This window comes from Amaricoccus tamworthensis, from assembly GCF_049800875.1.
GTDB lineage: Bacteria > Pseudomonadota > Alphaproteobacteria > Rhodobacterales > Rhodobacteraceae > Amaricoccus > Amaricoccus tamworthensis.
Genome location: NZ_JBNAFV010000001.1, coordinates 681,488 through 794,430, shown reverse-complemented (window position 1 = coordinate 794,430; position 112,943 = coordinate 681,488). Strand labels below are relative to the sequence as shown.

The window sequence follows — 112,943 nt, the reverse complement described above, 5'->3', positions numbered from 1 at the left end:
GGCGCTCCGCCCCCCCCAGGGTCAGGCGCTGCCCTCAGGGGAAGTGCACCCGCCGACTTAGCCCGCTTAGCCCAAACCACTCCCAATTTCGGCCATTTTCGGCAAAACCCCGTGCAATCTGTGCCATTTGACTCACAATCTGTGCCAAATCCCTGCAGATCTGTGCCACTTCGGGACCGGTTTGTGCCACTTCCCGCACCAGTCAGGACAGTATCCGCTCCAACACCCGCGCCTGGCGCAGCAGCTTGCGATCCTGCCCCGCGGCGCCCATCGCCATGAGCCCAAAGCCAGGCATTTCCCGCACGGGCAGAGAAATTGCACATAATCCCAACAGGTTAGCGATCCTGGTGTTCCTCAGAACCTGAAGATTCACCTCCCGGAAGTAATCCCCATCCTCCAAAAGCCGCTCCACATTCGGTGGAGCCACCGGCGCGGTCGGCAAAATCACCAAGTCATACCCCGCCACATCCATCGCATACCGCGCGCGATACCCGTTAAGTCGTTGCCATGCCTTGATAAAATCGGATGCCGACCACACCCGGCCAATCTCAAACCGCGTCCGGACCTGGTCCGACATCGCACCCGGATTGGCGTCAATCTCATCCCCCCAGGTCGCCCAGGCCTCACTGGTGAAAACGCAGGAACTCAGGTCCAGAACATCCTTCAGATAATCCGGCCCGCCATAGGTCAGCCGAACGCCCGCATCCTCCAACATATTGACCGCATTGCCAAAATTCTCGGTCACCTCCATCTCCGTAGGCCCAATATCCTCCGTCCCGAGCACCAGAACCCGCAAATCCCGCGCCGGTATTTCCGCAAGGTCCGCCACCTTCCCATCGGTCAGTGCCGCCAGGATCAGCCCCGCATCCTCCACCGACCGGCACAGCGGCCCGATGGTGTCAAACCGCGGGCAGAGCGGCACAACCCCCTCCAAAGAAACAACTTTTTCCGTGGTCTTCAGCCCCACCAGCCCGTTCCACGCCGACGGAACCCGCACCGATCCCCCGGTATCCGACCCGATCCCGGCCACCGACAGCCCAAAGGCCACGGACGTCGCGGCCCCCGAGGACGACCCGCCCGGAGCCAGTTTTGCGTCGTAAACATTTGGCGGCGTTTGTGTTTTTGGATTCACGCCCAGCCCCGAAAACGCCAGTTCCGTCTGATGCGTCTTGCCCAGACACACCATTCCAGCCCGCGCCGCTCGCGCCACGACCGCCCCGTCCCGTTCCGGCACGCGCCCCTTGAGCAGCAGGCTTCCGCTCTCCGTCGGCACGCCCGCCGTGTCGAAAAGATCCTTCCAACTCAACGGGATACCGTCCAATGGCCCCCGCCGGACACCTTTCTGCGCCCGCTCCTGCGCCGCCGCCGCCTCCGCCCGCGCCCGATCCGCCGTGACATGCGTGAAGATCCGCCCAGTCTCCGGATGCTCCGAAATCGCGGTCAGATAGGTCTCCGTCAGATCCCGCGCATCAATCGCCCCATCCCCGAGCCCCCGGCCCAGTTCCGCCGCCGTCATCCATAACCAGTCCGTATTCATGTGGGCTCCTGTCGAGACATTTTTCCCGCAGCCTAATCCGCCCGGCCGGGATGGACAATTGCCGCGATCAGGGGATAATCGGATCCATGAAATTTGACTGTGACGTTCTGATCGTGGGCGGCGGCCTCAACGGCCCCGCATTGGCCCTGGCCCTCGCGGGTGGGGGGCTGTCGAGCATCGTTCTGGATGCCGCGCCCGAACCGGAAAGACGGGACGCGGACTTCGATGGCCGTGGCTATGCCCTGTCGCTTACGTCCCTGAAAATGCTGGGTGTTTTGGGTCTGCGCGACCGTATCGAGGACACGGCGCAGCCCATTGAGGCGATCACGATTTCCGATGGACGCGCCGGTGAGGGTGCGGCGCCTTGGCCGCTCCATTTCGATCAGGCCGAGATCGACGAGGCCCCGATGGGCGCTATTGTCGAGGACCGGCACCTGCGCCCCGCGCTCCTCGACGCGCTGGCGGAAACCGATCCGGTTCAGACCCGGTCGCGCGTGCGCGTCACTGACCAAAACGTGACCCCCGTCGGCGTCACCGTCACCCTGGACACCGGAGAGACCCTGTCAGCCCGTCTGCTGGTCGGCTGCGACGGCCGCAACAGCAGCGTGGCTGACCGTGCGGGTATTTCGCGGCTGGGCTGGGACTACGGCCAGACCTCGCTCGTGTGCGCCATTGAACACGATCTGCCGCACGAGGGCCGCGCCCACCAGTTCTTCATGCCGCCTGGCCCGCTCGCGATCCTGCCCCTGAAGGGAAACCGGTCCTCGATCGTCTGGACCGAGAGCAAAGAAAATGCACGCCAGATTAACGGGATGGACGAGGCCGCGTATATCGAGGTGCTGCGCCCCAGGTTCGGTGATTTCCTTGGGGAAATCCGTCTCGCGGGCAAACGCTATTCCTATCCGCTGGCCCTGTCGGTGGCCGATGCCTTCGTCGCAGACCGCGTTGCCCTCGCCGGTGACGCCGCCCACGGCATTCATCCTCTTGCCGGGCAGGGCCTGAACCTCGGCCTGCGCGACGTGGCGTCGCTCGCCGAAACGGTGGTGTCCGCCTCGCGTCTTGGCCGGGATATCGGGGCTCTGGATGTGCTGCAGGAATACCAGCGCTGGCGCCGGTTCGACACGGCCATGCTGGTCGCGGCGACGGATGGACTGAACCGGCTGTTTTCGAACGACAATCCGCTGATCCGTGCCGCCCGCGATGTGGGACTTGGGGTGGTCAACCGGATGCCGTCGCTCCGCCGTGGCCTGATCCGTGAGGCCGCCGGCCTGTCGGGAGATCTGCCACTGCTGCTGCGGGGCAGGGCCCTGTAAACCTTTCGTCACATTTGCGGGCGAATTTTGCGATTTTCCACTGGACAGCCCGCGCCGCCTGGACTAGTCAGTCCGCCGACGCAACGGCAAGCCGTAGCGGGCCCGGGTAGCTCAGGGGTAGAGCAGCGGATTGAAAATCCGCGTGTCGGTGGTTCAAATCCGCCCCCGGGCACCATCTCCATAAATTCCAAATAGTTGGCCGCTTGGCTGTTAAGTAAGGTTGCTTTTTGGTAGGCGCGGAAGCTTTTGCGTGCACGCCCGATGCCGTGCTCGTCTGTTCCCCGTATTCAGTCTGTATCTGGCGTTTCCGGTACCTGAGCCGCCGGAAATGCTGCGCACGTCACTCACAAAATTGACATGACACCGATGACATGACACGGATGTCATAAACGGGGATTCGCAGGATCCCTGGAATGGGAGGGGGTCTTGGCCACGATCTACGACGTCGCAAGACGCGCCGGGGTTTCGACGAAGACGGTGAGCCGGGTGCTCAACCGTGATGCCCCAGTAGCGGACAAAACGCGCGCGGCGGTCGAGCGTGCGATGGTCGAGCTCGAATACATCCCCTCGCTGGCCGCACGGTCGATGAAGTCGCAGAAATCGGGGCTTATTGGCCTGATCACGGGCGCTATCAGCACCGCCGCCGACACGCCCGCCGAGGCTGGGCTTCCGGAAATTCATATCGTTCAGGGCGCGCAGCGGGTCTTTGAGAACTCCGGCAAGACGCTGCTTATTTCCGACACCGGCGGCAATTCGGAGCGGGTGCCGCACCTGATCCGCACCTTTCGTCAACATCGGGTCGAGGGCCTGGTCTATGTGGCCGATCACTTCAAGCGGATCGATCTCGATCTTGCCGAAGGGTCGATGAAACTCGTTCTGGTGAACTGCATTGATGAGCGTGGAACGCCCGCGGTGGTGCCGGACGACGAAGACGGCCAACTTGCACTGACGCGTAGGGTCATCAAGGCCGGACATCGCCGGATCGCCTATCTGACGCTGGCACGCGCCGTACTGGCGACCGAGCGCCGCGTGGCGGGATACAGAACGGCGCTGGAAGAAGCGGGTATTGCTTTTGACGCCGATATGGTGGCCGCGTCGGAGCTTTTTGGAGCCATGGGCGAGCATCAGATGATCTGGGATGCGCTGGATAAGTTTCTGACCCATGCCAACCCGCCGACGGCGATCTGTTGCGGCAATGACCGGCTGGCGATGGCGGTTTACGGTATCCTGCGCGACCGCGGGGTCAGCGTGCCTGACCAGATTTCGGTGGTGGGCTACGATGATCACAGGCTGGTCTCGGAAACGCTGTACCCGGCTCTGACCACGGCCGAGCTGCCCTACAATGCCATGGGGGCCCGCGCCGCGGATCTGCTTCTGAATATGATCGCACAGCCCGGGAACGTGACGGCCACACAGCCGATCCACGTTCGGGGGCAGGTTGTCGAGCGGGCGTCGCTGAAGGCGCCGCCTGCTGAAGGAAATGTCTATCAACTGAGAGGGAGGAACCAACCTTGAAACACCTGAGAAACGCAACCGCGCTTGCGGTGATTGCCTGTGCCGGAACGGCCCAGGCCCAGACCGAGCTGAGCCTGTGGTATCACGGGGCCGGCAGCGCCAACGCCGAGGAAGCGCTGGTCAACCAGGTGGTGGATGAATTCAACGCAAGCCAGTCGGACTGGACAGTAGTGCTCGAGACCTTCCCGCAGCTTGCCTATAACGACGCGGTCGGCGCGGCGGCGCTGGCCGGCGAACTGCCCGATATCCTCGACGTCGATGGCCCGGTGATGCCAAACTGGGCCTGGGCGGAGTACATGCAGCCGCTTGGCATTGATGAGGCGAAGCTCGACGGCTTCCTGCCCGGTGCAATCGGTCGCTGGAATGGTGAGGTCTATTCGGTGGGTCTGTGGGATGCCGCCGTGGCGATGATGGCCCGTAAATCGGTGCTTGAGGAGAACGGCATTCGCATTCCGACGCTCGAGGAGCCCTGGACGCGCGAGGAATTTGACGGGGCGCTGCAGACGCTCAAGGATACCGGAAATTTCGAGTATCCGCTCGATCTTGGTATGGCCTGGACCGGGGAGTGGTATCCCTATGCCTTCTCGCCGTTCCTGCAGAGTTTCGGGGGCGATATTGTCGACCGGGATGGCTACCAAACCGCCGAAGGCGCGCTGAACGGGGATGCGGCCATTGAGTTTGGTGAATGGTGGCAGGGCCTGTTTGAGAATGACATGGCGCCCGGTACCAGCCAGGACGCCGCTGACCGGGAAACCGGGTTTGTCGAAGGCAAATATGCGCTGTCGTGGAATGGCAACTGGGCGGCGCTACCGGTTGTCGAGAAATTCGGCGACGACGCCCTGTTCCTCCCGGCACCCGATTTCGGCAATGGCCCGGTGATCGGGGGCGCGTCCTGGCAGTTTGGGGTTTCGGCCACCTCGGAGCATCCTGATGGCGCCCGGCAGTTCATAGAATTTGCCATCCAGCCCAAGTACCTCTCGGCATTTTCCGATGGCACGGGGCTGATCCCGTCCACGGCCGATGCGGCATCGGACACCAAAAACTACAATGAGGGCGGTGCTCTGGAAGTGTTTTATGAGCTCTCGGCAAACCAGGCGAAGCTGCGCCCCGTGACACCGGGCTACATCGTTCAGGCCAAGGTGTTTGAGAAAGCGCTGGCCGATATCGCCAATGGTGCCGATGTGGTCGATACCCTCGATGCGGCGGTGGATGAGATCAACGAGGACATCGAGAACAACCAGGGCTACGGCCACAACTGAACCTGAGGTCCGGCGCGGCGGCCGGTCCGCCGCGCCCGTCTGACCGTAGCATTGCAGGGGGAGGGGACAATGGCGTCGAAATTGACCCGGGCAAACCGCACCGGCTGGCTGATGGCGTTTCCGGGAGTGGCATTGATGACGCTTTTCATCATCGTGCCGTTCTTTCTGGCCTTCGCTTTTTCGCTGACCAATCAGCGGCTTGCGTCACCAAATGCCGCCGAATACGTGGGGTTCGAAAACTATTCCGACCTTCTTGGGGTGGCGGTGTTCACTCTTGAACCGGAACGTGATGACAGTGGCGCGGTGGTGCGCGACGGGGATGGCGAAATCGAGTACCCCCGCCTGCGAAACTTCACCCGCAACAATCCCGACTATCCCAACCTCGCCGGCAAGCGCGAATGGTTTTCATGGCAGAGCGGTGAGAACCGTGTTGTGGTTCTGGCGTCCGACGTGGTGTTCATGAAGGCTCTGGTCAATACCTTTACCTTCGTGCTGTTCGTGGCGCCGATTCAGGCGGGTCTCGCGCTTTGTCTGGCGCTGCTGATCAATCAAAAACTCTACGGGATCAACATCTTCCGGACGATCTACTTCATGCCGGTGGTGGTTTCGATCGTGGTTGTCTCGCTCCTGTGGCGGTTCATCTACTCGCCCGGGGACGGGCTTTTGAACAACGTGCTCGGCTGGCTGACCTTCGGTGCCTTTGAGGGCATCGACTGGCTCGGCCGTACCGATACCGCGCTGCCGTCGATCATGGCGATGTCGATCTGGCAGGGCGTCGGGTTTCAGATGGTGATCTGGCTTGCCGGGCTTCAGAATATTTCGCCCACGCTCTATGAGGCGGGCGAAATTGAGGGTGCGTCTAAATGGCAGACCTTCCGCTACATCACCTGGCCTGGCCTTCGAAACACGGCGGTTCTGATCCTGATCGTCATAACCATGCAGGCTTTCGCACTGTTTGCCCAAATCGACGTGATGACCCAGGGCGGGCCGCTCGACAGCACGCAGGTTCTGGTCTTCCAGGCCGTGGAGCGCGGCTATGGCAAGCAGGACATCTCGGGCGGATCGACCATCAGTGTGATCCTCTTTGTGATCGTGCTCTCGATCTCGCTGGTTCAGCGCTATCTGACGAGGGAGAAGTAACATGGCCGTCGTCAAAGCCGACAATCGCGGGTTGCGACTGGCATCGCGCTATGCCGTCCTGATCCTCGTTGCGATCATCTTCATCTTTCCGCTGCTGTTCATGGTGATGTCGTCGCTCAAGCCGTCGTCGCAACTTCTTTTGGACACCAAGAGCCTGCGCGCCTTCCTGCCGGTGGGCGAGCTGTCACTGCAGAACTACACCGACGCCTTTGTGCGCGCGCCGATCGCGGTGTTTGTGCTTAACTCGGTGCTAATCACCGGGGTTACCGTGCTGCTCTGCCTTTTCGTCTGCTCGCTGGCGGCGTTCGCTTTTGTTTTCGTCGACTGGAGTGGCAAGGCGGTGATCTTCTCGATCCTGCTGGCGACGCTGATCATCCCCTATGAGACGATCTTCATTCCGCTGTTGCTGATGGTCTCGCAACTGCCCTGGGTTGGCCTGGAAGGCTTTGAGCTTGGCTGGCTTAACACCTACCGCGTGCAGATCGCGCCGTTTATCGCCGACGCGCTGTCGATCTTCCTCTTCGTGCAGTTCTTCAAGGACCTGCCCAAGGAGCTGATCGAGGCGAGCCGGGTTGAGGGGGCGTCCTGGTGGACGATCTACCGCCGGGTGGTCATGCCGCTTTCGGGGCCGGTCATTGCCACCGCCGCCATTCTGAAATTTCTGTTCATGTACAACCAGTACCTCTGGCCGCTGATGGTGGTGCAGGAAGAGGCGATCCGCCCGGTGATGGTGGGGCTGGGATATTTTACTGATCAGCTCAACGTGCCCTGGGGGGAAGTCATGGCCTATCTGACCGTGATCACTGTCCCGGTCCTCGCGTTCTACCTGTCGCTGCAGCGGGTGTTCATCTCATCCGTCGCGTCAACGGGGGTCAAAGGCTGATGGGGTTCGCTCTTGAGGATAAATGGCTCTGGGACAGCTGGTACGTTCAGGATGGAGACCTGTGGCACGGTTTCTTCCTGGAGGCGCCGAAATCCATTGGCGACCCGGAGCAGCGGCACTGGAACGTGAGCTATCACCATGCAACCAGCCGCGATCTGACGGTTTGGGACAGTCTGGGCACATGTTTTGCCCCGGCGCCCACTCCGGCCTGGGATGACCTTGCCACCTGGACCGGATCGGTCGTTCGCGGCGATGACGGAAAATGGCACCTGTTCTACACCGGCGTCGCGAGAGCGGACAACGCGCGGCGGCAGCATCTGGGCCACGCGGTCAGCGCCGACCTGCACAACTGGGAGCGGGTCGGCGACGGGCGGATGTTTGATCTCGCTCCGCCGTACGAAGATTATGTCGAAGGCAGATGGCATGAGCGGGCCTGCCGTGATCCCCATGTAATTCGCGACCCGGACGGCGATGGCTGGTTGATGTTTTTCACGGCCCGTGATGGCCGGGTCGATGATGGCATGGAGGCGGGCGCGATTGGATTTGCCACCTCGCCGGATCTTTATGAATGGACCCTGCAGGAACCCGTTTTCACGGGCGGTTTTGCGGAACTTGAGGTTCCGCAGGTCTTTGAGGCCGGGGGACGCTGGTACTGTCTGTTCTGCGTCGTGGCACGGTACTGGTCGCCAGGCACGATAAACATGGCGGGACCAGCAATGACCGGAACCCATTGCCTGATTGGCGAGAGCCCGCGCGGTCCATGGCGTGTTGCGCCGGCGCCGTTGCTGGACTGCGCGCCGTTCCCGAAGCGCTATGCCGCGCGCATTGTCCAAACGGACGCCGGCATGAAACTGCTCGGTTTCAACTGGTTTGCGGAAGAGGGCGGGCCGTTCCTGGGGGAGATCAGCGACCCGGTCGTGGTTGAAAATTCGGAAGACGGGCTGCTGCGCCTGGCGCTGCTTGCCGCGGAGGAGAAATGAAATGGCAGACGTAAAGCTGAAAGGCATCAAGAAAAGCTACGGCCCGGTCGATGTCATCAAGGGGGTCGACATCGACGTGAACGACGGCGAGTTCGTTGTCTTCGTTGGTCCCTCCGGCTGTGGCAAATCCACGCTTCTGCGGATGATTGCGGGCCTGGAGGACATCACCGGCGGTACGCTGGAAATCGGCACAAGGGTCGTCAATGAGGTGCCGGCTTCGGAGCGCGGTATTGCCATGGTGTTTCAGTCATATGCCATCTTTCCGCATATGACGGTGCGTGAGAACATCGCGTTTGGCCTGACCATCGCAAAGACGCCGAAAGCTGAAAAAGACGAGAAGGTGATGGAGGCCGCGCGCATTTTGCAGATGGAGAACCTGCTCGACCGGCGGCCCAGCCAGCTTTCTGGAGGTCAGCGCCAGCGGGTTGCCATCGGTCGCGCCATCACCCGCAACCCCGAGGTGTTCCTGTTCGATGAGCCGCTGTCGAACCTCGATGCGGCACTGCGGCTCGACATGCGTATGGAGATAGGCAAGCTCCACAAGTCTCTGGGTGCCACGATGATATACGTCACCCACGACCAGGTCGAGGCGATGACGCTGGCCGACAAAATCGTGGTTCTGAAGGACGGATATGTGCAGCAGATGGGAGCGCCGATGGACCTCTATCACCGGCCCAACAATCTGTTTGTTGCGGGCTTTATCGGTGCGCCGTCGATGAATTTTCTCGACGTCGACATCGTGTCGCAGGACGGTACGTCCGCGAAGGTCAATTCGCCCGTCGTGGCTGAATTTGCCGCGCCGGTTTGGCGGGACGGTGTGGGGCAGACGCCGAAAGCCACGCTTGGTATCCGGCCGCAGGACCTGCGCCCGGTGGCTGAGGGCGGGATACTGGAAGGGACGGTCACATTGGCTGAACGGCTGGGGACGGAGACCGTCGTTGATATCCGGCTGTCGCACGGGCACAGGGTTTTGGCCTCGCTGGGCGAAGACCGGGTGTTTGAGCCGGGTGAGCATATCCGGCTCGATTTTGACCATGAGAAAGCGCATCTCTTTGCGCCCGCAACCGACCAGGAAAAGCAGGCGGCCCAGTCGGCGGCATGACGGAAAAACCACTGATGATCCTGGATCAGCACTTCCGCCAGCTGGAAGAGCTGTTTGGGCCTGAGACTTTTGATGCGCTGTCCGGACTGTGCCGCATTGAGGGCGGACGCAACTGGCCGATGGACCCGGCGCGGGTGGATGGACTGATTGATGAGGCGGCATTTTATGTGGCGGCTTTTCCGGAGCTTTCGGCCGGGCAGATTGGGCGCGCAAAAAAACTGCGGGCGGTGATGGAGGTTGCCGGAGCGATCAATGAGGGGCTGGCCTATGACGCCTGTTTCGACAGGGGGGTTGAGGTGCTGTCCTGCGCTCCGGGGTTCCGGCAGTCCGTGGCCGAGATGACGCTTGCCATGGCGCTGGCCGGTGGGCGCGGACTGGTGCGCGAGCATGAGGCGTTTCGCAGTGGGGCCGAGCGTTGGCTGGACGACCGGCCAGAGACCGATTTCACGCTTTATGGCGCCACGGTCGGATATATCGGTTTTGGCCAGATCGCGCGCGAATGCGCGCGGCTGATGGCACCGTTCGCGCCGGAGGTGCTCGTTTTTGATCCGTTCCTGAGAGAGGCGGGGCCGGGCGTCGAGTTGTGCGATCTTGAAACTCTGGTCGCGCGGGCCAGGGTTGTCGTTATGGCTGCGGTGCCGTCGGAAGAGACCCGCAACCTGCTGAACGCGGACCTTGTCGGGAAACTTCGGGAGGGTGCGCTTGTCATTGTCATCAGCCGCGCCTGGTGTGTCGACTTCCCGGCGCTTGTCGCAGCCGCCGAGGCAGGACGCATCACGCTGGCCACGGATGTCTTTCCCGGGGAACCGCTGCGCCGCGACGATCCGCTTCGGAAGGCGTCGAATGTTATCCTTTCACCGCATCGTGCCGCCGCCGTTCCTGGTGGGCGGCAGTTGATTGGGGAGATGGTGCTGCATGACGTTCAGGCGATTCTTGACGGACGCACGGAGCGGCAGATGAAACTGGCAAACCGGGAGCAGGTAGCAAGCCTTGTGGCGGCGCAGAAGAGTATCCGGTCGTGACGCTGGACGTCTGAGGCGCCACTTATCTGGAAGGCTGGGCCGGTCGGCAATCGCGTGCGCAATTGCAAAAAACTTGCATAATTTTTGCAAACGTTGGACAACACGGATCGGCGGAGATTTTGTGAAAGCGTGGCATGAGGCAACCAAAAGTACGGCAGGAGGATATCGCGCGAGCGGTTGGCGTTTCCGTGTCGACCGTATCGCGGGTATTATCCGGGGCGCCTGGGATCAGTCGCGCGACGACGCAAAAGGTTTTGCAGGCCGCGTCAGATTTGGGCACGCCACTGGCGGTGCCGGGGGGAATTGCTGAACCGGCAAAGGGCCGGATCAAGCGGGCGCTTCTGGTTCAGATGCAAAGGGATCTGAATTCCGGGTCGGGATCGATCTATCATTTCGTCATGACCGGTTTGCAGAAGGCGGCCGCGGAGGCGGGGCTGAAAATTGAACTGGCGCTGCTGGGTGACGATGGTGCAATCCCGCAACAGATACTCGGAGAGCCGGAAACCGGTGTGCTTTTTGCCGGTGTCGATCCGGGGCTTGATGTGATGAAAAGTCTGCGGGATCAGGGGCATCCGACCGTCCTGGTCAATGGACTTGATCCGACGATGATCCATGATCAGGTTGCTCCGAACAATTATTTCGGCGGTTGGCTGGCGGCGCAGTATCTCATGGATATGGGGCATCGCCGCATCCTACAGCTTGGCACGCGTCGGCGGCCGACGCTTGCGGCGCGGACGGCTGGTTTCCTTGCGGCTGTCAAGCAACCCGGGTTCGAAGACGTCTCCTGCGACAACATTGATATGGAAAACGTGAACGAGCTGTCGGCGCATGAGACAATGAAGGATCTGCTGTCCCAGGGGCCGTTTCCGTATTCCGCCGTGTTCTGTGCTGCGGATGTGGTTGCACTGAGCGTGATGCAGGATTTGAGAACGAGTGGATATGACGTTCCCGGTGATGTGTCGCTGCTCGGCTTCAACGGTCTTCCGCTTGCGGAATTCTCGTCTCCGCTGCTGAGTACGCTTTATGTGGACTGGCAACATCTGGGGACAGAAGCGATTCGTTTGTTGATCTCGCGCAGCCTGGAGCCGGCATCTCCAACCCATCAAATTCTTACACAGGTGACGCTTAAGCCGGGCGACTCCGTGCGGCGTTCGAAAAATTAGTTTCCTTTCAGTGGCTTGACCGTTTCGCCGAGCGTTATGCAAATAAATTGCGTAATTAGGAAAAAACTTGCATTACAGTGCAAGTGATGCAAGCATTTGTGCAAGACAGGCCGTTGCGGGGAGGCACAGGTGCGGTATTCATCACTCATTCAACTGGAACGGCCCCAGTTTGAAATTCATTTTCCGCTGGCCTGTCGTGACCATGCTCTGTCGCGTCTCTCGGATGTGACCAACCTTCTGCATCCCGAGCCGGTCGCTGACTTACGTGGGCCGGAAGCGGCGCCTCATCTTTCGGAAGTTGAGATCCTTTTCACCGGCTGGCGCTCAAATGCCATTGATGCCGAGATACGCCGCCGTATGCCACGGCTGAAACTGGTCGCGCATCTGGCAGGGACAGTGAAGGGCGTGCTGAACCCCAGTTTTGATGGCACGGGCCTGACGGTGATCAGTGCGGCAGATGCGAACGCCAAGCCGGTTGCGGAATTCACCATCGCCCATGTCCTGTTGCACCTGAAGCGGGTGCTGGAATGGCGGAAGCTCTATCGCAGGGAGCGCTCAGGCATCGCCACACGGAGTGCGGTGCTTGCCGGTCCCGTGGGGAACACCGGACGGACCGTGGGTATTATCGGAGCGTCGCGGATCGGGCGTAGAGTGATTGCGGATCTGCAGCAGCGCGGGATTACGATCCTACTTCACGACCCTTTCGTCAGCGGTCAGGATGCGGATGCCATGGGCGTGCGTCTGGTTCCGCTGGATGAACTGTTGCGCGAAAGCGATGTCGTGAGCCTGCATCAGCCGCTGTTGCCGGAGACCGAGCGCAGCTTTGGCGCAAAGCAGTTTGCGAAGATGCGGGACGGCGCGCTTCTGATCAACACCGCGCGGGGACGCATCATTGACGGTTCCGCTCTTGAGAACGCGATGGCGGACGGGCGTCTGTTCGCGGTGCTGGATGTGACCGACCCGGAACCACTGCCTGATGACTCGCGGCTTTGGGAGATGCCGAACGTCACCATTACACCGCATGTCGCGGGGTCATTTGGCTGCGAGGTCTGTGACATGACCGGAATGGTGCTGGACGATGTTGAGCGGTTCACGCGTGGTGAGGCGCTGAGACACGAGGTTCTGTTTGCCGACTGGGAGCGCGTGGCATGATCCGGACCGGGCTGTGTTCCGTCACGTTTCGCGAACTGTCTCCGGTCGCGCTGATTGACCTGGCTGCGCATACAGGCGTGCGGGTTATCGAATGGGGCGGGGACCGGCATGTGCCGCCTGGTGACTTTGAACTCGCGGCCCAGGTTCGTGAGATGTGTGAGGCGCGGGGTCTGGCTCCGGTTTCATACGGGTCCTACGCGCGGGCGGGAACGCCGGGGTGCGTGGAAGCGTTTGGGACCGTTCTGGATACGGCGGCGAAACTGGGCGCGGGTAACATCAGGGTCTGGGCGGGAGAGCAAACCCGTGATCAGGCCGGGGAGGCGGGCTTTGCGCAGACCGCTGCGGATCTCGGCCGGATGGCCCGCATGGCCGCGGATCAGGAGATCACGGTCAGTGTCGAATACCACCGCAATACCCTGACGGAGGAGGCGGAAGACGCACGTGATCTGATGCGCGCCGCCGATGATCCCAATCTGTTCAGCTACTGGCAGCCGGTCCCAGGGAGGGGGCGGGCGCGCTGGCTTGAGGAGATGCGGATGTTGCAGCCCTGGCTGGGGGATCTGCATGTATTTTACTGGATCATGACCGATCAGGGCCAGCAGCGCCGACCGATGTCCGAGGGGATGGAGGACTGGCGCGCCCTGTTTGAAGCCTGGACACCAGCCGGTCACTGGCCGCATCAGCGCAGCGCGTTTCTGGAATTCGTGCGGGACGATGCGGAGAAAAACTACCGCGCAGACATTCAGGACCTGCACGCGCTTTGTGGCGCCGACGGGGCCTGACGCAAATAATACAGCAATCCACGGGAGGAACGACGAATGCTGAGAACCCATTTCACGACCATATCGCTGACAGCGCTTGCGGCGCTGGCCGGCCCGGCCCTGGGGCAGGACTATACCCAGGCACCGGCCCTGCAGGCTGAGGTCGATGCGGGCAACCTGCCGCCGCTTGCGGAGCGTCTGCCGGACAACCCGGTGGTCCTGACCCCGATGGAGTCTGTGGGGACCTATGGTGGTGTCTGGCGCTCGGCTCTCAAGGGGACCTATGACACGGGATGGATCCGCCGCACGGTGGGTTATCAGCCGCTGGTGGCCTACGACTACGAGTGGACCAAGGTCGTTCCGAATGTGGCAGAAAAGTTTGAGGTGAATGAGGATGCGACCGAGTTCACATTCCACCTGCGCGAGGGGCACAGATGGTCGGACGGGGAGCCGTTTACCGCCGAGGACCTGAAATTCGCACTCGATATCATGACAAGCCCGGCCTATGCCGGCCGCAAGCCGGGCGGTTTCGAATGGGAGAAGATCAGCGGCGAGGTCATTGATCCACTGACGTTTAAGATTACCCTGACCGATCCCAACGGGCTTTTCCTGGAGCGTCTCGCCACGGTTGAGGGGCAGTTCATTGTCAACGCGGCGAAGCACTATTGCGGAAAATACTTCCCTGATGTGAACCCGGATGCCAACCAGGCCGCGCAGGATGCGGGTTTCGACGGCTGGTCGCAGGCGATTGAGCAGAGCTGTTTCTTCAACTTCGTGGATGAGGACCGACCGCTGCTCTTTGCCTGGAGGCAGGTCACGCCTTATGACGGCCTGAACCAGCTGATCGAATTTGAGCGGAACCCGTATTTCTTCAAGGTCGACACCGAGGGTCAGCAGCTGCCGTATATCGACAAGGTGCAGATGGTTCAGACCGAAAATGTCGAGGACATCGTTCTGAAGGTCGTGAATGGCGAGGTTGATTTTTCCAACCGGCATTTTGCGACGGTGACGAACAAACCCGTCATCTATGACGGGCAGGACAGCGGTGGCTATACGCTTAAAGCGACTACTGACGCGCGAATGAACCACGCGATTTTCCAGCTGAACCTGACCCACGACGATCCGGAAAAACGCAAGCTTTACAATGAAAAGGATTTCCGCGTCGCATTGTCGCTGGCGATGGATCGCGAGGAGATTATTGACGTTGTCTTCGCGGGTCAGGGAGAGCCGTATCAGGCGGCGCCGCGTCCCAGCTCACGCTTCTACAATGAGGAACTGGCGACCCAGTTCACGGAATACGACCCGGACAGGGCCAACGAGCTGCTTGACGGACTTGGACTCACGGAGCGCAACTCTGACGGCATTCGCCTAGGCTTCGATGGGGAACCGATCCGCATTCAGCTGTTTTCGCCATCCGATCAGGTTGAGTTCAATGACATTGCCCAGTTGATCGTGGAACACTGGAAAGAGATTGGGATCGATCTGGACGCCCGTAACGCCGAGCGCAGCCTCGTGTATGAGCGGATTCAGAACAACACCCACGACATGCACGTCTGGTGGGGTGACGGTGGGCTTGCCGATGCGTTGCTCGATCCGCGGTACTATTTCCCCTTTAACCTTGAATCCGCCTTTGCCGAGAAATGGGCGCAGTGGTTCATGAAAGGTGGCAGCACGCTTGCCGAGGAGCCGCCGGCGGAGGTCAGGGAACAGATGGACCTCTATGTCGAACTGATCGCGACGCCCGACCGGGAGAAACAGGAAGAGCTGTTTGGTGAGATTCTCGATATTGCGGCAGAGCAGTTCTACGTGATGGGTACGGTTCTTCCGGCGGATGGCTACATCGTTGCCAATGAGAATCTGGGCAACGTGCCGGACGGCCAGATCTACACCTGGATGTACCCGCAGCCCGGACCGATGGAAACCGCGCAACTCTACTACAAAAAGTAGGGCGTGTTCAGGGCGCGCCAGTCGGGCGTGCCCAATCCCGCGTCTTCCGCAGGGGGAGGAAAAATCATGCTGAGCTATCTGAGCCGCAGGCTGATGACGATGATTCTGACACTGCTCGCGTTGTCGGTTGTGGTCTTCATCGTGATCCAGCTGCCACCTGGAGATTTTGTCACGTCCTACATCGCCAGCCTTTCGGCGGCGGGGGAGAGCGTGGATCAGGAAACGATCAACGCGCTGCGGGACCGCTACAAGCTGGATTCACCGGTGCTGGTTCAGTACTGGGCATGGATCTCTGAAATTCTGAGGGGCAACTTCGGATACAGTTTCGAGATGCAGCTTCCGGTTTCCGAGATTTTCTCGCAACGGATCGGGATTTCCCTCGCCGTCGAACTGACCGCAGTGGTGGTGATGTGGGCGGTTTCCATACCCATCGGCATCTATTCCGCAGTCAATCAGTATTCGATGGGGGATTATTTCGCGACGATATTCGGGTTCCTGGGACTTGCCCTGCCGAATTTTCTGTTTGCGCTGGTTCTGATGTATATCTGCTACAACTGGTTCGGCGTGACGATCACGGGCCTGTTTTCGCCGGAATACATGAATGCGCGCTGGTCGATTGACCGGTTCCTCGATTTTGCCAGTCATGTCTGGGCCCCGATCCTTGTGATCTCAACGGCCGGTGCGGCGCAGCTGGTTCGTGTTTTGCGGGCCAACCTGCTGGACGAGCTGAACAAGCCTTATGTTCTGACCGCGCGGGCCAAGGGTCTTCCGAGGCGGCGGCTTATCTGGCGGTACCCGGTGCGCGTGGCGATGAACCCTCTCGTTTCAACCATCGGATGGGTGCTGCCCACGGTGATTTCATCGTCCTTTGTGACCGCTATCGTTCTCAATCTGCCAACCCTGTCGCCGATCCTGCTCCGCGCGCTTCTGAGTCAGGACATGTACCTGGCGGGCGCGCTCATCATGTTCATGGGACTGCTGACACTCGTTGGTACCCTGATTTCAGATCTTCTGCTGGCCTGGATTGATCCGCGTATCCGGCTCGGCATGGTGGGAGCCACGTGATGCCCCTGACGACCCCCGCAAATTCACCGGACGGCCGGATCGGTGACGTTCAGGATACTCCCGACGTGCCGGCTTTCGAGGCCGATCCCCGGATAGACCACAGTCACGGCACGGAAAGCCAATGGCAGCTTATTCGCCGCCGGTTCGCGCGGCACCGCCTCGCGGTTGTCAGCCTCTGGGTGCTCGGCGCCTTTGTTCTGGTGGCGCTCTTCGCCGGGTTTGTTGCTCCAAATGATCCCGGCGACGTCAAGGCGCGCTACACTTACGCGCCGCCACAGGCGTTACACTTCATTGACCGCAGCGAGGACGGGTGGTCTTTCCGGCCATATGTCTACGGGTATTCAGTCGAAATTGAGCCCGAAGCGCTGCGCCGGACCTTTGTGATCGACGAGCAAAAGAAGATCTATCTGAGCTTCTTCAAACGGGGCTGGGAATACAAACTGTTCGGGTTGATCCCGACGGACATTCATCTGCTCGCACCGGAACGGTCCCGTGATCCGTTTTATCTGTTTGGCGCGGACCGTCTGGGCCGGGATATGTTCTCGCGGTTGGTTTATGGCACGCAGATTTCCCTATCGGTGGGCCTTGTCGGTGTGGTCATGAGCCTGGTGCTGGGCGTCATTATTGGCGGCGCGGCGGGGTATTTCGGCGGCTGGTTTGATGCGGCAACGCAGAGGGCGATTGAATTTCTGCGATCCCTTCCCACAATACCCCTCTGGATGGGTTTGGCTGCGGCCATGCCGTCGGACTGGTCACCGCTCCAGACGTATTTTGCCATCACCCTGATCCTGTCATTCCTGGGATGGACCGAGCTTGCCCGCGTGGTGCGGGGTCGTTTTCTGGCGCTCAATGGTGAGGATTATGTCGCTGCGGCGCGCTACGACGGTTGCTCGCATTTTCGGGTGATTGTCCGCCACATGGTCCCGGCCTTTACGAGCCACATCATTACGGCTGCCTCCCTCGCGGTGCCGGCGATGATCCTCGCGGAAACGGCGCTGTCCTTCCTCGGGCTGGGGCTTCAGGCTCCGGTGATTTCCTGGGGTGTGCTGCTTCAGGAAGCACAGAACATCCGGACGCTGGCTACCGCGCCCTGGCTGCTGTTGCCCGGGGCTGCGATTGTGATCTCGGTACTGGCGATGAATTTCATCGGTGACGGGCTGCGCGATGCCGCCGATCCCTACGCGAAGTGAGGAGACTGCCATGAGTGATACGGTACTCGAAGTTCGCGGCCTGACGGCGGCGTTTCCGCATCGCAAGGGTGAGACCACGGCCATTTCGGATGTCGGTTTCGATCTGAAGCTGGGGGAAACCACCTGTTTCGTGGGCGAATCCGGCTCGGGTAAGTCGGTGACGGCGCGGGCGGTTCTGAACATTGTCGAGCCGGCGGTGATCAAGTCGGGGGCCATCAACCTGGTGGATGTTGCCGCCGGGCAGAGGGTGGAGTTGTCCGGTCTCGATCCGGATGGGGCGGAGATCCGTGCCGTGCGCGGTGCGCGCATCGCGATGATCTTTCAGGAGCCTATGTCGTCGCTCAGTCCGGTGCACACCATTGGGCAGCAGATTATTGAGGCGATCCTGCTGCACCAGGATGTGACTGCGGCGGAGGCCCGGGAGAAGGCCATCGACGCGCTGCGGGCCGTGCACATTGCCAACCCCGAGGAGGCCATCGACCGGTATCCGTTTGAGTATTCGGGCGGCATGCGGCAGCGTGCGATGATTGCGATGGCGCTTGGCTGTGAGCCGGACATTCTGATTGCGGATGAGCCGACCACTGCCCTTGATGTGACGACCCAAGCCGAGATCCTCAAACTTCTGAAAGGCCTTCAGGAAAGCCGCGATATGGCGGTGATGTTCATCACCCACGACATGGGCGTGGTGGCGGAGATTGCCGACCAGGTTGTTGTGATGCTCCACGGTGCCGTGGTCGAGACCGGTCCGGTGGATGCGGTGTTTCACGCGCCTCAACATGCTTACACGAAGAAACTTTTGAAGGCCTCGATGGGCCTCGATGAGGCGCCGCATGGCCGGAACGGAGCCGGGTCGAATGAGGTGTTGATCGAGACAAGCGGTCTTTCCCTGACCTTTCCGACGCAGAAAAAGATCCGAAAAGGGGCAACAGGCGGAGTGCGTGCCCTGAACGATGTTTCGATCGAACTGCGCCGGGGCGAGATCCTTGGCATTGTTGGGGAATCCGGATCGGGCAAGACCACGTTGGCGCGGGTGCTCATGGGGCGGTTTCAGCCCCAGGAAGGCAACGCGGTCTACCATACCCGTGACGGCGCGGTTAAGGACCTGACCCATAAGTCGGGCTTCCGGGACGGTCAGGTGTATCGTGAGATGCGCATGATTTTCCAGGATCCCTATGGCTCGCTAAATCCACGCATGACCGTGGAACAGATCATTGGTGAACCGCTATTGGTGAACGGTCTGCTCAAGGGTGCGGAACTGAAGAAGCGGGTTGGTGCGCTGTTGGAACGTGTGGGACTGCCGGCCTCAGCCATGGAGCGGTATCCGCATGCCTTCTCCGGCGGGCAGCGTCAGCGGATCGGTATTGCACGCGCCATTGCTCTCGATCCCCGCGTGATTATTGCCGATGAGGCGACCTCTGCGCTGGATGGTTCAATTCGGGCGCAGATCCTCGATCTGCTTCTCACGCTTCGGGATGAACTTGATCTCGCGATCCTGTTTATCGCCCATGACATTGGGGTCGTTCGATATTTTTGTGACCGGGTGGCCGTGATGCACAAGGGCAGCGTGGTCGAGACCGGCACCGCAATCCAGATCTGCGACAGCCCGCAGGAGCCCTATACCCAACGGCTGATCTCCGCAGTTCCCATTCCCGATCCACGCAAACGACATCTGGTGGCCTGATGCAGCATCTTCCCGTTTCGAAAACAAACAATCCTCTGGCCGGAAACCCGTTTGCGACCCGGGCTGACGCTCAAAGGGCGGTGAGTGATCTGTGCCGTCCTTTGCTCGGTGCCATGTCTACGGGCTGTGCCCGCGTCACACTCGCTGCAACCGGTGCGCATTTTCATATTTCAGCGGCCGATCTCGAGGGCCTGGTTCGGCCTTTTTGGGGGCTTGCGCCGCTGTTGGCCGGTGGCGGGAGCTTTGAGGGCATCGGGAAGTTTGTTGAGGGGTTACAACACGGGTCCGATCCGGACCATCCGGAATACTGGGGGCCAGTGACCAACCGGGATCAACGGATGGTCGAGAGCGCGGCTATCGGCTACGCGCTGGCTCTGGCGCCGGAAGTTTTTTGGGACGGTATGACGGACCGTGGGCGCGACTGCCTCCGCGACTGGCTGCTGAACTCACTGCAACAGACGCCTGCGCCGAATAACTGGAATTTCTTTCATGTGCTTGTATCCCTTGGGCTGACCCGGGTCGGTGTTGAGCACGACCTGTCGATTATTGAGGGCAATCTCGACCGGCTTGAGAGCTGGGCCATGGGCAACGGCTGGTACCGCGATGGCAGTCAGCGTCAGGCGGATCACTACATCCCCTTCGCGATGCATTTTTATGGTCTGATCTATGCGCAATACGGGCCGGAGGCTGATGCGGCCCGACGGGACCGGTTTCGGGAGCGCGCCCGCTTTTTCGCGCCGCAGATCGCACACTGGTACGGGGCGGACGGGTCAGCGTTGCCTTACGGGCGTTCGCTGACGTACCGGTTTGCCCATGCCGGTTTCTGGGGGACGCTGGCCCTTGCGGGGGAGGAGGCACTGCCCTGGGGCGAGATACGGGGGCTTTGGGCGCGGAATTTGCGATGGTGGTCGGAGCGGCCCATTGTTGATCCGCGCGGAGTGCTCACCATCGGATATGGCTATCCGCAACTGAACATGGCCGAGCGCTACAATTCGCCGGGGTCGCCATACTGGGCGATGAAGGCATTTGCGCCGCTCGCGCTGCCCGAGGATCACCCGTTCTGGGCGGCGGATGAGGCGGCTCCGCAACCGCGTCCGCGGGTGGTGAGCCTGCCTGAGCCTGGAATGGTGAAGTACGAGACCCAGGGCGATGTTACGGTTCTGGCAGGCGGTCAGCAGTCACCGACCTTTGGCCGAACGGCGGAAAAGTACAACAAGTTTGCCTATTCCACCCGGTATGGATTCAGCGTGGAAACGGAAGGTCGCGCTTTCGGAAACGGTCCCTTCGACAACATGCTGGCTTTCTCGGAAGATGGTGAACTGGCCATGGTGCGCTGTCGGGAGAGTATGGCCCGGATCGGGGAGGACTGGATCTATTCGGCCTGGTCCCCCATGTCGGAGGTCGAGGTGGAAACCTGGCTCCTCGCCCGGCCGCCCTGGCACCTGCGGTTGCACCGTATTCGCACCGCGCGGCGTGTCCAGACGGTTGAGGGTGGCTTTGCGGTTTGCCGCGATGATCCGACCCCTGGGCCTGCTTTGGAGCCTGAGGTTACCGACAGGCTGGCGCGGATCGTGACCGCGCGTGACACGAGTTGCGTCGTTGACGTGGCGGCGCCTTTGCCCGGCCAAACGCATCGTTTGCCGCGGGTTGTGAGCCCCGAGCCCAATACGAATGTTATGCATCCCCGGACCTGGGTGCCTCAGTTGACGGTCGATTTGGAGCCGGGAAAGTGGAGCCTGGGCGCATGGGTTTATGCGGGTCGAAACGGGGGAGACCCGGTGTCCGAACCCGTCGGCGGAATGCCGTCCATGGATGACCTGGACGCCATGCGGAACGGTGGTGTCGTGATCAGGGTTTGGGATCTGGACCAGTCCTGACCCGGTCCCACAGGTTGATAAAGCAAAGGGGTCGGCGTTAACGCGCCGGCCCCTTTGCCTCTTTAGATGATTGCGGATTTCAGCCCTGTCGAACGGCCTGGTGCTGTTCACCCAATCCCTGGATGGACAGGCGCATTTCGTCGCCGGATTTGAGGAATTGTGGTGGTGACATGCCAAGGCCGACCCCCGGGGGGGTGCCGGTGGAAATAACGTCACCGGGTTGAAGGGACATGTACCGGGACAGATAGGACACCACATGGGCCACACCGAAAATCATCGTCCGGGTTGATCCGTCCTGAACCCGGCGGCCGTTCAGTTCGAGCCACATGTCGAGGTCGGCGGGATACTTGACCTCGTCACGGGTCACGAGCCACGGGCCAATTGGACCGAAAGTGTCGGCGGATTTTCCCTTAACCCACTGTCCACCATGTTCCAGTTGGAAGGCGCGTTCGGAGACATCGTTGACGACGCAGTATCCCGCAACATGCTCAAGCGCGTCGGCCTCTGCGACGTTTTTGGCCGGTTTGCCGATCACGACGCCCAGTTCAACTTCCCAGTCACCCTTGTCGGCCCCTTCGGGCAGAACGACATCGTCATTTGGGCCGCAGATCGACGACGTTGCTTTCATGAAGATTACCGGCTCCTTCGGAACCTCCATGCCGCTTTCCTCGGCGTGGTCCGCATAGTTCAGTCCGATGCAGATGAATTTTCCGACCGAGCCGACGCAGGGGCCAATTCTGGGGGAACCGGTAATCTTCGGCAGGCTGGTAGGGTCCACGGCGCGCAGCCGGTCGATCCCTTCAGGCGTCAGAGTGTCACCGGCAATGTCCGGCACGACGGATGACAGGTCGCGCAACGTTTCATTTTCGTCCAGCAGGGCGGGGCGTTCCTGGCCTTCGGGGCCGACGCGGAGAAGTTTCATGCGGTTGTTTTTTCCTTCGTCGATTTCGGTTTGGTCCGGTCGAGCAGGCGTGTCAGCTCAAGTTCCGTGATCTCATCCGGTATGGCGGTCGGAGGGCGCACGCTCGTACTGGTGAAGATACCTGCCTGGTGCAGCAGCGCCTTGTGGACGTGATAGAACATGTCGCCCGACTGGAAGCCCAGGCGACTGACCGGCAGTATTTCGGTCTCGATTATTTCGGCGGCCTCTTCATCCTGGCCCGCCTCAAGTGCCCGCCAGGCCCGCATGAATTCATCGGCTTGACTGGCGAAGGGCATGGTGCCACGGGCGCCGCGCCGGTATTCCTCCACCAGCGTGCCGCCGCCGGCACCACCCAGAACGGCCAGCTTGTCCCGGACCGCGCTGACCATTGCGCCGACCTGGGCTACGGTTGGGTTGGTTTCGACCTTGATCGTGTCGACCAGCGGCACGGCCTCCGCAATGCGAAGAGCCAGGGCGGGTGAAATGGGCGCCTGCGGGACATCCTGGAGAATGATCGGCAGCTGCGAGGCATCGGCAATGCGCGACAGATGCGCGATGACCGGGCCGGGGCCGAGAGCGAAGAAATCCGGCGGCCAGATCATCAACCGGGATGCACCGGCGGCAGCGGCGTCACGGGCCAGCTCCACGGCCGGTGCGGTTCCCGGAGCGGAGGTGTTCATGATCACCGGTACGCGGCCCTGAACATGCTCGACGGTAAGGCGCAGCATCTCGCGCCGTTCGTCGCGGGTCAGTTTGAATATCTCACTGCCGATCGCGATACCAATGCCGTGCACACCGGTTGCAAGCGTGGCGTCGATTTCACGCTTCAGGCTGTCGTGGTCAATCGTCAGGTCCGGGCGAAACGGAGTCAGCAGGATGGGAACGATACCCGTGATGCCAGTCATGTCGTTGTCTCCGTGGTAACATCCAACGCGAAGACTTCGCGCAGATCGTGGTGGACTGGGCGCGCTTCCGGTCCTTCGGTGCACATCAGCGGAGCCATTTTGCGCCACCATCTGGCGGTCAGGCCCGAGGGCGGGGAATGGTTTGATGCAGGGAAGGGGCGGTTGCGTTCCTGGAAGGCAAAGACGGTGGTTCCGGCGCGATAGAGGAAAAACCGGACGATGCCGTTTTGGGTCATCTGGGCGGTCAGGTCGGGCCAGATGTTAGCGTGGGCCGCGTCATATTCGGCCTCGGCACCCTCCCGCAGTTCCATCGTCCAGACACGACGGTAAAGCGTCATGCCGCGATCCTGTTTTCGTCGATATAGTCCCAGATGGGCTCGTATCCGAGACCCGGTGCCTTGGGCAGGGCGACGTACCCTTCGGCGTCCATCGGGTCGCAATTGTGCTTCAGGTAGGGGTGTGGCGCGTCGTAATTGACACCAGGGGCGAGTAGGCCTTTTTCGTACCATTCGCTGGTGTCCTCCGAGGTCGCGCCCATCACCTGAAGGTTGCCCCAGCCCGCCATGTGGATCTCGCACCGCTGGCCGAAGGCTTCGCAGACCACGGCTGTTTTTCTGCATCCGGTGACGCCGCCGCGACGGATATCCATGCGGCTCATGTCGGAGGCGCCCTGAAGGATCCACTCCGCGCGGGTGAAGACGCCGCCCGCGGCGATTTCGGGTGCAAGAACGGGGATCGAAAGTTCGCGGCACAGGCGTCGGTAGCTTTCGACCCGGTATTCCGGCATGGGGTGCTCAAACCAGTAGAAGTCGAGTTTTTCGAGTTCCCGTCCGACCTTTATGGTTTCCTCGATGGTGTGGTACGTGCCCCAGACGTCGTACATCAGCACCATGTCCGGCCCGACGGCCTCGCGCACCAGATTGACGGTTTCGATATCGGCACGGATGTTCGACGGGCGGCCGTTCGTGGGCAGGCCGGTCTCCGGATTCCAGAAGTAGTGTGGGTGGATCTTGTAGGCCCTGTAGCCTTCCGCCTTACAGGCGAGCGCGTGTTCCGCATAGACCTCAGGCTGGCCGATATTGGGGTAGGTTGAGGCGTAGGCCGGTACTTTGTCGCGGGCGCCGCCCATCAGTTTGTAAACCGGAAGACCGGCTGAGCGTCCGGCCAGATCCCATAGCGCGCAGTCGATGATGCTCTGCGCCACCTCGGGTATGTTACGGACCCACATCCACTTCCAGATCAGTTCCCGGTCAAACGGGTCAGCGCCGAGGATCATGTTGCGCACCTGGCCCTCGATGAGACGCTGCTCATCGGGGGTCATGCCGTCCTGGTCCCCGTGTTTGCCGCCGCCGAAGAAATACCCGGTCAGCCCCTCGTCAGTGTCGATGCATGTCACCGTCTGGTGGATTTCGGCGTCGGGTTTGAGACGGGCATGGCCGATTTCCCAACGGTCGGCATGGGTCCGGAAGCGGATTACCCTGACATTCGTTATCTTCATTGCACGGACCCGGTCAGGCTAAGTTCGGTTTCCGTGTCAAAGCAGTGCAGCTTGCCTGGTGTGACGGCCACACGCACGGTATCCCCGACGGAGTGTGCGATGCGTTCACGGGTGGTCATGATCACCGCCTTGCCGTCGGTCGTGCGCAGGGTCAGTTGGGTTTCCGCTCCGGTCGGTTCAATCAGTGCAACCTTGGCGGGGAGGCCGCTGTCGGAGAGCCTGATATCCTCGGGACGGAAGCCCGCGATGACCTCTCTTTCGTTCTGAAGGCTGACGGGAGACGGTCCCACGATTTCGCCTTTGCCGACCTGAAGGCTGCCATCACTGTTCCGTGCGGGCAGGAAGTTCATGGCCGGTGAGCCAATGAAGCCGGCCACGAAGACGCTTGCGGGGTTGTCGTAGAGTTCGAGGGGTGTGCCGATCTGCTCAACATGTCCGCCGCGCATGACCACGATCCTGTCCGCCATCGTCATGGCCTCAATCTGATCGTGGGTGACATAGATCGTGGTGGTCCTGAGCCGTTGATGCAGTTCCTTGATCTCCGAACGCATCTGTACGCGCAGCTTTGCGTCGAGGTTGGACAGTGGCTCGTCAAACAGGAACACCTTGGGGTCGCGCACGATGGCGCGGCCCATGGCCACGCGCTGGCGCTGACCGCCGGAAAGCTGGCGCGGGTAGCGGTCGAGCAGGGCGGTCAGGTCAAGGATTTCCGCGGCGGCGCGGACCTTGCTGTCTATCCGGTCCTGCGGTTCCTTTGCGAGGCGCAGGGAGAAGCCCATGTTTTTGGCCACGCTCATGTGCGGGTAGAGGGCATAGTTCTGGAACACCATGGCGATGTCCCTGTCCTTGGGGACCAGTGAATTGATCACGGTGCCATCGATGGCGATGTCGCCATTGCTGATGGTCTCCAGGCCCGCAATCGAGCGCAGCAGCGTTGACTTTCCACAGCCGGAGGGACCGACGAGAACGGTAAATTCGCCGTCCTGAATGTCGAGATCAATTCCGTGCAGGACCTCTACGGCGCCATAGGATTTGCGGATGTTTTTGAGTGCGACAGATCCCATGGTCTATCCTTTCCTGTTGTTGAAGGCATCGGCGGTGAACCTCTCCAGCACGTATTCCGGCGGCTGGTTGCCGATTGAGTCTCGCGGCACGGCTGCGTGGCCCTCGGTAAACACGGGGCGCGCGCCCATCAGCGAGTAGAGCGGTGAGGTTTCGCCGCGGTCGACGCATTCGACGAGCGCATCGGTTTGCCGTACGGCGGCCAGAGCCAGTGCCCAGGGTTGTTCGCAGGTGTTATGCAGGATCACCGGGACATCGGCGGCTTTTGCGAGATCGAGGATGCGCAGCGTTTCCGATATGCCGCCCGCCCAGGCCACGTCCGGTTGCAGGTATCCTACCAGACCGGACCGGAGCAGATCCTTACAATCGGCGTAAGAGAACGCAAAGTTGCCAAGCGCCAGTGCGATTTCCGGGTCCATGCCCTGCCGGATTTTTTCCAGCCCTTCGATATCCTGGGGTGGGATGGGATCCTCAATCCATGCGAGTGGCATGTCCGCGCAGGCCTCGGCGAAGCGCAGAGTGTAATCCGCGTCCCATGCGAGGAACGCGTCGATCATGATGGGCACGTCCGGGCCTGCAGCCTTGGCAAACCGGCGCATCAGGGCGACGTTTTCTTTCAGCCCCTCTTTGCCGGATTCCGGGCCGTAGGGGGCGGCGGCTTTCAGGCCGCGCCAGGGGCCGGCGACAAAGGCCTCGGGACGCGGGGTGGTCATGTAGACCGGGAGGCTGTCTACCCCCGCGCCACCGAGAAGGTCGACCAGGGGCACGTTCCGCGCCCTGGCCGTTAAGTCCCAAAGGGCAATATCGACACCCGCAACGGCCATCATGGCAAAGCCGGAGCGGTCGTTGGGGAGAAGCGAGGCAGCCATCATCTCATTCAGGGATGCCAGATCATCGAGGCTCTCACCCTCCGCCAGCCGTGCCAGGTGGGAATTGATGATCATCTCGACGATCTCGCCACCGTTGGTGCAGCCCCAGCCGGTGCTCCCGTCCTCGCCGGTCACCCGAACGAAGACCTTTTTGGTGGGCCACATCCAGCTTGCCCGCTGTTCAGCGAAACGGGGGAAGCGGGACATGGGGGAGGCGACGCGACTGGTTTGCAGCTTTTGACTGTCGAAGCCGCAATCGACGGCGCGTGCGGTAATGGATGTAATCTTCATCCCTTCACCGCCCCGGCCAGGAGGCCGCGTGTGAAGTAGCGTTGACCGAAGAAGAACACCAGCATGATCGGCAGGGCGACGATGGTTGCGGCCGCTCCAACATACTGGAATTCCAGTGTGAAAAGTTCGACGAAGCTGGCGAGGCCGATGGTCACGGTCTTGTTCTCGTTCGACTCCAGAAGGATTGAGGCGAAGGCGAATTCCGACCATGCACCGACGAAGTGCCACATCGCGGCGGTGATCAGCGCAGGAGTGGCCAGGGGAAGCACCACCAGGACCATACTCTGCAGCCGGCTTGCGCCGTCGATCATCGCGCTTTCCTCAAGTTCTTTGGGAATTTCCCGCAGGGACGATGCTATGATCCAGGTGGCGAATGGCAGGCCGAAGGCGGAGTAGAGGAGCACCAGACCGATCAGGCTGTCCTGAAGTCCGATCATCGACATCAGTCTGTATGTCGGCAGTAACAGCGCCGCGCCCTGGAACATGCGGCTTATCAGAAGGCCACCCAGTATGAGGTCGCGGCCGGGGAAGTTCAGCCGTGCGAAGGAATAGCCGGCAAGAGTGCCGAAGAACAGAACGATCACAGTGGAGCTGATCGCGATGAAGAAGCTGTTTCCAATCAGCTGCGGCCAGTCGAGAAGCTGTCCCTTCTGATGGGTGGGAGAGAACAGCGCCTTGTAGGCATCGAGCGTCGGGGATGCCGGCCAGAAGGAGATCGGCAGCTGCGCGAGTTCAGCCTGTGTCTTGAAAGACGCAAGGAAAAGCCAGAACACCGGGAACAGGACGTAGATCGAGATTACAATGCCGATCAGGCTCAGCATGATCCAGTAGAGGGTACGGGGCTGTTCGTTCATTTCGAGCCCTCCGATGACCAGGAACGGCGGTTGATGTAGAGGTAAAGGGCGACAATCGAAGCCAGCATGACCAGGTTGATGACCGACATGGCCGACGCGACACCCCAGTTGAAGAACTCAAAACTCTGCTGGTAGATGTAGGTCGCCATGATCTGGCTGGCATTGGCTGGACCGCCGCCTGTCATGATCCAGGGAAGGGCGAATTCGGCCGTGATCCAGATCATCGAGATCACGGTGACGGCGGTCAGCGAGAACGCGATATTGGGCAGGGTGACGAAACGGAACCGCTCAAAGGCGTTTGCTCCATCCATACGCGCGGCCTCGATCTGGTCATCGGGGACGGACCGGATTGCGGCACAGAGGATGAGTGCTACCAGCGGCATTTTCCGCCAGATCAGCACAACCACGAGCGTCCACATGACGAGGTTCGGATCGCCCATGAAGGATATCGCACCCTCGCTGAAACCCCAGGATTGCAGGGTTTGTCCGATGATGCCGACCTGTCCGTGCAGCATCCATTTCCATGCCATGGCCGTGACCACATCGGGCAGAACCCATGGCAGAAGTATCAGCGCACGCAGCCAGCCGGTCATGCGGGAGTCGATTGCGAGGAAAGTGCCTACGCCAAGACCGACGGTAACGCACAGGAATGTGCCCCCGAGTATCCAGATGGCCGTGTTCTTCAGAACCAGACCGAACACCGGATCGGCGGCGAGAGCCTCGAAGTTTGAGAGCGTGCCAAAGCCACGCTCCATTCCCATGACCACCTGGGTGAGGCTGAGGGTGGCCACGTTGTAGGTGGGCCCGACGACAAACGCCAGGACGGCGGCCACCACGGGCAAAATCAGGGCGTACGCCAGAATACGATCGCTTTTCAGCATCGTCAGGCCCTCCTTGTTTTCAGTCGTTGAATTTGCCGGGGCTTAACCGCGGATCAGATCAATCTGGCCCTGTGCGGCAGCGGTTGCCTCATCCAGTGCGGCCTGCGGCGTTTTCTGTCCCAGAACCGCCTGCTGGATCGCTGTACCAAGGGCGGATTCGATGGCGGATACGCCGATGAAGCGCGGCATTGGAGCGCCACCCTCAAACAGGGTTCCGGCGTCATAGGCATTTACCCAGTTGGGCCACGCCTCTTTCAACTCGGCATTGTCCCAGGCCGCCTTACCAGCCGGGATGCGGGCAATTTCAGGCTGACCACCCCAAATTTCGAGTTGTTCGTTCTGTGACCAGAAATCGAGGTACTCAATGGCGGCTTCCGGATTGGACGAACGCGACGAAACCATGAGCATCGCTGTCCCGTCCATGATGGCATTCACAGGTTCAAAACTGCCGGAGGGTGCCGTCGGTCGTGGCATGGGCACGCCGGTCCAGCGGATGCCCTCGTTCACGCCCCAGGGTGTATTGAGCCAGGACAGGCCGATCCACATGGCCGAACGCCCCTGGCCAAAAAGCTGTGCCGTGTCGCGGAAGAAGGTTTCGGTCAGGGATGTTGCTGCGGGGGTGGAGCCGTCTTCGATAAGGTTGACGTAGAACTGTAGCGCGTCGACGACGCCGGGGTCGTTCAGGGTGACCTTGCCGGACTCCTCATCGAAAATGCGACCGCCATTGGCATAGGCAATGCCTTCGAAGATGTTGATGTCAACAGGTGCGGTCGTGGCCGGGAAGGCGATGCCGGGACGGTCCGGTTTGGTCATCGCTTTTGCATATTCGCGAACCTCCTCCCACGTCTCGGGCGGCCGGTCAAAGCTCGCTTCCTCGAGAGCGTCGAGATTGATGGCAAGGAAACTCGCCATGTCGACATAGGTCGGCAGGGCGTAGAGTTTCCCGTCATGCATACCGGATTCAAAAACTTCCGGGACCATGCGGTCCTTCCACCCGGCCATCCGGTCGCCGGCAATATCGTCGAGCGGCTGGATCATGCCAAAACCGGCGAATTCCGGGATGTCCTGACCGAAGGCGATCACGACGTCGGCGAGGCGGTTGGTCTGGAATCCCGCGAGGATTTTCTGTCGGCGGATCTGACCATTGAAGTAGGAGTAGTTCAGGCTGACGTCGCCATTCGCGGCGGAAAACGCGTCATTGCGCTGGGCCCAGACCTCAACCTCCTGAGGTGTTCCACCGAATTTCCAGACAGAGATTTCTCCGCTGGCGGCGAGAGCCTGTCCAGCCGGTAGAAGTGAGGCTGCGCCCATTGCGCTTGTGGTTTTTAGAAAGCTGCGGCGGTTGATGGAATTCGACATTGTATCCTCCCGGTTTTGTTGTCGTCGATGATCTGCGTTTTGCGCAGATCTACGATGACATTCGAATATCATTCGATATTGACGGACGTTATTGGCAATGATACTCGTATGTCAACGGTAATTTTACCACATTGCCTTTGTCGAAATTCTCACGCAGTTTCGACCGGATGATGCTGGGCGAAATGCCGATAGGGAGGCCGTGAATGGCGCAAGTTGACAGGAAAAAGGTGACGCTCAAGGACGTCTCAAAAGCCTCCGGGCTTTCGTTGATTACCGTGTCGCGTGCCCTGCGTCAGCCGGAGACCGTCCACGCGGATACGCGCGCAAGGATCCAAAGCACGATCGAGGAAATCGGCTACATTCCGAATCTGACGGCCCGTTCCCTAGTGTCGCAGCGATCCGACATGATCGGGGTGGTCGTGCCCATTCTTGCCAGCTCACTGTTTGCGGATTTTGCGCAGGGGGTCAGCCATGTACTGGAGCCAAGGAAGCAGCAGATGCTCCTCGCCGTCAGCGACTGGTGTCCGAAAAAGGAGGAAGAGGCGATACGGACCTTCATCGCCCGCCAGGCCGACGCGATAATCGTGACGGGCTTCTCGCACACACAGACCGCCCGCAAACTGCTCGACAGTTTTTCCGGGCCGGTGGTTGAGGCCTGGAACCTTCGGGACAACGCGATCGACAGCGCGGTGGGTTTTGACAACTACGGTGCCGCTGTTGAGATGACCCGCTACCTGATTGAGCGTGGCTACAGGGAAATTGTTATGGTCGGCGGCTCGTCAGCCAACAACGACCAGGCGGAGGATCGACGGCGCGGCTTTGTGGACGCCATGCGTGGGGCAGGCCGCAGCGTCGACGAGGATACGATCGTTGAGTTTGACAACCCGGCAACCATAGAGGGTGGGCTTTCCCTTGTTGAGAGTCTGTTTGCACGCAAACGCAGGCCGGACGCTCTCTTTTTTCTCGCGGAACTGCCTGCCCATGGAGCAATGCTGTGGTGCATTTCCAACGGGGTCAGGGTGCCCGATGAACTGGCCATTGCCGGCTTCGGGGATCTCAGCCTTTCCGCGCTTCTTCCGGTGCCTATGACAACCGTTCAGATCAGGGGGCGGGCCATTGGTGAGTGCTCGGCAAACCTCGTGATGGAGCGGCTTGAGGGTGGCGCAAATGACCCCGTCACCCAGGACATCGGCTATCACCTGCAAATCAGGGAAAGTACATGACTTCAAACATTGGACCCGTGCGGGCCGCAATCATCGGTGCCGGTCATTTCGCCTACCGCATGCACATCCCGGTTCTTGCGGCCCGGGACGACGTTGCCCTGGACTCGGTTTGTCGCCTCGGGCGCGATGAGCTTGATCTCATTGCCGACGAGTTCGGATTTGCATTTGCGACCGAGAACTGGCGCGAGATTTTGGACAGGGACATCGATGTGGCGGTTATCTCATCGCCGCACAATCTCCACTACGAACAGGCCCGCGCTTTCCTTCAGAAAGGCTGTCACGTCCTCGTGGAAAAACCGATGTGCCTCGACCCCGGTGAAGCCTGGGATCTGGTGGAGATGGCGAAAGCATGCGGCCGCGAACTGCTGGTTGCTTACGGTTGGAACTACAAGCCGGGCCTCGATGAAATGCGGGAAATGATCGCAGAGATCGGTGATATTGAGCACGTCGTCTGTCACATGGCGTCCTTCACCCGCAGCATTTTCTCTGGCGGTACGCTTTCCAATTGGGGGCACATCGCCATTCAGCCGGAACGCAGCACATGGGAAGCGCCTGACCAGGGGGGAGGTTATGCCTATGGGCAGCTGTCGCATGCGCTGGGCATTCTTTACTGGCTCACGGATCTACGCTGTGCCTCCGTTCGGGCGATGTTGTTTGACGCGCCGAGTTCCATTGATCTGCACGACGCAGCTGCGGTCCGTTTTGAGGGTGGGGCAACCGGGGTGTTTTCCGGCAGTTGCGGTGTCCCCAACGGCCATGGCTTTGAGGTCGATCTGCGCATCTACGGCAGCCGGGGTTCGGTGCTTCTCGATATTGAGACGGAGCGCCTGGTGCTCAAACTCCCCGATGGCGAAACGCGGGTGGCCGATGTCCCGGAAGGGGCCTGGAAATACAGTTGCGAGGCACCTGCAGCTCGGTTGGTTGATCTCGCGCTGGGTCACGGCTGCAATGAAAGCCCGGGGGAGGTTGGGGCCAGGGCGGTGGAAACGCTTCACGCCATTGTCGCCTCAGGCAAAGCGAACGGACAGGAACAGTTGATTAATTTAAAGCAGAAAGCAGCCGCAGAATGACAGACTTCAGCAATCAGACCGCAATTGTAACAGGCGGTGCCCAGGGTATTGGCCGTGCCGTCGCAAATCGGCTCGCGGAGGCTGGAGCAAGGCTCGCCATCTGGGATCGTGACGCGGAACTGGCGAGGGAGGCCGCAACGGAGATCGATGGGAGTGCTTTTGCGTGCGAGGTCGACATTTCGGATTACGACAGCGTCGAGAAGGCAATGGCGTACACGCTTGAGCAGACCGGACGCGCCGATATCCTCGTGAATTCCGCGGGCATTGCAGGCTCCAACATGCCGTTGGCCGATTATCCGGTGGAGGAATTCCGGACGATCACGGAGATCAATCTTCTCGGCACATTCCACGTCAACCGTGCCGTGGTGCCGGCAATGACCAGTCAGGGTTATGGGCGTATCGTCAACATTGCGTCCGTTGCCGGCAAGGAGGGCAATCCCAACGCCAGCGCGTATTCCGCGTCGAAAGCGGGCGTGATCGGATTGACCAAATCCCTGGGCAAGGAACTCGCGGGTCAGGACATAGCCGTGAACTGTGTGACGCCCGCCGCGGCCCGGACGCGCATATTCGACCAGATGAAACAGGAACACATAGACTACATGCTTTCCAAAATTCCGCGGGGCCGTTTTCTGGAGCTTGATGAGGCGGCGGCAATGATCGTCTGGCTGTGTTCGATAGAAAACAGCTTTACGACAGGTTCGGTGTTCGATCTCTCAGGTGGACGCGCGACGTACTGAGCATGGTGGAGTGGCTTGACGGAATTGATCTGGTTGATGGACACCATCACTTCTGGGATCTGAGCCGCTTTCCATATCGCTGGCTTGCGCCAGATGCTCCACCGGCGCGGTTTGGCGATAAGGCGTCGATCAGCCGGGATTTCCTGCCGGCTGATTACCTTGCAACATTTCGGGACCTGCCCCTGGCGGCAAGTGTCCACGTTCAGGCCAATTGCGGCGCTGCTGACCCGGTGGAGGAAACGCTTTGGCTGCAGGAACTGGCGGAGAGGGACGGGTGGCCATCGGCAATTGTTGCGGAGGTTGATCTCTGCTGCACGGATGCCAGAGCCCAAATCGCACGTCATCTGCGCGTTCCGGCCCTGCGCGGCGTCCGGACACCGGTTGCGTGGGATGCCGAGGGCCGGTGGCGCGTGGCGGACCGGCCTGAAGTCCTTTCCGATCCCGGGTTTCGCAGTGTGCTGAAAACCCTGGAGGACAACCAACTCTGTCTGGAATTTGTTGTCGTTCCTGAACAGCTTTCCGAGGTGCGGGCTCTGGCAATCGACCATCCCGCCTTGAAACTTGTGATCAACCATTTCGCGACGCTGGAGCCGGGTCGGCCCGGAAACGCCCGCAATTGGCTGGACGGTATCAAGGCCTTGGCAGATGTGGAGAATGTCTACGTCAAGCTCTCGGGGCTCTGGACCGTGGACCGGAAGTGGCGTTCTTCCGTCATTGCTCCTTACATCGCACATTTGCTGAACTTTATCGGCCCTGACCGGGTGCTCTATGGATCGAACCTGCCGGTTGAGACTGTAAATTGCCCCGTGGGTGAACAGTTCAAACAGCTGACTTCTGTTTTCTCCGGGCAAACGAGGGCTGTGGTTCGGTCGGTGTTCTCCGATACGGCACGGCGGCTGTACCGAATTCAGTAATTTTTCCTGCGGCACATATGCTGCCCGAAGCTTGGGCCGGGCGCGGTGACGGTTGCCGTATAAACGGCTCATGCGGCTGCTGGTGCGAGCGAACTCGCGGTCCCCGGCTGACATGTTCCAAAATTACCACGACATTTCAGATACTTGGTTCGATACTATCGATGGTCGGGCCAGATTGACTGTGAAAAATTTTAATTAAGACGATCAAAACAAAAAAATAGTCGACTATTTTTTTCCTTTGATCTAACAATTGAGAAAGAATCAAATGAAGGGAGGAGAAATGCTCGGCATTTCAGCGGCTTCGGCCGCACGGAAGAGGTTTGTCTGCTGCCGGGTGCAGGCGTGAGCGGTGCACCGGATATCCTTCTGATCACCACGGATCAGCAGCGCGGAGACTGTATTGGCGGTGCGGGACGATTGGTGAGGACGCCGAACATTGACCGGATCGCCTCCCGCGGTGCCCGTTTCGACACCTGTATAACCCCCCATCCCATGTGCCAGGCCGCGAGGGCCTCAATTCTCACAGGCAAGCTCCCTTACAGTCATGGCGTACGCGACAACGGTCGCAATCTGGACCCGGATCTGGCGGAGGAGGGGCTGGGCGGGCTTTTTTCCCGTGCGGGATACGACACGGGTTTCATCGGCAAGGCGCATTTCTCGACGCACGAGACCTTTTCCCCGACCGGTTTTCCCGAATGCTACGGCTCCGTGGCGCGGTTCGACGAAAGCTGGACCGGTCCCTATATGGGGTTTGAGAACGTGGCGCTGACGTTGCGGCCACATCATCACTGCGGGTGGAAAGATCGGCCGAACACACTCCACTACGAGCATTTTCTCGATCAGGATGGTCAGGGCGGAGCGCGGTGGGCGCGCGCCAAAGAGGCCGTCCCGCCGCTGACCAGCCACAAACAGGTCTGGCGCTCGGCGCTGGAGGACGAGTGGATGTCCACCTCCTGGGTTGGCGACCGTGCGGTTGAAATGCTGGAGACCCGCGGCGACAGGCCGCTGATGTCCTGGATTTCGTTCCCGGATCCACATCCGCCGTTCCTTGCCGCCTCGCCCTGGGCCTCAATGTACGACCCGGCCGAGGTCGATCTGCCGCTGCACCGGGAGATGGATCTGGACAGGCGGCCCTGGTGGCATCGGGCATTCCTCGAAAGCCCGGTCCGCCGCACGCAGAAACGCAACCATGCGGAAGATCAGCCTTACTGGGGTAATGACGATGCGCTGGGCGACGCGGATCTGCGCGATGCGATTGCGGTTTATTATGGGATGATCGCTGCAATCGATCATCAGATTGGACGCATCCTTGACCACCTGGAGGCATCCGGTCGGCTGGAAAACACAATCGTCATCTTCACGTCCGACCATGGCGAGTGGCTGGGGGATCACGGTCTGCTTCTTAAGGGACCGATGCTCTACGACGGGTTGTTGCGCGTGCCGCTTGTCATGGCCGGGCCCGGCATTGCCCAGGGACGGTTTGACGCGCCGGTATCGACGCTCGATTTGCGCGCGACGGTCGCGGAGCTTTGCGGGATTAACGCATCTGATGACGACGGTTTGTCGCTTCTCGACGTCCTGGGCGGTGCGGAACGTGATGTGGCCCATAACGAATGGGAGGTCGACGCAGAGCGCAGCGGCGTTGATCTCGACCTGCGAACCGTCAGGTCGCGTACCCACCGTCTGTCCGTTGATCTGACGAGCGGTGCGGGTGAACTGTACGACCTCATCAACGATCCCTTCGAGATGAAAAACCTTTGGGACACCGTCGGTGCCGCATCCGTGCGGGATCGTCTGATCTCCACAATTGCGGTGGAGCGTCCCGGAATGATCCCGGCGGCGCCCCGCGTCGGCTGGCACTGAAAGGCCCTATTACATGACGAAAATTGCATCCATCGAACCGCTTCTGGCCCGGGTTGGCATTCGCAATCAGCTTCTGGTCAAGGTCACGACCGAGGACGGACTCATTGGCTGGGGTGAATCCGGGCTGTCCGCGCGCGAGGAGTCCGTTGCCGCAACCATTCGGCATTTCGCGGCCTTCCTGGTCGGCAGGGATTCCAACCAGATTGGACGCATCTGGCAGGAAAGCTACCGCAGCCAGTATTTTGAGGGTGGCCGTGTTCTGACCGCCGCCATGTCGGCAATCGATATTGCGCTCTACGACATTCTCGGCAAACGCCTCGGCGTGCCGGTCTATCAGTTGTTGGGGGGCAAGCACCGGGATGAGATTCCGACATTTCCAAGCGCACAGTCCAATGATCTGGATGAGTTGCTTGCCAAGGCGCGGGTCCTGGTCGGCCACGGATGGGATTGCCTTCGCATTTACACCGGCGATTTCAAAGGCGACGGTGCGTTTGACCCGCGGAAAAACCTCAATCAGGCCGCCAGGGAGCTGATCGCTCTGCGCGAGGAGTTCGGACCCGATCTTTGTCTCGGCATTGATCTGCACCATCGACTGTCGCTGGCCGAGGCCGCGGATTTCTGTAACCGGCTGCCCGCGGGAACCCTCGACTTTCTGGAGGAGCCGATCCGCTGCGAAACGCCCGAGGCCTACCGTACACTGCGCTCGATGACCAACATTCCCTTCGCGGTCGGTGAGGAGTTTGCCTCGAAGTGGCAGGCGGCGCCCTATATTGAGCAGGGTCTGACGCAGTACATGCGCGTCGATATCTGCAACATCGGCGGTTTTACCGAGGCGATGAAAGTCGCCGGGTGGTGTGAGCGCCATTACATCGACCTGATGCCCCACAACCCGCTTGGCCCGGTCTGTACCGCGGCCACCATCCACATGGCTGCTGCGGTCCCGAATTTCAGCTGGGCGGAGACCCGGCAGGGGCCGACAGAAGATCTGGGTTTCCATGACCCCGAACTGTTTCCGGTTCAGATCCCGCTCGATGGCATCACCTACAGGGTGCCGGACCGGCCGGGTCTCGGAGTTGAGGTCGACGAGGAAAAAATACGGGCCAGCCAGCCCACCCATGTCGAACCGCCACATCTGTGGCGGCCGGACGGCTCTGTCACCAACTGGTGACCAATTTTAACGGAGGAGGAAAACGCAAATGAATAAATGGCTGACAGGAACGGCGCTCGCGGGAGCGCTGGCCATAATGGCGGCGGGGCAGGCCCTGGCCTATGAGGAGGCTCCGGAACTGGCGGAGAAGGTTGCGGCCGGAGACCTGCCGCCGGTTGACGAGCGACTGCCGTCGGAGCCGCTGGTGATGGACGTGATTGAGGGGCCCGGTGAATACGGCGGAACCCTGCGCCGGGCCATTCTTGGTGGCGGCGATCAGCACAACATGGTGCGGACCATTGGCAGTGACAACATGGTTCGCTGGTCCCCGGACTGGTCGGAGATCCGGCCGAACATCGCCAAATCATGGGATGTTTCCGAGGACGCATCGAAGTTCACGTTCCATCTACGTGAAGGGATGAAGTGGTCCGACGGCGCACCGTTTGGTGCCGATGACATCATCTTCTGGTACGAGGATATTTTCTCGGATCCACAGCTGACACCGAACAAGGATTCCACGTTCATCGGCCCGGCCGGACCCGTGAAAATCACGAAGATCGATGACGTAACGGTGGAGTTCGATTTCGGAGCACCCAACGGCCTGTTCCTTCAGGCGCTGGCATATGGTTTTGGCTACCACGCCACGGCCTATCCGAAACACTACCTCAGCCAGTTCATGCCCAGATACAACGATGATGTTCAGGCGCTGGTGGAAGCCGAGCCGGCTGCGGGTGACTGGGTCCAGCTGTTTAACCTGAAGGCCGGGCCGATGGACACGCCTTTGTTCTGGCAGAACCCGGACCGCCCGACGCTCCATGCGTGGCACCTGACCAATGCCTATGGTGCGACCGATCGTGTCGTCGCGGAGCGCAACCCGTACTACTACAAAGTCGACAGCGAGGGCCAGCAGCTGCCCTATATGGACCGCATTACCTATGATCAGGTCGAGGATGTGGAGACCATCCTCCTCAAGGCCTTTAATGGTGAGATCGACTATATGCTGCGCCACCTTGGCCGTCCGTCGAACAAGGCTTCGCTGACGGACAACATGGAACGCGGGCAATACCGTTTCTTCGATGTGGGCGATCTTCCCGCGAATATCATGATTCTGATGATGAACCTCAATCACACCGATCCCATGAAGCGGGAGGTCATCAACAACAAGGATTTCCGCATCGGTGTCAGCCATGCCATGAACCGTCAGGAAGTCATTGACCTGCTGTATTTTGGCGCAGGCACCGCGGCGCAGACGGCCCCCCGTGAGGGAACGGAACTCTACAAGGAAGAGCACGCCAAGCAGTACACGGAATACGATGTTGATCTGGCCAATGAGTATCTCGACAAGGTGCTGCCGGAGAAGGACGCCGAAGGGTTCCGGATTGGTCCGGATGGTGAGCGGTTCTCGCTGATCTTCCTGGTCGCTGACGTTTTTGGGCTGCAGTATCCTGACGCGATGGAACTGATCGCGGGTTACGCGCGCGATGTTGGCCTCGATTTCCAGATCCGCGCGACCGACCGTTCGCGTCTGATTGAGCTCCACACGTCGAACGACTTCGATGCCTATCTGTGGAACTGTTCCGGTGGTCAGGCGGACGCCTACACCACGCCGATCTGCTACGTTCCGACCATCTCGAATTCGGTTTCCTGGGCGCGTGAGTGGGCGGCCTGGGGTGTTGATCCCTCAACCGGTGAAGAACCGCCGCAGGGTGTGAAGGACATCTTTGAGACCTACAAACAGGTCCGTGCCGCGGCCACTCCGGAAGAGCAGCGTGATCTGATGATCGAGGTTCTCGACATGGCGGCGGACGAGTTCTTTACAATCGGAATGGTGCAGAACGACCCTGTGTTCGGCATCGCCCGCAACAACGTAAGAAACGTGCCCGATCCTCTGCCGATTGCGGGACAACTGTGGTTCCCTGCGCCCTACACCGCGCAGATGTACTTCGAGGGCGGCGCCAACCTGCCGTGATCTGAAGTACGCCACCGGGTCGGCCGGTTTCCTCCCGCCGGTCGACCCATCTTTTTGACGACATTGGAAAGGAGCGGCCATGGGTGGCTTCATCTTCCGAAGGGTTCTCTACATGATCCCGACGGTCTTCCTGGTCTCCATCGTGACCTTCATCATTATCCAGCTTCCGCCTGGGGACTATCTAGACAGTCTTGCGGCTGAGATGGGTGAGGCGGGCGTCGACAACACAGCCGTTGTTGAACAGTTGCGCGAACAGTACGGACTGGGTCAGCCAATGTACCTGCAGTACTGGAAATGGATGACGGGGATCCTGCTGGAAGGTGACTTTGGCATCTCCTTTGAGAAAAACCTTCCGGTCACGGATGTCATCTGGGACCGGCTTGGATGGACCTTCGCAATCTCGCTGCTTACCTTAGGCTTCATCTGGGCCGTGGCCCTTCCCATCGGAATCTACTCGGCGGTCCGCAAGTATTCCGTAGGGGATTACGTCGCCACGTTTTTTGGCTTCGTTGGTCTTGCGGTGCCGAATTTTCTTCTGGCGCTGGTGATGATGTACGTGGCCTTCAAGTATTTCGGTCAGTCGGTCGGAGGCCTCGTAAGTCCCGAATATCTTGAGCAGCCCTGGTCGTGGGGTAAATTCGTCAATCTGCTGCAACACATATGGATGCCGGTTTTTGTGGTCGGAACATCCGGCGCGGCGGCGCTGATCCGCATCATGCGTGCCAACCTTCTGGATGAACTGTATCGGCCTTACGTTGTCACGGCGCGCGCCAAGGGCATGTCGGAGTTCCAGCTTCTGATGCGGTATCCGGTACGTGTCGCGCTCAACCCCTTCATTTCCACAATCGGATGGATTTTGCCAACGCTGGTGTCGGGCGAGATCATCGTGGCCGTGGTCATGAACCTGCCGACCACCGGGCCGCTTCTGCTGCGGGCCCTGCTGGTTCAGGACATGTACCTGGCCGGTTCGCTCATTCTGATTGTCAGCCTGCTCACGGTAATCGGTACGCTTCTGTCGGACGTGCTGCTGGCCTGGGTCGACCCGAGGATACGTTACCAATGACCGCCATCGATTCAGCAATCGAAGTACAGGCCGCCGAGTCGGTGAAAACACCGGCCCTGCTGGGCCCCTGGGCGCTGATGTGGCGCCAGTTCCGCCGGCACGGTGTCGCCTATTTCAGCCTCTTCATCGTGGGGTTCGTTTACCTCGTCGCGCTGTTCGGTGAATTCCTTGCACCGGCGGATTATCTGAAAACCAACACGCGGGCACCCTTCGCGCCGCCGCAGGGCATTCACTTCTTCACTCAGGATGAGGACGGCAACAGCCGGTTTCAGCTGCATTCCTACGGGCTGAAGATGGAGGTCGACCGGGAGGCGATGCGTCGGCATTTTGTGCCGGACCCTGAAAAGACCATTCCGCTGGGTTTCTTTGTAAAGGGGTATGAGTACAGACTGCTCTGGCTGATCCCGACCGACCGGCATTTCTTCGGTCCAAAGGATCCGGACCAGACGGTGTATTTCTTTGGGGCCGACCGGTTGGGACGGGACATCCTGAGCCGGATCATCATGGGAACCCGCATCTCCATGTCGATTGGTCTGGTCGGCGTGGCGGTGTCCCTGATTGTCGGGGTCAGTCTTGGCGGGCTGTCCGGCTACTATGGGGGATGGGTGGACAATGCGATCCAACGTCTGATCGAGTTTCTTCGGTCGATCCCGACGATCCCGCTTTGGATGGGTCTGGCCGCGGCGATCCCGCTCGACTGGCCGCCTCTGCGAACCTATTTCGTGGTGACGCTGATTGTGTCGATGATCGGTTGGACGACGCTTGCCCGTGAGGTTCGCGGCAAGTTCCTGTCGCTACGGCACGAGGATTTTGTAGTGGCGGCGCGGCTTGACGGTCTGTCCGACTGGGAAGTAATCCGCAAACATTTGGTGCCCAGTTTTGCCAGTCACATAATTGCGTCGCTCACGCTGGCGGTGCCTTTGATGATCCTTGCAGAAACATCGCTCTCGTTTCTCGGCATAGGTCTGCAGCCGCCGATCGTGTCCTGGGGCACGCTGCTGAAGGAAGCGCAGAACATTCGCACAATTATTGAGGCGCCCTGGCTTCTTATCGCTCCGGGCTCGGTCATCGTGATCACCGTGCTTGCCCTCAACTTTCTAGGAGACGGCCTACGCGATGCCGCAGATCCCTATGCCCACTGATACGCAGACCAAACCTCTTGTCGAAATCCAGGGGCTCAGGACCCACTTCTTCACCGATGACGGTCTGGTCCGGGCGGTCGAGGGTGTTGATCTGGATGTCCTGCCCAACCGGACGCTGTGTCTGCTTGGCGAGTCGGGCTGTGGCAAGTCGATCATGGCACGCTCGATCCTGCGGATCGTTGACGCCCCGGGGCGGATTACCGGCGGCTCCATCCTCTACCACGCGGCCGATGGGCGGACGGTTGACCTTGCCAAGGCAAGGCCTGGGTCCCGCGAGTTGCGGTCGATCCGGGGCAGCGACATCGCCATGATCTTTCAGGAACCGATGTCCTCGCTCGGTCCGATCCAAAAGATCGGACGCCAGATCACGGAAACCATCCGGTTGCACCGGGACGTGACCAAGGCGGAGGCGCGCGAGGAGGCCATCGACATGCTGGCGCGGGTTGGCATTCCGCGTCCAGCGGAGCGGTTTGAGTCCTATCCGTTTGAACTGTCCGGTGGAATGCGGCAGCGGGCGATGATTGCCATGGCGCTCAGTTGCCAGCCACGACTGCTGATTGCCGATGAACCGACCACAGCGCTCGACGTGACCACGCAGGCGCAGATCCTCGACCTGATTGCTGAACTGAAGGACGAGTTCAAAATGGCGGTCATGCTCATTACTCACGATCTGGGGGTTGTTGCGGAAGTGGCTGACGATGTGGCGGTCATGTACATGGGCAAGATTGTCGAAAAATCCGATGTCTATGGACTGTTCGAAAACCCGCGCCACCCCTACACGCGGGCTCTGCTCGATTCCGTTCCGCGTATTGGCGTAACGGGCCGGAACCGGCTGCCCGCCATCCGTGGCATGGTGCCCCATCCTCTGGCGCGTCCGTCTGGCTGCACCTTCCGGACACGGTGTGACCATTTCATGCCGGGCATCTGCGACCTGCGCGAACCGCAACTGAAACCGCAGGGTGACGGGCAGGTTGCCTGTTTCCTGCACGAAAAGGAGGTGACCGCGGATGTCTGAAGCCATTCTCGAGGTCCGTGACCTGACCATGACGTTTGGCGGTAGCGACGGCGGCTGGTTTTCCAGGCCCCAAAAGGGGTTTGTCGCGGTGGATGCGGTGTCTTTCGATGTGAAACGTGGCGAGACGTTTGGCATCGTCGGTGAATCCGGCAGTGGCAAGACCACGCTTGGCCGGTGCATTCTGCGGGTGGTGGACCCGAGTGAGGGGTCCATCAAATTCCTGCCGAGGGACGGTAGCGACGTCGAACTTGCGACGGCACCGATTGATCAGATGCGGCAGATCTGGCGCAAGGTGCGTATGATCTTTCAGGATCCGCAGGCTTCGCTCAATCCGCGTTTGCGGGTGATCGATGTTGTGGGACAGGCGTTGCAGAAGACTGAAGGTCTAAAGGGTCGTGCATTGAGCGAACGTGTCGGTGCCCTGCTGGAGAGTGTAGGGTTGCGCCGCGAATTCATGCACCGTTACCCCAACGCCTTCTCTGGCGGTCAGCGGCAAAGGCTTGGCATCGCGCGGGCGCTGTCGACCCAACCGGAACTGGTGGTGGCGGATGAGGCCGTTTCGGCGCTCGACGTGTCGATCCAGGCGCAGACGCTCAATCTGTTGCAGGATCTCCAGGAAGAGTTTGCGTTGACCTTTCTGTTCATCGCCCACGATCTGGCGGTTGTCGAGCATATCTGCGACCGGGTGGCGGTGATGTACCGGGGTCAGTTTGTTGAGGTGGCCGATACCGCCACACTCTTCAACGCGCCGCAGCATCCCTACACGCGCGCTCTGCTTGAGGCGGTGCCGGTCGCGGATCTGCGTCGGCGGGGGCGCAAGACCGGGAAAGCGGAGCCGGTCGATGTGGGTGTGCCGCCCAAAGGTTGCCGTTTCTCGACACGCTGTCCCCATGCCACGGATCTTTGCCGGGCTTCACGGCCGCCGGTGAGAAATATCAATGGTGCTGATGTGCTGTGTCATTTTGCCGGGGAGATCTGACCCCGGTTCCGTCGCGCACTGGCGGATGCCGGTATGCGGCGTTACTGTGACGGGAAAATTTCGGGTAGATTGTTGATGAAAACTGGTGACGACCCTGCGGAGGTTCCGCTGTATGACGCGATTCTGGATGAGATCTATGACGGTCGTCTGGCCGGTGGGCAGAGGCTGAAGGTCTCGGAAATTGCGGAGCGCTATGGCACGAGCACTAGTCCGGTGCGCGAGGTGCTGCGGCGGATGCAGGGCGAGGGGTTTGTCGAAATACACCCAAACCGTGGTGCCACGATCCGTCCCACGGATGCCGGCTCGATACAGAACATCTTTGAGGTTCTGCAGATGCTGGAACCCTATTTCGTGAACTGGTTTGCGGATTACGCGCCGCCCGAACTGCTCGATGAACTGGAACAGGTACAGGCGAGAATACGCGAACTGCCGCATGGCGAACAGCGCACCTTCCGAAAGCTTGATTTTCAGTTCCACGAGATTTTCTGCAGGGGACACTACAACCAGACCGCTGCGGAGATTTGGCGCAATTTGCGAACCGCTCTAAATGTTCAGGCTGCGCGGCTGCGTATTTCTCCGGCCCGTTATGAGGCCATCATGGACGAACATGATCAGTTGGTCGCCGCGCTTAAGGCCAACGATGCAGCCAAGGCGGATACCGTCATCCGCAAGCATGTTGACGGATCGTTCGTGCAGATGTCGCAGCAGATCCGGGCGCTGGGCGTGTCGAACGCCAGCAGGCCGTAATCCCCACGCTTCAAAGGCCATCGCCAAAGGTTTCGCAGACCTGCTCCCAGGCCTGGTCAAGATGGCAGCGCAGCGCGGTTTCGGCCGCGTCCGGGTCGCGCATCAAAATGCCATCGAAAATTGCCACATGCGCCTCATAGTTCGCCCGGTTGCGTTCCGGCAGTCGCGGCATCCGTGACCATTGGGGCGCGAGCCACGTCACGTAGGCCCGATGCAATGCGGGCAGGACGGGGTTCTGCGGGATTTCATAGAGCAGGGCGTGAAACGCCCGGTCGGTGAGATAGAACCGTTCGCTGTCATCAACCGCGGCCTTGTTCGCTTCGAGGGCCGATTTAAGGGCCGCTATGTCGTCGCGCTGTGCCTGTTGTGCCGCCTGGCGGACAAGCGCGGATTCGACCAGGATGCGGGTATCGAACAGGTTTTTGACCCCGCCGGAATTGTTCAGCAGGTGACTGACCACGGATTCCATTGCTGAGATTGCAGCGTCATATCCGGGTTTGCGTACGATAGGGCGGTGGCGCGGGCGGGCCTCAAGGAGGCCCTGCTTGGACAGGCTCTGGACAGCTTCACGCACCACGGTACGGCTGATGCCGAATTCCTCCATCAACAGGCGTTCGGGGGGCAGCGGCGTTCCATCCGAATATTCCCCGGACTGGATTTTCTGTGAAAGCTGGCGCACAACGGTGTCTGCGGCGCGTCCCGATCGGCTTTCGTTGATGTCCTGCATTAAGGTCTCCGTTTGCGGCTGGGCCTTACAGTATATTCATAACAAAGTCAGCGCACCTGTCTCCGAGCATCATCGCCGGGGCCTGTGTGTTTCCGGCGTTTATGTCGGGCATCGCCGACAGGTCACACACACGCAACCCCTCTATTCCGCGCACCCGCATTCGGGGATCCAGAACGGCCATGGGATCGCCGTCACGCCCCATTCGGGCGGTGCCGGCCGGGTGGTAGTTGGTTTTCACAAACCGTCTGCAATACGCCCGCAGAGCCTCGTCATCGCGCTGATCGGGCGCTGGTAGCATCACTCGGTCGATTTTGTCAGCCAGCGGCGACTGATCGAACGCACGCAGGAAATAGCGTTGTCCCGCGATCATGGCGTCCATGTCCGCCGGGTCCCGCAGCAGGTTGGGGGAGACAAGTGGCATGTCGGCAGGGTCAGCGGAGGCAAGACGCACCTCGCCGCGTGACCGGGGTTTCACCACGACCGTTGTGACGGTCAGGCCATGGCCGTCCTCCACGAGGTCACGGGTGTCGCGGTCAACATAAACGATAGGCACGCAAAACGCCTGGATCGTCGGCTCACCGTCCGGATCGGATGGATTGACAAATGCGCCCGCCTCGACACCTGCCGATGTCACAGGGCCCGACCCAAACAGTTTGAACTGAAGTCCGTTGCGCAGCATGCGCCAGCCATCTCCCTGTCCGTAGTACCCGAGGCGTCCATTGACCCGCGCGGTGATCGGCACCTCCGGGTGGTCAACGAGGTTCTGGCCCACGCCGGGAAGGTCGGCAATACATTCCAGTCCGTTTTTACGAAGGTAATCCGCAGGGCCGATGCCGGACAGCATCAGAAGTTTCGGTGTAATCAGGGAGCCGGCAGACAGGATAATTTCACCAGCGCATCGCACATGATGTTCGCCCGATTTGTCGCGATATGTGACGCCCACTGCGCGACCGTTTTCGATGTCTATCCGTGAAACCTCGGACTGAAGGCGGACCGTCAGGTTGGAGTTGTTTTCCTGCGGCGTTACATAGGCATAAGCTGCGGAGGACCGGCGCCCGTTGCGGTTCATGAACTGGTAAAAACCAACTCCGTTTTGCCTCTGACCGTTGAAGTCGTGCGTGTAGGGCAGGCCGAGGCCCTGTACCGCCTGAACGAACAGCCGGGACAGGCCGTCTATGTGGCCGGGGTCGGAGACGAGCAGGGGGCCGTCCGCACCGTGGCGTTCGTCCAGAAGGCGGTTGTTGCCCTCCATCCTTCGGAAATGGGGCAGTACCGCGTTCCAGCTCCAGTCCACCGGATCGTTGGAACCGTAGAGTATTTCATTCCAGGTGTCGTAATCCGAGGGCCGCCCCCGCATGTACACCTGGGCGTTCACGGAGGAGCCGCCCCCAAGCACGTGTCCCTGCGGAATGTCATGCACGCGCCCATCCAGATGAGGCTGCGGCACTGTCCGGTGATACCGCATGAAACGGGTGCCGTTGATCATTTTGAAGATACCAGGCGGCATGTCGAGCAGGGGGTGCCGGTTGGAATAACCCGCCTCCAGCAACAACACACGCGCGTTTCCGTCGGATGCGAGCCGCCCGGCGGCCACGCAGCCGGCAGCTCCGCCGCCGATGACAATGTGGTCGAATTCCTCCACGGCAAACTCCTTTTTGAGCATACCAAAAATTTCAGAGATTAGGGCATGCGCAGGAAAATTTCGCAATACCTGAAATTTTCAGTTGACGTATTCGATTTTTAAGATGATCTTCTGCCATGTTTAGTCGTACCAAAATGACGCGGAAGCATTGTTCGTGTGACTAAGGATGTTTAAACGGGTTTCCGCTCAGGCGGGCCCTTACACCAGCCGGGCCCCGCCCGGTCCCTGCGGTCGGTGAAGAAAGGCCGCGCACCTTGGGAGGGAAATACATGAGAAGACGTTTCGTACTGGGCACCGCCCTGTCAGGACTGGTCGCGCTCAGCGCGGGCATCGCTGTGGCGGACACGCCACCACTGGCCCAGAAAGACCGCTACAAGGTCGGCTTCGCCCAGATGGAATCCAACAACCCCTGGCGCATTGCCGAGACCAAGTCGTTCCATGACACCGCGGAATCCTGCAACTGGGATCTGATCGCCACGGATGCAGCCGGTTCGGCCGCAAAGCAGGTGGCGGACGTGGATTCCATGATTGCGCAGGGCATCGATGTCCTGTTCCTGCCCCCGCGTGAGGAGAAGCCGCTCATCCCGGCCGTGATGAAAGCCAAGGCCGCCGGTATCCCCACCTTCCTGGTCGACCGTTCGGTTGATCCGAATGTCGCCAAAGCGGGCGAACATTTTGTCGCCTTCCTGGGGTCTGATTTCATTGATCAGGGCAAACGCGCGGCGGAATGGCTGATCGAGAATTTCGAGGGCGAAAAAGGCGTAATCGTTGAGCTTGAGGGCACTACGGGATCGTCGCCGGCCAATGACCGCAAGAAAGGCTTCGACGACCGTATTGCCGAGGATGATCGCTTCGAAATCGTGGCCAGCCAGACCGGCGATTTCGCCCGCGATCTTGGCCGTCAGGTCATGGAGACCCTGCTGCAGGCGCATCCTGACGTGAACGTCGTTTACGCCCACAATGACGAGATGGCGATTGGTGCCATCCAGGCGCTTGAACTTGCCGGTCGCAAGCCGGGCGAGGACGTGACGATTGTGTCAATCGACGGCACGCGGGACGCGCTTCAGGCCATTATCGACGGCAAGATGGGCGTCACGGTCGACAGCTCGCCGTTCTTTGGTCCGCTCGCCTGTGAGGTGATGAACAAATATGCCGCCGGTGAGGAAATTCCCGGCTGGGTACAGGTCGAGGACCGCATTTTCACCCAGGAAAATGCCGCTGACCACATCGACGAAGCCTACTGAGGCTTCCGGCCGGAGGGTGCGCGGCGCATCTTCCGGCACACCTCACGATCGGATACCACATGACTGACTTCATCCAGATGACGGGCATCGGGAAGTCCTTTGCCGGGATCATCGCCCTTAAGGACGCAAGCCTCGCGATCCGGCCGGGAGAGGTCCACGCGATCATCGGACAGAATGGTGCGGGCAAATCCACGCTAATCAAAATCCTGACCGGTGTGTATCGGCGTGACGCGGGTGACGTCCGGAAAGACGGAAAGCCGTTGGCGGTCAGCACTCCCCGCGAGGCGCAGGATGCCGGCATCGCGACAATCTACCAGGAGTTGAGCCTCGTTCCCCTGCGCAGCGTGACGGAAAATGTTGTCATGGGATACGAGCCGCGCACTCGATTTGGGCTGATCGACTGGAAGGCCGCCCACGCCCGGACGCGCGAGATCCTCGCCCGGTTTGGGGTCGATGTGGATGTTACCCGTCAGCTGGGCAGCTATTCCACCGCCATCCAACAGCTTGTCGCCATCGCCCGGGCGGTTTCGCTCGACGCGAAACTGGTCATCATGGACGAAGCCACGTCTTCCTTGGACGATCAGGAGATCGAAACGCTGTTTTCAGTGGTCAGAAACCTTCGGGATTCCGGCGTTGCGGTGCTCTACATTTCCCACTTCCTCGATGAACTCTATCAAATCTGCGACCGCGTCACGATCATGCGGGACGGCCAAACCGTGGCGACACATGTGGTTGCGGAAACCACCAAGCTGGGGCTGGTCTCTGAAATGCTGGGCCGCGATGCCAGTGAAATTCAGGCTGCTGGCCTGACTGCTTTGTCCGGAGGGCACGGCAATCCGGGTGAGGTTCTGCTTGAGGCCGAAGGGCTGCGTAGCAAAACCGGTCTGCGCGGGACTTCGTTCAACATCCGCAAACGCGAGATCGTCGGGCTTGGTGGACTGCTCGGTTCAGGCCGGACCGAAGCAGCCCGTGCCGTATTCGGCCTCGACGCGGTCAGCGAGGGGCGGGTGCGTCACCATTCGGGTGCCGCGCTCGACACACCGGCGCAGGCCATCGCGCTGGGTATGGGTTTTCTGACCGAGGACCGGAAAGCCGACGGGATCATTCCCCACATGTCCGTACGCGAGAACATCACTCTCGCCATGCTGCCACGACTGAAGCGGATGGGTGCGGTCGACCGGGAGAGGGAGCGCGAGCTTGTCGCGCATTACATCGACGCGCTGCAAATCAAGACCTCCGGAATGGAACAGCCCATTCGGGAACTCTCAGGCGGCAATCAGCAGAAGGTTCTGCTGGCCCGCTGGCTTGCGCTTGAACCGGAGATACTGATCCTCGATGAGCCGACGCGTGGTGTCGATGTTGGCGCAAAATTCGAGATCCAGTCGATCATCCACAAACAGGTCGCTGATGGTCTGGCTGTCCTGCTCATCAGTTCCGAGTTTGAGGAACTTGTGGAGGGTGCCGACAGGATCGTGGTGCTGCAGGAAGGCCGCTCCGTGAGCGAGTTGCAAAACCCCGGCATCACCGAGGGCGCGTTGATCAACGCTATTGCACACCATCATGAGAGGAGCGTCGCGTGAGCGCAACGGTTGCAATAATGCGCGAACGGTTCGATCCGTCGCGCCACGGCGCGTTGCTGGCGCTTGCGGTAATCCTGCTGTTCAATCTGCTGGTGACGCCGAATTTTCTTCAGGCACAGACACTGTTTGTGAACATCAGCCAGGTCGCAACAATCGCCATTGTGGCCATGGGCATGACACTGGTAATTGCGACGGGCGGTATCGACCTCAGTGTGGGGGCGATCATGGCCCTGTCCGGGGCCCTCGCGCCGCTGATTTTCCTGTCGGACTTTGCTGCGGCCAATCCGACACTTGGGCTGACCGCGTCAATTGTCGTGCCCGTATTCGTGGCCCTGTGCTGCGGGATATTCAATGGTGTGCTGGTCAGTTTTCTGAATGTTCAGCCCATCGTCGCGACGTTGATTTTCTTTATTTCCGGTCGCGGTCTGGCGCAGGTTTTGACCAACGGAAACCTCCAGACCTTCACCAACCCGTCCTTCAGCTACCTGGGAACCGGGCGCGTGCTCGGTCTTCCGTTTCAGGGGTGGCTGGTTCTGCTCATTGCGCTCATCCTCTACTGGGTCGTGACGCGCTCCATTTTTGGCCGTCAGCTGTTGGCTGTGGGCGGCAATGAACGCGCTGCGCGTCTGTCCGGTATCCCGGTTCACCGGGTCAAGATCGGCGCTTACGTCATCTGTGCAGGACTGTCGGGCCTCGCCGGGCTTATTGTTGTCGCGATCAACTCGGCCTCGGACGCGGCCCGTATCGGCAATCTGATGGAACTCGACGCCATTGCGGCCGCGTTTGTCGGTGGAACCCTGCTTCAGGGCGGACGGGCGCCAATTTTTGGCGCCATCCTCGGCGCGGTGATCATCCAGCTGGTCAAATACACCCTGCTGGCAAACGGTATCGCCGATGAGGTCGCGCTCATCGCCAAGGCCGGGATCATCATTGCCGCCGTCTATCTGCAGCAGGCGCGCAAGGAGTAAGCCATGCTTGATACCAACTCATTCGATTTGCGCCGGTTTCTTCAGGGCGGCGGCCATTCCTTCGGCGTCTGGGTGGCTCTCGTCGCGATGATCCTTTTCGGATTGCTGCGCTATGAGAACTTCGGAAGCGCCTACAACATCTCGTCATTCCTGAACTACAACGCGATGTTCATCGTGATTTCCGTTGGCATGTGTTTTGTAATTCTGACCGGTGGCATTGACCTCTCGGTCGGTTCGGTTGCGGCATTCACATCCGTGATTGCGGCCTATCTGTCACCCTTTGGCATTGAGGTGGCATTGCCCGGAGCGGTTCTGGCGGGGCTTGCGATTGGCTGTCTCAACGCGATTTTTGTCGTGGCCATGCGCATTCCGCCTTTCATAGCAACCCTCGCGACAATGCTGGGGGCGAAGGGCGGCGCACTCGTGATTTCCGGCGCACAGACGATTTCCATCGACTGGACGTCGAACTTCACAAAACTGGGCATGGAGAATGCGTTTGGCCTATTGCCCTGGACCATCGTGATCACGGCCTTCGTTGTCATCGCCCTGTGGGTTGTTCTTGAACGCACGTCGCTCGGCCGAACGGTTCTTGCCGTTGGCGGCGGAGAGGACGCATCCACAATGATGGGACTGAACGTCAACCGCGCGAAGGTATTTGTGTATGCCCTGAGCGGCGGTTGCGGCGGCCTGGCTGGCGTATTCCTGGCCTCCGGTTTCGGCGCGGGTCAGCCCCTTGAAGGGGTCGGCTGGGAACTGTCCGCGATTGCCTCGGTCGTCGTCGGTGGCACGCTGCTGACCGGTGGCATGGGAACCGTCGGCGCGACGGTGGCGGGCGCACTGCTGCTTGGTCTGGTATTTAACATTCTTAATTTCGAAAACGGCCGGGGCGTGATCAGCCTGAGTGCCTATTGGCAGATGGTGATAAGGGGCGGTTTCCTGTTCGTCGTGATCCTGCTGCAAAGTCAACTGGCCAGCCGGGCCAAGGGAGTAACCCAATGACACGGATTACAAATGTCGAGGTGCGACTGTTTGACGTGCCGCTCGCCGAGGTTCTGAGCGATGCAAAGCACGGTGACCACACCCATTTCGAACTGATCACCGCAACCGTCACGCTGGAGGACGGGAGCGAAGGCACGGGGTACACCTATACCGGTGGGCGCGGGGGGCGCGCTGTGGTGGCAATGATCGAACATGATCTGGCCCCGTTTCTGACGGGGCGCGATACCGAGGATGTCGAGGCGCTCTACGACGCCATGCAGTGGCATGTTCATTACGTGGCAAGGGGAGGGATCGCGTCCTTTGCCATTTCCGCCGTGGACATTGCGCTTTGGGACCTGCGCGGAAAACGCACCGGCCAGCCGCTTTGGAAAATGGCAGGGGGCGCCTCATCCAGATGCCGGGCCTATGCCGGCGGCATTGACCTGAACTTCACCCTGCCCAAGCTGCTCGACAATGTTCGGGGATATTTAGCGCGTGGGTTCAATGGCGTGAAAATCAAGGTGGGACAGCCCACGCTTGCGGAAGACGTTGAACGCGCCCGGGCGGTCCGAGATCTGATCGGACCGGATATCGCTTTTATGGTCGATGCCAACTACTCCATGAGCGTCGACGGGGCGATTGAGGCGGCGAAGGCGTTCCAGGAGTTTGACATTACCTGGTTCGAGGAGCCCACAATTCCGGATGATTACCGGGGATATGGTCGCATAGCACAGGCGACCGGCGTGCCTCTGGCGATGGGTGAGAACCTGCACACGATCCACGAGTTCGAATACGCGTTCGCCGACTCCCGCCTTGCTTTCGTCCAGCCGGATGCAAGCAACTGCGGCGGCATCACTGGTTGGCTTCAGGTCGCGGAACTGAGCCATAAACACGGTATTCCGGTCTGCAGTCATGGGATGCAGGAGCTGCATGTCAGTCTTGTGTCCGCACAGAGCAACCCGGGTTGGATCGAGGTCCATTCCTTCCCAATCGATGAATACACGCGGCGCCCACTGGTGATCGAGGATCACATGGCGGTCGCGCCGGATACGCCCGGGGTTGGCGTCGAATTCGACTGGGACAAACTGAAAACAGCACATGAGGGAATGCACGGATGAGCACCATCACCGCCGCATATTATCGCGGAAACAAAACGTTTGAGGTCAAAGAGACGGAGGTCCGTCCACCTGCTGCAGGCGAAGTGCAGATCAGGGTGGCCTATTGCGGCATCTGCGGTACGGACCTGCATGCCTACCACGGCAATATGGATGCACGGGTCGGTTTTGAGCGCATTCTCGGTCACGAAATGTCCGGCAAGGTCGCCGCCGTTGGTGAAGGTGTCGAAGGCTGGTCAGAGGGCGACGCCGTCGTGGTTCGTCCTCTTGATCCCGGTGCTCCCAATCCGGCGACCGAGGCAGGTTATCACCATATCAGCCACAACCTGAAATTCATTGGCCTGGATACCGACGGCGCATTTCAGGAACTTTGGAACGTGCCTGCCTTTACACTGCACGCGTTGCCCGAAGGCCTCCGTCTCGACCATGCCGCCCTGATCGAACCGGTGGCGGTTGCCTGTCACGATGTTCGCATGTCGGAGCTTGCCGAAGGTGAGGATGTCGTCGTCATCGGAGGCGGTCCGATCGGTATTCTCGTGGCGATGGTTGCGCTCGATACGGGCGGCAAGGTTGTGATTTCCGAGGTAAACCCGCACCGTCTGAAAATTGCGAAGGCGCTGGGCTTCGACACGGTCAACCCGATGGAACAGGATCTGAAGGCGGAAATCGATGGGCGCACCGGTGGGAAGGGTGCGGATGTCGTGTTTGAGGTCTCGGGCACGCAGCCAGGTGTTGACGCAATGACCGCCGTAGCCGCTACACGGGGGCGCATCTGCATGGTGGCAATCCACGCGACTAAACCGACAGTGGACATGTTCCAGTTCTTCTGGCGCGAGCTGAAGCTGATCGGCGCGCGCGTGTACGAGCCCGAGGATTATGAAAAAGCCATAGCCCTCGTCGCCAACGGCGCGATTGATGCGGAGACCGTCATCACGGATGTCAGCCCGCTTGGGAATATTCAGGCCGCTTTCGAGGCACTGGATGCCAGTCCCACCGCGCTCAAAAGCCTGATCAAGGTCGGGGAACCGGCATGAACGTCCTCCAGTCTTTCGATCTGACAGGTCAAACCGCGGTCGTGACGGGGGCTAAACGGGGTATTGGCCGGGGAATGGCCGAAGCGCTCGCACAGGCCGGTGCCGATATCGTCGGGGTCAGTGTCACACTTGAACCGAACTCGGAGGTGGAGCAGGCCGTGACCGCACTGGGGCGTACGTTCACCCCTTATCAGTGCGACTTCTCGGATCGTGAAGCGGTAAAAAACTTTGCGGCCCAACTGGAAGCCGATGGTGTCGCCCCGGATATTCTCATCAACAATGCGGGCACAATCAAACGCAAGCCGGCTGCCGAACATCCGGAGGACTGGTGGGACGAGGTCATTGAGGTCAACCTCTCCGCACAGTTCATTCTCTCACGCGAGATCGGCCGCGGCATGGTTGAGAGGGGGCGCGGAAAGATCATCTTCACCGCGTCGCTGCTGACGTTTCAGGGCGGCATCACCGTGCCGGGATACGCCGCTTCAAAAGGGGGTATCGGGCAACTGACCAAGGCCCTGGCAAATGAGTGGGCCGGAAAGGGTGTCAACGTTAACGCGATCGCACCCGGTTACATCGCCACGGACAACACCCAGGCATTGCGGGAGGATCCTGACCGGTCGAAATCCATCCTGGAACGGATCCCGGCCGGGCGATGGGGCAGGCCTGAAGACTTTGCCGGTCCGGCCGTGTTCCTGGCCTCATCCGCGTCCGACTATGTTAATGGCGAAATCCTCGTGGTCGATGGCGGCTGGATGGGACGTTAGAAAAGTCGACAGATCCGCGTGATGGTCAGTCCCAAAGCGCGGAAGCGGTCATGGTCTTTTTCGCATTGCGGAGGTGGCCACGAAAGGCTTCCTCCGCCAGTTCGCCGTCGCCGGCCTCAAGCGCACGAATGACCGCCAGGTGTTCGAGCGTTGCGGCCAGGTTGCGCTCTTTTTCGTCAATCCGGTTCCAGCTGTAGTGGTAGTGAAAGACCATCGCGACAACCTCAAAAAAATCGGTCATGAACCGGTTGTCACAGGTCTCGATCAGTGTCCGGTGGAAACGTTCGTCGAGCCGGGGAAAGGCAAGGTAATCCCGGTCAATATTGGCCAAAATACTTTCATGCTGGGGGGCAAGTGCGGTTAATGCGTTTTGCGCGGGCGACTCATTCCCCTGTCGCAGCAGGTTCCGAAAGGCCCGGAGTTCAAACATTTCCCGAACCTCAAAAAGTTCCTCGGCGAAATCGCGCGTGAATCCACGCAGAACCCAGGATCGGTTGCGTTCCTTGGTGATCAGGCCAAAGCGGGAAAACCTGATGAGAAATTCCCGGACGACCGAGGAGCTGACATCAAACTTCTTTTTAAGGTCCGACTCGTGGAGCGCGGTCCCAGGGGCAAGATCGCTGTTCAGAACGTATTCCATGAACTGCGTTGAAACCTTTTCCGTCGCGGAAGCCGTCTCTGACTTGCCGTAGTAATCCGCTTGGGTCGGCCAGCGCAGCACCTGTTTTTGACGGCCTTCCCACCGGATGATTCCGGCGTCGTCAAGACCGGTGAGAATGGCCCTTACGGTTGTTCGGCTTACCCCAAGGCTTTCGGACAGAGAGTTCTCGGTCGGGAGTGTTTCCGAAATACCCGTATCGCGAACAACGTCCAGCACCTGGTTGTAGCTTTCCTTGAATGTGCTGTTGTCGCGGGACATGGGGTGTTTCCTGGTGCTACCGGGCGGGTATTCCGCCCGGATCACATGACGCCGAAGGTCGCGAACGCTTCCTGACTGCTCATTCCATTGCGGATGGCTTCGGCTACTTTGTTCTCCGTTGCCGCTTTTTTGAAAGCGGCGGTAATGGCCTCCTCCTCCGCCTCGCGTGGAATGACCAGCACGCCCTCATCATCGGCCACGATCAGGTCGCCGTCGTTGATCCGGACATCGCCAATCGTAATGGGCGTACGGAAATCGACCACCTTGCCGCGCACTCCCTGGTCCTGCGCGTAGACGCCCCGGGAGAAGACCGGGAAGCCAAGCTCCCGGATCTCGGCGGTGTCACGAACAAAGCCATCGAGAATGGCCCCCGCCGCATTCAGGTGCCGGGCCCGCGTTGACATCAGACCGCCCCACAGAGCGAAATTCAGGGATGAACCTGATGCGACATAGATTTCGTTGCGCTTCAAATCATCCAGCGCCTGAAACATGATGCCGAACGGCTGATTGGTCAGCGGCCCGTCACCCGTGCCTTCCGGCCATGCCACCTCGTGAACCGGCATGGCCCGTCCGACGATACGGATCTCCGGCTGGAGGGGGACAACACCCGGCGGAAGAAACTGCAGCCGGTGCCCCATAACGTCGAGCACGTCGCCGATCACGGCAGTGAAGAGTTCCTCGCGAATACGTTTGAACAGGTCCGTTTCATCCATATCTCAAAATCCTGTTGCGCCACCGCCATCAACGAGGATGACCTGGCCGTTGATGTACTTTGCCGCGGGCGACGACAGAAACGCGCAGGCCCAGCCGATGTCCTCGGGCTCGCCAAGTTTTTGCATCGGAATGCGGTTCAGGATTTTCTGCTGACGCGGAACATCACCCTTCGTTGCCTTGCGGTAGAGATCCGTGTCGATCCAGCCTGGCGCCACGCCATTGACCCGGATGCCGCGCGCTGCAAATTCCGCGGACAGGCCGCGCACAACCCCGTTTATGGCGGTTTTTGAGATGGTGTAGCCATGAACCATGGGCTGGCCGATATAGGCGGTCATCGACGAAATAAAGGAAATCGACCCCGGTCGCTCCTCCGTCAGCATGCGTTTGATGACATGGCGGGTCAGCTCCAGCGCGCCACGGACATGCACGTCGAAAACCTGATCAAAATCCGCCATGTCGGAGTCCTCAAAAGGTTTTTTCAGCGTGTTGCCGGCATTGTTGACCAAAATGTCGATGGGTCCGAATTTGTCAGCAATGTCGGCCTCCACACTGGCGATCGCGGGCAGGTCAGTGATGTCCATGACGGTGGTCGCGCAGCCATGGCCGATCTCCGCGGCGGCAGCTTCCAAAACGTCCGCGCGCCGTCCCGCAATGATGACCTCGGCTCCGCTTTCCGCGAGGCATTTCGCGATGGCTTTTCCGAGGCCGGTTCCGCCGCCGGTGACGAGGGCGGTCTGTCCTGACAGCCCATAGATTTTCGACAAAAGGTCGGGAGACATTCAGGTGTCCTTTCCAAAGTCAATAATGATCTTGAAGGTCTCGTCCCGGTGCGCGACCCAGTAGTCGAGTGCGGAGGTGGCCTCTTCCCACGGAAACATCTTTGAGATCAGTGGATCGGCCATGTCCGGGTGCTTTTCCAGAAAATCAATGACGGCGTCGAAATCCTCGCGGACGGCGTTGCGGGACCCCCGGATATCAAGTTCCTTGAGGTTGAAGAAACGGGTTTCGTAAGCAACCTCGCCCTTGGCATATCCGATATAGACGATCCGGCCGGTGAAAGGGGCCAGGTCCACGGCAAGACGGAAGGTCTGCGCGACACCGGCGGCCTCAATGATCACGTCGGCACCGCGACCATCCGTCAATTCTGCCACCGCTTTTTCCAGCTCCGTCTCAAGCGGATTGATGATCGCCTCGGCCCCCAGTTTGCGGAGGGTTTCTGTTTTGGCAGTTGAGATTTCGCTGACAATGACCCGCGCGCCACGGGCCTGTGCACCAAGTATTGCGCCAACACCGATCATTCCGCCACCAAGCACCAGGACCGTATCATCGGAACTCACCTGGCCACGGGACACCGCATGAAATCCGACCGAAAGGGGCTCCACAAGGGCAAGGTGGTGGACAGGCAGGGTGTCATTCACGATCAGCCGGTCCGCTGGCAGGACAATACGGTCGCACAGCCCGCCATCGCGCTGCACGCCCAGCGTTTGGTTGAACTGGCAGGCATTTGCCCGACCGCGCCGACAAGCAGGGCAGGTGCCGCAGGTGGTGTATGGCACCACGACGACGCGGGAACCGGGTGAAAGATGACCGGGCACATTCGGCCCGGTCTCAAGAATAACGCCGCCGATCTCATGTCCGGGAATGCGGGGTAGTTCCACCAGCGGGTTCGCGCCATTGAACGTGCTCAGATCGCTGCCGCAAAGGCCGACGTGGTGAACGCTGACCAAAACCTCACCCGACCCGGGTTCCGGGGTAGGGACGTCGCAAAAGGCTGTGTGACCGATCTTGTCAATGACGAGTGATTTCATTTCTGGGCTTTCCTCGGGGCGGGGAGGTGGGCGCAGAGGCGCGCCCACCAGATGATTGGCCGGAGCATCGGCTGGTTACTGGAACTCAGCCACGTTTTCGGACGTGATGAGAATGCCGTCGATCGGAACCATGGCGGGTGCGTCCTCGCCATTGATGATGTTCACGAGGTTCTGGACGGATTCAATTCCCATGCGGGTGTTGTCCTGCTTGATCGTGGCGGTCTGCTCGCCCTCCGCGATTGCAACGAGGTTGGCGGGGTTGCCGTCGAAGCCGACAATGACGAGGTCATCGAGCTTTCCAAGAGCCTTGGCCGCGGAAACCGCAGCAAGCGCACCCGGATCCCAGGCGGAGAAGATCGCCTTAATTTCCGGATCGGACTGAAGGAAATTTGTCGTGGTCTCGAAAGCGCAGGCGTCCTGCCAGTCGCAAATCTGGAAAATCACCTCATGCCCGGCTTGCTCGGCTGCATTGAGAACCCCGTCGCGGCGGGCGTTGCCGGTCTGATGCCCGGCCGAGCCGCCGAGAATGAGGACTTTGCCCTCATCAATCTGTTCGACAATGAACTCACCGGCGATGCCCGCAGCCGCCAGGTTGTCGGTCTGAACGAGGCTCGACACGTGCTCATGATCGATGCCGGTATCCACGGCCACCACCGGGATCCCCTTTTCCGCTGCCGCATCGAGCGAGGCGTCAAAGGCACGGTTGTCGACGGAGCCGATTATGATGCCGTCAACGCCCATATCCACCGCCCGGTCAACGGCGTCCTTTTGTGCGGCCGAGTCCGGGGAGGAGGCGGTCATGTCGATGAACTCAACCCCCTGACGTTCTGCCTCCGCCGCAGCCGCTTCCGCCACGCCGATCCAAAACGTGTTATCCGTGGAAAAGCCTGTATAGGCGATTTGCAGATCCTGCGCGAAGCTTGCGGTAGTCGCGGCCAGCGTCATGGCCGTCGCCGTCAGCATGGTTTTAATTTTTGTGAGTGTCATTTTCAAAGTCTCCCTTGGATTTGTGCCCTTTGACAGGGCTTGTCCTTCGCGGCGGAATTACCGCGTGGATCTGCGCCAGACGTCCCAGTAGACGGCGACAATAATGATTATTCCGATCGCTATGCGCTGATAGGAGGTGCCCACACCCATGTAGGACAGGCCGACCGTGATGGTCTGCATAATGAGCATCCCGATCAGGGTTTTGCCCACACCGCCGCGCCCACCAAACAGGCTGGTGCCACCAATCACGACCGCAGCGATGGCAAACAGCTCATAGCTCTGACCGCGCGCCGGCATCGCGAAGTTCAGCTTCGCGACCTCCATGATGGCCGCCAGGGCCGCGAGAGCACCGCCGACCATGTAGTAGTAAATCCGGCTGCGTTTGACCGGGACACCGGCGAGACGTGCCACGTCCTCGTTGCCACCGATTGCAAAAGCCCGGATACCGAGGCGCGTTTTGGTCAGGAAGAGGCCGGTCAGGATAGCGGCAGCGAACATGATCGCCATTGGTACGATGTAGCCGGAACCAATGACCTGAAAGGCATCGGGAAACCGCGAGAGATCCCGCCCGCTGGCCAGAATTTCCGCAAGTCCCTTGTAGGCCGTCAGCCCACCGAGCGTGACGATAAACGCGGGCACCCCGGTGGCCACCTGCACAATGCCGTTGAGTGCACCAAGACCCGCACCGATCCCGAGCCCACCAAGCACGGCAAGCCAGACGGGCAGATCAGCCTCGGACAGCAGGATGCCGACGGAAACCCCAACCACGGCAAAGATTGAACCAACGGAGAGATCCAGTCCGCCCGAGATCAATACGACCGTGGTGCCACAGGCCAGCACCGCAAGTATGGACGCCTGACCGAAGATTGACAGCATCGTGTCAAAACTGCGGAAGGGCGGGGAGAGCACGAAAAATACGAGGTATATCAGCACCAGCGCCGCAATGACCTGCCAGATAGGCATGAACTCATGTGTGATCCGCTCAAATGTCCGGGACGTCGCGCCGGGATTTGACACCGCGGTGGAACTGTTTTGCATGTCACTCATCCCTGACGTCTCCTTCAATCGTGCCGGTGATCAGGCCGACAAGAGTGTCGCCGTCCACGTCGCTGACCTTGCGCACGGCGGTAAGTTTCCCGAGGCGGAGAACCATCACACGGTCGCAGTAGTTCAGCACGTGCTGCATGTTGTGGGTGATCATGATGACCGACAGCCCGTGATCCTTGAGCGAACGGACAAGATCCATCGCCATCTGGCTCTCACGCACGCCGAGTGCTGCGGTTGGCTCGTCGAGAATGGCAACCCGTTTGCCAAACATCACGGTTTTGGAAAGAGCCACCGCCTGACGCTGTCCACCGGAAAAGGCCTGTGCATCCCGATAGATGTCAGTGATGCGGATATCCAGTTTGGCGAACAGATCGCGGATTTCGCGGTCCATCTTTTTAAAGTCCAGCACGCCAAAATAACGTCCCAGCCAGTCATCCCGCACAATCTCCCGGCCCAGAAAGACGTTCTGGGTGATGGGGATCTCATTTACGAGCGCGAGGTCCTGGTAAACCGTCTCGATACCCGCGGCCTTGGCATCCGTGGGGGTTTCAATATGGGCCTCTTTGCCATCAAACCGAATGGATCCGCTGGTGCGGGGAATGGCACCGGTGAGCGCCTTGATCAGGGTGGACTTTCCCGCGCCATTGTCGCCGACAACCGCTAGAATCTCACCTTCCTCAAGCGTCAGGTCCACATTTTCGAGCGCAACAATGCCCCCGTAATGTTTCGATATCCCACGCGCCTCCAATACCGGCTGTGCCGCCATTTCGGGTCGTCCTCCCCATGTGCTGTACCCGGGTTTCGCGGGTATCGTTGTTTGTTTTAAATGCTTAAAGAACAAATTCCTCGGTTGTCAAAGGTTTTTTGTGCATTTAACACATTAGGATGGGGAGATAATCATGACAGTTCAATCCGCGGGGGAGGTGTACGGTCTGCTGCACCTGCATCCGTCCGACAACATCGTTGTAGCGATCCGCCCGCTGGCTCAGGGCGAGATAATAGACGTAGGCGGTCGGTCCATAACGGTGCCGCGGGTTATGAGCCTGGGTCACAAGCTGGCTTTGGTGGACATAGCGGAAGGCTGTGACGTCCTGAAATATGGCGCACCCATTGGCTTCGCATCCAGTGCCATTTCTGCCGGGGATCACGTGCATCTGCACAACCTGACCAGCCGGTATACTGTCATTGAGGATATTGAGGGGACGAACGCATGACTGCTATGACCGGTTGGCTCCGCGCCGACGGGCGCAAGGGCATCCGCAACGTCGTACTTGTGGCCTATCTGGTGGAATGCGCGCATCACGTCTGCTCCAAAATCGCAAAGCCCTTTGACGAGAGCGACGTGCAGGTGATCGGGTTCTCCGGCTGTTTTCCGTCGGATTACGGCCAGGAGATGATGGAGGCGCTCTGCACCCATCCAAACGTGGGGGCGGTTCAGTTGGTGTCGCTGGGGTGCGAAAACTTCCGCAAACAGCAGTTGGAAGACGTTATACGCGCCTCGGGGCGCCCCGTGAACCTCATTATCATACAGGCAATCGGTGGCACGCTTGCCGCCCTTGAGGAGGGCCGTGCGTGGGTGGAGGATCACGTGGATACCCTCCGCGCCGCACCGAAGGTCCCGATGGATGTGTCGGAGCTTGTCATCGGCACGATCTGCGGTGGGTCCGATGCTACCTCCGGTCTGACGGGAAACCCGGCAGCAGGCCGCGCGTTTGACAGGCTCGTGGCCGAGGGCGCGACCTGCATGTTCGAGGAAACGGGTGAGTTGATCGGCTGCGAACACGTCATGGCCGACCGGGTCAGCGACCCGGCACTGCGGCCCGCAATCATCGCTACCGTAGAAAAGGCGGCGCGGTATTATGCGAAGATGGGCTACGGCTCTTTTTCCAATGGCAATGCGCTTGGTGGGCTGTCGACCATCGAGGAGAAGTCGCTGGGTGCCTATGCCAAGTCCGGCTCCAGCCCGATATCCGGCATTGTCAGACCGGCGCAGCGGCCGCCAGGTAAGGGGCTCTATCTGTTGGATGTGGTCCCGGATGGAGAACCGAAATTTGGGTTTCCGAACATCAACGATACTGCCGAGATCATTGAGCTGATTGCCTGCGGCGCACATGCCGTCATATTCGTCACCGGGCGCGGTTCGGTTGTGGGGTCGGCCATCTCGCCAGTGATCAAGGTCTGCGCCAATCCCGAAACCCATGACCGGATGGCTGATGACATGGATGTCAATGCCGGGCGCATCCTGCGGGGAGGCGCAACGCTCGAAGAGGTGGGCGACGAAATTTACGGCAGTATCGTCGCTTTGGGTCGGGGCGAGCGGACCAGGTCCGAAGCGCTCGGACATGTCGAGTTCGTTTTGACATATAAAACAGCTCGACCTTCTGAGCCTTCCTGTCACGCATGACGTGAATTTAGTGAGCCGAGTAGGGTTCCTCCGCGGAAATCAAGTTCTGTCGGAACCTTTAGTCCCGCACGTCGTTTCCGGTACAGCCACTAATTTGCAGGGAGCCGTTTCCATGACGCACGACAAATCCGTTCCACCCACCACAACCGATGCAGGTATCCGGGTCAGCAGCGACGAGCATTCGTTGACGGTAGGCCGCGACGGGCCGATTGTGCTGCACGATCATTATCTGCTCGAACAGATGGCGAACTTCAACCGCGAGCGGATCCCCGAGCGTCAGCCGCATGCCAAAGGTGGCGGGGCTTTCGGACATTTCGAAGTCACGGCAGACGTGAGCAAATACACCAAGGCCAAGGTTTTCCAACCGGGCGCGAAGACGGACACTGTGGTCCGGTTTTCTACGGTAGCCGGAGAGCGCGGCAGCCCGGACACATGGCGCGACCCGCGCGGATTTTCGGTGAAAATGTATACTGAAGACGGCAATTTCGACATGGTCGGAAACAACACGCCCGTCTTTTTCATCCGCGACCCGATGAAATTCCAGAATTTCATTCGCAGTCAGAAACGTCGCGCCGATAATGACATGCGCGACCATGACATGCAGTGGGATTTCTGGACCCTCAGCCCGGAAAGCGCGCATCAGGTGGCCTACCTGATGGGGGACCGGGGCATTCCGCGGACATGGCGCGAAATGAATGGCTACTCCAGCCACACCTATTCCCTGGTTAACGCCAATGACGAGATGTTTTGGGTCAAGTTTCACTTCCACACGGATCAGGGCGACGGCAACGCCTATCTGAGCCAGGATGAGGCGGACAGGCTGGCCGGCGCTGATGGTGATTATCACCGCCGCGATCTGTTTTCGTCGATTGCGGACGGCAATTTCCCGAGCTGGACCCTTAAATGGCAGATCATGCCCTACGAGGATGCCAAAACATACCGGATCAATCCGTTTGATTTGACCAAGGTATGGCCGCATGATGACTACCCCCTGATGGAGGTCGGCAAGCTCGTGCTGGACCGTAACCCCACCGATTTCCATACGGAGATCGAGCAGGCGGCGTTTGAGCCGAACAACATGGTTCCGGGCATCGGTCTTTCGCCGGACAAAATGCTGCTGGCCCGCGGCTTTTCCTACTCGGATGCCCATCGTGCGCGGCTGGGCGTGAACTACAAACAGATCCCGGTGAACAAGCCCAAGGCCCCGGTCCATTCCTACAGCAAGGATGGCGCAATGCGGGTGGAGAAGGTGTCGGACCCGGTCTACACCCCCAACTCCTACGGCGGCCCGTCGCCGCAACCCGATCCAGGTCGCGAGGCGGGTCTTTGGCACGCGGACGGCGACATGGTACGCGCGGCCTACGAACTGCGCCAGGATGATGACGACTGGACTCAGGCGGGTATCCTTGTGCGCGACGTGATGGATGATGCCGCGCGTGAGCGCCTCGTCAACAATGTTGTTGGACATTTGACCGATGGCGTCAGCGAGCGGGTGCTTCAGCGCGCTTTCGAATACTGGCGCAACATTGACAGCGACACTGGCGACCGCATCGAGCGGGGGGTGCGTGACAAGCTGGGTGGAAAATCCGATCAGCCCGGCATGGCGTCTGCTGAGAAAACGAGAGTCGAGGAACCCGCGGAATGACCGTGATACTGAACGAGTGCGACGGAGGCAATCAGCCTCCGCCGTGCTCCTTTCGAAACTGGAAACTGTTGAACATCCCGCGGGGTCCCATTGATCGCCAGCGGGATTTTGTAATGGTGCGCCGACGGCGCACATTATTTTAAAGGTTGACCGATGCGCGTCTATCACTGCCCCAAATGTCGGAACCGGGTTTGGTTCAACAACTGTACCTGCACCTGTGGCCTGATGGTTGGTTACGACCCGGATGCCGACGCGATGGTCGCCGAATTTGCCCCCTGCGCGAACCGGGATGCCATCGGCTGCAACTGGATCGCGGACGGCGACAGTGGGTTTTGCCGGTCCTGCTCCATGACGCGCACCCATCCTGACATGGCTGTTGACGGCAACGCCGAGCTCTGGACGCGCGCGGAGGCCGCCAAACGCTGGGTTATCGCAAACCTGATTGCGTTTGGCTGGTTCGGCAGGAATGATGCCGGGCCGAGGCCGGTTTTTAAACTCCTTTCAGAGACTACGCGGGATGGCCCGGCCAGAACCGTCATGGGACATGCGGACGGGCTGATTACGATCAACGTGTCCGAAGCTGATCCAGCCGAAATCGTCGCGCGTCGCGAGCGGATGGAAGAACCGTACCGCACGATGATCGGCCATTTTCGCCACGAGATCGCGCATTTTCTCTTCCTGCGGCTTGCTGCAGAAAATGCGGGCTTCGAGGTCGCCTTCCGCGTCATGTTTGGAGACGAGCGGGAGGATTACGGCGAGGCGCTCAAACAGCACTACGCTGCGGAGGATGATGGAAGCTGGCGAGACGCACATATCAGCCACTACGCATCCGCGCATCCCCATGAGGACTGGGCCGAAACGGCCGCCCATGTCATGCACCTGACCGATCTTTTGGACAGCGCGCAGGCGCTGGGCTTCGCGGACGAAACGCCACCCGATAATCTGGCCGCCGCGATGGATATCGGCCTTGCCGTGAACCACCTGAACCGTTCCATGGGTATGGAGGATGTATATCCTTTTGTGGTGACGGAGCTCGTGCGGCAGAAACTCGATTTCGCGGCGGAGGCCCTCGACCGTTCCGGGCGGCAAGCCCAATCCTGAGGATCAGGCCGCCGCGGCCTCAATCAGGGATCTGGCCCGCTCAAGATCGGCCTGAAGGTCCGCACGTGCGCGGGCTTTGGCCAAATCGTCCGGCAGCCGAAGTATGTGGGACGGGTGCAGTGTTACGAGAACCGGAGTGCCCTCCGGTCCGGGTTCCACACTTCCGCGTCGTTTGAGGATACCGGTACCAGAGCCCGTGAACGACGCGCAGGCGGAGGCCCCCATCGCGACGATGAGTTGCGGCTGGATCAACCTCCGCTCAAGGTTCAGCCACCACCGGCAGTGCTCAATTTCGCCCACGTTTGGCCGCTGGTGGATACGTCGTTTGCCTCGTGGTATAAACTTGAAGTGTTTGACCGCGTTGGTGACGTAGATGCGGGACCGGTCAAGACCGGCCGCCTGCGCCGCCATGTCAAACTCCTGACCTGCCGGCCCCACAAACGGCCGCCCGGCCAGGTCCTCCTGATCGCCAGGCTGCTCGCCCACAATCATCAATGGCGCATCAACCGGCCCTTCGCCAAAAACAGTCTGCGTGGCGGGTCCGTGCAGGGGGCAGCCTGTACAGCCCGCTGCCGCCTCGCGGAGTTCGTCCAGGGAACCGGCCTCGGGCGCAGAGACCTCGCGCTCCAGCATTGAACGGGCGACCGCCGCACGACGTGCCGGTGGGTCGGTCGGCATGGCGTCCCGCATTTCCACCGCCCTGCGCGGCGCCTTACGGATCAGGTCTGGGATCAGGCGGGCCTCCGGCAGGTTCTTCCAGTATTTTTTCGGCATCTCCGACTGCATCGCGGACACCATCAGCCGGGCTGGATTGAAGATGCTCGCATAATATGTCCGCCAGAGATCTTCGGTCGCGTCTTCCGGAGGACGGTCGTGGGCACGTGTTTGGCTGAAGCTCAGTTTGCCGTCCAGAAATGTCGCGGTGACCGTCGGGGTGGTGATGACCCAGTCCATATCGCCAAAGCGTTTTGCAAAAAATGGCGTCGCTGCCTCCACTATGGGATGTTCGGGTTCAAACCAGGCGGCAAAGGCACGCCTGGGTCCATCGGCTGGCAGTTCCCGAAACCGGACAAACGCATGCATTTTGTGGATGTCACGACCAACCGCCTTGGCATCGGCGAGAATTCTGCGGATCGCCTGATCACTTCGGTCGCCCCACCGCACGTTACCATTCGACAGACGCAGGACTGTCGCATATGCCCGTGCAAAGCGTTCCGGATCGGAATGACACAGCGCGCTGTCGATGGTTTGCAACGCGGCTTTTGACAGCCGAATTTCGCGGGGAATCCCGGTTGAAACCGGGTTTTGGGCAAAGAGATCGTGTTCCCCCTCACCGACGCACCACGCAACCTGTTCCGGAGAAACTCCGGCGGCGGCAAGGGCTCGGGCCTCGCGCCGCCATGCCGCAACCGTTCCAATCACGGGCAGCACGACCTGTCGCATCAGAAAAGGCTCAACTGTTGCGGTGGCGGTGCAAACCGGTCGCGCAGCGAAGCGGCATCGGTCAGGCCCCGCGGTGACCATCCTCCGGCCGTGATAAACGGTGCGGCATGCTTCATCACCGCGCCCATGGCCTTGAGGTCCTCGTAGCGCAGCGTCCGGTGTCGCCGCGCGGCGATCAAACGCTGCACGCTTTTGGTCCCAAACCCCGGCACGCGCAGAAGCATTTCCTTCGGCGCGCGGTTCACATCGACCGGAAACTGCGCCCGATTTGCCAGCGCCCAGGCCAGCTTGGGGTTAATATCGAGATCAAGCATGCCGTCGGATGCGATCTCACCCACCTCAAACCCGTAAAACCGCAAAAGCCAGTCCGCCTGATACAGCCGATGTTCACGCATGAGCGGCGGACGGATCAGGGGCAGGGCCTTCGATGAGTCCGGGATCGGTGAAAACGCTGAGTAATACACCCGCGACAGCGCATAATTGGCGTAGAGGTTCGACGACTGCGACAGGATTGCCCGGTCGTCGGCGCCATCGGCCCCGACTATGACCTGCGTGGATTGGCCTGCGGGCGCGAACCTGGCCTTTCGCTTGCCGCGGTAGGTCTTTTCGCGCGACGCTTCCCGGCGCAGGCGCACCTCGGCCATGGTCTTTCGTATTCCCTTTGCGTCCTTCTCTGGTGCCAGCTTCGCGAGGGCCGTTTCCGTCGGCATCTCCACATTGATCGAGAGCCGGTCCGCCCATTTCCCCGCCTCGTCGATCAGTTCCGGCGCGGCATCGGGAATGGTTTTCAGATGGATGTATCCGCGGAAGTTCTCCTGTTCACGCAGGGTTCGGGCAATGCGGACCATATCGGCCATCGTGTCATCCGGGGACCGGATAATCCCCGACGACAGAAACAGGCCCTCAATGTAATTGCGGCGATAAAACTCCACCGTGAGTGACACGACCTCCTCAACTGAAAACCGGGCACGCTCAACCTGGCTCGACACCCGGTTTACGCAATAGGCGCAGTCATAGATGCAGAAATTCGTCATCAGGATTTTCAGCAGACTGATGCAGCGGCCATCCGGCGCATAGGCGTGACAGATACCTGAGCCACCGGACGACCCGAGCCCCTTCCCATCGCGCGAGTCCCTCCGTTCCCCGCCCGAAGAGGCGCAGGAGGCGTCATACTTGGCCGCGTCAGACAGGATCGCGAGTTTTTCCTTTAGCGAGCGTGGAGCCATCCGGGAAATCCTTTTTGTTCCTGTTATGTTCTTGATGCTTTGCTGGCAAGCCAAATGACCCCGGAAAGAGCAGGCTGCGCGAAAAAGTGATCGTATAGAGCGCGATTAGAAAATCGAGGCGGGACAGTCCGATCAGCCCGCGGCGGGGCCGGGGGCTGGTAGGTCATTGAAGAAGAGTTTGGTCATCCCGGCAATCGTGGACCACCGGATATCAATCCGCGTAAAACCCGACCTCCAGGCCCTTGACCGGTATATCCGCTACAAAAAGCCCTCCCGCAGTTGGACAGGCATCGAGCGCCTCGTCGGACATGCCGGCGCGGGCGGTGGTGATGAACAGCCGGTTCATGTTCCGGCCACCAATGGCGCAACAGGTGATATTCGGCACCGTCAGGTCTACGCGAATGTCCGGTGTTCCATCGGGCAGGTAGCGCTGCACAGCGCTGCCGCCGAACCGGGCATTCCAAAGCCCGCCTTTCGCATCGACTGTCGATCCATCCGGGCCGCCGTCTCCTTCGGAAAGCCTGGTGAAAAGGCGGGGCTCCGATGGCGTGCCGGTTTCCGTATCATAGCTGTAGGCGAAGATTTTTTTGGTCGGTGTATCGGTGAAATACATCGTTTTGCCATCGGGCGAAAACGCGAGTGAGTTCGAGATTGCAATACCCTGCAGAATTTCGCGCACGCCCTTCGGCGTTACGGACAGCATGGGCGCAATTGCCGTCGTGTCGACCTCGTCCATTCCCCCAACAAGAAAACGGCCCTGACGGTCCAGTCCTCCATCATTCAGACGGGTTTTGGGATTGTCGGGCTGGAATGGATACAGCATCTCGCGTTCGCCTGTCTCCATGTCGAGCCAGCAGACCCCGTCCACGAACGACGCAATTGCCCGTCCGGTTCGGGTGAAGCCAAAAGCCGTCAGTCCGGTCTCGAGTTCCAGGCGTTCAATCGCCCCGCCATTCTCGTCGCAGGACTGCAGCACATTGCCGAAGATATCCGGCCAGTAGACCCGCTGCCGCTCCACGCTCCATTGAATGCCTTCGCCGAGATGGTTTTTGCAGTCGACGAGAAGTTTCGCCTCGATCCGTTCGCTCATTTTGGTGTCCGCCCTGGTTGTTTTGTTTGCGGAATCTTTAGCGGTGGGGCAACCTGGGCCGCAACCGCTAAGAAGGTTGGAAGCCGCGATATCCCACGAAGTCCAACGCCGGGCTTGCGCTTGCCCGCATGCCCTGAAACAAATCGGCAAAGGCATATTTTCAGGGGCGGGCAAATGACGTCGAAGCAGGCAGCGGCCGACACTTCCAGTTGGGCAGGCAGCACGAAACCGGAATTTCTTAAGTTGGTTCCCCATCGGCTCTGGCTGCTCGGGCAGGCGGGGGACCTGTTCGGTTTTTTCCAGTACACGTCCATAAATCCCCGCGGCGGTTTTTACGATCTCGATACCGTTGGGCGTCCGCTCGCGGAAACCCAGGGACATGAGGACGTGCGGCAGCTGCACGTGACCACGCGTATGGTTCACTGTTTTGCCATTGCGCATCTATTGGGCCGGCCGGGGGCTGACCGCCTGATTGATCAGGGTATGGATTTTCTCTGGAAGGGACACCGCGACAGCGACAATGGCGGCTATGTTTGGGGCATTTCCGAGGACGGGATCAGCAACAGCACCAAGCAGGCCTACGGGCATGCTTTTGTTCTTCTGGCCGGCGCGTCGGCAAAGGTTGTCGGGCATCCCGACGCGGATCGCCTTCTGGAGGATGTCAGCACCGTACTGGATGACCGTTTTTGGGATGATGGTGTTGGAGCGACCACCGAGGAATACGCCCAGGACTGGGCGCCGATCAGCGACTATCGCGGGCAGAACTCCAACATGCACCTGACCGAGGCGTTGATGGCCGCATACGAGGCAACGGGGGATGGGGAGTACCTGAACCGCGCGGGCCGCATTGCCGACCTCATCATCAACCGCAATGCCCGGGCGGTGGACTGGCGGGTGGCTGAACATTTCGATGCGAACTGGAACGTGGATCTGCACTATGCGGGCGACCCTGTGTTCCGTCCCTCCGGCACCACGCCGGGCCACGCGCTCGAATGGAGCCGCCTTCTGATCCAGCTGTGGGAACTTGAGGGCCGAAAATCCGACTGGATGCCGGAGGCCGCGCGCAACCTGTTCCACAATGCCTGCGTTCAGGGATGGGACCCTCAAACGGGCGGATTCTACTACACGCTTGACTGGAACAATGCACCCGACCAGAGCGACCGCTTCTGGTGGCCTTGCTGCGAGGGCATTGCCGCCGCAGCCGTTTTGGGACAGGTGTTCCCGGACGAGGGGTTCGAGACCTGGTACCGGCGCATCTGGAGTTTTACCGACACCCACCTGATCGACCGAAAAAACGGCGGCTGGTTCCCGGCGCTCGATGACAACCTGCTACCGACCGAGCGTGTTTTCGTAGGAAAGCCGGACATCTACCATGCGGTGCAGGCCTGTCTGATCCCGCTCTGTCCGACCAGTGGCAGCATCACGCGTGGGCTGGCCCAGGCAGGCGATGGCCTTGTTACGGGCTAGGTTTCGGCGTTCGGTTGGTGGGCCATTGTGGCCCCTTGGGCGCCAATGCGAATAAAAACGGCAAAAATACGAACAATTACGAAAATTCGTTTGACTCAAACCCCTCCGCGATGTTCGTAGAAGCAGTGGATGGAAACGCAAAGAACAACGGGTCAACGCGCTCATGGAGAACGGAACGGTCGTCGACGTCTTTGTCATAGGCGGTGGGATCAATGGCTGCGGCATTGCCCGCGACGCTGCGGGACGCGGGCTGTCCGTAAAGCTCGCTGAGATGAACGATCTTGCGTCGGCCACGTCTTCCGCCTCGACCAAGCTTTTTCACGGTGGGCTACGGTACCTGGAGTTCTTTGAGATAGGCCTTGTGCGCAAGGCGCTTGTCGAACGCGAAACCCTGCTGCGTGCCATGCCGCATATCAGCTGGCCCATGCGTTTCGTTCTGCCCTATCACAAGGACATGCGGTTCGAGGGCGATACGCCGACCTCGAAGCTTCTCAACCTGTTTATGCCGTGGATGAAGGGGCGGCGGCCTGGCTGGCTGATCCGGTTTGGTCTGTTTCTCTATGACAACCTGGGCCGTCGCGACATTCTGCCTGGAACGTCCACAGTTGATCTGACGAAAGATCCGGTGGGCAAGCCGCTTCAGGACCGGTTTGCGAAGGCCTTTGAATACTCTGACTGCTGGGTCGAGGACTCGCGGCTTGTGGTTCTGAACGCGCGTGATGCGGAGAACCGGGGCGCGGAGATCCTGACCCGTACCAAAGTGACCAGCGCCAGGCGCGAGGGTGGCGTTTGGCAGATCACGACGCAGGACGCCTCCGGTGCGGAAACATCGCATCAGGCCCGCGCACTGGTGAACGCCGGTGGTCCGTGGGTGATGGATGTGATCGAGCATGTGGAGGACACAAGCACTTCCGCCAATATCCGGCTGGTCCGGGGCAGTCACATCGTGACGAAACGCCTGTTCGATCACGACAAGAGCTATTTCTTTCAGGGGACGGACGGGCGCATCATCTTCGCCATTCCATACGAAACCGATTTCACCCTGATCGGCACCACCGACGCGGATCATCCCGACCCTTCGGCCAAACCGGTCTGCACCGATGAGGAAGCGGAATACCTCTGCAACTTCGCCTCCGGATATTTCGAGAAACCGGTGCGGATGGAGGATGTGGTTTGGAAATACTCCGGGGTGCGCCCTCTCTACGATGATGGCGCGGCTTCGGCCACGGCGGCGACGCGGGAATACGTTCTGAAGGTCCATGACGAGGGTGGGGCGATGCCGCTGCTCAACGTATTTGGCGGCAAAATTACAACGTATCGGAAACTCGCGGAAAACTCACTCGCGAAACTCGAATCTTATTTCTCCGGCATGAAAGGCGACTGGACCGCCGGCGTTGCCCTGCCCGGTGGTGATTTTCCGGTGGATGGCGTCGCGCAGTTGATCGCTGATCTCATGGGCCGGTATCCGTTCCTCAGTGACCGCTGGGCCAAACGGCTGGTACGGGCCTACGGGACCGAAACCCGGGACATTCTGGGTGACGCGCAAACGGTTGACGATCTTGGCCCCAAATTTGAGGCCGATCTGACCGGCGCCGAAATCCGTTGGCTGATGGAGCGTGAATATGCGCGGACGGCTGAGGACGTCGTATGGCGGCGTTCACGCCTCGGCCTGCGCATGACGCCCGAAGGCATTGCCGCACTCGACGCCTGGATGAAAGCCAGCTGACCGAAACAGTCGCCAAAGCGCGAAAGCACTTTGCTTTTGCGTCTGTACTGCCGAGAATGACTGCTGAAAATAAAAAAAGCCCCCGGCGCAATGCGGGGGCTTCTTCGTAAGTCGGAACGGCGAAGATCAGTTCTTCGCGTAGAATTCCACGACCAGGTTCGGTTCCATCATGACCGGGTAGGGCACGTCGCTCAGCGCGGGGGTGCGAACCAGTTCGGCGGTCATTTTGGAGTGGTCGACATTCAGGTACTCAGGCAGGTCGCGCTCGGCGCTTGCCGTTGCTTCCATGACGATGGCCAGCTGACGGGATTTTTCCCGGACCTGAACAACGTCGCCTTCCTTCACGCGGTAGGAGGGGATGTTGACGCGCTTGCCGTTTACCAGAACGTGACCATGGTTCACGAACTGACGGGCGGCGAAAACGGTCGGTACGAATTTCGAGCGGTAAACAACCGCATCGAGACGGCGCTCAAGCAGGCCGATCAGAAGCTCGGAGGTGTCACCGCGCATACGGACGGCGTCGCCATAGATGCGGCGGAACTGTTTTTCGGTCAGGTCGCCGTAGTAGCCTTTCAGCTTCTGCTTGGCGCGCAGCTGGATACCGAAGTCGGACAGTTTGCCCTTGCGGCGCTGTCCGTGCTGGCCAGGGCCGTACTCACGGCGGTTTACGGGGCTTTTCGGGCGACCCCAGATGTTTTCGCCCATACGGCGATCAAGTTTGTATTTCGAGGACGTACGCTTGGTCACGGGTCCATTCCTTTAACAACAGTACGGTGTTTTCCTTTGCCGGGCTCATTCCCGACCGACAGGCTCCCTCTTTCGAAGGCCACAAACACCACAGAAAACCGCCGCCCTAATGGGACGGCGGAGACGCGGCTTATAGTGGGATTGTTCGGGGTGTCAATGCCCCGAGGGATCACGAGGGGCGGGTTTTCGCCTTTTTGATATCAGTCGTCCGCGACGGTGATGTCCCGCCCGTCGGCTGATACCTCGATATCCATCGGGCTGTCGCCGATTTTTCCGGCGAACTCATAGCCAATGACCTGCAGGCTGTCGGAATGGCTGGCCTCAATGAACTCCGGCACGAAGTCCGGCATTTTCGCCCCCACCGATTTCAGTACGGCCCCAGGCACATCCTTCTCAAAAAACTCGATTTCGATTTCAACCACGTTGGCGTCGGGATCAATATCAATTTCAATCCTGCGACCACTGTCGACGGTGCCCTGAATTTCGTAGACGACACTGCCATCATCCTCGGTCTCGGTATTCGCACCAGTGATTTTGACATCGCCGAGCGCCTCATAGGTGACGGAAAGATTGTCATCCATCAGGCTCTCGTCCTCCAGAGGCACCGGCGCGTCGCTGACAACCCGCAACCCGACCAGATTGGCTTTGGCCGCTTCCATCACACTTGCCGGAACATCCGTAAGCGCAACTGTTTCCTCAACGCCCGCGAAACCGGACGTGGCGGAGACGAGGAGCAGGGCAGGGACCAGACCTGTTTTCACGTACCGGTTCATTGGTTTTTCCCCCTGTCTCCGGAGAGGCCGAAAAGCTCCCCGATGTCGCTCCGGAGCAACTTCCAGAAGTCCTGAAGATTGGAGTTCTTCTTGTCGAGATCGCCCAGGTACATCTCAAGGCGGTCAATGGCTTCGTGCTGTTCGCGTTCCGACTCCGCCCGCAACTGCGCTTTCAGGCCGGCAAGCGTCTGCTCAAGGTCCTCAATCTTTTCCTCGAGGGCTTCCCTGCGGTTTTTCACTTCATCCATGTTTATGATCCTTTCGCTTCACCAGCCCATGATCTGACTGATGCCAATCAGAACCAGGGGGAGGATAAAGAATACCGTTCCAATGTAGGCCGCGACGTAGACCTTGTTCTTCACGGCCAGGTCGGCGAGCCATTCCGCGGCGCGGATGGGTATGTTCCGTGTAAAGGGCAGCCCGTAGATAAAAAGAACACCAATGACGTTGTAGCTGAGGTGCACCAACGCGATCTGCAGCGCAAAGACCGCGTTTCCCCCATCGACTGCCGTTGCCGCGAGGAGCGCCGTGATACAGGTGCCGATATTGGCGCCCAGCGTGAAGGGATAAATCTGCTTCAGACTGAACACACCGCTACCGGCCAGCGGTACGACAAGGCTGGTTGTGGTCGAGGAGGACTGAACCAGCACGGTTATTGCGGTACCGGAAAAAATCCCGGAGACCGGCCCACGCCCAACCGCCGCGTGCAAAATCGCCTTGGCGCGTCCGACCATCAGTACCTTGAGCAGTTTCCCAATATAGGTGATCACCACAAAAATCAGCGCGATCCCCAGAATGATGAAGAGAACGCCCGTCACCACGTCATTGGCGCCCATACCGTGGAACACGTCCTTCAGAAGATTGACCGGAGGTTTGACCAACGGTTTGATGAAGTTGAATCCTCCGACGGCCATTGAGTCGCCGCCAACCAGAATTCCAGCCAGGGTCTGCCCGATCTTCTCCAGGAATCCGAACATGATTTCGAGCGGGAGGAAGATGAAAATGCTGAACAGATTAAAGAAGTCATGCACCGTTGCGGCGGCGAATGCCCGGCGGAATTCCTCACCCTGACGAACGTGGCCCAGGCTGACGATGGTGTTGGTGATCGTCGTGCCCATATTGGCCCCCATCACCATTGGAATGGCAATCTCGACCGGCAGGCCACCCGCGACCAGACCCACAATGATCGAGGTCACCGTGCTTGATGACTGGATCAGAGCGGTGGCAACGGTGCCCACAATCACGCCGGTCACCGGGTTGCTGGCAAAGGCGAAGAGGTCTTTCGCCTGATCTCCGGCAGCGGCCTTGAAGCCGGTGCCGATCATGCCCACCGCAACGAGCAGCAGGTAAACGAGCCCGAGTACGACAAACCATTGCGCGCCGTTTGAGGAGGCCGTCGGGCTCTCCGGTTCGGTAACTGTATATGTCATGAAAATATCCCCGCCGATACAACGCCGATCCTCGGAACGTGGGCCGCATGCCCTGTCCTGCGGACGCGGGGAGTACGGTAACGGTCCGGTGTATCGTTCCCGTGACGGCGCCATGACAGCCGTGCGGCTTGTCAGGCTGCCCGACAGGCCGTATAGGCTGCGCAAACGGCACATCAGAGATGGATTGATTACCCCGATGGCAAAAATAAACGGCAACGAAATTCGTCCGGGCAACATTCTGGAACATGACGGCGGCCTGTGGGCGGCCGTGAAGGTCAATCACGTGAAACCCGGCAAAGGTGGCGCTTTCGCCCAGGTCGAGATGAAGAACCTGCGCAACGGCTCCAAACTCAACGAGCGGTTCCGTTCCGCGGACAAGGTCGAGAAGGTTCGTCTTGAGCAGAAGGACCAGCAGTTCCTCTATGAAAGCGACGGAATGCTCGTCTTCATGGACGCCGAGACATTCGAGCAGATCGAACTGCCCGCAGACATCCTTGGTGACCGCCGCCCGTTCCTGCAGGACGGTATGACCATCAAAATCGAATACCATGAGGACGAGGCCCTGAACGCGCAGCTTCCCGACAAGGTGACCGTAACCGTGGCCGAAACCGAACCGGCCGTGAAAGGTCAGACTGCCGCCAACAGCTTCAAACCCGCTGTTCTCGACAACGGCGTGCGCGTCATGATCCCGCCCTTCGTGTCCGAAGGTGAGGCCATCATCGTCTCCACCGAGACCATGGAATACGTGGAACGTGCCTGAAACAACGGGGGTGACCTGTGAAAATCATTGATGCGGATCACCCCGCCTACCGCCCGCTTTGGGTGCGGATTGTTATTGTCGGGTTTAGCGCCCTCTGGGCCCTGTTTGAATTCTGGCATGGCAATGCGGTCTGGGGCGCGGTTTTCCTGGGCATCGCCGCTCTGGCCACCTGGAAACTCTTCATCACCTGGCGGCCCAAAGATCCCGACTGATCCGGTCGCTACATGCGGTTGAAGAAGTCGAGATCCTCGATGGTGATGCCGCCCCACTGAATGACCGAGAAGATCACCGCCCACAAAACGGCAGCGATCCCGGTCACCCAGATCATCTTTTTCGCAATGCGGGGATTAACCGGCGCTGAGGCGGGCGTTCCCGGTACCACGTCGTTGCTTTCACCCTGCGTCCGTACTCCGATGGGCAGTGCCACGAGCAGCCCAAGAAACCAGAGCACGGAATAGAGTACGATGGCAGATGTGATGGTCATGCCTGTTCCAGTTCAATCAGGGTTCCGTTGAAGTCCGCCGGATGCAGGAACAGAACCGGTTTGCCGTGAGCGCCGATTTTCGGCTCTCCAGTGCCGAGAATGCGGGCGCCGGTTGAGACGAGATGATCCCGCGAGGCAATGATGTCATCGACCTCGTAACAGACGTGATGAATGCCGCCGTTTTTGTTTTTATCCAAAAACTTCCCGATCGGGGAGTTCTCACCAAGCGGGTACAGCAGTTCGATTTTGGTGTTCGGCAGTTCAATGAACACCACCGTTACCCCGTGATCCGGTTCATCCTGTGGTGCGCCGACATTTGCGCCAAGCATTGAACTGTAGGACTGCATGGCAGCCTCGAGATCGGGGACTGCGATGGCAACATGGTTTAGACGGCCGATCATGTTTGCTGTTCCATATCTGCTGCGTTTCAGCGGCTATATGTCCGTTTGGTGACGGAGGCAACTTTACACATGCCGAACCGGGTCAATTCACCTTCACAAAAAAGCGGCCCGCAAAGGGGCCGCAGGAAAGTGCCGGGGAGTCGGTCGTGAACCCCCGGCAGGCGTTAAACCTTGTGTTATTCGGCGTTCGCCGACCGGACGAGGGCCTGAAGCCGGGCCGCATCCACGGCCGCAGCCGCCACGTCCTGGGATCTGCCCGACAGCCACAGTTCCAGCGTGCCCTGGGAGGGACGCGCCTCAAGATGGGTGAAATCCCGCGAGACGGCGGATGGATCAACCTGACCCGTCAGCGCACCAATCAGCGAATTCGCCACCGCGCCGTCCGCTTCGTGGAAAAACCGCGCATTGGTCGTGTCGATGGTGAAAGACGTCTCGATGGGCCCAATCGCGTCGTATCCCGCCTCGGTCAGCGATGCGACCAGCGCCTCGCCGTCGATGCTGGAGCCGCCATCGGGGATGTGAACCCTGATTTTTGTGCCGGAGGGTGGGGCAGGGATTGCGGTCGTTGTCGGCGTCACCTCGGCAGGTGCGGCCGCGGCTTCGATGACCTCCTGATCCGGCAGGGGCTGCGGCGCCGGAACGGCAAGGGACAGGGGCTCCGTCCTGGGAAGAAGCGGTTTCGGCTGCACATCCGGCGTGAGCGAGGTCATCGCCGCATCGAATGGCGTTGTTGAGCCCGTGGCATCGGAGAACACAACCGGTGTCGTCTCAAGCGCAGCCACCAGAACCGGTTCGGTCGTCGCTTCCGTGACCGCCGGTTCCTCTGACGACAGCGCCGCCGTCACCGGATCACCGGTAATCCCGGAGGTTCCCGTGTCGGCAATCCAGAGTGCTGCCGCAATACCCGCCGTGGCACCGGTCGCGAACATCATCCAGAAACCGGCCGGAGAGACCTGAAGGCGGGTCGGCCGTGGTCCGGACAGTTCCGCCTGGGCAGGGGCCGCTTTGGCCGATTTCGGGAACACTGCCCCGAATTTTGCCAGCGGAAACGGGCCCGGCATCGGGATGGAGATCTTCCGGGTGGTCTGTTTGCGGGTCGTGGCCGGTTCCTTCTCGGCGGCTTCCGCCATTGCCTTTGCCACCATAGCGGCGCGTTCGATCACTGCATTGGCATCGTCCGAACCGCCGCGGATCCTGCTCGACACGTGCAGCCGCTCATGCGGTGGTGTCTTGCGGGTGATCCGTGCTTTGGCTTCCTCAACAACGGGATTGGGTGCCACGTCCTGGGGGACATCTTTGGCGTGTTCCTGACTTCTGCGCGCCTCAATCGCTGCCAGACGCCTTTTCCTGGCGTCCGCCACACGGACTTCCCACGCTACCGGATCCATTAACTGCTCGACCGACCGTTCCGACAGCCGTGCTGCTGGTTGTTTGTTCACTGTACCTGCCTCCGCACCGTCATGCGATGCTGTTTATAAGCGCCAGATTTTTCTGACTTGCATCGATAGTGGCACAATCTTCATGTAAATCTACCTCGCTGTTGCGTTTCCGGCGTCGACAACCGCGAATCGGCGGAAAATCGCCTATCGAGGCTTTTCGCCGACTCCCGGCGATATCAGTAGGTTGGCGGTTTTCGGGGCGCATTCGCCCTCCGAATTCAACGCTCGCTTGCAGTTCTCGCGCGCAGACGTTGCGTTAGGGTTAATTCCGAATGTTGCATCCGCGCGAGTGGAGGTATTTCGCGTGTGTTTGCAATGCCTTAACATTCCCGCGCTTCACATTGTCCAAAAGCCTGTCAAAAAACTGTTCAAGTGTTTGTGTTTTCGGATACTTTCGATATTAATCCGCGAAATTCGGAAAGTGGCTTGGGAGGGCCCGGATCTTAGATGTGTTTTGAGCGCCGTGCCGTGGCCGTCTCCGCTGTTTTTTCCCGACAGGATTATCTCAACGACCGGTTCGCCGGTTTATGGACGGGTGGCCTGACCGCCCGCAAAGGCGGGTGTGTCTCTTGACCCGCCCGACGAACCTGACCGGCGCATGCCGGTCGAACTGCTGACGTTATTCATGGGAGGTTTAATCTTGGATCGTCGCTCTTTTCTGAAAAATTCCACCTTGGGCGCTGGTGCCGCAGGTGCGGCAACACTGGCGGCCCCTGCCATCGCGCAGGACAAACAGGTCGTGAAGATGGTCACCACCTGGCCGAAGAACTTCCCCGGTCTGGGAACCGGTGCGCAGCGCGTCGCCGACCGCATCACGGCCGTGTCGGGTGGCCGGATCGAGGTGCAGCTTTTCGCCGCCGGCGAACTCGTTCCCGCTTTTGAAAGCTTTGATGCCGTATCCTCGGGCGCAGCCGAGATGTATCACGGTGCCGAGTACTACTGGCAGGGCAAGCACAAGGGCTACAACTTCTTCACCGCCGTGCCGCTTGGTTTCACCGCGCAGGAACTCCAGGCCTGGATGCATTTCGGTGGCGGTCAGGAACTGTGGGACGAGCTTGGCGCCGACTTCAACGTAAAAGGCTTCCTCGCAGGCAACACCGGTGTTCAGATGGGCGGCTGGTTCCGCGATCCGATCACGTCGCTCGACGACATGAAGGGCCTCAAGATGCGTATGCCGGGTCTCGGCGGCGAGGTTCTGCGTCAGCTCGGCGCCAATGCCATCGCGCTTCCCGGTGGTGAGATTTTCCCCGCCCTTCAGGCCGGCACGATCGACGCGACCGAGTGGGTTGGCCCCTACAACGACATGGCTTTCGGTTTCCAGAAGATTCTTAAAAACTACATGTATCCGGGCTTCCACGAGCCTGGCTCCGGTCTCGCCGTGGGCATGAACCGCGGCTGGTGGGAAGGTCTGTCAGAGGCCGACCAGGCCCTGATCCATGCCTGCTGTACCGCGGAAAACGATGTCATGATGGCCGAGTTCAACGCGCGCTCCGGCTCCAGCCTCGACACGCTTCTGAGCGACCATGGTGTTTCGCTTCACGAGTTCCCCGAGGACGTCTGGAACGAGATTGCCAACCTGTCCGAACAGGTGGTGGCGGATGTGGGTGCTGAGGACGACATCGGCAAGCGCATCTATGAGAGCTACGCGTCGTTCCGTAAATCGGTGGCCGGTTGGACGAAAATCTCTGATCAAAGCTACACGGACGCTCGGGCAAGGGCGCTGAGCCTCTAGGAGACAATCTCCATACATCCGGACGGTGCGGTTCTTTTGCCGCGCCGTCCACTTGTTTTCTCATGCACCCCACGGGGGGGCGGCAGTTACAGGGTAAAGAACATGCATGAGGTCTACCGGTACATAGATGCCATCAATGAGGGCATAGGCCGCGTGGTTGCGTGGTTTACCCTCCTGATGGTCGTGGTCCAGTTCATCGTCGTGGTGATGCGGTATGTCTATTCCGCACCTGATTTTCTCGGGATTTCATCCCTTTGGTGGCAGGAGTTCATCGTGTACCTTCACGGTACGCTCATCATGCTCGGTGCCGGTTACACGTTCCTTCACAACGGTCACGTGCGGGTCGACATCTTCTATTCCGACGCATCCGAGACAGTGAAAAACTGGACGGACCTTCTCGGCTCGTTGCTGTTTCTTCTGCCGGTCTGCTACATTATCTGGTGGTCGGCGCAGCCCAACGTGGCGATGTCCTGGAAAAACCTCGAAGGCTCCACTGAGGCGTCGGGCATTCCGTACAAATATGTCCTGAAATCCACCGTGATGGTGGCCGCGGTTCTGCTCGCGCTTCAGGGTATCTCAACCGCGCTGAAATGCGCACTCAGGCTGCGGGGGGAGTGGGTCGATGACCCGTACCGTGGCGAAGAGAGCCTGGACTAGGGGCGCGGCACATGGAATTTATCACCAACTATCTCGACCTCATCATGTTCGCGGCAGCGGTTGTTCTGCTGCTGCGCGGATTTCCGGTCGCTTTCACCCTGGCGGCGGTGGGTCTCATCTTTGCGCTTCTGGGAGCGTGGCTTCACGTCGGCTATTTCGCTTCCGGCGATCTCGGCTTCCTCAAACCGTTCTACAACCGCATCTTCGGCCTCATGGACGAGACCAACGAAGTTCTCGTCGCGGTCCCGCTGTTCATTTTTATGGGCGTCATGCTCGAACGCAGTCAGGTCGCCGGCGAACTGCTGGAAACCATGGGGCGTCTGTTTGGCACCCTGCCTGGCGGGTTGGGTTTTGCGGTGACCTTTGTGGGAATGCTTCTCGCCGCCTCAACCGGCATTGTCGGAGCGACGGTTGTGACAATGGGAATGATATCTCTGCCCTCCATGCTGCGCTACGGCTACTCGAAAAGCCTGGCCTGCGGGTCCATTGCCGCGTCGGGGACCCTGGGCCAAATTATTCCGCCGTCGATTGTGCTCGTCATTCTGGGCGATACAATCTCCAATGAATACATTGAGGCCCGCCGCAATGCCGGCGATTGGGCGCCGGATCCGGTGTCCGTGGGAGACATTTTTGCCGGTGCAATGCTGCCCGGCCTGGTGCTGGTTGGCCTTTACTTCATTTATCAGATTGGCATGGCGATCTTCGCGCCCGCGACGTCTCCGGCCATGGAAACAGCCGAGGAGGACCGGGTCAGCGCCTGGCAGATCGTACGCGTTCTTGTGCCGCCCATCACCCTGATTATCGCTGTTCTGGGCTCCATCCTTGCGGGCATCGCCACACCCACCGAGGCCGCAGCGGTCGGCGCAATTGGTGCCCTTCTTCTCGCTGGCGAGCGGTTTAAGGAGGAAAACCCCTGGCCACAGCTCGCCGCGTTTGTGGGTGTTGTGGGTGCTTTGGCATGTACCACGATGTTCGATCTCCGTACGACCCGCGACGTGATCGAGCCTCGTGATCAGATCGGCATGTATATTGCCGGCGCGTTCTGTCTGCTTATCGCCTGGGGCGTGATTTCCAGCATTCTGCGCGCCATGTCGAAACGTGACCCCGACACGAACCGCGAGGTTCTGGTCGATGTCATGCAGTCCACCACCAAGGTGACCTGTATGGTTTTCGTCATCCTCATCGGTGCGCAGCTCTTCAACCTGACCTTCCGCGGTCTCGGTGGTGAGGAAACCGTTCACAACATGCTGGACGCGCTGCCTGGCGGCCCATGGGGTGCAATGGTTGCGGTCATGCTGGTGATGTTTGTGCTTGGCTTCTTCCTCGACTTTCTCGAAATCGTCTTCGTGGTCGTGCCGATCATGGCCCCGGTCCTGTTCAGCTACAACACACCTGACGGTGCCGTGCTGTTCCATCCGGTCTGGGTAGCCGTGATGATCGGGATAAACCTGCAAACCTCGTTCCTGACGCCTCCGTTCGGGTTTGCCCTCTTCTATCTGCGCGGTGTGGCTCCGCCGGAAGTGCGAACGATCGACATCTACAAGGGCGTTATTCCCTTCGTCATCATCCAGCTGATCATGCTTGGTATCCTCGCGGCCTTCCCGGCAATGGCGACCTGGCTGCCCGGTGTCGTGTTCGGTTAGACGCCGACCGACCTGAACAAAAGAAAAGGCCCACCGGACTGGCGGGCCTTTTTTTGGTGCTGCGGGACCGGTCGGGATCAGCCGTACCAGTTCCCCATTTTGACTTCAGACACCTCACCCACCAGACCGGCAAATTCCGCCGGGTCCTGGGTGCCGCCATCCCGGCCATGATAATGATACGGATAGACATAGGTCGGCTGAAACTCGAGCACCGCTGAGGCCGCTGCGGTCGCATCCATGGTGAAGGGCAGGTTCATGCAAACGAACGCAAGGTCGATATTCTCCAACGCGCGCATTTCCGGAATGTCCTCGGTATCGCCCGAAATGTAGACGCGGAATCCGTTGAAATCGAGCACATAGCCGTTGTCCCGACCCGGCGGATGGAACTGCATTCGGTCCTCCGTGGTGTTATGCGCCGGGATGGCCGATATGCCCAGATCGCCCCAGGAAGCGTTTTCACCATTGCCAATCGCCGTGGTCTTCTCCTGCAACTCCGGCGGCATCATGTCATGCACGGCCGGGTTGGAGATGATCCGCGTGTTTTCTCCGGCGAGCGCCGTCAGGGTGTCGACATTGTAGTGGTCACCATGCTCGTGAGTAATCAGGATCAGCTCCGGCGCGGGCAGGTCGGCATAGGCCGAGGCCTCGCCAACCGGATCGACATGAATGGTCCCGAGCGGCGTTTCCATGACGAATGACGCATGTTCAATCGGATGGATCGTGATGTCACCCGCATCGCTGCTGAACGTGTCGGCCGCCTGCGCCATGTAGGGCAGGAAGGTCACGCCTCCGACCGTTGCTGCGGATGTGGCGAGAAACCTGCGTCTCGACTGGATCATGTTTGTGGTCCTTCCTGTTGCGATGGTCGTGAGACACGACACTCCATCCCCTGAGCCGCAACATCAAAGGGTTTTGCTTCACAGTTGGGTGAGACACCGGTAATCAGGTCAGAATATGATAGCGCACTTCCAGCGGCGGCGGCGGCGTCCGGCCCAGCTGTTCCGCCAGGCTGATATCCACCGACCGGCACAGCGCATCGAGCGGCAGACCGTTCTTTGACGCACTGAACGGATGTTCAAGTTCGTCCGTCACAGCCGCCAGACCAAAAAACACGTAGCCCGCAATCCCCTCAAAGGCCGGTGCCAGTATCCCGGCCGAATCCAGTAAACCCATCGGCAGCAGCATGCAGTAGAGCAGGGCCGTCTGCCAAACGAGCAGCGAGTAAACGAACGGCATCGGCGTGTTGGAAATGCCCTCATTGCTGGTCCGCGACAGTTCCAGATCGCTCATCCGTTGCGTGAAGGTCAACTGGCCATAACCCGACAGCCGGCCCTCACGGGCGTAATCCGCGAGGCGTGTGCCAATCTCCTGCAGTGCGGCGCTGGCCGGATTGTTGGAATGCTGAAACCGGTCGAGCGTTTCATCGTCGACATACTGAAGCGCGGGCTGCGCGGCCTTGCTGTCCTTGCGCAGACCCGCCCGGTGCAGGTGGATGAACGCACCGGTCAGGCAAAGAATTTCCTTTCGGTCCTCGTCGTTGAGGTAAATCCGGCTGTCATGGCCCATGGCCCTGATGCACCCGGTCAGTTGCCCCCACTGCATCCGCCCCTGCCACCAGCGGTCATAGGCCGCCACGTTGCGAAACCCCAGGAAGAGCGACAGGGCAACCCCAAGCGCCAGGAAGGGCTGCATCGTGGTGTGCGGCATCTCGAAAAGGTAGCGGTCCGCCAGCATGATGACGACTGTCAGACCCACCAGAAACAGGATATGTTTGTAAATCCGCGGGATCACCGAGCCCTGAAGCACCAGAAAAAGTCTCAGGACATTCGGGTATTCGCGAACGATCATTGGGTACCAGGGGCGTTGCTGGAGGTCACGGCTGGTCGCGGGGAAAACCACATTTTTCGGGCGGTTTCAATCGGATGATTCCGCCCCGGACCCGCCACGCTCAGCCCGCAGCCTTGGGATGGGCCGCGGCATAGGCCTCCATCAGCCGCACCTGATCAACGCCGGTATAGACCTGCGTTGTGGACAGCGACGCATGTCCCAGCAGTTCCTGGATCGTGCGCAAATCGCCACCGGCCTCCAATAGATGCGTCGCGAATGAATGCCGCAGCGCATGCGGTGTCGCGGTCTCCGGCAGGCCAAGCTGCATACGCGCGGTCTGCATCGCCTTCTGGATCGGGCGCGGGGTCAGCGCACCGCCGCGAACGCCGAGGAACAGCGGTGCCTCCGGTCCGGGTTTATGGGGGCAGAGGTCGCGATAGTGCTCCACGGCCTCCGAGGCCACGGTCAGCACGGGCACGACCCGTTCCTTGCCGCCCTTACCGGAAATCCGCACCGATCCGGCAAGCGGCGCATCCTTCTGTTTCAGGCTCAAGGCCTCTGAAATGCGCAGACCGCAGCCATAGAGCAGCGTCACCACCGCCAAGTCCCGTGCCGCCACCCAGGGCGTCAGGTTCTGCATCTCCACGGTTTCCAGCAGGCGCTTTGCGGCATCCGGTGCAACCGGGCGGGGCAGGCGGTCTTTCGACTTCGGACCCCGCGTGGCCGTTACCGCCGCAGCCTCAATGCCCTTGGTTTCCGCCAGCCAGGCGTGGAAGTTCTTTACGGCCGACAGCGCACGGGACACCGACCGGGCCGCAAGTCCGCGTTTACGCTCGCTGGCAAGCCAGGCGCGCATGTCCTGAATGGAAACCTTCGCAAGTGTTGCCGATCCGGCCGGGCCGCCCCAGTGCCGGTTGAGAAAACCAAGGTAGCTTAGGACGTCGCTCTCGTAAGCCTCAAGGGTTCGGCGGCTCAACCCCCGAACCCCCTCAAGCTGTTCCAGCCATTCCCGCATCAGGGCAACCGCCCCTTCGGATGGCCGGGTTTCGCTCACGCCAGCCATCTCCGCAGGGCGCGCTCGAATATGCCGGTGAAGAAAACCAGAAGATCAGTCCCCTGATCCGCATGGAACCGGTCCGGCTCCTCGGCTCCGACGGCAAGCAGACCGGGACGTTTGCCGGGGCCGAGGTCCAGCATCATCACCGCCTCCGACCTCACGGTCGGCGCGTATTCCCCGTAGAGATCAGGCGAGGCCTGGGCGAGCTGGCGCAACGTGATCTTCCGCGCCCCCATGCCCCGGCCCTGGGTCACGTAAGCCGTCGCCCCGCCATCGGGCAGGGCGATAACCACGTTCCGCGACGGGCCTTCCGGACCAAGACCGCTGCCGGCCTCCGCACCTGGAGCCTCAAGGCCCAGCCGCACCACGTCCACCGCCAGTGTTGTAGCGAGGTCGTGGGTCATCACATCAAGAAAGGACGCGAAGCTTTCCGGCTCCAGAACAGAAAGACAGGCCCGGTGGATCTGATTTGTGCCGGCCACGTTCTCATAGGCCGCGGCAAGCACCTCGCGATGCGTGTCCTCGAGCTTGTCGAGACGTTCCTCCAGCCGTTCCACCAGCACCGCGCGCAGGTCAACGACATTGCGCCCCGCGGTGCTGCGGTCCGCCTGAAGCAGCGCGCGCATCAGATCGGCATCCCGCAGGATCAGTTCCGGGTTCTCCAGAATAAGATCCTTGAGGTTCTGTTCCGCCGTTTTGTCAATCACGTCCATATGTTGATCCGATCTAGATTTTTTGTCCGGTGGCTTCCCAATCCTTCAGGAAGCCCTCAAGCCCCTTGTCCGTCAGCACATGCGAGGAAAGCGAACGCAGAACACCCGGCGGGCAGGTCGCGACATCGGCACCGGCCAGCGCACATTCGCTGACGTGGTTTGCCGTACGGATCGAGGCCGCAAGGATTTCGGTCTCAAACATGTAGTTGTCATAGATCTGCCGGATGTCCTGGATCAGCTGCATTCCATCGAGGTTGAGGTCATCCATCCGACCAATGAAAGGTGAAATAAACGTTGCACCCGCCTTCGCCGCAAGCAGGGCCTGGTTGGCGGAGAAGCACAGCGTCACGTTGACCATCTTGCCCTGGTCCGAGAAGGTCCGGCAGGCCTTCAGCCCGTCCCAGGTCAGGGGCACCTTGATCGCAATGTTGTCCGCAAGCTCGGACAGTTTTGTGCCTTCCGCGATCATCGAGTCGTAGTCGAGCGACACGACCTCGGCACTGACCGGGCCTTCGACCTCGTCGCAGATTTCCCGTACCACCTCGGCAAAATCGCGGCCTGATTTCTTGATCAGGCTTGGATTCGTGGTTACGCCATCAAGCAGACCAAGTGCGTTAAGTTCGCGAATGTCGTTGACTTCCGCCGTATCGACAAAGAATTTCATGACCGTTGTACTCCCGGGATAATTGTCCACCCTTGTGGTTCGTCGCGATACTATCCCAAGGTCTGGTGTAATGGAACAGCTCAATCTCATTCCCGACGAACCCTGCACAAGGGATTTTTCACCCGGCGACACGGTCAGTGTTCTGACCGCCGAGGGCCTTGACCGAATGCTCGACTACCGCGCGCCGGAGGGCGGCGTGGATCTCGGTGCGTTCGTCGAGGCGCCGCTGGGTCCGCGCCGTGTAATGGGCTGTGTCTGGGGGCCGGGTACGGGCGAGTTCCCGGTTGAAAAACTGCGCGCCATTTCCCGTGTTCTCGAGCTTGAGCCAATGCGGGCCGAGATGCGGTCCTTCCTTGAGCGGGCTGCCGATTACACCATCACGCCGCTGACCGCGATGCTGCGTCTTGCCACGCGGGTTCCGGCGCTTGCCGCCCCGCCATCCGCCCGCCCGGTTTTGCGCCTGACCGACGTGCAGCCCGACCGCATGACGGACGCACGATCGCGGGTTCTGGCGGTGTTCGAGGAATACGGCAATCTGGGCTTCGCGCCGGGTGAGCTTGCGCATCTGGCCGGAACATCCTCGAGCGTTATCAGGGGGCTCGAGACCCAGGGTGTGATCGTCCGCGAGGATGCGCCACGGGATGCGCCATATCCGGTTCTGGACCCGGCGGTCGGCACCAAAGAACTGTCTAAAGGTCAGCGCGAGGCGGCGGACATCCTGCGCGCCCGCGTCGCGTCCGGCGAGTATTCCACTACGCTTCTCAAGGGCGTAACCGGTTCCGGTAAGACCGAGGTTTACCTGGAGGCCGTGGCCGAAGCGCTCGAACAGGGCCGTCAGGCGCTGGTGCTGCTGCCCGAAATTGCCCTCTCCGTGGAGTTCCTCGACCGGGTCGAAGCCCGCTTCGGCGCGCGCCCGGCGGAGTGGCATTCCGGCGTCACCCAGACCGCCCGCCGCCGCGCCTGGCACGCGGTTGCCTCGGGCGATGCGAGGCTGGTTGTCGGCGCTCGCTCGGCCCTGTTTTTGCCCTACAAAAACCTTGGCCTTATCATCGTCGATGAGGAACATGACGGCTCCTACAAGCAGGAGGACGGCGCGCGCTATCATGCCCGCGACATGGCAGTTCTGCGGGCCTCCATCGAGAAGGCCACGGTGGTGCTTGCCTCCGCCACACCGGCGCTCGAGACCTGGGCCAATGCCGAGGCCGGCAAGTACAACCGCCTGGTTTTGCCGGAGCGCTACGGTGTTGCGGAACTGCCCAACATGGAGGCCATCGACCTGCGGCTTGATCAGCCCGAACCTGGCCGCTGGATCTCCGGTGCCCTGGAGACTGCCGTCAACGCCCGGGTCGGATCGGGGGAGCAGTCGCTCCTGTTCCTCAACCGCCGTGGCTATGCGCCCCTGACCATCTGCCGCGCCTGTGGCCACCAGGTCGGGTGCCCGAATTGTGACGCGCGGATGGTCGAACACCGCTTCCGCAAGCGTCTCGTCTGTCACCAGTGCGGCACGACCGAACCCATCCCTACGGTCTGTCCCTCCTGCAAAACCGAAGGCAAGATGAACGCCATCGGGCCGGGCGTTGAGCGCATCGCGGAAGAGGCCGAAACCCTTTGGCCTGACGCCCGCATCGCCATCCTGTCATCGGATCTGGCCGAGAGCCACCAGGCGCTGAAGGCCCGTATCGACCTGATCGCGCAGGGCGAAGCGGATATCATCATTGGCACGCAGCTGGTGGCCAAGGGGCACAACTTCCCCCTGCTGACGCTCGTCGGCGTGATTGACGCCGATCTGGGCCTGCAGGGCGGAGATTTGCGCGCCGCGGAAAAGACCTTTCAACTCGTGCGCCAGGTCGCGGGTCGGGCCGGGCGGCACGAACACCCGGGCCAGGCCCTGATCCAGACGCACCAGCCCGAACACCCCGCCATCCAGGCCATTCTGTCAGGCGATGATGAGGGCTTCTGGCGGGCGGAAGCCGAGATGCGGCGGATGGTGGGAATGCCGCCCTATGGCCGTCTCGCCGGTGTGATCCTGACCGGGCCGGACGAGCCGCGCACCTGGGAGGTCGCCCGCGAACTTGCCCGAAACGGAGGCATTCTGCACGAGGTCGGCGCGGATCTGTTTGGTCCCGCTCCGGCCCCCGTGGCCCGCGTGCGTGGACGCCACCGGGTGCGGTTTCTGGTGAAGGCGGCGAAGGGCGTTGTGCTGCAACCCGCGCTGCGCAAATGGGTCGCGTCGGTGAAATACCCGGCCAATGTCCGCATCACACTCGATATCGACCCGCAGAGTTTTTACTGACCTCACCACGACCCGCCGCTCATGCAGGCCGCGTTGGCGGCGGCCTGTAGCGCGAAATATTCCCTGAGCAGCCCGGCCCGTTTGGGACGGAAGCTTTCGTCCGACAGGATCATCGCCTCGATACGATCAAGCCGGAACGCCCTGAAATCATTGCGCATCTGGCACCAGGCGATCAGCATCAGGGTCTGGTCCATGAAGATGATCGCCAACGGCTGCACCCGCCGTTCCGTGGCCGCGTTGACCGCGTCGCAATATCGTATGTCGATGGCCCGTTCCTCCCGCGTGGCAAGACGCAGGGCGGAGACGTCAATGCGGATCTCCGGGCGCACGTGGAAGCGTTTGGCATAGAGAACCGAATGTTCCAGCCGGTCCCGCAACCGCTCCGGCAGCACCGCCTGGAGTTTCGACAGGGCATTGTTCGCGGCATCGGCGAGCACCGGATCGGCCACCTCAATGACCTCGCGCAGCCCCAGAACCAGCGCCTCCATCTCGTCCTGGCTGAACATCATGGGCGGCAGAGCGGGGTCCTCGACCAGCGTGTAGCCAAACCCGGCCTCACCATCGATACGCGCGCCCGCACTGCGCAGGCTGTCAATGTCGCGGTAGATCGAGCGCACGGAGACCTGCATCTCCTCCGCGATTGCCGAGGCCTGAACCGGCGGGCGGCGGGAGCGCAGGTACTGCATGATCTGGATGAGGCGGGCGCTGCGGGACATGGTTTTGTTTCGCTCAATCCTGCTGACACAAACTGTCAGGAAAAGGGTGGCACATGGAGACATGTCCCAACAACAGGAAAGTCGGAAAAATGCTCAAACTCCTCACCTTTGCCCCGGCCTTTGGCGAACCCAGTGCCAGTGGATTTTGTACCAAAGCCATGTGCCTACTGGAAATGGCCGGCCTCGACTGGGAGCCGGACATCTGTTTCAATCCGGCGGAGATGCCAAAACAGAAACTGCCGGTCCTGCGGGATGGCGACCACTTCATTCCTGACAGCGAACAGATCGCAGACTACCTCGCCGCCACCTATGGCGCCGACTTGTGGTGGGGTGTGAACTCCGAGCGTAAAGCCGTGGGTCAGGCTGTGGTTCGCATGGTGGAAGAAAACCTCTACTTCGCCGTCATGCACGACCGCTGGGCCGATGACCGCAACTGGGAGGTGATCCTCGGGCTGTTCTTCGGTGGGGTCCCGGAGCCCATGCGCGACACCGTCAGCAATGAGGCGCGGGCCGGTGCCATTGCAACGCTGGTTGGGCAGGGCCTGGGGCGTCATACGGAACGCGAGCGGTTTGAGCGGGTGCGCAAAGACCTGGAGAGCATCCGGACCATTCTTGGCGACCGGGAGTTTTTGCTTGGCGACGCCCCGGTCTATGCCGACGCCTGCGTTGTCCCGATGCTGCGCGGTGCGGCGGCAACGCCCCATGAGACCATGCTGAGCGCCTGGATCAAAAAGGATGCGGCCCTGATGGCTTATATGGAGCGCGGCGCCAAGGCATTGTATCCACGCAATAAAACGGGCCTGGTGGAATATATGGACGACGCCGGGCCGGTACCCGCCGTCGCCTGAACAGGGTCGTTTGCCCTGATGGTCCGTGCAGGGTTTCCAATGTGACGGACGAAATATAAAAGGGGCGGGTCTAACTGTTTGGAACCCAAAATGACCCGCCCTCTGACCCAGATCGAGCCGCAACCCGGAATCATGGAAATCACCCCCTACAAGGGTGGTGATGCGAAGCTGGACGGTCACGAGCATGTCCTGAAGCTCAGTTCCAACGAAAACCCGTTCGGACCGAGCCAGAAGGCCGTGGAGGCCGTGCAGCGGTCCGCGCCGACGCTGAACCTCTATCCCAGCACCGACCACAGGGACCTGCGGGAGGCGATTGCGCGGGTGTTTACGGTGGACGCGAACCGGGTGATCTGCGGGGCCGGATCGGACGAGATTCTGCACCTTCTGTGCCAGACCTATGCCGGGCCGGGGGACGAGATCGTCTATACCGAGCACGGGTTTTCCATGTACCGCATTCTCGGCCTGGCCGCCGGGGCGACGCCGGTAAAAGTGCCAGAAAACAACAGGATGGTCGACGTGGATGCGATCCTCGCGGGCTGTAATGAACGCACGCGGATCGTATTCGTGACCAACCCGGGCAACCCTACCGGCACCAAAATCCGTGACACGGAACTCGACCGCCTGGCGCAGAACATTCCGCCCAAAGCACTGCTGGTTCTGGACGGGGCCTACGCGGAATTTGTGCCGGGATTCAATGGCTGCGCGGAACTGGTCGATGCGCGGGAAAATGTGGTGATGACGCGGACCATGTCGAAGATCTTCGGGCTTGGTGGCATGCGGGTCGGTTGGGGCTATGGGCCGGAGCATGTGATTGGTGCGCTCAACCGCGTGCGGGGGCCGTTCAACCTGTCGACACCGGCGCTGGTGGCAGCCGCTGCGGCGATCCAGGACGTTGATTATACAAGCTTTTGTCAGACGGAGAACATCCGCAACCGCGAGTGGCTGCGGGTGGAACTGGCCAAGCATGGAGTCCAGAGTGATCCCTCGCACGCGAATTTCATCCTGGCGCGGTTTCGGGATGCGGAGGAGGCGAAAGGCTGTGACGCGTATCTGCGCCGGAACGGGATCATCGTGCGGCAGGTGGGGGGATATGGCATCCCGGAGGGGTTGCGTATTACCATCGGTGACAGTTCGGCCTGCGAGAAAGTCGCTGAAACCATTGGAGAATTTTTGAAGGTGCATTCCTGATGGCGTTCAAGCGGATTGCCCTGATCGGCCTTGGGCTGATTGCGTCCTCAATCAGTCATGCGGTGCGCAGGGCGGGGATGGAGACCGAGGTGACGGGGTATGCCCGTACTGAAAAAAGCCGGGAGGAGGCGCGACGGCTGGGGCTTGGGACCATCTTCGACACGCCGCAGGAAGCTGTGCAAGGTGCTGATCTTGTTGTACTTTGTGTGCCCGTGGGGGCGATGGCGGCGGTGATGGAGGCGATTGCGGGGGATTTGGAGCCGGGCGCGATTGTGACCGATGTGGGGTCGGTCAAGGGCGCGGTGATGGAGGCTGTCAGCCCCTATATACCTGAAAACGTTCACTTTGTTCCGGGTCACCCGCTGGCGGGGACGGAGCATTCGGGGCCGGCATCGGGGTTTGCGTCGCTGTTTGACAACCGCTGGTGGCTGTTGACGCCGGATGAGGGTGTTGACCGGCAAGCTGTTGAAAAGGTGAAGGATTTTCTCACTGAAATTGGCGCGAATGTGGATGAGATGGAGGTGTCGCACCATGATCTGGTGCTGGCGGTGACCTCGCATATTCCGCATTTGATTGCCTACACGATGGTGGGCGTGGCAGATGACCTGGGCCGCGTGACGCAGAGCGAGGTTGTAAACTATTCCGCAGCGGGGTTCCGGGATTTCACGCGTATTGCGGCCTCGGACCCGACCATGTGGCGGGACGTGTTTTTGTCAAATAAAACAGCGACTTTGGACATTCTGGGGCGCTTCACCGAGGAGCTGTTCGCGCTTCAGAGGGCCATTCGGACGGGCGACGGGGAGCATCTTTTTGACTACTTCACCCGCACCCGTGCGATCCGCCGTGGCATTGTCCAGGCCGGTCAGGACACGGATGCGCCCGACTTTGGACGTGGTCTGACGCACCAAAAATAGTGTCCATTTGGGTGTCGAAGTGGCACAGATTGACAGAAAAGTGGCACAGATTGTGAGTCAAATGGCACAGATTGCACGGGGTTTTGCCGAAAATGGCCGAAATTGCACGGCAAACTGTTCCTGACTGCAGCCTGAATGGTCCGGGGTCTATTCGCCCCGAACCTCGATGCCGATTTTTCCGATATGGGATTTTCCCAGGAACGATTCCTGGGCCTGAGCCAGATTTTTGAGCGGCCAGGTTTCGGCGATGACCGGACGGATTTCACCGGCCTCGATGTAGCCGATCAGATCGCTGAATACCGAGCGCGGCTGCCAGGTGCTGCCCATCAGGGTGAGGTCGCGGAGGTAGAGGGTGCGCAGGTCGAGTTCGACGATGGGACCGGCGATCGCACCGGAGGTCACGTAGCGGCCGCCCTTGCGGAGGGCGTCGAGAAGCGCGGGCCAGCGGGGGCCGCCGACGAGGTCGATGACCATGTCGTAAGCGGAGGCCGGGAGCGGGGCGTCGCGGTCGAGGGTTTCGTCGGCTCCGAGAGCCTGGAGGGCGCCGGCCTTGGACGGGGAGGTCAGGGCGGTGACGTGGGCGCCACGGCGTTTGGCAAGCTGGATCGCGGCGGAGCCGACACCGCCGGAAGCGCCGGTGATGAGAACGCGCTCAGCCTGGAGGTTGCCGCGCTGGATCATGCCTTCGGCAGTTGAGAAGGCGCAGGGGAAGGAAGCGAGTTCGACATCGGAGAGTTCGGAATTGACCGGGAAGGCCTGGCTCGCTTCGGCGGTGGTGTATTCGGCAAAACCGCCGTTGCGTTCGGAGCCGAAGGTGAACAGGCCATAGGGATCGTCGTCTCCGTCCCGGGTGTACATGGGGCGCATGAGGACACGCTCGCCGATGCGGGATTCGGGCACGCCCTCGCCAACGGCCACAATGATGCCGCAGCAGTCGGCGCCCTGGATGCGGGGAAATTCCAGCGGGGTGCCGGACCAGCCGCCATCGGCGTCGGCCGCGCCGTCATACCGGTCGGTGGCGGTGGAGGCGGTGTCGCCGCGCACGGTTTTGGAATACCAGCCGGTGCGCGTGTTGATGTCGGTATTGTTCACGGCGGCGGCGCGGACCTCGACAAGAACCTCGCCTTGGGCAGGTGCGGGCACGGGCAGATCCTCGCGCCATTCGAGCCGGTCCAGACCGCCATGGCCGGTGAGGACGATGCCGCTCATGGTTTTGGGGAGGGTCATACCGTGTCTCCTTCAGTGGTAGAATGAATGTTCTACTTGCGGAGGTAGAGTGTTCATTCTACATCGTCAAGCATGAATGACATGATGATCAAAATATCGGCGGGGCTTGAGCGGGCTTTTGCCACCGGGGGCTTTCACGAGCCGAGCGTCGAGGACTTGCGCGATGCGGCGGGGGTGAGCCTGCGCACGCTTTATAAATATGTGCCGTCGCGTGACGACATGGTGCATGCGGCGCTGGAATATCGCAACGGGCGGTATCTGGAGCATGTGTTCCAGGATCTGCCGAAAGCGCCGGAGGAGGCGCTGGAAACGATTTTGGAGCGTGTGGCGAAGTGGATGGAGACGGAAGCCTCGCACGGGTGTCTGTTCCATGAGGCGGTGGCGGCGTCGCCGAAGGATGTGCGGCTACGTGAGCTGTTGATGCGGCACAAGTCGGAATTTGCCTGCAAGGCGGCCAAAGCCGTGGGAATGCGGCATGCGCAGCTTGAACTGATGCTGATCCTTGAGGGGCTGATGCAGAACTGGCCGCTGTTCCACGAGGCCGCTTTGGAGGCGTCGAAACGGCTGGGCCTGGCGCTGCTCCGGGCGGACTAAGCCGCGCCCGGAGAGCGGGGGGCGTTACTGCGCCTTGATTTCCTTTGATCCGTCCTGAACCTCGGCGTCCTCGCGGATTTCGCGGGAGAAATAGATGGCGGCGGGGATGCCCGCGACCAGTCCGAGGATCGCGGCGAGGACGAATGTGATCCAGCTGAACAGGCCGATCGCCAGAAGGATAACGATTGCGCCGCCGGCGATACAGCCGACCCAGAGAGGGATCATGATACTGCGTATTGGGGCAAACATGGGTATGCTCCTTTCGCTGAGAGGCAGGTTTACCTGTGGGGTCAACGCGTGGGTGGGGGTGCGGTTCCGGGGTGTGGCATTCACGCTGCGCAAATGGACGCGTTCATTCGAAGTTCCCGCTGGGTTTTGGGCGCAGGTTTGGCGGCTCTCCCGGCGGGTCGGCACGACACGCCATGCCCGACTTTCCCCCCGGGAGGGCATCCGCGACGTCGGCATCCGCTTAATGGTTTCGGGAGTTTACGCGAGGTGCGCTGAACAACCGGGGCGGAGCCCTCCCAAAGTCGGGCATGGCGCGTCGTGCCTGGGGTCACGGGGTTGTGTGGAACATTTCGGGAATGGCGTGCGTTGGGATGCCGAATGCCACGAAGCATAGCGAGGATCACATGTCCGCACCGAACACGAATGTTGAGAAGCAGAAGAAAAACCACGTTGGACCGCTTGTAGGGATCGCCGCAGCGGTGATTTTCGGCGTCGGCATCATCTTCTACTGGTACGCGGCGGATGTGTCGGACGAGCCGGTTGGCGGTGCAGAGACCGAGCAGGTGGCGCCGGAGGCGACCGGCGCGGCGACTGAAACCGCGAACTGATTCACAGCAAAACAGTTGAGTATTGAGTACCGGGGCGGATTTCGATCCGTCCCGTTTTTGTTTGGTCAGTAGCCCGGAGTGCGGTGGAGGCGCGGGGCTTTGCCGACGCGGATGGGGCCGAGACGGGTTTCGCCATCCTCAAAGGTGAGGGGCGCGCGGAGGCTGTTGCTGTCGCCGGAGAGGGTGGCGATGAGGCCGAGGCCGGTTTTCATGGGGCCCGACAGGCTCGACGATATGGCGCCGGAGCGTTCGGCCATGTCGATCATTTCCTCCCAGTTGCGGGCGCGCAGACGGATTTCGCCATCGGCCAGGCCGCTGCTGTCGGCCTTGAGGTCGCCGCGGCCGCGGATGTCCAGCTCGCCCCAGGTGGCGGACAGTTCCGCGATGGAGAGGGCGTCGATCTCGGGCATGTCGGTCTCGAAGGTCTCGCGGTTCCACTTTTTGTCGAAGGTGACGGTGGTGTCCATTTTCACGGTGCCAATAGCCGTGGGCAGGTCGCCATCGGCGGAGAAGCGGTCGGTGAGGGATTTCGCAAGGCGCAGGTCGCTGGCGTCGAACGCGATGTCGTAGGTGCCGGGGTCGGCGCCTTCGGTCTGGCGGATGGCGAGGATGGCGTGTTTGAGACCGCCCGCGTCGCCGTTTGAGCCGGTGAGGGTGACGGCGTCGAGTTCGAGCGTGGCGCGGTCGAGGGCGAGCGTGGTGTTGGGCTCGAAAATGAGCGAGCCGCGGAAGTTGTTGCTCGACAGGCGCAGGGTTTCGAACGGGGTGGAGATGGTCTGCTCGCCGGGCCAGACGGCGATGAGATGGTGGGGTTTGTAGCTGAGGCTGAGGATCTCAAACCGGTCCGCCGACCAGGCCCAGCCGGAATTGGGGTCCGCGAGTTCGAGGCCGGTCACGATGGCGTCGATGCGGTTGGGGAAGCCGTTGATGGTGATGTCATCGGCCGAGGCGATCCAGCCGGCGGCGCGGCGTTCCTCCAGCCAGCCGGCGAGGGCGCTCTCGCGGGATTTGGCGGACCAGTACCAGTAGCCGCTCCAGCCGAGGGCCGCGAGGATGATGATTGCAAGAAGTATACGCATTCCCTAACCCGAATTGTGATGCGTGCCGTTTCCACCTGGGACCGAAACCGTTATAGCACAGTGCCGGACATACCCCGGCGGGAAGTGGAGAAACAGTGGAAAACCGGAACGGCGCGCTATGGGTGTTTGGATACGGGTCCCTGATCTGGGATCCGGGATTTGCGTATGAGGAAAAAACCCTTGCGGTTTTGCGCGGATACCGGCGGGCGTTTTGCATGACGTCGATCCATTACCGGGGCACGGCGGAGGATCCGGGCCTGGTTCTGGCGCTCGATGAGGATGGCCAGGGGGCCTGTGAGGGGGTGATTTACCGCGTGGCCGATGAGGTGGCGGATGCGGTTTTGGAGTACCTGCGGGAGCGGGAGCTGATTTCCTATGCCTATGACGAGGCCTGGCTCGATGTGGAGGCGGGGGACGGGCGTGTTCTGCGGGCGGTGACCTATGTGATGAACCGCGACCATGACCAGTATGCGGGGGCGCTGGATCTGGCGTCGCAGGCGGCGATCATAGCGCGCACGGCCGGGACGCGGGGTCCGAATGCGGATTACCTGATGAACACGGTCGCGAGCCTGGAGGCGCTGGGTATTCATGACGCGGAACTGCATGAACTGGCCGGGATGGTGCGGGGGAGTGCGGGCGGCTGAGGCCGTAAAAAGGCCGGATTTTAATTCGGCGTTTGTTAATAGAATTTGCGACGGGTTTGAGGCGTATTCGGGTAAAATTGAATGCGTCGTGAAAAGTCCTGTAGTGACGGCGACTTCGCGGATTTTTGCGCTGTTTGGGGTGTTTTTTCGCGTAAACCTGGACGTTTACCTTTAGAATTTTGTTAATTATCAGTTTTACTTCGGGCGTGCTAGTTCAGTTGTGACGAAAACTGACTGAATTGGGGGCAGAATGAGTTTACTTGGTGGTGTAGGTGGGGTTGTTGATCCCGTTGTTGACGGATTGCTTGGTGGAAATGAAGGCGATACCGGGGTCAATGAACCCGGGCCGGACGCGGTGGCGCCGGTTGAGGAGGTTGTCGACGGCCTGATCGGCACCGGCGACGAGGGCGATGGTCTCGAGGGCGGCGGATCCCTGACGTTTGGGCATGGCACGTCCGTGGACGCGCCGGCGGTGCGGCACGACTTCAGCGTTGGCGAAGAGGAAACCGATTTTCTGATCGATTCCGAGCGGGCCTATGCGATTGCCCAGCAGGCGGTTTTTATGGCCCGTGACATGGTGGCCGGTCTGGCGGCGCATACTGAAGGTCTTGGCGTTGCGGATCCGTATGGACTTGAGGCCGCTACGGCTGGTGTGGATCAGGCGTCACCGCTGGAACAGTACCGTGAAAGTCAGCAGGCAGCAGCTTCTGAATGACGGGCCGGTTGCGGTGTTTGACGAAAGCGGTTGGGAATTTCCTGACCGCTTTTTTTTATGATTTTGTGACGGGCTGGACCTCGAGGACAATGCCGTCCTTGGCGGTGACACGGACTTTGGTGTGATGGGCGAGTGGCGTGTCCGGTTCGCGGATGGGCCAGGGGATGCCGTCAATGATGACTTTTGGCTCCGAGTGGCCCTCGCGGTCGATGGTGCCGGTTTTGCCGATGATGGTGCCGGTGCGGTCGTTGAGGCGGGCGGCGGCGTCGGTGGCTTTTTTGCGGAAGAACAGCGCCTTGCCCACAAACACGAGCGCGATTGTCAGCAGGGCGAAGATCGTCAGCTGGGCCATCAGGCTGAGGCCGGGGATCAGGAGGAGCGTGACGAACACCACGATGGCCGCAAGGGCGGGCCAGATGAGGTAAGTCGTGGCGGTGAGCATTTCCAAAGCGGCGAAGGCGATGCCCGCGCCGAGCCACCACCAGGGCGAGACGGCGGATGCGACCTCTGCGGGTTCCATGTCAGCCGTTTCCTTTCTGGCCAAGCAAGTCCGTCAGATCCCTGATGCCACCGATGGCGCCGATGAGGCTGGCGGCCTCGAGAGGGACCATGACGGTTTTGGAGTTGGGGGAGGCGGCGACGTCGCGCAGGGCCTCGGTGTATTTTTGCGCGACGAAGTAGTTCAGGGCCTGGATGTCGCCGCGGGCGACGGCCTCGGAGACCATTGTGGTGGCCTTTGCCTCGGCCTGGGCCAGACGTTCGCGGGCCTCGGCGTCGAGGAAGGCGGCTTCCTTGCGGCCCTCGGCCTCGCGGATCTGGGCCTCGCGCTCACCTTCGGCCTTGAGGATGGCGGAGGCTTTCTGGCCCTCGGCGGTGAGAATTTCGGCGCGCTTGTCCCGTTCGGCCTTCATCTGGCGGGCCATGGCCTCGGTAATGTCGGGCGGGGGTGCCAGGTCCTTGATCTCAACACGGGTGACCTTGACGCCCCAGGGATTGGACGCGGCGTCGATCACCGACAGAAGCCGTATATTGATCGCGTCGCGATTAGAAAGAGATTCATCAAGATCCATCGATCCGAGCACGGAGCGGATGTTTGTCTGGCTGATATTTCGCAGGGCGCGGTCGAGATCGCGGACCTCGTAGGCCGCACGGGAGGCGTCGACCACCTGGTAAAACGCGACGGCATCGGCCACGAGCATGGCGTTGTCGCGGGTGATGACCTCCTGTTCCTCGATATCAAGGACGGTTTCCATCATGTTGATTTTTGAACCGATCCGGTCAATCATCGGGACAAGAAAACGCAGTCCGGGCTGAAGCGTGCGGACGTAGCGGCCGAAGCGTTCCACCGTCCAGTTCTCTCCCTGCGGCACGGATTTGACCACCGTGAAAATCAGGATGACCGCGAAGGCGAGCAGGGCGATGACGGGTACGCCGATGGCGTCCAGTGCGGGTGAGCCGAGGCTATCCATGATTATTGGTCCTTTTCAGCAGGTGTCTTGCGGGTTACAGGCTTTAATGAAAAATTTTATGGATTAACGTTTTCTGAACGACCTGATGGTCCATGAAAGACACGGGTGGCTGGTTATGGGCCATGATCGGAGAATAGGCAATATATGGCCAGGAACATGATGTTGAGTCACCAGTCGGAACCCCAGTTTTCCCAGCCGGTGCGTCAGATCGTTCTGATGCTGATCGTGTTGGGTCTGACCGCGGGTGTTGCGGTTTTGATGTATCCGGCGGTGGCGCCGGTGTTTTTGTCCTCGCCCTACCTTAACGGGTTCATTCTGTTCGTTTTTCTGGTCGGGGTCTTTGCGACTTTCTGGCAGGTGCGGACGCTGATTTCCTCGGTCAGCTGGATTGAGAGCTTTGCGCTGGACCGGCCGGGGCACGAGTTTACGCGCGCGCCGCGGCTTCTGGCCTCGCTGGCCGCGCTGCTGTCGAGCCGTCAGGCGCGGCGGGCTTTGACCTCAACCTCCACGGGCAGCATTCTCGATTCCGTCGGGACCCGGATCGAGGAACAGCGGGATCTGACCCGGTACCTGATCAACCTTCTGATTTTCCTTGGTCTTTTGGGCACGTTCTATGGTCTGGCGACGGTTGTTCCGGCCGTGGTCGATACCATCCGGTCGCTGGCCCCGCAGGAGGGGCAGAGCGCAATTGAGGTGTTCGACAACCTCATGCTGGGCCTGGAGGAACAGCTCGGCGGCATGGGTACGGCCTTTGCCTCGTCGCTGCTTGGTCTGGCCGGATCGCTTGTCGTGGGTTTGCTGGAACTGTTTGCCAGTCACGCGCAGAACCGGTTCTACCGGGAGTTGGAGGAATGGCTGTCCTCGATCACCAAGATCGGTCTGCCAGGCATTGAGAACGAGGAGGCGCTGACCGCCGGAAACGTGTTGGCCGTGATCGGGCAGACGGCGGAGCAGATTGACGGGCTGCGCGAGGTTGTGGAGCAGAACGTGCACCGGGCGCAGGCGACTGAGGCGCAGATCTCGGCGCTGGTCGAGAAACTGGCCGAGCCGCGCCCCGATCCGATCCAGCCGGAAATGATCGAGCGTATTGCCGTGGCGCAGGAGCGTGTGGCCGCGATCCTGGAGGCCCAGGATGAGGATGCCGGGCAGCTGGATGCGGAAACGCGGGCGCGGCTTCGGTCGATTGATACGCAGGTTCTGCGTATTCTTGAGGATCTGTCCGCCGGGCGTCAGGATCTGGTCACGGAAATCCGCCAGGATATTGCCGCCCTGGCTGAGGCGCTGCGCGCCGTGGCGGCACACAGGGATCTCTAGACATGGCTTTGAGCCGCAGGGCATCGGGACGCTTTTCCAACACGATCTGGCCGGGATTCGTGGATGCGATGACGGCGCTGATTTTGGTGCTGTTCTTCGTTCTGTCGATCTTCATGATCGTGCAGTTCGTGTTGCGTGACACCATTACGGGCCAGACGCGGGAACTGGGCGAGATGTCGTTGCAGGTGGCGAACCTGGCGGATGCGCTGGGGCTTGAGCGGACGCGGGCGGATACGCAGGAGAACCTCGTCGCGACTCTGACCACCGAGCGTGATGCGGCGGAGGAGGAGATCCGCGCGTATGAATCGCGGGTGGCGAGCCTCTTGGAGCGCAATGCCAGTCTGGCCGGGACGCTGGAGGAGCGGGAGGAGCGCATTGCGGCCCTGATCGCGTCGAACGCTTCCCTGACCGGGGATCTGAGTGACGCGCGGGAGGCCAATGAGGCTTTGACCGGCGATCTGACTGCGGCGCGGAAGACCAATGAGGAGCTCCTGACCGCGCAGGAGGCGCTGGAGCTGGCGCTGACCCAGGCGCGGGAAGAGATCGACGCGGGCGTGGAACAGGCGCGGCTGGCGGCAGCAAAACGCGAGGCGCTTGAGGACCTGGTGGCGTCGCTTGAGAGTGACCGCGATGCCCTGGCCGGTGAGCGGGATGAGTTGCAGGCGCAGGTGGCCGCCCAGACCGAGGAACTGTCGGACGCGGAGAAGGAGCGGATTGCCGAGGCCGCCGCGGCGGAGGCGCTGCGCGAGCGGCTGGCCAATGCGGATGCGGAACTGACGGCGATGACGCTGAACCTGGAGCGGGAACGGCAGCGGGCGGAGGATACCCTGACGCTGCTCGCCGCGGCGGAAGCGGCGCGGGACGAGTACCAGGAGGCGGGTGAGGCCGCGTTGTCGGCGTCGGATCAGCACCGGGCGGAGATGGCCCAGGCGCGGGCGTTGTTGGCTGAGCAGGAGGAGATTTCAGCCGAGGCGCAGCGGCAGGTGGCTTTGTTGAACCAACAGACGGCGGAGCTGCGCTCGCAGCTTGATGAGTTGCAGGGGCTGTTGGACGACTCGCTGGCCGAGGAGATCGCGGCGCAGGTGCAGATCGAAACCCTGGGAGCCAATCTCAACGCCGCTCTGGCGCGGGTTGCGGCGGAGGAGAAGGCGCGGGCCGAGCTTGAGGCGCGGGAGGCCGAACGGTTGCGGATTGAGGCCGAGGCTCTGCGCGAGGAGGCGCAGGACCTGGAGAGCTACCGCTCCGAGTTTTTTGGCCGGATGAGCCGCATTCTGGGTGCGCGCGAGGGCGTGCAGGTCGTGGGCGACCGGTTCGTGTTTGACAGTGAGGTTCTGTTCTCCACCGGGTCGGCCAATCTCAACGCCGAGGGCCGCGAGCAGGTGGCACGGGTGGCGCAGGTTATCCGCGATATTTCCGACGAGGTGCCGGCGCAGATCGACTGGATTTTGCGGGTCGACGGACATACGGACAAAATCCCGCTGGGTCCGGGGCGGCAGTTCCGCGACAACTGGGAACTGAGCCAGGCCCGGGCCCTGTCCGTGGTGCGCTACATGATTGACCAGCAGGGCATCCCCGCGGACCGGCTGGCGGCAACGGGCTTTGGCGAGTTCCAACCCGTCGACACAGGCGACAGCCCCGAGGCCCTGGCGCGCAACCGGCGGATTGAGATCAAGTTTACGGAGCGGTGAGGGGCGTTTCGAGCGCGAATGTTCCGGCAGATTGGATGCCGTTGTCGGTTAATGTCGGCGAACCTGCTTCTTCTTCAACATCTGTCCTGACGCGAGACGGGACGCGCCATGACCGGCTTTGGGAGGGCTTCGCGCCGGTTGTTGGGCGCGGGTCGAGTAAACCTTCGAAACCACTGGGCAGAGGCTGACGTTGGGGATGTCCTCCCGGGGGGAAAGTCGGACATGGCGTGTCGTGCCGACACGCCGGGGAAGCCGCTGGACCATCGCCTGAAACCTGCAAAGAGCCGGAAATCCCTGCGGATTGTGGGGGCAGTGAATGGCTGGGCTCGCGGGGTGCCTTGCTTTCGGGTGGGACAGGAATCCGGCCGCACTTCCAGATAATGGGAAAGTGAATGGTTTTGGGGGGTGGGGTTCGTTACCATAGCCCCAAGGTTCCCGGATGGATCTTTTGATCCATGGTCTTTTTCAGCATTTGCGAGGAGGTTTCAGGATGGGTTCGGAATTTATTACACGACGGTCGCTGGTGACAGGAGCCGCGGCACTGGGCGGAATGGCCCTGATGGGGGCGGGTGTGCCGGGATTTGTGCGGCCGGCGGTGGCGGCGGGTGGGCTGGAGCCTACGCGGACGATGCGCGGCGGCAGCAATAATTACCGGCCGAACGCGCCTCTGGTGGACCGGCTGGGGTCGGGGTTTCATGTGCATGGGACCGTGCGGCAGGCCGGGGGCGGTGAGCCGCTGTCGAATGTGCGCATTCAGATCTGGGCCGCGACGACGCGGGGTGGCGAGCGGGAGCCGGGCAATCATGGCAGCGTCATGACGGCAGCGGATGGCTCGTTTGTTTTGGAAATGGATCAGATCGTGCCGAATTTCGGGCAGCCGCATGCGCATCTGGCCTATGATGACGGGCAGTTTGAGGCGGTGTTCCTGCGGCCCGTGATGGGCAGTGCCAGTGATACCAGTGTTCGGGCGGATTTCGTGCTGGCGCCGGTTTAAACCGCGATCAGTGCGGGAGGTGGCATGACCTCACGTCAGACGTTTTTTGAGGATCGGCCCGGGTTAGCCTGGGCCGTTTGGGGTATTTTGGCCGCGCTGGTCACCGTGCCGGTGGTGGTGGCGCTCAACAGTCCCTGGCTACCGGGGCGGAACCCGGCCTATATCATGGCGGGGCTGGCCGGGATTTTGGGGCTGGCGATGCTGCTGTTCCAGCCGCTTCTGGCGGCGGGATATCTGCCGGGGCCGGGACCGGTTCTGGCGCGGTGGCTGCATCGGGCTCTGGGTGCGGGAATCGTGGTTGCGGTGCTGCTGCATGTGGCGGGGCTCTATGTGACAAGCCCGCCCGATACCGTCGATGCGCTGCTGCTGGTCTCGCCGACGCCGTTTTCGGTTTACGGGGTGACTGCGTTTTGGGGAGTGATTGTCACGGCCATACTGGTGGCCGCGCGGAGGCGGCTGGGGTGGCGGGCGTCCACCTGGCGGGTTGTGCATAACGCATTGGCCGCCATGGTGGTTGGCTCTACCGTGGTGCATGCCCTGCTGATTGAGGGCACGATGGGACCGGTTTCGAAACAGATCCTGTGCGCTGCGGTGGTGGTGGCAACAGCTGCAACCATGGTTCACCTCAGACTGGTGCGGCCGTGGCGGATGCGACGGCGGCGGTCACGGGACGTTTGAATGTTTCGATGTAAAGGCGCTGATGTCGCGGAAGTTCCGCAATTGTCAGATGCCGGTTTTGGGGTCCCCTGATTTCCGCGGGGTGCGGAAAGGCTTTGATCAGAGAACAAAGCCTACGATAGCGAGTACGATAACCACCAGACCGACGAGATAGATGATGGAATGCATGGGGAGATCCTCCGTTCTGTTGCTGCTCCGTGTTGTGGGAGGTTAACGCCGACGTGAGGATTTGGTTCCCGGTCAGGTTTCCGTCGTGGGTTGCGTGGCGGCCAGGGAGCCGCGACCCATGGTCCGCAGAAGGGCCACGGCCTGGTGGGGCTGAAGGTTGAGCGGGGTCACGCGGTCCACGCCGACAATGGCGGTGGAGCCGGTCCAGGGGCTGGGGGAGCCGGGCAGAAATACGGCGACGCGGGTGTCGTCCCGTTCGACCTCGAAGGCGATGGCGTCCTGGTCGTCGAACTTCACGAGAACGGGGCGGACGAGGCTGTCGCCGTCGCCCTCGGCAATGCCGCCGATGACGCCCCGGGTTGCGGCATAGCCTGGCACCAGGTTGATCAGGATATTGTCGAGACGGTCGACATGGTGGCGGATGAAGGCGGCTTTCGCGAAGAGACCGGCCAGGTAGCAAACCAGCACGATCAGGAAAATTGCGAGCAGGTTCGCCGCGGCAATGCCGCCCACATGGCCAAAGGGCAGGAGCTTTTCCAGGGGACGGGCGACGATCATGCTGAAGTGAAAGAGCTTCTCCAACAGGATCAGAACAACGGCGAGGGGGACGATGAATAGCACGCCTCCGAGGATGGTGGTTTTCATGGCTGTTCCCTGCGCTGTGGCCCCTGACGGGGGTTGTTATCAACTTTTCAGGGCAGCGTGGGAAGGGGCCTGTGGCTGTGTCGCTGCGGCGGCGGCATGTGGCGGACGGCCGGGACGGTCAATTCGGTGTGGAAGGTGGTGGCCCCGGCGCTTTGGCACAGGGCCGGGGGCAGGGTGATGCGGTCGGTGTGGATGGAGGGGGCCCCGGAGATGGCGGGGAAGGCGCTGGGGAAGATTTCGAAATGCATGTGCGGTGGCCCGGCGTCATGGCGGCCGGGCGGGATGGTGGTGAAGCGGATGCGGCCGTTATTGTCCGCGATGCCCACGCCCCGCAGCCAGTTGGCGTCCGGCACGTCATGGAGCGAATAGCGCCCCGCAGTGTCGCAGTGCCAGAGATAGATGACGTGACCGGGGAGCGGCGTGCGATCCCGGTCGGAGATGAGGGTGATGTGGAGGGTCAGGGGCGGGCCGCTGGCCTTGCCGTTTCGGTTGCCGAACGAGGGGCGCAGGTCGCGGCGGATGATGCCGCCCCCGGTCAGGGCCGCGACGGTGAGGTCGTTCAGTGTGTCATGGCCGTCATCGCGCAAGGTGCCGGTGGTGTGCCAGGGGGTGGTGGCGCATTCGAACGTTGCAGCCGGGCTGGCGAGGACCGCGGCGCCGAGGCGGCTCATGATGTCGAGCAGGCGGCTTCGGCCGATCAGGTCGGGCAGGTCTCCTGCAAGTCCACGGTTGCGGGCGGGCTCTATCATGTCGCGCTCCTCTGGCTGCTCCCTGGTATCTGAACGGATGGGCGGCGGGGTTCCGTCGCGGGTTTGGAGCCGGATCTTTCGGGATGCGATCACGATCCGTCACGGACGCGTGACGCGGTGGTCCGATCGCAATTCCGGCCCGTAATACCGTGCACATGCAACTTCGCATGAGCATTACAGGGAGATTTCAGACGATGCTTTCCAATACTCTTAAAGCCGCGGCCGTGGTGGCCTGCACAGCCTCCGCCGCTTCCGCCCAGTCCATCGTGGACATCGCCGCGGGCGACGAGCGTTTCTCGACGCTGGTTGCCGCCGTGACCGCCGCGGACCTGGTGGATACGCTGAAGGGTGAGGGGCCGTTCACGGTGTATGCGCCGGTGAATGACGCGTTTGCAGCCCTGCCCGATGGCACGGTAGAGACACTGCTTGAGCCGGAAAACAAGGAGCAGCTGACCAATGTTCTGCTCTATCACGTGGATGACCGGAACCTGCCGGCCTCGGGTATTCCCGACGGGTCGAACTATTTCCAGCCGGTGCTGGCCTCCGAGCGGCTCTGCATCACCAAATCGGCTGACGGTGTGATGATCGCGGACGGAACCGGTGAGATGGCGAATGTGGTGATCGCGGACATCCAGGCCGACAACGGCGTGATCCATGTGATCGACAAGGTCCTGTTGCCCGGTACGCGTCCGGACTGCCACTGATCCGGCTCTCGACAGAGTTGTAACAGGTCCCCTCATTTTTCCGCATGAGGGGCCTGGACCGGGGTGAGATACGCCGTTTCCGTCGTCCCTCCTTGGCGTTCACCCCGGATTGCGCCGCCCGACAACCCACACGGGCGGCGCATTTGTTTTGACGTTTTTCCCGTATTTTCAGGTGTTTGTCCGTGACGCGGCCCGGCGGCGGGCGTGGCGCGGGGGAACTTTATTCCGTTCCGGCGCTTTGGTTTTGCGGATGGCCGGGAACGCATTGTGCGGGTTTTGGCCACGGATGTCAGAGCGGATTGGAGAAAACATGTGTCGCGTGCTTGCATATATCGGGCCGGAAATTCCTCTTGGGAAGCTGCTCCTGGAGCCGGAGAACAGCCTGGTGAACCAGAGCCTTGATCCGGAGCTGCATCCGCATCTGCAACTGGCCGGATGGGGATTTGGTGTCTGGAGCGGGCATCTGCTGAAGACGGAGGAGCCACTTCTTTACCACCGGCCCAAGGCCGCGTTTTACGATGACAATGCGCCGGGGGTGATCCCGAGTTTGCAGGCCCATACGCTGCTCGCGCATGTGCGGGCGTCGGGGTACGACTCGGGCGTGGTGCAGACGGATGAGAACTGTCATCCGTTTTCCTTTGACGGCACGCCCTGGATCATGGCCCAGAACGGAGCTCTGCCCAACTGGCGGCTGTTGCAGCGGGAGCTTCTGCCGCACTGTCAGGACCGGTATCTGAAGCAGATGCGGGGGACGACGGACACGGAGTTTCTTTATGTTCTGCTGCTGTCTCTGCTTGAGGGGGACAGTGACGCGGAGGTTCAGGCCGGGTTTGAGCGGATGCTGGAGGTTGTGGTTGAGGCGATGGGCCGGCTTGACCTCGCCGCGCTGACCAAGCTGAAGATCGCGCTTGCCGCGCCGGGGCGCATTATTGGCGTGAATTACGGCTGTGGTCGCGACGGGGAGACGGATCCGGCGGGTGACTGGAAGGCCCTGCGCCCTGGTGCCGGTGGTGAGGGGGACATGGCGCTGTCGATGCTCCTGGAGCCGATGTATCTGTTGATGGGCCGGAATTTCGAGGACCATGAGGGTACCTATGAGGTTGACGCCTGTCCGGAGGATCAGGCGACGCTGGCGATTTTCGCCTCGGAGCCGCTGACGGATGAGGGGGAGGACTGGCTGGAGATCGGGTTTGGCGAGATGGTGTCCCTGAGGCGGGTGGAGGGGACGGTTGAGAAGACGGTGACGAAGCTGCGGGTTTGATTGGGTGTTTGGTTTCGGGGCTGAAGAACGTGGCATTTGTGCCCATGAGATGAGGGCAGCGACGACCGCGGGCGAAGCGGAGCGCCGCCCATGGGGGCGGTTGGCGCTGCCCGGCGTAAACGCCGGGCGGGTGTGTTGAGGTGGAACGGGTTATTTCCGGTCCCGATCCGCCCGCATCCTCCGCTCCAGTCCCCTGAGCGCTAATGACAGACCCACCGTCATAATCAGGTAGATGATCGCCACCACGTTATACGTCTCGAAATACCGGAACGAGCCGGAGGCGTAGATTTTGCCGAGCTGGGTGATGTCGGCGACCCCGAGGACGGAGACGAGGGAGCTGTCCTTGATCAGCGCGATGAAGTCGTTGCCGAGGGGGGGCAGGATGGTGCGGATCGCTTGTGGTAATGTGATGAGGCGGAAGCGTTGCCAGGGGGTGAGGCCGAGGGCGCGGGCGGCTTCGAGCTGGCCCTGGTCGACGGACTGGATGCCGGCGCGGAAAACCTCGGCGATGAAGGAGGCGTAGCCGAGTGTGAGCGCCAGGATGGCCCGCCACATGAGGGAGAGGTCGCGGGTCTGCATTTCCTCGAACCCCAGCGGTGTGGTGATGGCATTTATGAGGCCGACCAGAGCGGGGGCGCCGACGAAGGCGATGTAGAAGAGCAGCACCAGGATGGGGATGCCGCGCATTATCTCGATATAGAAGCGAGCGGTCTGGCGCAGAATGACCGAGTTTGAGAGCACGCAGACGGCGAGGAGGAGGCCGAGCAGACTTGCCAGAGTGAAAGAGACCACGGTGACGAAAATGGTGATGCGGATGCCCTTGGCCAGTGTCGCGAGGATCTGCGCGTACATCTCGTCAGTGACGATCGCGACCATAAACCAGCCGGTGACGGCGCAGGCCACCAGCAGCCACCAGGGAAAGGTGCGCCAGATATGAAAGATCCGGGCGCGCTTTGGCGGCGCGCCTGGGCTGTTTGAGGGGGGCACGGGGCGGCGCCGGGGGGCGTTACTGGCCCATTTTATAGTCGAGGAACCATTTTTTGTTCAGCGCGTCGATGGTGCCGTCCTCATGCATTTCCGCGATGGCGGCGTTGACTGGCTCCACCAGGTCGGAGCCTTTGGGGAAGATGAAGCCGAAATCCTCGGAGCCAAGCGCGTCGCCGGTGAGTTTGAAGGTGTCGGGGTTGGCGTCCACGTATCCCTGGCCCGCGGTGCCGTCGGTCAGCACAAGATCCACGTCACCGGAGCGCAGGGCCTGGACGCCCGCGCCGAAGGTCTCGAAAAGCTTGATGCGGGGATTGGCCTCGTCGCCGTCGAGTACGTCGTAGACGGTGACATAGAAGGGCGTGGTGCCTGGCTGGGCCGCGGCGAGGCCGTCCTCGAAGGCGGCGAAGCTGGCGGCATCGTCAAAGCGGGTTTCGTCGGCGCGCACCAGCATGAACATTTCGGAACGCATGTAGGGATCGGAGAAGTCCACGACCTCGGCGCGGTCCTCGCGGACGGTGATGCCGGTCATGCCGATGTCGTACTGGCCTTCCGAGACCGCGGGGATCATGGCGTCCCAGCTGGAATTCTCAATGACTGGGGTGAAATTGAGGCGGGCCGCGATCTCGGCCATGGCGTCGTATTCCCAGCCGACGGCCTCTCCAGTACCGGGCTCGACGAATTGGAGCGGCGGGTAGGCGTTTTCGGTGACGACAACCACCTCACGGCCCTCAAGGTCGGGGAGATCGGCCAGGGCGGGGAGGGCTGTGAGGGCTGCGACGGTGAGGGCGGCCAGGGTGATGCGCATGACGGTCTCCATATGGGCGGCGGGTTTCGGTCAGAATGGGGCAGGTGGACGGGCGGTGCAAGATGGGTGGGGGTTGGGGCGGCGTGCGACTGGCGATAATGGTATTTGGAGCGGGACGGTGGAGTTCAGCCCGATTTGACACGCGGCAAATCGGGCCGCGACTGTCCTTGCCGGGGCAGTCGCGCACACGCGACAGCCAGGACAGCCGCGTCCCGATCCAGGCGTCCGGTTCGGTGACAGCCCCCTTCGACCTCCGGGCACAGCCCTGCGGCCGACAGGATCGCGAGGCGCTCCCCCGGAGCCCCTCCATTTGCGATCCCGGTTCAGGGGATCCGTGGCAAAGATACGCCTTTAACTTCCACCGCTTTCCCCTTATCCCGGGTGGATGGCTACCAAACCTTCGGCATTTGCGGTTCATCTTTTCACCGGAACCGGCGCGGTTTTTGCGCTCCTTGCGATGCTGGGGGCGGCGGACAGGAACTGGCTGTCCATGTTTCTCTGGCTCGGAGTGGGGCTGATCGTTGACGGGATCGACGGGCCGCTGGCGCGCAAGGTGGACATCAAGAAAAACGCGGCGAACTGGGACGGATCCCTGCTCGACCTGGTGATAGATTACCTGACTTACGTCTTCATTCCGGCCTTCGCGCTCTATTATTCCGGGCTGCTGCCCGGGGCGATGGGGATGTTCGCGGTGTTTATGATGACGCTGACCAGTGTGGTGTATTTTGCCGATACGCGCATGAAGGCGAAGGACAATTCCTTTGTGGGCTTCCCGGCGGTCTGGCACATGCCTCTGCTGGTTCTGTTCGTGTTTCAGCCCGCGCACTGGGTCACGCTGGTGGTCGTGGTGGCGCTGTCGCTGGGGCAGTTTACGTCGCTGAAGTTCATTCATCCGGTGCGCACGGTGCGCTGGCGGCGGTTCAATCTGCCGGTGATGTTCTTCTGGTTCCTGCTGGCCGCGTGGTCGGTGGCGGTGGACATGCAGCCGCCGGGGGCGGTGGAGGCGGCTCTGCTGGTGTCGAGCCTGTGGCTTCTGGTGGCGGGAATTGTCATGCAGATCATTCCTGAACGGAATGAGGGCAGTTCTGCCGCCTAAAGTTGCGAAACGCGGCATTTGCTTAATTTAGACGCAGGAATGTCTTGCCCTTTGGGGCGGGGTGGTGCCAACCTCCGCAGCGAAGATCTGACGAGGAAGACATCATGACATCACAAAAATCGGTCTGGACACGACGGGGCGTACTGGCAGTCGGGGCGGGAACCCTGGCGGCACCGTGGATTGCCCGGCCGGCTTTCGCGGCCGACCCGCTGAAGGTGGCTGCGATCTATACCGTTCCGGTGGAACAGCAGTGGGTGAGCCGCATCCACCTTGCCGCCAATGCCGCCCAGGAGCGGGGTGACATCGAGTATGTCTATTCCGAGAACACCTCCAACTCCGACTATGAGCGGGTGATGCGTGAATACTCCGAGGCCGGGCATGACCTGGTGATCGGTGAGGTTTTCGCCGTGGAGCAGGCCGCGCGCAGTGTGGCGCGGGACTACCCCGATACGGCGTATCTGATGGGCTCGTCCTTCAAGCCGGATGAGGAGACGCCGAACTTCGCGGTGTTTGACAACTACATCCAGGATGCGTCCTATCTGTCGGGAATCATTGCCGGAGCCATGACCAAGTCGAACAGTATCGGCATGGTTGGCGGCTTCCCGATCCCGGAGGTGAACCGGCTTATGCACGCCTTCATGGCGGGCGCGCGGGAGGTCAATCCGGACATCATCTTCCAGGTTGCCTTCATCGGATCGTGGTTCGATCCCCCCAAGGCCAAGGAAACCGCCTTTGCCCAGATCGATGCGGGCGCGGACGTGCTCTATGCGGAGCGGTTCGGCGTATCGGATGCGGCGAAGGAGAAGGGTCTGCTGGCTATTGGCAACGTGATCGACACCCAGTCGGACTATCCCGACACGGTTGTTGCAAGCGCCCTGTGGCATTTTGAGCCGACGCTCGACACGGCCATCGCGAAGGTGCGTGAGGGCACGTTTGGTGCGGATGACTACGGCATCTATTCCTACATGCAGCACGGTGGCTGTTCGCTGGCGCCGCTCGGCACGTTTGAGGGCAAGGTGCCGGAACCGGCGATGGAGCTGGTGGCGGAAAAACAGGCGGCCATTTTGGATGGCAGTCTTGTCGTTGAGGTGAACGACGAAGAGCCGAAGTCCTCCTGATGCGGGACGACGACCGGGAGGTGGTTCTCCACCTCTCGACCATTTCCAAACGTTTTGGCTCCGTGAAGGCCTGCGAGGGGATCTCGTTTGACCTGAAGGCGGGCGAGGTGATTGCCCTGCTCGGTGAGAACGGCGCGGGCAAGACCACGCTGATGAATATCCTGTTCGGCAAATATGTGGCCGATCACGGGACGATCGAGGCGTTTGGACGGACGCTGCCGCCGGGGGACAGCCGGGCGGCGCTCGATGCCGGAATTGCGATGGTCCACCAGCATTTCACGCTGGCCGAGAACATGACGGTTCTGGAGAACATCGCGCTGGGCACGCAGCCGCTGTTCTCATGGCGGCTCGACCGGGGGCGGGTGCGGCGGCGGCTGGCGGAGATGAGCGCGGATTTTGGATTGAAAATTGATCCGGATGCGCGGGTTGCGGACCTGTCGGTGGGCGAGCGGCAGAGGGTGGAAATCCTCAAGGCGCTTTACCTGGAGGCGCGTATCCTGATTTTGGATGAGCCGACGGCGGTGCTGACGCCGCAGGAGTCGGACGGTCTTTTTTATACCCTGAAACAACTGGTTGCGAGTGGTCTCTCAATCATTTTTATATCCCATAAACTGCATGAGGTGCGCAGCGCGGCCGACCGGGTTTTGGTTTTGCGCGCCGGGCATCTGGTGGGGGAGCGCCGGACGGAAGGGGCGAGCGAGCGGGATCTGGCCGCGCTGATGGTGGGCGCGGAAATCGAGGCGCCGCGGATCACGAAAACGGCCGTGCATGGGCCGCTTGTGCTGCTCGACGATGTGGTGGCGGGGGCGCTGCGCGGGGTCGACATGGAGCTGATGGGCGGTGAGATCCTGGGTATTGCTGGGGTTGCGGGCAATGGGCAGACCTCGCTCGCGGGGCTTTTGTCGGGGATGATTTCGCCTGAATCCGGGCGCTTTGTGGTGCAGGACCGGGAGTTGCGGGAGTGGTCACCGCGGGATGCGCTGGCGCAGGGAATTGCGCGTATTCCGGAGGACCGGCACGCGGTTGGTGTGATCGGGGATTTTTCGGCGGCGGAGAACCTGATCTCGGAGGCGTATCGCGAAAAGCGCTTCAGCCGGCGTGGGTGGATGCGCAAATCGGCAGCGGATGAGTTCGCGCGGGAGATCATCCGCGATTATGAGGTCAAATGTCCCGGTCCTGGCACGCGGGCGCGGCTGCTCTCAGGCGGGAACATGCAGAAACTGATTTTGGGGCGGGCCTTTGACGGCAATCCCCCGATTATTCTGGCGAGCCAGCCGACGCGGGGGCTCGATGTGGGGGCGGTGAACTATGTGCAGAACCGGCTTCTGGACGCGCGGGCGCGGGGGGCGGCGATTTTGCTGATTTCCGAGGATCTGGACGAGATTTTGATGCTGTCAGACCGCATCCAGGTGATGTCGGGCGGGCGGCTGTCCATGCCGACGATGCGGGGTGAGTTGACCGCACATCAGATTGGCGCGCGGATGGCCGGTGAGGGGTTTGGCGATGCGGCTTGAACCGGTTGAGCCCAGCATGGGGCGCACGGTCGGGTTTCCGGCCCTGGCGATTGCGGCAACGCTCGTGGTGGCGTCGGCCCTTGCGATGGTGGCCGGAGCCTCGCCCTTCGGGGTGTTTGGCCTGGTGATCCAGGGTGCGGCGGGGTCGTGGTTTGCGTTCCTGGAGACGCTGACGCGGGCGACGCCGCTGATTTTCACGGGGCTGGCCATTGCGGTGGCGTTTCGGGCGCGGCTTTGGAACATCGGGGCGGAGGCGCAGCTTTATATCGGGGGTGTGGTGACCGTGGTGCTGGGCACCGGGGCGTTGCCGTTGCCGTCGGTGGTTTTGATCCCGCTGATTGCGCTGGTGGCGATCTTCGCCGGTGGGCTTTTGCTGCTGGGGCCTGCGGTGCTGAAGACGCGGTTTGGGGTCGATGAGGTGGTCACGACGCTGCTTCTCAACTTCATTGTTTTGCTGTTTGTTTCCATGCTTTTGGAGGGTGCTCTTAAGGACCCGATGGGCATGGGCTGGCCGCAGTCGAGCCCGGTGGTGTCCGAGGCGAAGTGGCCCAGGATCATTCAGGGCAAGCGGTTGCATTACGGATTTGTGGTGGCGGTGATCTGTGCTGTGGGCGTGTGGCTTTTGATGGCGCGGTCGGTCTGGGGC

General features: G+C 60.8%; 108 protein-coding genes and 1 tRNA gene (1 of these 109 cut by a window edge). 65 read left to right on the top strand and 44 right to left on the bottom strand.

The genetic code is table 11. The annotated features are described in order from the left end of the window. Positions 1-202 precede the first annotated feature (202 nt). Positions 203-1,537: an amidase gene (locus tag ACP15P_RS03795; RefSeq protein WP_424927165.1), complete on the bottom strand. Its 1,335-nt coding sequence runs from the start codon at positions 1,535-1,537 to the stop codon at positions 203-205. A gap of 50 nt (positions 1,538-1,587) precedes the next feature. Between ACP15P_RS03795 and ACP15P_RS03790 the strand changes: the two genes are divergently transcribed. The 17 genes from ACP15P_RS03790 (at position 1,588) to ACP15P_RS03710 (ending at position 21,587) form a co-directional block, all read left to right on the top strand. Further along, positions 1,588-2,850 carry an FAD-dependent monooxygenase gene (locus ACP15P_RS03790; protein ID WP_424927164.1) on the top strand — a complete coding sequence of 421 codons (1,263 nt, stop codon included), beginning with the start codon at positions 1,588-1,590 and terminating at the stop codon, positions 2,848-2,850. Between the two features lie 100 nt (positions 2,851-2,950). Further along, a tRNA-Phe gene (locus tag ACP15P_RS03785) sits at positions 2,951-3,025 on the top strand. 251 nt (positions 3,026-3,276) lie between these two features. Further along, entirely contained in the window at positions 3,277-4,365 is a 1,089-nt protein-coding gene (locus ACP15P_RS03780; protein ID WP_424927163.1) for a LacI family DNA-binding transcriptional regulator, read from the top strand. Then, positions 4,362-5,624 carry a sugar ABC transporter substrate-binding protein gene (locus ACP15P_RS03775; protein WP_424927162.1) on the top strand — a complete coding sequence of 421 codons (1,263 nt, stop codon included), beginning with the start codon at positions 4,362-4,364 and terminating at the stop codon, positions 5,622-5,624. The genes ACP15P_RS03780 and ACP15P_RS03775 overlap by 4 nt, the downstream gene beginning before the upstream one ends. Positions 5,625-5,693: 69 nt before the next feature. Further along, entirely contained in the window at positions 5,694-6,764 is a 1,071-nt protein-coding gene (locus ACP15P_RS03770; RefSeq protein WP_424927161.1) for a carbohydrate ABC transporter permease, read from the top strand. Between the two features lies 1 nt (position 6,765). After that, positions 6,766-7,647, top strand: a complete 882-nt coding sequence (locus tag ACP15P_RS03765; RefSeq protein ID WP_424927160.1) for a carbohydrate ABC transporter permease — start codon at positions 6,766-6,768, stop codon at positions 7,645-7,647. Continuing rightward, positions 7,647-8,627 (top strand): glycoside hydrolase family protein, encoded by a 981-nt coding sequence (locus tag ACP15P_RS03760; protein WP_424927159.1) that lies wholly within the window; start codon positions 7,647-7,649, stop codon positions 8,625-8,627. The genes ACP15P_RS03765 and ACP15P_RS03760 overlap by 1 nt, the downstream gene beginning before the upstream one ends. 1 nt (position 8,628) lies before the next feature. Further along, positions 8,629-9,729: an ABC transporter ATP-binding protein gene (locus tag ACP15P_RS03755; protein ID WP_424927158.1), complete on the top strand. Its 1,101-nt coding sequence runs from the start codon at positions 8,629-8,631 to the stop codon at positions 9,727-9,729. Further along, on the top strand, positions 9,726-10,751 hold the full coding sequence (locus tag ACP15P_RS03750; protein WP_424927157.1) for an NAD(P)-dependent oxidoreductase: 1,026 nt from the start codon (positions 9,726-9,728) through the stop codon (positions 10,749-10,751). The genes ACP15P_RS03755 and ACP15P_RS03750 overlap by 4 nt, the downstream gene beginning before the upstream one ends. A 134-nt stretch (positions 10,752-10,885) precedes the next feature. Then, positions 10,886-11,914, top strand: a complete 1,029-nt coding sequence (locus ACP15P_RS03745; RefSeq protein ID WP_424927156.1) for a LacI family DNA-binding transcriptional regulator — start codon at positions 10,886-10,888, stop codon at positions 11,912-11,914. 129 nt (positions 11,915-12,043) lie between these two features. After that, positions 12,044-13,066, top strand: coding sequence for a hydroxyacid dehydrogenase (locus tag ACP15P_RS03740; RefSeq protein ID WP_424927155.1), 1,023 nt, complete (start codon positions 12,044-12,046; stop codon positions 13,064-13,066). Next, the gene (locus ACP15P_RS03735; protein ID WP_424927154.1) at positions 13,063-13,848 is read left to right on the top strand and encodes a sugar phosphate isomerase/epimerase family protein; all 786 of its coding nucleotides are present in this window, start codon (positions 13,063-13,065) and stop codon (positions 13,846-13,848) included. Before ACP15P_RS03740 ends, ACP15P_RS03735 begins: the two co-directional genes overlap by 4 nt. Before the next feature lie 36 nt (positions 13,849-13,884). Continuing rightward, positions 13,885-15,774: an ABC transporter substrate-binding protein gene (locus ACP15P_RS03730; RefSeq protein ID WP_424927153.1), complete on the top strand. Its 1,890-nt coding sequence runs from the start codon at positions 13,885-13,887 to the stop codon at positions 15,772-15,774. 66 nt (positions 15,775-15,840) lie between these two features. Beyond that, on the top strand, positions 15,841-16,839 hold the full coding sequence (locus ACP15P_RS03725) for an ABC transporter permease (RefSeq protein ID WP_424927152.1): 999 nt from the start codon (positions 15,841-15,843) through the stop codon (positions 16,837-16,839). After that, a complete protein-coding gene (locus tag ACP15P_RS03720) occupies positions 16,839-18,029 on the top strand; it encodes an ABC transporter permease (RefSeq protein ID WP_424927151.1) in 1,191 nt (396 codons plus the stop codon). The genes ACP15P_RS03725 and ACP15P_RS03720 overlap by 1 nt, the downstream gene beginning before the upstream one ends. Positions 18,030-18,039: 10 nt before the next feature. After that, entirely contained in the window at positions 18,040-19,710 is a 1,671-nt protein-coding gene (locus ACP15P_RS03715) for an ABC transporter ATP-binding protein (protein WP_424927150.1), read from the top strand. Next, positions 19,710-21,587: a DUF2264 domain-containing protein gene (locus ACP15P_RS03710; RefSeq protein ID WP_424927149.1), complete on the top strand. Its 1,878-nt coding sequence runs from the start codon at positions 19,710-19,712 to the stop codon at positions 21,585-21,587. The genes ACP15P_RS03715 and ACP15P_RS03710 overlap by 1 nt, the downstream gene beginning before the upstream one ends. 79 nt (positions 21,588-21,666) lie before the next feature. Here ACP15P_RS03710 and ACP15P_RS03705 read toward each other — a convergent pair whose 3' ends face one another. From ACP15P_RS03705 to ACP15P_RS03665, 9 genes are read right to left on the bottom strand one after another with little or no spacing between them, the layout of a single operon-like run. After that, positions 21,667-22,509 (bottom strand): fumarylacetoacetate hydrolase family protein, encoded by an 843-nt coding sequence (locus ACP15P_RS03705; RefSeq protein WP_424927148.1) that lies wholly within the window; start codon positions 22,507-22,509, stop codon positions 21,667-21,669. Then, positions 22,506-23,414: a dihydrodipicolinate synthase family protein gene (locus tag ACP15P_RS03700; RefSeq protein ID WP_424927147.1), complete on the bottom strand. Its 909-nt coding sequence runs from the start codon at positions 23,412-23,414 to the stop codon at positions 22,506-22,508. Before ACP15P_RS03700 ends, ACP15P_RS03705 begins: the two co-directional genes overlap by 4 nt. Further along, entirely contained in the window at positions 23,411-23,752 is a 342-nt protein-coding gene (locus ACP15P_RS03695; protein WP_424927146.1) for an L-rhamnose mutarotase, read from the bottom strand. Before ACP15P_RS03695 ends, ACP15P_RS03700 begins: the two co-directional genes overlap by 4 nt. Further along, entirely contained in the window at positions 23,749-24,912 is a 1,164-nt protein-coding gene (locus ACP15P_RS03690; RefSeq protein ID WP_424927145.1) for an enolase C-terminal domain-like protein, read from the bottom strand. The genes ACP15P_RS03695 and ACP15P_RS03690 overlap by 4 nt, the downstream gene beginning before the upstream one ends. After that, on the bottom strand, positions 24,909-25,976 hold the full coding sequence (locus ACP15P_RS03685; protein ID WP_424927144.1) for an ABC transporter ATP-binding protein: 1,068 nt from the start codon (positions 25,974-25,976) through the stop codon (positions 24,909-24,911). Before ACP15P_RS03685 ends, ACP15P_RS03690 begins: the two co-directional genes overlap by 4 nt. Before the next feature lie 3 nt (positions 25,977-25,979). After that, entirely contained in the window at positions 25,980-27,134 is a 1,155-nt protein-coding gene (locus ACP15P_RS03680) for an enolase C-terminal domain-like protein (RefSeq protein WP_424927143.1), read from the bottom strand. Beyond that, positions 27,131-27,988 (bottom strand): carbohydrate ABC transporter permease, encoded by an 858-nt coding sequence (locus ACP15P_RS03675; protein WP_424927142.1) that lies wholly within the window; start codon positions 27,986-27,988, stop codon positions 27,131-27,133. Before ACP15P_RS03675 ends, ACP15P_RS03680 begins: the two co-directional genes overlap by 4 nt. After that, positions 27,985-28,869, bottom strand: a complete 885-nt coding sequence (locus ACP15P_RS03670; protein WP_424927141.1) for a carbohydrate ABC transporter permease — start codon at positions 28,867-28,869, stop codon at positions 27,985-27,987. The genes ACP15P_RS03675 and ACP15P_RS03670 overlap by 4 nt, the downstream gene beginning before the upstream one ends. Before the next feature lie 42 nt (positions 28,870-28,911). Next, complete coding sequence (locus ACP15P_RS03665) at positions 28,912-30,228, bottom strand: extracellular solute-binding protein (protein WP_424927140.1); 1,317 nt, start codon at positions 30,226-30,228, stop codon at positions 28,912-28,914. 203 nt (positions 30,229-30,431) lie between these two features. Between ACP15P_RS03665 and ACP15P_RS03660 the strand changes: the two genes are divergently transcribed. The 12 genes from ACP15P_RS03660 (at position 30,432) to ACP15P_RS03605 (ending at position 44,097) form a co-directional block, all read left to right on the top strand. Then, positions 30,432-31,451 (top strand): LacI family DNA-binding transcriptional regulator, encoded by a 1,020-nt coding sequence (locus ACP15P_RS03660; protein ID WP_424927139.1) that lies wholly within the window; start codon positions 30,432-30,434, stop codon positions 31,449-31,451. After that, positions 31,448-32,521, top strand: coding sequence for a Gfo/Idh/MocA family protein (locus ACP15P_RS03655; protein WP_424927138.1), 1,074 nt, complete (start codon positions 31,448-31,450; stop codon positions 32,519-32,521). The genes ACP15P_RS03660 and ACP15P_RS03655 overlap by 4 nt, the downstream gene beginning before the upstream one ends. Further along, positions 32,518-33,258, top strand: a complete 741-nt coding sequence (locus tag ACP15P_RS03650; protein ID WP_424927137.1) for an SDR family NAD(P)-dependent oxidoreductase — start codon at positions 32,518-32,520, stop codon at positions 33,256-33,258. The genes ACP15P_RS03655 and ACP15P_RS03650 overlap by 4 nt, the downstream gene beginning before the upstream one ends. A 2-nt stretch (positions 33,259-33,260) precedes the next feature. Continuing rightward, positions 33,261-34,172 (top strand): amidohydrolase family protein, encoded by a 912-nt coding sequence (locus tag ACP15P_RS03645; RefSeq protein WP_424927136.1) that lies wholly within the window; start codon positions 33,261-33,263, stop codon positions 34,170-34,172. A gap of 342 nt (positions 34,173-34,514) precedes the next feature. Continuing rightward, the gene (locus ACP15P_RS03640) at positions 34,515-36,035 is read left to right on the top strand and encodes a sulfatase family protein (protein WP_424927135.1); all 1,521 of its coding nucleotides are present in this window, start codon (positions 34,515-34,517) and stop codon (positions 36,033-36,035) included. 13 nt (positions 36,036-36,048) lie between these two features. After that, entirely contained in the window at positions 36,049-37,203 is a 1,155-nt protein-coding gene (locus ACP15P_RS03635; RefSeq protein ID WP_424927134.1) for a mandelate racemase/muconate lactonizing enzyme family protein, read from the top strand. 28 nt (positions 37,204-37,231) lie between these two features. Continuing rightward, positions 37,232-39,151 carry an ABC transporter substrate-binding protein gene (locus tag ACP15P_RS03630; RefSeq protein ID WP_424927133.1) on the top strand — a complete coding sequence of 640 codons (1,920 nt, stop codon included), beginning with the start codon at positions 37,232-37,234 and terminating at the stop codon, positions 39,149-39,151. Positions 39,152-39,230: 79 nt separating this feature from the next. Next, positions 39,231-40,214, top strand: coding sequence for an ABC transporter permease (locus ACP15P_RS03625; RefSeq protein WP_424927132.1), 984 nt, complete (start codon positions 39,231-39,233; stop codon positions 40,212-40,214). Then, entirely contained in the window at positions 40,211-41,356 is a 1,146-nt protein-coding gene (locus ACP15P_RS03620; RefSeq protein ID WP_424927131.1) for an ABC transporter permease, read from the top strand. Before ACP15P_RS03625 ends, ACP15P_RS03620 begins: the two co-directional genes overlap by 4 nt. After that, positions 41,331-42,371, top strand: coding sequence for an ABC transporter ATP-binding protein (locus tag ACP15P_RS03615; RefSeq protein WP_424927130.1), 1,041 nt, complete (start codon positions 41,331-41,333; stop codon positions 42,369-42,371). The genes ACP15P_RS03620 and ACP15P_RS03615 overlap by 26 nt, the downstream gene beginning before the upstream one ends. Next, entirely contained in the window at positions 42,364-43,350 is a 987-nt protein-coding gene (locus tag ACP15P_RS03610; protein ID WP_424927129.1) for an ABC transporter ATP-binding protein, read from the top strand. The genes ACP15P_RS03615 and ACP15P_RS03610 overlap by 8 nt, the downstream gene beginning before the upstream one ends. A 75-nt stretch (positions 43,351-43,425) precedes the next feature. Then, positions 43,426-44,097, top strand: a complete 672-nt coding sequence (locus ACP15P_RS03605; protein ID WP_424927128.1) for a GntR family transcriptional regulator — start codon at positions 43,426-43,428, stop codon at positions 44,095-44,097. Between the two features lie 10 nt (positions 44,098-44,107). On the opposite strand, the gene ACP15P_RS03600 is transcribed toward ACP15P_RS03605, so the two are convergent. Together ACP15P_RS03600 and ACP15P_RS03595 are read right to left on the bottom strand one after the other, a co-directional pair. Beyond that, entirely contained in the window at positions 44,108-44,824 is a 717-nt protein-coding gene (locus ACP15P_RS03600; protein ID WP_424927127.1) for an FCD domain-containing protein, read from the bottom strand. A 25-nt stretch (positions 44,825-44,849) separates the two neighbouring features. After that, positions 44,850-46,487: a GMC family oxidoreductase gene (locus ACP15P_RS03595; protein ID WP_424927126.1), complete on the bottom strand. Its 1,638-nt coding sequence runs from the start codon at positions 46,485-46,487 to the stop codon at positions 44,850-44,852. 248 nt (positions 46,488-46,735) lie between these two features. Here ACP15P_RS03595 and ACP15P_RS03590 point away from each other — a divergent pair, with 248 nt between their 5' ends. The 7 genes from ACP15P_RS03590 to ACP15P_RS03560 are packed head-to-tail and all read left to right on the top strand — an operon-like array spanning position 46,736 to position 54,149. Beyond that, on the top strand, positions 46,736-47,710 hold the full coding sequence (locus ACP15P_RS03590; RefSeq protein WP_424927125.1) for an ABC transporter substrate-binding protein: 975 nt from the start codon (positions 46,736-46,738) through the stop codon (positions 47,708-47,710). Positions 47,711-47,769: 59 nt separating this feature from the next. After that, on the top strand, positions 47,770-49,290 hold the full coding sequence (locus ACP15P_RS03585) for a sugar ABC transporter ATP-binding protein (protein ID WP_424927124.1): 1,521 nt from the start codon (positions 47,770-47,772) through the stop codon (positions 49,288-49,290). After that, positions 49,287-50,258: an ABC transporter permease gene (locus ACP15P_RS03580; protein ID WP_424927123.1), complete on the top strand. Its 972-nt coding sequence runs from the start codon at positions 49,287-49,289 to the stop codon at positions 50,256-50,258. Before ACP15P_RS03585 ends, ACP15P_RS03580 begins: the two co-directional genes overlap by 4 nt. Before the next feature lie 3 nt (positions 50,259-50,261). Continuing rightward, the gene (locus ACP15P_RS03575) at positions 50,262-51,257 is read left to right on the top strand and encodes an ABC transporter permease (RefSeq protein WP_424927122.1); all 996 of its coding nucleotides are present in this window, start codon (positions 50,262-50,264) and stop codon (positions 51,255-51,257) included. Beyond that, positions 51,254-52,354: a mandelate racemase/muconate lactonizing enzyme family protein gene (locus tag ACP15P_RS03570; RefSeq protein WP_424927121.1), complete on the top strand. Its 1,101-nt coding sequence runs from the start codon at positions 51,254-51,256 to the stop codon at positions 52,352-52,354. Before ACP15P_RS03575 ends, ACP15P_RS03570 begins: the two co-directional genes overlap by 4 nt. Continuing rightward, positions 52,351-53,385, top strand: a complete 1,035-nt coding sequence (locus tag ACP15P_RS03565; protein WP_424927120.1) for a zinc-dependent alcohol dehydrogenase — start codon at positions 52,351-52,353, stop codon at positions 53,383-53,385. The genes ACP15P_RS03570 and ACP15P_RS03565 overlap by 4 nt, the downstream gene beginning before the upstream one ends. Continuing rightward, positions 53,382-54,149 (top strand): SDR family oxidoreductase, encoded by a 768-nt coding sequence (locus tag ACP15P_RS03560; RefSeq protein WP_424927119.1) that lies wholly within the window; start codon positions 53,382-53,384, stop codon positions 54,147-54,149. Before ACP15P_RS03565 ends, ACP15P_RS03560 begins: the two co-directional genes overlap by 4 nt. 25 nt (positions 54,150-54,174) lie before the next feature. Here the strand turns inward: ACP15P_RS03560 and ACP15P_RS03555 are convergent, their stop codons facing one another. The 7 genes from ACP15P_RS03555 to ACP15P_RS03525 form a co-directional block, all read right to left on the bottom strand. Then, positions 54,175-55,068 (bottom strand): GntR family transcriptional regulator, encoded by an 894-nt coding sequence (locus tag ACP15P_RS03555; RefSeq protein ID WP_424927118.1) that lies wholly within the window; start codon positions 55,066-55,068, stop codon positions 54,175-54,177. A 41-nt stretch (positions 55,069-55,109) separates the two neighbouring features. Next, positions 55,110-55,781: an RraA family protein gene (locus ACP15P_RS03550; protein ID WP_424927117.1), complete on the bottom strand. Its 672-nt coding sequence runs from the start codon at positions 55,779-55,781 to the stop codon at positions 55,110-55,112. A 3-nt stretch (positions 55,782-55,784) separates the two neighbouring features. Continuing rightward, a complete protein-coding gene (locus tag ACP15P_RS03545; RefSeq protein ID WP_424927116.1) occupies positions 55,785-56,561 on the bottom strand; it encodes an SDR family NAD(P)-dependent oxidoreductase in 777 nt (258 codons plus the stop codon). Next, the gene (locus ACP15P_RS03540) at positions 56,562-57,590 is read right to left on the bottom strand and encodes a zinc-binding alcohol dehydrogenase family protein (protein WP_424927115.1); all 1,029 of its coding nucleotides are present in this window, start codon (positions 57,588-57,590) and stop codon (positions 56,562-56,564) included. A gap of 75 nt (positions 57,591-57,665) precedes the next feature. After that, positions 57,666-58,577 carry a sugar ABC transporter substrate-binding protein gene (locus tag ACP15P_RS03535; protein WP_424927114.1) on the bottom strand — a complete coding sequence of 304 codons (912 nt, stop codon included), beginning with the start codon at positions 58,575-58,577 and terminating at the stop codon, positions 57,666-57,668. A gap of 57 nt (positions 58,578-58,634) precedes the next feature. Continuing rightward, the gene (locus ACP15P_RS03530; RefSeq protein WP_424927113.1) at positions 58,635-59,624 is read right to left on the bottom strand and encodes an ABC transporter permease; all 990 of its coding nucleotides are present in this window, start codon (positions 59,622-59,624) and stop codon (positions 58,635-58,637) included. After that, positions 59,617-60,390 carry an ATP-binding cassette domain-containing protein gene (locus ACP15P_RS03525; RefSeq protein WP_424927112.1) on the bottom strand — a complete coding sequence of 258 codons (774 nt, stop codon included), beginning with the start codon at positions 60,388-60,390 and terminating at the stop codon, positions 59,617-59,619. Before ACP15P_RS03525 ends, ACP15P_RS03530 begins: the two co-directional genes overlap by 8 nt. A gap of 133 nt (positions 60,391-60,523) precedes the next feature. Between ACP15P_RS03525 and ACP15P_RS03520 the strand changes: the two genes are divergently transcribed. The 4 genes from ACP15P_RS03520 (at position 60,524) to ACP15P_RS03505 (ending at position 64,774) form a co-directional block, all read left to right on the top strand. After that, entirely contained in the window at positions 60,524-60,838 is a 315-nt protein-coding gene (locus tag ACP15P_RS03520; RefSeq protein ID WP_424927111.1) for a UxaA family hydrolase, read from the top strand. After that, positions 60,835-62,028 (top strand): UxaA family hydrolase, encoded by a 1,194-nt coding sequence (locus ACP15P_RS03515; RefSeq protein ID WP_424927110.1) that lies wholly within the window; start codon positions 60,835-60,837, stop codon positions 62,026-62,028. Before ACP15P_RS03520 ends, ACP15P_RS03515 begins: the two co-directional genes overlap by 4 nt. A gap of 112 nt (positions 62,029-62,140) precedes the next feature. After that, the gene (locus ACP15P_RS03510; protein ID WP_424927109.1) at positions 62,141-63,673 is read left to right on the top strand and encodes a catalase; all 1,533 of its coding nucleotides are present in this window, start codon (positions 62,141-62,143) and stop codon (positions 63,671-63,673) included. A gap of 153 nt (positions 63,674-63,826) precedes the next feature. Continuing rightward, positions 63,827-64,774 carry a zinc-binding metallopeptidase family protein gene (locus ACP15P_RS03505; protein ID WP_424927108.1) on the top strand — a complete coding sequence of 316 codons (948 nt, stop codon included), beginning with the start codon at positions 63,827-63,829 and terminating at the stop codon, positions 64,772-64,774. 3 nt (positions 64,775-64,777) lie between these two features. Here ACP15P_RS03505 and ACP15P_RS03500 read toward each other — a convergent pair whose 3' ends face one another. From ACP15P_RS03500 to ACP15P_RS03490, 3 genes are all read right to left on the bottom strand, one after another. Continuing rightward, positions 64,778-66,217, bottom strand: a complete 1,440-nt coding sequence (locus tag ACP15P_RS03500) for a UdgX family uracil-DNA binding protein (protein ID WP_424927107.1) — start codon at positions 66,215-66,217, stop codon at positions 64,778-64,780. After that, a complete protein-coding gene (locus tag ACP15P_RS03495; protein ID WP_424927106.1) occupies positions 66,217-67,443 on the bottom strand; it encodes a putative DNA modification/repair radical SAM protein in 1,227 nt (408 codons plus the stop codon). The genes ACP15P_RS03500 and ACP15P_RS03495 overlap by 1 nt, the downstream gene beginning before the upstream one ends. A 211-nt stretch (positions 67,444-67,654) precedes the next feature. After that, positions 67,655-68,533, bottom strand: a complete 879-nt coding sequence (locus tag ACP15P_RS03490) for an SMP-30/gluconolactonase/LRE family protein (protein WP_424927105.1) — start codon at positions 68,531-68,533, stop codon at positions 67,655-67,657. Positions 68,534-68,707: 174 nt separating this feature from the next. Here ACP15P_RS03490 and ACP15P_RS03485 point away from each other — a divergent pair, with 174 nt between their 5' ends. Both ACP15P_RS03485 and glpD read left to right on the top strand, forming a co-directional pair. Next, positions 68,708-70,000 (top strand): AGE family epimerase/isomerase, encoded by a 1,293-nt coding sequence (locus tag ACP15P_RS03485; RefSeq protein WP_424927104.1) that lies wholly within the window; start codon positions 68,708-68,710, stop codon positions 69,998-70,000. 163 nt (positions 70,001-70,163) lie between these two features. Then, the gene (gene glpD / locus ACP15P_RS03480; protein ID WP_424927103.1) at positions 70,164-71,726 is read left to right on the top strand and encodes a glycerol-3-phosphate dehydrogenase; all 1,563 of its coding nucleotides are present in this window, start codon (positions 70,164-70,166) and stop codon (positions 71,724-71,726) included. A 126-nt stretch (positions 71,727-71,852) separates the two neighbouring features. Here the strand turns inward: glpD and rpsD are convergent, their stop codons facing one another. The 4 genes from rpsD to ACP15P_RS03460 all read right to left on the bottom strand — a co-directional run bounded on the left by rpsD (position 71,853) and on the right by ACP15P_RS03460 (position 74,676). Next, positions 71,853-72,473, bottom strand: a complete 621-nt coding sequence (rpsD, locus tag ACP15P_RS03475; protein ID WP_424927102.1) for a 30S ribosomal protein S4 — start codon at positions 72,471-72,473, stop codon at positions 71,853-71,855. A gap of 200 nt (positions 72,474-72,673) precedes the next feature. After that, positions 72,674-73,246 carry a hypothetical protein gene (locus ACP15P_RS03470; RefSeq protein WP_424927101.1) on the bottom strand — a complete coding sequence of 191 codons (573 nt, stop codon included), beginning with the start codon at positions 73,244-73,246 and terminating at the stop codon, positions 72,674-72,676. Next, the gene (locus tag ACP15P_RS03465; protein ID WP_424927100.1) at positions 73,243-73,494 is read right to left on the bottom strand and encodes a hypothetical protein; all 252 of its coding nucleotides are present in this window, start codon (positions 73,492-73,494) and stop codon (positions 73,243-73,245) included. Before ACP15P_RS03465 ends, ACP15P_RS03470 begins: the two co-directional genes overlap by 4 nt. 18 nt (positions 73,495-73,512) lie before the next feature. Further along, complete coding sequence (locus ACP15P_RS03460; protein ID WP_424927099.1) at positions 73,513-74,676, bottom strand: Na/Pi symporter; 1,164 nt, start codon at positions 74,674-74,676, stop codon at positions 73,513-73,515. A gap of 196 nt (positions 74,677-74,872) precedes the next feature. On the opposite strand from ACP15P_RS03460, the gene efp reads away from it, so the two are divergent. Further along, a complete protein-coding gene (gene efp / locus ACP15P_RS03455; RefSeq protein WP_424927098.1) occupies positions 74,873-75,436 on the top strand; it encodes an elongation factor P in 564 nt (187 codons plus the stop codon). 17 nt (positions 75,437-75,453) lie between these two features. Beyond that, a complete protein-coding gene (locus tag ACP15P_RS03450; RefSeq protein ID WP_424927097.1) occupies positions 75,454-75,648 on the top strand; it encodes a DUF3329 domain-containing protein in 195 nt (64 codons plus the stop codon). Between the two features lie 8 nt (positions 75,649-75,656). Here ACP15P_RS03450 and ACP15P_RS03445 read toward each other — a convergent pair whose 3' ends face one another. The 3 genes from ACP15P_RS03445 to ACP15P_RS03435 all read right to left on the bottom strand — a co-directional run bounded on the left by ACP15P_RS03445 (position 75,657) and on the right by ACP15P_RS03435 (position 77,760). Then, a complete protein-coding gene (locus ACP15P_RS03445; RefSeq protein ID WP_424927096.1) occupies positions 75,657-75,920 on the bottom strand; it encodes a DUF1467 family protein in 264 nt (87 codons plus the stop codon). Then, positions 75,917-76,321 carry a methylmalonyl-CoA epimerase gene (gene mce / locus ACP15P_RS03440; RefSeq protein WP_424927095.1) on the bottom strand — a complete coding sequence of 135 codons (405 nt, stop codon included), beginning with the start codon at positions 76,319-76,321 and terminating at the stop codon, positions 75,917-75,919. The genes ACP15P_RS03445 and mce overlap by 4 nt, the downstream gene beginning before the upstream one ends. A gap of 176 nt (positions 76,322-76,497) precedes the next feature. Further along, complete coding sequence (locus tag ACP15P_RS03435; RefSeq protein ID WP_424927094.1) at positions 76,498-77,760, bottom strand: hypothetical protein; 1,263 nt, start codon at positions 77,758-77,760, stop codon at positions 76,498-76,500. 640 nt (positions 77,761-78,400) lie between these two features. Between ACP15P_RS03435 and ACP15P_RS03430 the strand changes: the two genes are divergently transcribed. From ACP15P_RS03430 to ACP15P_RS03420, 3 genes are all read left to right on the top strand, one after another. Beyond that, entirely contained in the window at positions 78,401-79,492 is a 1,092-nt protein-coding gene (locus ACP15P_RS03430; protein WP_424927093.1) for a TRAP transporter substrate-binding protein, read from the top strand. Positions 79,493-79,594: 102 nt separating this feature from the next. After that, positions 79,595-80,149: a TRAP transporter small permease subunit gene (locus ACP15P_RS03425; RefSeq protein ID WP_424927092.1), complete on the top strand. Its 555-nt coding sequence runs from the start codon at positions 79,595-79,597 to the stop codon at positions 80,147-80,149. A gap of 11 nt (positions 80,150-80,160) precedes the next feature. Continuing rightward, the gene (locus ACP15P_RS03420; protein ID WP_424927091.1) at positions 80,161-81,792 is read left to right on the top strand and encodes a TRAP transporter large permease; all 1,632 of its coding nucleotides are present in this window, start codon (positions 80,161-80,163) and stop codon (positions 81,790-81,792) included. A gap of 77 nt (positions 81,793-81,869) precedes the next feature. Here ACP15P_RS03420 and ACP15P_RS03415 read toward each other — a convergent pair whose 3' ends face one another. From ACP15P_RS03415 to fsa, 5 genes are all read right to left on the bottom strand, one after another. Next, the gene (locus ACP15P_RS03415) at positions 81,870-82,631 is read right to left on the bottom strand and encodes an MBL fold metallo-hydrolase (RefSeq protein ID WP_424927090.1); all 762 of its coding nucleotides are present in this window, start codon (positions 82,629-82,631) and stop codon (positions 81,870-81,872) included. 103 nt (positions 82,632-82,734) lie between these two features. After that, positions 82,735-83,640 carry a bestrophin family protein gene (locus ACP15P_RS03410; RefSeq protein WP_424927089.1) on the bottom strand — a complete coding sequence of 302 codons (906 nt, stop codon included), beginning with the start codon at positions 83,638-83,640 and terminating at the stop codon, positions 82,735-82,737. A gap of 100 nt (positions 83,641-83,740) precedes the next feature. Continuing rightward, positions 83,741-84,682 carry a tyrosine recombinase XerC gene (locus ACP15P_RS03405; RefSeq protein WP_424927088.1) on the bottom strand — a complete coding sequence of 314 codons (942 nt, stop codon included), beginning with the start codon at positions 84,680-84,682 and terminating at the stop codon, positions 83,741-83,743. Beyond that, positions 84,670-85,389 carry a DUF484 family protein gene (locus tag ACP15P_RS03400; protein WP_424927087.1) on the bottom strand — a complete coding sequence of 240 codons (720 nt, stop codon included), beginning with the start codon at positions 85,387-85,389 and terminating at the stop codon, positions 84,670-84,672. Before ACP15P_RS03400 ends, ACP15P_RS03405 begins: the two co-directional genes overlap by 13 nt. Positions 85,390-85,402: 13 nt before the next feature. Beyond that, the gene (gene fsa, locus ACP15P_RS03395; RefSeq protein WP_424927086.1) at positions 85,403-86,053 is read right to left on the bottom strand and encodes a fructose-6-phosphate aldolase; all 651 of its coding nucleotides are present in this window, start codon (positions 86,051-86,053) and stop codon (positions 85,403-85,405) included. 70 nt (positions 86,054-86,123) lie between these two features. Between fsa and ACP15P_RS03390 the strand changes: the two genes are divergently transcribed. Then, positions 86,124-88,346: a primosomal protein N' gene (locus ACP15P_RS03390; RefSeq protein WP_424927085.1), complete on the top strand. Its 2,223-nt coding sequence runs from the start codon at positions 86,124-86,126 to the stop codon at positions 88,344-88,346. 2 nt (positions 88,347-88,348) lie between these two features. Here the strand turns inward: ACP15P_RS03390 and ACP15P_RS03385 are convergent, their stop codons facing one another. Next, entirely contained in the window at positions 88,349-89,062 is a 714-nt protein-coding gene (locus ACP15P_RS03385; protein ID WP_424927084.1) for a helix-turn-helix transcriptional regulator, read from the bottom strand. An 89-nt stretch (positions 89,063-89,151) separates the two neighbouring features. Here ACP15P_RS03385 and ACP15P_RS03380 point away from each other — a divergent pair, with 89 nt between their 5' ends. From ACP15P_RS03380 to ACP15P_RS03370, 3 genes are all read left to right on the top strand, one after another. Then, on the top strand, positions 89,152-89,910 hold the full coding sequence (locus tag ACP15P_RS03380) for a glutathione S-transferase family protein (protein ID WP_424927083.1): 759 nt from the start codon (positions 89,152-89,154) through the stop codon (positions 89,908-89,910). A 90-nt stretch (positions 89,911-90,000) separates the two neighbouring features. Then, the gene (gene hisC, locus ACP15P_RS03375; protein WP_424927082.1) at positions 90,001-91,098 is read left to right on the top strand and encodes a histidinol-phosphate transaminase; all 1,098 of its coding nucleotides are present in this window, start codon (positions 90,001-90,003) and stop codon (positions 91,096-91,098) included. Beyond that, entirely contained in the window at positions 91,098-92,012 is a 915-nt protein-coding gene (locus ACP15P_RS03370; RefSeq protein ID WP_424927081.1) for a prephenate/arogenate dehydrogenase family protein, read from the top strand. Before hisC ends, ACP15P_RS03370 begins: the two co-directional genes overlap by 1 nt. Before the next feature lie 147 nt (positions 92,013-92,159). On the opposite strand, the gene ACP15P_RS03365 is transcribed toward ACP15P_RS03370, so the two are convergent. Continuing rightward, positions 92,160-93,239 (bottom strand): alcohol dehydrogenase family protein, encoded by a 1,080-nt coding sequence (locus ACP15P_RS03365; protein ID WP_424927080.1) that lies wholly within the window; start codon positions 93,237-93,239, stop codon positions 92,160-92,162. Between the two features lie 81 nt (positions 93,240-93,320). Between ACP15P_RS03365 and ACP15P_RS03360 the strand changes: the two genes are divergently transcribed. Then, entirely contained in the window at positions 93,321-93,833 is a 513-nt protein-coding gene (locus ACP15P_RS03360; RefSeq protein WP_424927079.1) for a TetR/AcrR family transcriptional regulator, read from the top strand. A gap of 24 nt (positions 93,834-93,857) precedes the next feature. Here the strand turns inward: ACP15P_RS03360 and ACP15P_RS03355 are convergent, their stop codons facing one another. After that, complete coding sequence (locus tag ACP15P_RS03355) at positions 93,858-94,082, bottom strand: hypothetical protein (RefSeq protein ID WP_424927078.1); 225 nt, start codon at positions 94,080-94,082, stop codon at positions 93,858-93,860. Between the two features lie 383 nt (positions 94,083-94,465). Between ACP15P_RS03355 and ACP15P_RS03350 the strand changes: the two genes are divergently transcribed. Further along, positions 94,466-94,669, top strand: a complete 204-nt coding sequence (locus ACP15P_RS03350; protein WP_424927077.1) for a hypothetical protein — start codon at positions 94,466-94,468, stop codon at positions 94,667-94,669. 65 nt (positions 94,670-94,734) lie between these two features. Here ACP15P_RS03350 and ACP15P_RS03345 read toward each other — a convergent pair whose 3' ends face one another. Beyond that, positions 94,735-95,748: a DUF2125 domain-containing protein gene (locus tag ACP15P_RS03345; protein WP_424927076.1), complete on the bottom strand. Its 1,014-nt coding sequence runs from the start codon at positions 95,746-95,748 to the stop codon at positions 94,735-94,737. A gap of 95 nt (positions 95,749-95,843) precedes the next feature. Here ACP15P_RS03345 and ACP15P_RS03340 point away from each other — a divergent pair, with 95 nt between their 5' ends. Both ACP15P_RS03340 and ACP15P_RS03335 read left to right on the top strand, forming a co-directional pair. Next, entirely contained in the window at positions 95,844-96,392 is a 549-nt protein-coding gene (locus ACP15P_RS03340; protein WP_424927075.1) for a gamma-glutamylcyclotransferase, read from the top strand. 250 nt (positions 96,393-96,642) lie between these two features. After that, positions 96,643-97,107, top strand: a complete 465-nt coding sequence (locus ACP15P_RS03335; RefSeq protein WP_424927074.1) for a hypothetical protein — start codon at positions 96,643-96,645, stop codon at positions 97,105-97,107. 55 nt (positions 97,108-97,162) lie between these two features. Here ACP15P_RS03335 and ACP15P_RS03330 read toward each other — a convergent pair whose 3' ends face one another. Continuing rightward, a complete protein-coding gene (locus ACP15P_RS03330) occupies positions 97,163-97,627 on the bottom strand; it encodes an NfeD family protein (RefSeq protein WP_424927073.1) in 465 nt (154 codons plus the stop codon). A 1-nt stretch (position 97,628) separates the two neighbouring features. Continuing rightward, positions 97,629-98,576, bottom strand: coding sequence for an SPFH domain-containing protein (locus ACP15P_RS03325; RefSeq protein ID WP_424927072.1), 948 nt, complete (start codon positions 98,574-98,576; stop codon positions 97,629-97,631). Between the two features lie 144 nt (positions 98,577-98,720). Here ACP15P_RS03325 and ACP15P_RS03320 point away from each other — a divergent pair, with 144 nt between their 5' ends. The 4 genes from ACP15P_RS03320 (at position 98,721) to ACP15P_RS03305 (ending at position 103,250) form a co-directional block, all read left to right on the top strand. Beyond that, positions 98,721-99,890: a biopolymer transporter ExbB gene (locus tag ACP15P_RS03320; protein WP_424927071.1), complete on the top strand. Its 1,170-nt coding sequence runs from the start codon at positions 98,721-98,723 to the stop codon at positions 99,888-99,890. Positions 99,891-99,892: 2 nt separating this feature from the next. Then, a complete protein-coding gene (locus ACP15P_RS03315) occupies positions 99,893-101,578 on the top strand; it encodes a peptidoglycan -binding protein (RefSeq protein ID WP_424927070.1) in 1,686 nt (561 codons plus the stop codon). A 490-nt stretch (positions 101,579-102,068) separates the two neighbouring features. Then, positions 102,069-102,572 carry a peptidase associated/transthyretin-like domain-containing protein gene (locus ACP15P_RS03310; RefSeq protein ID WP_424927069.1) on the top strand — a complete coding sequence of 168 codons (504 nt, stop codon included), beginning with the start codon at positions 102,069-102,071 and terminating at the stop codon, positions 102,570-102,572. A 24-nt stretch (positions 102,573-102,596) separates the two neighbouring features. Further along, on the top strand, positions 102,597-103,250 hold the full coding sequence (locus tag ACP15P_RS03305) for a ferric reductase-like transmembrane domain-containing protein (protein WP_424927068.1): 654 nt from the start codon (positions 102,597-102,599) through the stop codon (positions 103,248-103,250). 240 nt (positions 103,251-103,490) lie between these two features. On the opposite strand, the gene ACP15P_RS03300 is transcribed toward ACP15P_RS03305, so the two are convergent. Both ACP15P_RS03300 and ACP15P_RS03295 read right to left on the bottom strand, forming a co-directional pair. Next, the gene (locus ACP15P_RS03300) at positions 103,491-104,063 is read right to left on the bottom strand and encodes a DUF502 domain-containing protein (protein ID WP_424927067.1); all 573 of its coding nucleotides are present in this window, start codon (positions 104,061-104,063) and stop codon (positions 103,491-103,493) included. Between the two features lie 47 nt (positions 104,064-104,110). Beyond that, on the bottom strand, positions 104,111-104,812 hold the full coding sequence (locus tag ACP15P_RS03295; RefSeq protein ID WP_424927066.1) for a dioxygenase family protein: 702 nt from the start codon (positions 104,810-104,812) through the stop codon (positions 104,111-104,113). 194 nt (positions 104,813-105,006) lie between these two features. Between ACP15P_RS03295 and ACP15P_RS03290 the strand changes: the two genes are divergently transcribed. Continuing rightward, on the top strand, positions 105,007-105,516 hold the full coding sequence (locus ACP15P_RS03290; protein WP_424927065.1) for a fasciclin domain-containing protein: 510 nt from the start codon (positions 105,007-105,009) through the stop codon (positions 105,514-105,516). Positions 105,517-105,826: 310 nt separating this feature from the next. Next, on the top strand, positions 105,827-106,777 hold the full coding sequence (locus ACP15P_RS03285) for a class II glutamine amidotransferase (RefSeq protein WP_424927064.1): 951 nt from the start codon (positions 105,827-105,829) through the stop codon (positions 106,775-106,777). Positions 106,778-106,927: 150 nt separating this feature from the next. Here ACP15P_RS03285 and ACP15P_RS03280 read toward each other — a convergent pair whose 3' ends face one another. Beyond that, positions 106,928-107,719 (bottom strand): amino acid ABC transporter permease, encoded by a 792-nt coding sequence (locus tag ACP15P_RS03280; protein ID WP_424927296.1) that lies wholly within the window; start codon positions 107,717-107,719, stop codon positions 106,928-106,930. Between the two features lie 64 nt (positions 107,720-107,783). Beyond that, the gene (locus ACP15P_RS03275) at positions 107,784-108,569 is read right to left on the bottom strand and encodes a transporter substrate-binding domain-containing protein (protein WP_424927063.1); all 786 of its coding nucleotides are present in this window, start codon (positions 108,567-108,569) and stop codon (positions 107,784-107,786) included. Between the two features lie 385 nt (positions 108,570-108,954). Between ACP15P_RS03275 and ACP15P_RS03270 the strand changes: the two genes are divergently transcribed. The 4 genes from ACP15P_RS03270 to ACP15P_RS03255 form a co-directional block, all read left to right on the top strand. After that, positions 108,955-109,665 (top strand): CDP-alcohol phosphatidyltransferase family protein, encoded by a 711-nt coding sequence (locus tag ACP15P_RS03270; protein WP_424927062.1) that lies wholly within the window; start codon positions 108,955-108,957, stop codon positions 109,663-109,665. Between the two features lie 104 nt (positions 109,666-109,769). Next, the gene (locus tag ACP15P_RS03265) at positions 109,770-110,783 is read left to right on the top strand and encodes a BMP family protein (protein ID WP_424927061.1); all 1,014 of its coding nucleotides are present in this window, start codon (positions 109,770-109,772) and stop codon (positions 110,781-110,783) included. Beyond that, complete coding sequence (locus ACP15P_RS03260) at positions 110,783-112,297, top strand: ABC transporter ATP-binding protein (protein WP_424927060.1); 1,515 nt, start codon at positions 110,783-110,785, stop codon at positions 112,295-112,297. The genes ACP15P_RS03265 and ACP15P_RS03260 overlap by 1 nt, the downstream gene beginning before the upstream one ends. Beyond that, positions 112,287-112,943, top strand: the 5' portion of a protein-coding gene (locus ACP15P_RS03255) for an ABC transporter permease (RefSeq protein WP_424927059.1). 390 nt of this gene lie beyond the right edge of the window; the window shows 657 of its 1,047 coding nt (coding positions 1-657); the start codon lies at positions 112,287-112,289; the stop codon falls past the right edge of the window. The genes ACP15P_RS03260 and ACP15P_RS03255 overlap by 11 nt, the downstream gene beginning before the upstream one ends.

Bases quoted from the DNA above. Each gene is read 5' to 3' on its own strand.
- ACP15P_RS03530 (WP_424927113.1), bottom strand. From the start codon at position 59,624: ATGAGTGACATGCAAAACAGTTCCACCGCGGTGTCAAATCCCGGCGCG.
- ACP15P_RS03330 (WP_424927073.1), bottom strand. From the start codon at position 97,627: ATGGAACCCGCAGAGGTCGCATCCGCCGTCTCGCCCTGGTGGTGGCTC.
- ACP15P_RS03790 (WP_424927164.1), top strand. From the start codon at position 1,588: ATGGACAATTGCCGCGATCAGGGGATAATCGGATCCATGAAATTTGAC.
- ACP15P_RS03610 (WP_424927129.1), top strand. From the start codon at position 42,364: ATGTCTGAAGCCATTCTCGAGGTCCGTGACCTGACCATGACGTTTGGC.
- ACP15P_RS03590 (WP_424927125.1), top strand. From the start codon at position 46,736: ATGAGAAGACGTTTCGTACTGGGCACCGCCCTGTCAGGACTGGTCGCG.
- ACP15P_RS03370 (WP_424927081.1), top strand. From the start codon at position 91,098: ATGGCGTTCAAGCGGATTGCCCTGATCGGCCTTGGGCTGATTGCGTCC.
- ACP15P_RS03465 (WP_424927100.1), bottom strand. From the start codon at position 73,494: ATGGATGAAGTGAAAAACCGCAGGGAAGCCCTCGAGGAAAAGATTGAG.
- ACP15P_RS03670 (WP_424927141.1), bottom strand. From the start codon at position 28,869: ATGCTGAAAAGCGATCGTATTCTGGCGTACGCCCTGATTTTGCCCGTG.
- ACP15P_RS03765 (WP_424927160.1), top strand. From the start codon at position 6,766: ATGGCCGTCGTCAAAGCCGACAATCGCGGGTTGCGACTGGCATCGCGC.
- ACP15P_RS03400 (WP_424927087.1), bottom strand. From the start codon at position 85,389: ATGGACGTGATTGACAAAACGGCGGAACAGAACCTCAAGGATCTTATT.
- ACP15P_RS03665 (WP_424927140.1), bottom strand. From the start codon at position 30,228: ATGTCGAATTCCATCAACCGCCGCAGCTTTCTAAAAACCACAAGCGCA.
- ACP15P_RS03595 (WP_424927126.1), bottom strand. From the start codon at position 46,487: ATGCTCAAAAAGGAGTTTGCCGTGGAGGAATTCGACCACATTGTCATC.
- ACP15P_RS03680 (WP_424927143.1), bottom strand. From the start codon at position 27,134: ATGAAGATTACATCCATTACCGCACGCGCCGTCGATTGCGGCTTCGAC.
- ACP15P_RS03535 (WP_424927114.1), bottom strand. From the start codon at position 58,577: ATGACACTCACAAAAATTAAAACCATGCTGACGGCGACGGCCATGACG.
- ACP15P_RS03520 (WP_424927111.1), top strand. From the start codon at position 60,524: ATGACAGTTCAATCCGCGGGGGAGGTGTACGGTCTGCTGCACCTGCAT.
- ACP15P_RS03570 (WP_424927121.1), top strand. From the start codon at position 51,254: ATGACACGGATTACAAATGTCGAGGTGCGACTGTTTGACGTGCCGCTC.
- ACP15P_RS03515 (WP_424927110.1), top strand. From the start codon at position 60,835: ATGACTGCTATGACCGGTTGGCTCCGCGCCGACGGGCGCAAGGGCATC.
- ACP15P_RS03745 (WP_424927156.1), top strand. From the start codon at position 10,886: ATGAGGCAACCAAAAGTACGGCAGGAGGATATCGCGCGAGCGGTTGGC.
- ACP15P_RS03700 (WP_424927147.1), bottom strand. From the start codon at position 23,414: ATGACTGGCATCACGGGTATCGTTCCCATCCTGCTGACTCCGTTTCGC.
- ACP15P_RS03555 (WP_424927118.1), bottom strand. From the start codon at position 55,068: ATGTCCCGCGACAACAGCACATTCAAGGAAAGCTACAACCAGGTGCTG.
- ACP15P_RS03715 (WP_424927150.1), top strand. From the start codon at position 18,040: ATGAGTGATACGGTACTCGAAGTTCGCGGCCTGACGGCGGCGTTTCCG.
- ACP15P_RS03630 (WP_424927133.1), top strand. From the start codon at position 37,232: ATGAATAAATGGCTGACAGGAACGGCGCTCGCGGGAGCGCTGGCCATA.
- ACP15P_RS03425 (WP_424927092.1), top strand. From the start codon at position 79,595: ATGCATGAGGTCTACCGGTACATAGATGCCATCAATGAGGGCATAGGC.
- ACP15P_RS03685 (WP_424927144.1), bottom strand. From the start codon at position 25,976: ATGGGATCTGTCGCACTCAAAAACATCCGCAAATCCTATGGCGCCGTA.
- ACP15P_RS03420 (WP_424927091.1), top strand. From the start codon at position 80,161: ATGGAATTTATCACCAACTATCTCGACCTCATCATGTTCGCGGCAGCG.
- ACP15P_RS03600 (WP_424927127.1), bottom strand. From the start codon at position 44,824: ATGCAGGACATCAACGAAAGCCGATCGGGACGCGCCGCAGACACCGTT.
- ACP15P_RS03415 (WP_424927090.1), bottom strand. From the start codon at position 82,631: ATGATCCAGTCGAGACGCAGGTTTCTCGCCACATCCGCAGCAACGGTC.
- ACP15P_RS03705 (WP_424927148.1), bottom strand. From the start codon at position 22,509: ATGAAACTTCTCCGCGTCGGCCCCGAAGGCCAGGAACGCCCCGCCCTG.
- fsa (WP_424927086.1), bottom strand. From the start codon at position 86,053: ATGAAATTCTTTGTCGATACGGCGGAAGTCAACGACATTCGCGAACTT.
- ACP15P_RS03575 (WP_424927122.1), top strand. From the start codon at position 50,262: ATGCTTGATACCAACTCATTCGATTTGCGCCGGTTTCTTCAGGGCGGC.
- ACP15P_RS03300 (WP_424927067.1), bottom strand. From the start codon at position 104,063: ATGAAAACCACCATCCTCGGAGGCGTGCTATTCATCGTCCCCCTCGCC.
- ACP15P_RS03305 (WP_424927068.1), top strand. From the start codon at position 102,597: ATGACCTCACGTCAGACGTTTTTTGAGGATCGGCCCGGGTTAGCCTGG.
- ACP15P_RS03770 (WP_424927161.1), top strand. From the start codon at position 5,694: ATGGCGTCGAAATTGACCCGGGCAAACCGCACCGGCTGGCTGATGGCG.
- ACP15P_RS03500 (WP_424927107.1), bottom strand. From the start codon at position 66,217: ATGCGACAGGTCGTGCTGCCCGTGATTGGAACGGTTGCGGCATGGCGG.
- ACP15P_RS03350 (WP_424927077.1), top strand. From the start codon at position 94,466: ATGTCCGCACCGAACACGAATGTTGAGAAGCAGAAGAAAAACCACGTT.
- ACP15P_RS03545 (WP_424927116.1), bottom strand. From the start codon at position 56,561: ATGTCTCCCGACCTTTTGTCGAAAATCTATGGGCTGTCAGGACAGACC.
- ACP15P_RS03750 (WP_424927157.1), top strand. From the start codon at position 9,726: ATGACGGAAAAACCACTGATGATCCTGGATCAGCACTTCCGCCAGCTG.
- ACP15P_RS03270 (WP_424927062.1), top strand. From the start codon at position 108,955: ATGGCTACCAAACCTTCGGCATTTGCGGTTCATCTTTTCACCGGAACC.
- efp (WP_424927098.1), top strand. From the start codon at position 74,873: ATGGCAAAAATAAACGGCAACGAAATTCGTCCGGGCAACATTCTGGAA.
- ACP15P_RS03390 (WP_424927085.1), top strand. From the start codon at position 86,124: ATGGAACAGCTCAATCTCATTCCCGACGAACCCTGCACAAGGGATTTT.
- ACP15P_RS03690 (WP_424927145.1), bottom strand. From the start codon at position 24,912: ATGAAGATAACGAATGTCAGGGTAATCCGCTTCCGGACCCATGCCGAC.
- ACP15P_RS03510 (WP_424927109.1), top strand. From the start codon at position 62,141: ATGACGCACGACAAATCCGTTCCACCCACCACAACCGATGCAGGTATC.
- ACP15P_RS03635 (WP_424927134.1), top strand. From the start codon at position 36,049: ATGACGAAAATTGCATCCATCGAACCGCTTCTGGCCCGGGTTGGCATT.
- ACP15P_RS03720 (WP_424927151.1), top strand. From the start codon at position 16,839: ATGCCCCTGACGACCCCCGCAAATTCACCGGACGGCCGGATCGGTGAC.
- ACP15P_RS03365 (WP_424927080.1), bottom strand. From the start codon at position 93,239: ATGACCCTCCCCAAAACCATGAGCGGCATCGTCCTCACCGGCCATGGC.
- ACP15P_RS03615 (WP_424927130.1), top strand. From the start codon at position 41,331: ATGCCGCAGATCCCTATGCCCACTGATACGCAGACCAAACCTCTTGTC.
- ACP15P_RS03625 (WP_424927132.1), top strand. From the start codon at position 39,231: ATGGGTGGCTTCATCTTCCGAAGGGTTCTCTACATGATCCCGACGGTC.
- ACP15P_RS03525 (WP_424927112.1), bottom strand. From the start codon at position 60,390: ATGGCGGCACAGCCGGTATTGGAGGCGCGTGGGATATCGAAACATTAC.
- ACP15P_RS03730 (WP_424927153.1), top strand. From the start codon at position 13,885: ATGCTGAGAACCCATTTCACGACCATATCGCTGACAGCGCTTGCGGCG.
- ACP15P_RS03345 (WP_424927076.1), bottom strand. From the start codon at position 95,748: ATGCGTATACTTCTTGCAATCATCATCCTCGCGGCCCTCGGCTGGAGC.
- ACP15P_RS03325 (WP_424927072.1), bottom strand. From the start codon at position 98,576: ATGGATAGCCTCGGCTCACCCGCACTGGACGCCATCGGCGTACCCGTC.
- ACP15P_RS03320 (WP_424927071.1), top strand. From the start codon at position 98,721: ATGGCCAGGAACATGATGTTGAGTCACCAGTCGGAACCCCAGTTTTCC.
- ACP15P_RS03540 (WP_424927115.1), bottom strand. From the start codon at position 57,590: ATGAAATCACTCGTCATTGACAAGATCGGTCACACAGCCTTTTGCGAC.
- ACP15P_RS03380 (WP_424927083.1), top strand. From the start codon at position 89,152: ATGCTCAAACTCCTCACCTTTGCCCCGGCCTTTGGCGAACCCAGTGCC.
- ACP15P_RS03735 (WP_424927154.1), top strand. From the start codon at position 13,063: ATGATCCGGACCGGGCTGTGTTCCGTCACGTTTCGCGAACTGTCTCCG.
- ACP15P_RS03675 (WP_424927142.1), bottom strand. From the start codon at position 27,988: ATGAACGAACAGCCCCGTACCCTCTACTGGATCATGCTGAGCCTGATC.
- ACP15P_RS03710 (WP_424927149.1), top strand. From the start codon at position 19,710: ATGCAGCATCTTCCCGTTTCGAAAACAAACAATCCTCTGGCCGGAAAC.
- ACP15P_RS03725 (WP_424927152.1), top strand. From the start codon at position 15,841: ATGCTGAGCTATCTGAGCCGCAGGCTGATGACGATGATTCTGACACTG.
- ACP15P_RS03795 (WP_424927165.1), bottom strand. From the start codon at position 1,537: ATGAATACGGACTGGTTATGGATGACGGCGGCGGAACTGGGCCGGGGG.
- mce (WP_424927095.1), bottom strand. From the start codon at position 76,321: ATGATCGGCCGTCTAAACCATGTTGCCATCGCAGTCCCCGATCTCGAG.
- ACP15P_RS03260 (WP_424927060.1), top strand. From the start codon at position 110,783: ATGCGGGACGACGACCGGGAGGTGGTTCTCCACCTCTCGACCATTTCC.
- ACP15P_RS03285 (WP_424927064.1), top strand. From the start codon at position 105,827: ATGTGTCGCGTGCTTGCATATATCGGGCCGGAAATTCCTCTTGGGAAG.
- ACP15P_RS03490 (WP_424927105.1), bottom strand. From the start codon at position 68,533: ATGAGCGAACGGATCGAGGCGAAACTTCTCGTCGACTGCAAAAACCAT.
- ACP15P_RS03650 (WP_424927137.1), top strand. From the start codon at position 32,518: ATGACAGACTTCAGCAATCAGACCGCAATTGTAACAGGCGGTGCCCAG.
- ACP15P_RS03385 (WP_424927084.1), bottom strand. From the start codon at position 89,062: ATGTCCCGCAGCGCCCGCCTCATCCAGATCATGCAGTACCTGCGCTCC.
- ACP15P_RS03605 (WP_424927128.1), top strand. From the start codon at position 43,426: ATGAAAACTGGTGACGACCCTGCGGAGGTTCCGCTGTATGACGCGATT.
- ACP15P_RS03645 (WP_424927136.1), top strand. From the start codon at position 33,261: ATGGTGGAGTGGCTTGACGGAATTGATCTGGTTGATGGACACCATCAC.
- ACP15P_RS03560 (WP_424927119.1), top strand. From the start codon at position 53,382: ATGAACGTCCTCCAGTCTTTCGATCTGACAGGTCAAACCGCGGTCGTG.
- ACP15P_RS03310 (WP_424927069.1), top strand. From the start codon at position 102,069: ATGGGTTCGGAATTTATTACACGACGGTCGCTGGTGACAGGAGCCGCG.
- ACP15P_RS03550 (WP_424927117.1), bottom strand. From the start codon at position 55,781: ATGGATGAAACGGACCTGTTCAAACGTATTCGCGAGGAACTCTTCACT.
- ACP15P_RS03755 (WP_424927158.1), top strand. From the start codon at position 8,629: ATGGCAGACGTAAAGCTGAAAGGCATCAAGAAAAGCTACGGCCCGGTC.
- ACP15P_RS03335 (WP_424927074.1), top strand. From the start codon at position 96,643: ATGAGTTTACTTGGTGGTGTAGGTGGGGTTGTTGATCCCGTTGTTGAC.
- ACP15P_RS03505 (WP_424927108.1), top strand. From the start codon at position 63,827: ATGCGCGTCTATCACTGCCCCAAATGTCGGAACCGGGTTTGGTTCAAC.
- ACP15P_RS03495 (WP_424927106.1), bottom strand. From the start codon at position 67,443: ATGGCTCCACGCTCGCTAAAGGAAAAACTCGCGATCCTGTCTGACGCG.
- ACP15P_RS03290 (WP_424927065.1), top strand. From the start codon at position 105,007: ATGCTTTCCAATACTCTTAAAGCCGCGGCCGTGGTGGCCTGCACAGCC.
- ACP15P_RS03355 (WP_424927078.1), bottom strand. From the start codon at position 94,082: ATGTTTGCCCCAATACGCAGTATCATGATCCCTCTCTGGGTCGGCTGT.
- ACP15P_RS03470 (WP_424927101.1), bottom strand. From the start codon at position 73,246: ATGAACCGGTACGTGAAAACAGGTCTGGTCCCTGCCCTGCTCCTCGTC.
- ACP15P_RS03295 (WP_424927066.1), bottom strand. From the start codon at position 104,812: ATGATAGAGCCCGCCCGCAACCGTGGACTTGCAGGAGACCTGCCCGAC.
- ACP15P_RS03275 (WP_424927063.1), bottom strand. From the start codon at position 108,569: ATGCGCATCACCCTGGCCGCCCTCACCGTCGCAGCCCTCACAGCCCTC.
- glpD (WP_424927103.1), top strand. From the start codon at position 70,164: ATGGAGAACGGAACGGTCGTCGACGTCTTTGTCATAGGCGGTGGGATC.
- hisC (WP_424927082.1), top strand. From the start codon at position 90,001: ATGACCCGCCCTCTGACCCAGATCGAGCCGCAACCCGGAATCATGGAA.
- ACP15P_RS03405 (WP_424927088.1), bottom strand. From the start codon at position 84,682: ATGGCTGGCGTGAGCGAAACCCGGCCATCCGAAGGGGCGGTTGCCCTG.
- ACP15P_RS03315 (WP_424927070.1), top strand. From the start codon at position 99,893: ATGGCTTTGAGCCGCAGGGCATCGGGACGCTTTTCCAACACGATCTGG.
- ACP15P_RS03660 (WP_424927139.1), top strand. From the start codon at position 30,432: ATGGCGCAAGTTGACAGGAAAAAGGTGACGCTCAAGGACGTCTCAAAA.
- ACP15P_RS03445 (WP_424927096.1), bottom strand. From the start codon at position 75,920: ATGACCATCACATCTGCCATCGTACTCTATTCCGTGCTCTGGTTTCTT.
- ACP15P_RS03760 (WP_424927159.1), top strand. From the start codon at position 7,647: ATGGGGTTCGCTCTTGAGGATAAATGGCTCTGGGACAGCTGGTACGTT.
- ACP15P_RS03655 (WP_424927138.1), top strand. From the start codon at position 31,448: ATGACTTCAAACATTGGACCCGTGCGGGCCGCAATCATCGGTGCCGGT.
- ACP15P_RS03265 (WP_424927061.1), top strand. From the start codon at position 109,770: ATGACATCACAAAAATCGGTCTGGACACGACGGGGCGTACTGGCAGTC.
- ACP15P_RS03565 (WP_424927120.1), top strand. From the start codon at position 52,351: ATGAGCACCATCACCGCCGCATATTATCGCGGAAACAAAACGTTTGAG.
- ACP15P_RS03460 (WP_424927099.1), bottom strand. From the start codon at position 74,676: ATGACATATACAGTTACCGAACCGGAGAGCCCGACGGCCTCCTCAAAC.
- ACP15P_RS03360 (WP_424927079.1), top strand. From the start codon at position 93,321: ATGATGATCAAAATATCGGCGGGGCTTGAGCGGGCTTTTGCCACCGGG.
- ACP15P_RS03620 (WP_424927131.1), top strand. From the start codon at position 40,211: ATGACCGCCATCGATTCAGCAATCGAAGTACAGGCCGCCGAGTCGGTG.
- ACP15P_RS03410 (WP_424927089.1), bottom strand. From the start codon at position 83,640: ATGATCGTTCGCGAATACCCGAATGTCCTGAGACTTTTTCTGGTGCTT.
- ACP15P_RS03485 (WP_424927104.1), top strand. From the start codon at position 68,708: ATGACGTCGAAGCAGGCAGCGGCCGACACTTCCAGTTGGGCAGGCAGC.
- ACP15P_RS03695 (WP_424927146.1), bottom strand. From the start codon at position 23,752: ATGACGCTTTACCGTCGTGTCTGGACGATGGAACTGCGGGAGGGTGCC.
- ACP15P_RS03585 (WP_424927124.1), top strand. From the start codon at position 47,770: ATGACTGACTTCATCCAGATGACGGGCATCGGGAAGTCCTTTGCCGGG.